A 115,343-nucleotide genomic window follows, 5' to 3' on the forward strand; every position below is an offset into this window, starting at 1 on the left:
GTCTCGGCCCACCACGGCAACGGCATGGAGCAATTGCAACAGCAACTGGACGGGCGCATCAGTGTGTTCGTCGGCCAGTCCGGCGTCGGCAAGTCATCGCTGGTCAACAGCCTGCTGCCGGACGTCGAGACGCGCGTCGGGCCGTTGTCCGAGCTGTCCGGCCAGGGCACCCACACCACCACCACCGCGCGGCTGTTCCACTTCCCCGGCGGCGGTGAATTGATCGACTCACCGGGCATCCGCGAGTTCGGCCTGGGCCACGTCAGCCGGGCCGATGTGGAAGCCGGGTTCATCGAGTTCAATGAGCTGATCGGCACCTGCCGCTTCCGCGACTGCAAGCACGACCGCGAGCCCGGGTGTGCCCTGCTCAAGGCGCTGGAAGAAGGTCGCGTGCATCAGCAGCGGATGAACAGCTACCGCTCGATCATCGCCAGCCTGCCGGAAAGCAGTTACTGACCCCGGTTGGAAAATCGTTCCCACGCTCTGCGTGGTAACGCATCCGGTGACGCTCTGCGTCACAAGGGACGCTCTGCGTCCCGGGCGACATTCCCACGCAGAGCATGGGAACGATCAGACAAAAAAGCCGACAATGATGTCGGCTTTTTTTGTGGGTCACTGTGCCGGCGGCTCGACCGGCTTGGGCGCCGCGTCGAACAGGTTCAGGCGTTCGCGCAGCTCATGGGCCGGCACGGGTTGCTGATCCGCTGGCAAGGCGTTCGGATCAACCGCAGCCCCAGGCGTGGCCGGCACTTCACCCGGCGCGCCCAGGCCCTGGGCCGGATCCGGTGCAGGGTCATCGGTTTGCGAACCTTCGATGGCTTGCTGGGCCTTCTTGGTCAACACCACGATATCGATACGTCGGTTGACCGGGTTGAACGGGTCCTTGCGATCGAACAACGCCGAGGATGCGTAACCCACCACCCGCGCCACCTGCTCGTCCGGATAACTGCCAGCCACCAGGGCGCGACGTGCCGCGTTGGCACGGTTGGCGGACAGCTCCCAGTTGCCGAAATCACCTTTGCCGACGTAGGGCTTGGCATCGGTATGACCGCTGATGCTGATCTTGTTCGGCACCGCCTTGATGGTGTCGGCCATGGCCAGCAGGATGTCTTCGAAATAAGGTTTCAGGCGCGCACTACCCGAGTCGAACATCGGCCGGTTCTCGGCGTCCATGATCTGGATGCGCAAGCCGTTCGGCGTGATCTCGAACAGGATCTGGTCCTTGAATTTCTGCAGTTGCGGGTTCTCTTCGACCTTGTTCTGCAATTCCTGCAGCAACAATTCCAGGCGTTCGCGCTCGATCTGCTCGGCCATGCCTTCGACCTGCTCGGTGTCCGTCGTCACCTTGTCGGGCTGGGGCTGGGATTTGACTTCGGGGTTGAGGGTCGTATCCGGTGCCAGGGTCGGTGATCCGCCCAGGTCGATGATGTAAGGCGTGCCGCTTTCAGTAAAACCGACCGGGTCCTTGAAGTAACCGGCGATGGCGATCTTCTGTTCCGGGGTTGCCGTGGACAGCAGCCACAGCACCAGGAAGAACGCCATCATCGCCGTCGCGAAGTCGGCGAAGGCGATTTTCCAGGCGCCCCCGTGATGCCCCGCGGCGATGCGCTTGACGCGCTTGATTATAATCGGCTGGTTATTTTCCATGACCTAGGTGCTCTGCTTCACAAATACTGTTCCATTTTGACGGTGCCTGTTGCTGCCATACGGCGTTGCCGCTCCTCGCCATAGCGGGCTATGACTCGTCGCGGCGCCTTGTCTGGCAGCAACAGCCACTCGCCAAAAAAGGAACGTATTTGCAAAGCAAAGCACTAACGACCGCGAACCGCTTGTTCCAGCTCGGCGAAGCTTGGACGGTGCGCCGGGTACAGGACCTTGCGACCGAACTCCACCGCCAGCGATGGCGGCATGCCGGAGGCCGAGGCCACCAGGGAAGCCTTGATGGCTTCGTAGACGTTGAGTTCTTCCTTGGCGTCGTGGGCCAGGGAGTGGGCCAGCGGGCCGAAGAAACCGTATGCGGCCAAAATACCGAAGAAGGTACCCACCAGTGCCGCACCAACGTGCAAGCCGATGGACTTCTGGTCGCCGTCGCCCAGGGACGCCATGGTCACCACGATACCCAATACCGCCGCGACGATACCGAAGCCAGGCATGGCGTCGGCGATACCGGTGACCGCGTGGGATGGATGCTCCAGATCTTCCTTGAGGCTGTACAGCTCCATGTCGAAGAGGCCTTCGAGTTCATGGGGCGCCATGTTGCCGGACGACATGATGCGCAGGTAATCACAAATGAACGCCGTCATGCGAGCGTCCTTGAGTACCGCAGGGTACTTGGCGAAAATCGGGCTGGCGGCAGCGTCTTCGATATCGCCTTCGATCGCCATCATGCCTTCACGGCGGCTCTTGTTGAGGATCTCGTAGATCAGGCCCAGCACTTCGAGGTAGAAGGTGTGGCTGAAACGCGAACTGAACATGCCCAGGGATTTCTTGAGCACGTGCATCGTCATGTAGCCGGGGTTGGCCTGCAGGAATGCACCGAGGGCCGCGCCACCGATGATCATCACCTCGAAAGGTTGGATCAGGGCGGCAATCTTGCCATGGGAAAGCACGTATCCGCCGAGCACGCTCGCGAACACGACGATGATGCCGATAATTTTAGCCATAGATAGAAAGTACTTATTTAAGTCGGGTTCAAGGTCATATTCGGAAGCTGAAAAATCTCTTCTTCTACTTATCGGCAAAACTGCGCCAGACTATAGGCTGTTCTGGCGAAAAGCCAATTTGCCCCGTTCCGGGCGTAGAGAATTCATACGATGATCACGTCCAGCCATGACTAACGAAACGAAGGTTCCAACGCCACGACCGACCACCCTCGAAGGCTGGGTGAAGCTGCTCGATGGCGTGCACCTGCCGGTGCCCCAGGCCAGCCATGACCTGGTCTGCAAGGCCATTGCCGACAGCCGCCGCTCGTTGCGTGACATCGCCGAATTGATGCAGGACAGCCCCGCGCTGGCCCTGAGCGTTATCCGTGAGGCCAACCATCACACCCATGGCAGCCTTGCGGAACCTGCGGAAAATCTCGAAGTGGCCATCAACCGCCTCGGTCTCAAGCGTACCGAGGAACTGCTCGCTCGTCTGCCGTCGTTGCCAGGGCACGAAATCCCCATCGCCTTGCGCCAGCTGCAATTGATCAGCCAACACGCCACGCAGCAGGCCAATGGCTTTTTTGCCAGCCGCCTGGCGCGACTGTGGCAGGACATTCACTGGGGCAGCCTGTTGTTTCTCTCGCCGCTCTGGCCACTGGCCCTGACTCACCCGCGGTTGCTGGGGGAGTGGGAATTGCGGGTCGTCCACAAAGGCGAGCCCGCGCGCAAGGTAGAGCGCGAATTGTTCGGCGTCAGCCTGATGAAAATCTGCCTGGCGCTGGCAGAGACCTGGCGCCTGCCGATCTGGGTGACGCAAGGTTATCGCCTGCTGCTCAATGAACGCCGCGAGCTGGTGCAGGTTCTGCGCATCGCCCGGGACAGCGAGCACCCGCTGCGCCAGCAGAATCGCCTGGACGACGACCCAACCCTGCGGCGCTGGCTCAATCAACCGGCCAACACCGTGTTGCTGGCCAACGGCCTGGCACTCTCAGCGCAACAGGCCTGGGACGGCCCCCACAGTGCTCGCTGGCAATACCTCACCAGTTTGTACCTGCAGATGCCGATGGATGAGGTTCAGCAACAGCTGCACCAACAAGCCGTCACCAGCGCCCGTCATGACGCCATGCCAGACCTCTGGCATCCGGCCGTGGCGTTGCTCTGGCCCTGGGGCAGCCGTCGCATCCACCCCGGCTTGCTACCTGCCCCCCCACCCAGCGCCGAGGACCTGAGCCAGTGGCGCAAGCAATGTTCCGCACTGCTGGTGGAACCGAGCCCCTTCAGCAATGCCATGCACCTGACCACCTCGGCACGGGACGTGTTGGTGGCCTGCGGCATGCGCCGGGTGATGATCCTGATGGCCGACCGCAACCAGACCAGCGTGCGCGTACACCAGACCGCCGGCCTGCCCAAAGAAGCCGCGGCCATGAGCTTTACCATCAGCCAGAGCAAAATAGTACAGCGGTTGCTGGCCCAGCAGGCCCAGGTTCGCCTGAACCCGGACAACAACGCGCAGTTTTCGGCGCTGCTGCCACCGGGCCTGCGCAGCCTGTTCCGCGGGGAGCACCTGCTGCTGCGCTCGCTGACCTGCAATGGCCGGGTAATCATGCTGGTGGTGGTGGACCAGGGCGGCGGGCCGTTCTCGGACGTGACCGTACAAGCCTTCGGCAAAACCGTGCAATGCATCGAACGGGCCCTGCATACCTTTACCAACCGCGGCCGCTGAACTTGCTACAATCTTTTCCCTTTGCGCCCCTGGAGACCTCACATGCCTGACTTCTCTGGCTTGCCGCTGGTGATCGAGCCGAGCGAGCTGCTGCCGCGCCTCGACGCCCGCGAACTGATTCTGGTGGACCTGACCAGCGCCGCCCGCTACAGCACCGGCCATATCCCTGGCGCACGCTTCGTCGACCCCAAGCGTACCCAGCTCGGTCAACCGCCGGCGCCGGGCCTGCTGCCGGCCAAAGCCGACCTCGAAGCCCTGTTCGGCGAGCTCGGACACAACCCCGATGCGGTCTACGTGGTCTATGACGATGAAGGCGGCGGCTGGGCCGGGCGGTTTATCTGGCTGCTGGACGTGATCGGCCATTCAAACTACCACTACCTCGACGGCGGCTTGCTGTCGTGGCTGGACGAAGGCCTGCCGGTGTCCGTCGAAGTGCCTGCGCCCGTCGCAGGCCCGGTCAGCCTGACGCTGCACGAAGCCCCCACCGCCACCCGCGAGTACCTGCAAAGCCGCCTCGGTGCTGCCGACCTGGCGATCTGGGACGCTCGCGGCCCGCTGGAATATTCCGGCGAGAAAGTCGTCGCAGCCCGAGGCGGACACATTCCCGGCGCGGTCAATTTCGAATGGACTGCCGGCATGGACCAAGCGCGCAACCTGCGCATCCGCAAGGACATGCCGCAAATCCTCGAACAATTGGGCATCACGCCTGACAAAGAAATCATCACCCACTGCCAGACTCACCACCGCTCCGGCTTCACCTACCTGGTGGCCAAGGCGCTCGGTTATCCACGAGTCAAAGGCTATGCCGGTTCCTGGGGTGAATGGGGCAACCACCCTGACACACCCATCGAGCTTTGAAGGTTCTTAAGGACAGTTAATGAAAAACCGTTTGTTCATCCTCACTCAATACCTGCTGCCCCACCACCTGCTGTCGCGGTTGGCCGGCTGCATTGCCGAATGCCGCGTGCGCTGGTTCAAGAACGCCTTCACCGCATGGTTTGCCAAGCGCTACCAAGTGGACATGTCCCAGGCACTGGTGGAAGACCTGACTGCCTACGAGCACTTCAACGCCTTCTTCACCCGCGCCCTGAAAGACGGCGCACGCCCGCTGGACGATACCCCGGGCGCGATCCTCAGCCCCGCCGACGGTGCCGTCAGCCAGCTCGGCCCGATCGAGCACGGCCGGGTCTTCCAGGCCAAGGGCCACAGCTTCAGCGTGCTGGAGCTGCTCGGCGGTGATGCGGCCAACGCGGCGCCGTTCATGGGCGGCGATTTCGCCACCATCTACCTCTCCCCCAAGGACTATCACCGCGTGCACATGCCACTGGCCGGCACCCTGCGGGAGATGGTCTACATCCCTGGGCGGATTTTCTCGGTCAACCAGACCACCGCCGAAAACGTTCCGGAGCTGTTCGCCCGCAACGAGCGCGTGGCGTGCATTTTCGACACCGAACGCGGGCCGATGGCCGTGGTGCTGGTGGGCGCGATGATCGTAGCGTCCATCGAAACCGTCTGGGCCGGACTGGTCACTCCACCCAAGCGCCAGCTGAAAACCTTCCGTTATGACGAAGCCGCCCGCGCGCCGATTCATCTGGAAAAAGGCGCCGAACTGGGTCGTTTCAAGCTGGGTTCGACAGCCATCGTGCTGTTCGGTCCGGACCAGGTGAAATGGGCCGAAGGCCTGGTGGCCGGTTCGCCCGTACAGATGGGCCAGGGCCTGGCACTGCCAAAGGCCTGAGTACAAAATCATCCCCTGTGGGAGCGAGCTTGCTCGCGATGACGCCAGGACAGTCGATACCGATGCGACTGATACATCGCCATCGCGAGCAAGCTCGCTCCCACAGGTATCCAAATAGATAGGGCACTTCTTTCAGCCACAACTGCTAGAGTTGGAAACATCACGTTTATTTCCCGCCGGAGCCCGTACACGGCATGAATGAGACCAGCCCTCTCCAGCTATTGCGCGTCATGACCCCGACGCAAGCACGCTTGTCGTTCTGCGACGCCACGCCACGGGACCTCAAGCGCTGGATCGCCAACCTGCCCAAGGCCAACATCGGCGAAACAGCTCGCCTTTTGTACCAAGCCCTTGGCGAACTCAATCAACTGCTCACGCCCAGCGACAATCGCCTGCAACTGCTCGAGCTGCTGCGGCCCGAGGTGTATTACGTCTGCAAGCACCTGGAGCGGCACTTCCTGCAACAGGCCATCGTGCTGGATGAACGCTCGCGCAAGATCGTCAATCTGTGCCAGGCGCTGCAAACCCAGCTGGCGATGGGCTACAAACAGATCGTGGCGCGTATCGCGTCGAAATACACCAAGGACCGGGCCCGTTTGCTGAGCACCGCGCTGCAACGGGCGATGCATGCCCTCAATGGCCCGCTGCTGCGCGCCAGTCAGTTGTACAGCCCAGTGCCTGAAGGACTGTGGCTCGATTTGCATCAGTTGTACCGGATCGCCTGCCTGCACCGGTTGCAGCACCTGAGCGTGAGTGACGAACTGGCGAGCCAGGTTCATCAATTGAACCCCGAACAGACCTATGTCGTTGCCTTGTTGCTGGGAGCGTCACGCAGCAATCAGCTGCGCCAGAGCCAAATCGGGTGGCTGACCCAGGCGCTGGAGTCCTGGAGTCAGTGGGTCAAGCTCGATCCCACCTCCAGCGCTGCCAGCCTGTTCGCGGTCGCTCCGGAGCTGGATGTCGGGCCACGCTACCGCTCCAAGTTCCGCGCAGAACAGCAGCCGACCTTGCAGGGCTTCGATCCACAGCCCCTGGTGCGCGCAATCGCCACGCACCTGGAACAACCCGCCGAGCATAGCCTGCCAGTACCGGGCGGCATGAGCGTCGACACCTTGCATCACCTGCAAGCCGCCTGGGGCGAAGCGGCCGAACGCAGCTTCCAGCGCACCGAGGGCAACGGCGCGCTGACCCTGTGCGTGGGCATGAGCGCGCTGCACTACTACCTCGGCGGCGAGCGCTCTTTCAACGAGATACTGAAAAGCCCCGGCACCCGCAAGGCCCGCTTCGAAGCCTCGCCAAGCAAGACAAGCGACACTTGGAAGCAAGCGTTCGACGCCGCCCCCGCCGGCGACAGCGACCTGCTGCCCTATGAAGAAATCGAGTACCCGGTCAACCCGGCCGATGACGATGGCACCAGCTCCGACAACCAGCATCACTTCCCCACCTACGACCTGCCAATCATCAACCACAGCCCCGGCGGCTACTGCCTCGGCTGGCCCAAGGAAGTGCCGGAACAACTGCAAGCCGGGGAAATGATCGGCATCCGGGACACCAGCGACCAAGCCTGGAGCGTTGCCGTGGTGCGCTGGATCCGACAAGTGCGCAACGGCGCCATGCAAATGGGCATCGAGCTGGTCGCACCGCATGCCCAGCCTTGCGGGCTGCAACTGGTCCGGGAAGAAAATGAGCACGGTCACTACCTGCGCGGGCTGTTACTCCCCGAGATCAGCGCCATTGATCTCCCCCCCACCATGATCGCCCCGCGCCTGCCGTTCCAGGAGGGCCAGCACGTGCTGATCAATACCAACGGCCAGGAACGCCGCGCCGGCCTCGACCGCCGGGTCACCAGCACCCACAGCTTCAATCAGTTTGCTTATCACCCGGAAGACTCAACCACCAACGGGGATGGCGGCGAACAAGAAGGGAATTTTGATTCGTTGTGGAAGTCACTGTAGGCAGCCAACGCGTAACCCTTTGTGAAGAGAGAATTCTCTGTGGGAGCAAAGCTTGCTCGCGATGCTGGCACCGCGGTTCTTTTATAGACCGCGTTATCGTTTATCGCGGGCAAGCCTTGCTCCCACAGCTAGATCTCCTCGCCACAAAGATTGCGACAGACTCAGAGCTGCCCGTCACGATCCCTGAAGCCCAACAGGTACAACACCCCATCCAGCCCCAAGGTTGAAATCGCCTGCCTGGCCGATTGCTTGACCAGCGGCTTGGCGCGAAACGCCACGCCCAGGCCCGCTATCGCCAGCATCGGCAAGTCGTTGGCACCGTCGCCCACGGCGATGGTCTGTTCCAGGCGCAGGCCTTCTTTTTCTGCCAGTTCACGCAGCAGGTCCGCCTTGCGCTGGGCATCGACGATCGGCTCGACGGCCACGCCGGTCACCTTGCCATCCACCACTTCCAGTTCGTTGGCGAACACGTAGTCGATGCCGAGCTTGGCCTGCAGCTGCTTGGCGAAGTAGGTGAAGCCGCCGGACAGGATGGCGGTCTTGTAGCCCAGGCGCTTGAGTTCGGCGAACAGCGTCTCGGCGCCTTCGGTCAGGCGCAGCGAAGCTCCAATGGAATCCAGCACGCTGACGTCCAGCCCCTTGAGCAGCGCCAGGCGCTCCTTGAAGCTGGCGCGAAAATCCAATTCGCCAGCCATGGCTCGCTCAGTGATGGCCGAGACCTTGTCGCCCACGCCGGCCGCCTTGGCCAGTTCGTCGATGACTTCGGCTTCGATCAGCGTCGAGTCCATGTCGAACACCGCCAGGCAGCGGTTACGGCGGAACAGCGAATCTTCCTGGAAGGCGATGTCGACGTTCAGTTCCTGGGCCACGCTGAGGAACTCGGCACGCAACGCCTGGGGATCCGCCGGCTCGCCGCGCACCGAAAACTCGATGCAACCCTTGCCCTTGTCGTCCGGGGTGTCCAGCGGCATGCGCCCGGACAATCGGTCGATATGGTCGATGTTCAGGTCATATTTGGCGGTGATCGAACTGACACGCTGCAACTGCTCGGCGGTAACCTTGCGGGTCAACAGGGTAACGATGTGGCGCTTCTTGCCCTGGCCGGCCACCCAATGTCGGTAATCGTCCTCGGACACCGGGGTGAAGCGCACCTGTTGGTCGAGCTTGTAGGCGGTGAACAGGATGTCCTTGAGCACCGACTTGCCTTGTTCGGCGTCCGGGATTTCAACCAGGATGCCGAACGACAACGTGTCGTGGATCACCGCCTGACCGATGTCGAGAATGTTCACACCACCCTGGGCCAGAACGCCGGTAATGGCCGCAGTCAGACCCGGACGGTCGCTGCCAGTGATGTTTATCAGGACGATTTCGCGCAAGGCGCACCCCCGCAGGTGGAAAAAAACCGCATTCTACCCACATTCAGTGACCATCGGGCACCGCCAGTGCTTTGCCGGTCATGGGGCTGTCGCTATACTGCGCGTCAATTTCACGGACAAAGAGCCGAGCTCAGTGAACCGGCCCACGCCAGTCAAAACCGACAACTTCTTCCTGCTGATCTTCCGTGCACTGCGTCACCGTCGTGTGCCGATAGCATTGCGCATTGCCAGCCATAACGTGATCTTGGTCGCCCTGGCCCTGGTCATCTACGCCTGCGTGATGGGCTTGCAGTTCAAGCAGGCGATGCACGAGCAGGCCGACGCCCTGGGTGAAAGCCTGACCACCCAGACCGCCACGTCCGCCACCGAGCTGCTGGTGTCCAACGACATCCTCAGCCTCAACGTGCTGCTCAACAACCTGACCAAGAACAAACTGGTGGCCCACGCCGCCATCTACAGCGTGGACAACCGCATCCTCGCCGAGGCCGGCCAGCGTCCCAAGCCAGGCCTGCTGGGCGAGTCCGGCGGCATGTACCAGAGCAAGATCACCTTCCAGGACGTGACCGCCGGGCAGCTGCGCATCAGCCTGGACATGGACCAGTTCCAGCAACCGATGACCATCAGCCTGCAAAGCATGGGTATCCTCAGCGCGATCCTGCTGGCACTGGCACTGGCCTTGAGCCTGCGCCTGGGGCGGCACATCTCCACGCCGCTGTTGCAATTGCGCGTCTGGCTGCGGGACATCGACGAACACACGCCAGCCACCCAGCGCCAGGACGAAATCGGCGATCTGGCCCGGCAACTGCACGCCAGCTTCGCGCCGGAGCCTGAGCCCGTGCCGGAACCTGAAGACATCGACTACGTGGACGACGACGATGCCGAGCCGGGCTTCGAAGTGCGTAACCTGCGCGACCCGGGCTTCGATGAAAGCCAGCCAATGCCTGCTTCCAAACCGGCTCCACGCCACGTGGTACGCACGGTTGAAGACGATGAAGACGACGACGCGTTTGCCGACCTGCGGGACGAGTCAGTCGATGGAACACCTCAACCGGTCGTCAGGCCAGTCGCCTCGAACCTGCCCCAGCACAGTGCCGTACTGGCCGTGCAACTGGGCGCCCAGGACCAACTGCGCCGCCTGCCCCAGGCGCGCCTGAAGGAATTGCTCGAGCGCTACCGCGACTGCCTCGACCAGGCCGCATCGCTCTATCAGGGCGAACTGCACACCCTGAACGATGGCAGCACGCTAATGCTGTTTCACACCGAAGACAGCGGTGACGACTACCTGACCAACGCCATTTGCTGCGGTGAGTTGCTGCGCGCCTTGGGCCACCAGTTGCAGATCGAAGTCGCCGACAGCGGCATCACCCTGCAACTACAATTGGGCCTGACCCTGGGCGATGGCTTGTTTGGCCTGAGCCAGATCGACCTGCTGCTGACCGAAACCGCCCAGGACGCCCTGGCACTGTCGCAACACAGCCGCAACCTGCTGCTGGTGGAGCGCAAGATCAACGATGACGCCCTGATCCGCCAGCGCGCTCGCATCCGCCCCATCGCCAGCCCCGAAGGCGCGTGCTGCGTGGAACGCTTGATGGAACCTTATCCATCAATGCTGGAGCGGCAGTTGGCGCGGATGCATGAGCGCCAGGCCTGAGCCTCAGGACTTGAAATGACGAAGCCCGCAGATGAGTGATTGTCTGCGGGCTTTTTTGTTGCCTTTAGCGCCGCCATCGCGAGCAAGCTCGCTCCCACATTGGATATGTGGCTGCAGGATCCTCCTGTGGGAGCGAGCTTGCTCGCGATGAGGCCGGTACAGGCACCGGAAAACCCAACCGGCAGAAACAACAAAGCCCGCTTCAACGCGGGCTTTGTTTTGCATCCAGTCCTGGCGTCAGAACCTGAACACTTCCATGTCCGTACGAATCGGCAAGGCCATGGGGATCTTGTCCTTATCCTTTTCTACCGGCTTGGCCGGGGCGGGAGCGGCCTTGCGTGGGACTTCTGCGACAGGTGGCTGGTTGGCCAGGGGCTTGAGCGACACGGACAGCTGTTCGGCCAGGCGTTGCAGGAGCACGCCCTGGGCCTGGACCTGTGCCGCCGTGGTGCCGGCATGTTGCTCTTGCAGATGAACGATGCGGTTCTCACGCACCTTGCCACGACGGTCGATCAACCGCCATTGGGCATCGAGCACTGCCGGCTGGGCTTTACCCGAGTCCAGGCGGGTAATCGACAGCAGCACCTGTACATCCGGGGTGAAGCCTTGGGTCGCGGGTGCCAGCACTACACGCTGGCTGTCCAGATGCCCGGCGACCTGGCGCAGCAGCAACTGATCGATGTCGGAAGACAGGCTGCCAGCCCAACGACCGTCAGTGGCGGCCTGCAGGCTGCCGTCCGGTTGGCGTTGCAATAAGGTTTCGCGTTGCAGGTAGTCGGCGATCAGGACCGGCCCCAGCAATACAGCCATGCCTGTGCTTTGCGCAGGCTGGGCCGGGGTTCCGCTGTCCAGTTGGTACAGCGACACCGGCTGGTTCATGCTGCAGCCCGCCAGGCCAAGCAGGCCGGCGAGCCACAAAATAGGGAGGCGCAGAGCAGTCATCGTTCCGTCCAGGTGGCAGCCACAAGGCTTACCACAGTGAAAAAATACTCGGTCATTATGAAGAACGCTCGGCCACGCCGGCGCTTGAAAGGGCCTATCATCCGTGAATATGCGCGCCGACTCCAGCGCGAAAGTATCGATCTGCGGCATTTAATCGCAGACCGAGCCCTCTAGTACGCCTAATTGAGGTTTTCGACGAGCAGCGCATCGACTCGCTGAAACCCCCTTGGGAGCTTGTTGCCCCGCCGACCACGTTCACCCTTGTAATGCTCAAGATCGTCCGCCTTTAACGAAAGCGTGCGCTTGCCTGCCTGTAGCACAAGCGTGGCGCCTTCCGGCAACACTGCAATATCCGTGACATATTCCTCACGACTGGCAACCCGTTCGCCGGAAATCCCAATAATCTTGTTGCCCTTGCCTTTACCCAGCTGTGGCAGGTCGCTGATCTTGAACACCAGCAACCGGCCTTCGGTGGTGACCGAAGCCAGCCAGTTGCTCTCCCGATCGGCCACCGGCCGCGGCGCAATCACCTTGGCGTTGTTCGGCAGGCTCAACAACGCCTTGCCCGCCTTGTTCTTGGCTTGCAGATCCTCGCCCTTGACCACGAACCCGTAGCCCGCGTCCGATGCAATTACGTACAGTCCATCATCATCAGGCATCAGCACGCATTCAAAAGTTGCACCCGGCGGCGGCGTCAAACGACCGGTCAGCGGTTCGCCCTGGCCACGAGCCGACGGCAGGGTGTGGGCCGGCACCGAATAGCTGCGCCCGGTGGAGTCAACGAACACCGCAAACTGGTTGGAACGCCCGGCCGCCAAGGCCTTGAAGCCGTCCCCGGCCTTGTAGGAAAGCCCCGTCGCGTCAATATCATGACCTTTGGCGGAACGCACCCAACCTTTTTCTGACAGTACGACGGTCACTTTCTCGTTCGGCAGCAGATCGTGCTCGCTCAGCGCCTTGGCTTCGGCACGCTCGACGATTGGCGAGCGACGGTCGTCGCCGTAGGTTTCGGCGTCCTTGAGCAGTTCGGTGCGCACCAGTTTCTTGAGCTTGGCTTCGCTGCCCAGCAAGGCTTGCAGCTTGGCCTGTTCCTTGAGGAGTTCATCCTGTTCGGCACGCAGCTTCATCTCTTCCAACCGCGCCAACTGCCGCAGGCGGGTGTCGAGGATGTAGTCGGCCTGGATTTCACTCAGGGCAAAACGGGCGATCAGGCTGGCCTTGGGGTGCTCCTCGGTACGGATGATGTGGATCACTTCATCCAGGTTGAGGTAGGCGATCAGCAAACCGTCCAACAGGTGCAGGCGACGCTCGACCTTGTCCAGGCGGAATTGCAGGCGCCGACGCACGGTCTTGACCCGGAACTCCAGCCACTCCACCAGCAATGCCCGCAGGTTTTTCAACTGCGGCTTGCCGTCCAGGCCGATGATGTTGATGTTGACCCGGTAGCTGGACTCCAGGTCGGTGCTGGCGAACAGGTGCTGCATCAGCGCGTCGTGGTCGACTCGGCTGTTGACCGGGATGATCACGATGCGGCACGGGTTTTCGTGGTCGGATTCGTCGCGCAAGTCAGCCACTTGCGGTGCTTTCGACGGTTTTGCCTGCATCATCGCGGCAATTTGCTCCAAGACCTTGGCCCCGGAAACCTGGTGCGGCAGCGCCGTGACAATGATGTCGCCGTCTTCAACGTGATACACGGCGCGCATGCGCACCGAACCACGGCCGGTCTCATAGATTTTCAGCAGGTCGGCACGCGGGGTGATGATTTCCGCTTCGGTCGGATAGTCCGGGCCCTGGATGTGCTCGCAGAGTTGTTCCACCGTGGCTTTGGGCTCGTCCAGCAGACGCACGCACGCCGTGGCCACTTCCCGCAGGTTGTGAGGCGGCACGTCGGTGGCCATGCCCACGGCAATGCCGGTGGTGCCATTGAGGAGAATATTCGGCAAACGCGCTGGCAAAACCAGGGGTTCATCGAGGGTGCCGTCGAAGTTCGGCCCCCAGTCCGCGGTGCCCTGGCCCAGCTCGCTGAGCAGCACTTCGGAATAGCGCGACAACCGCGCCTCGGTGTAACGCATGGCCGCGAAAGACTTGGGATCGTCCGGCGCCCCCCAGTTACCCTGCCCGTCCACCAGCGTGTAGCGATAGCTGAATGGCTGGGCCATCAGCACCATGGCTTCATAGCAGGCCGAGTCGCCGTGGGGGTGGAACTTACCGAGCACGTCACCGACGGTACGCGCCGATTTCTTGTGCTTGGAATCCGCATCCAGCCCCAGTTCACTCATGGCATAGATGATCCGCCGCTGAACCGGCTTCAAACCATCGCCGATGTGCGGCAAGGCACGGTCCATGATCACGTACATGGAGTAATTGAGGTAGGCATTTTCGGTGAAGTCAGCCAGCGATCGGCGTTCTACGCCGTCTAAGCTGTCTGCAAGAATGTCGCTCATGCGGGCCTCATCAGTTCGTTGTCTGGCGCAGCAGCATGGTGCCGTCGCGCTGGGTAAATTCAAGTTTGTTCAGGGCGCTCATGCCCAGCAGCACTTGCGTGCCACCCAGGCCTGGCGCCACCAGGGCACGGACATCGCGCAACACGATGTCACCCAATTGCAACCGGTCGATGCGGGTGCGATAGCCCTCGCTCAAACCGTTGGCGGTACTCAACGTCACGCCGAAACCCTTTTCCAGCTTGAGGCGCTCGGCCAACTCCACCGGAATCGCCACATCGGTGGCGCCCGTGTCGAGCATGAAATCTACCGGCTGACCGTTGATCTGGCCGCTGGCGACGAAATGGCCCTGTCTATTGCCGACCAACTTCACCTCGATAAACCCTTCGCCTCTTTGCGAATACACCTGGGCATTGGGGTTTTGCTGGCGCTGCTCCCATTGGGCAAAAAACCGCGTTGCCAGGAACAGCGCCGCGCACCAGGCCAATATCATCAACACCCTGCCAGCACGCCTGCCCGGCGGCGACTGACTCATGGCGAGGCGCCCCAGCCCCCGTCCGGCGCGGCGAAGCGCCAGATGATCGGCCGCGTTTCGCCGTCGGCGCGAGCACCGTCGTTGTTGTCCAGGCCGATCCAGGCGCCCTCGGTGTCCACCACCAGCGCTTCGGCCAGCCCATAATCCTGGGAATAACGCCGACCGTCCTGCAACGCCTCGGCGGCGAACGACCAGCACCGCTCCACTTGGGCGGTCTGCGGGTCACGCCGGCAGATCTGAAAGGCGTTGCGCTCCAGGGTAAACAGCTTGCCATTGAACAATGACAAATCAGCAAAATCCCGCGAAACCGCCTTGGCCTTGGGGAACTGCGCCGGCTGCATCTCCAGCCCCGCTTCACTCAGCAACACACAGTTGCCATCGCAGTCCCACACCGTTTGCTGACGCTTGATCAACAAAAGCCCGCGACGCTCACGCTCGGCCGCCAACCACAGTTGGTCACCGGCCGGGTTGACCGCCAAGCCTTCGAATAGCGCATTGAAATGCAACAACATGCCGCTGGCGCGGGCCTGGCGGATCATTGTTGGTGCAATTTTCAACCACGACGCCGGCCCCGCAGGCGGTACCTGCAACACGGCGGCTTGGGACTCGCTGACCACATAGCGATTGCCAGCGCTGTCGCAACTGATGCCTTCGAAATCCAGCTCGCCACCGCGCAGGAACGACGCTGCCCAGGTTCGGGACTTCAACCCCCAGGGTAAACCGCTGTCGGGAACCTCCGGCACCTCGATTTCAACCACTTTGGCTTGCCAGAGCGGAGACTCGGAGGGCGCGAGGCGATAGATCCGATCGTCGTCGCGATCAGATACTGTCCACATTTCGCTGCCGCACAGCGCCAACCCGGACAGATTGCCGCCGCGCATGCCATCGACGGCATGCTCGGACAGCAACTTCAGCTCCGGTGCAGGCCCTGCGACCACAACCCCCGCCCACAGCAACAATGCCAGGGCGAAACCGTTGCGCATCAGGCCAGCACCTCGGCCAGGTCCCCTTTGGATTCGAGCCAGGACTTGCGATCGCCGGCGCGTTTCTTCGCCAGTAGCATGTCCATCATCTCCGAGGTCGCTTCGAAATCATCCAGGGTCAACTGCACCAGACGGCGGGTGTTCGGATCCATGGTGGTTTCACGCAGTTGCGGCGGGTTCATCTCGCCCAGGCCTTTGAATCGAGTGACCTGCGGCTTGCCGCGTTTCTTCTCGGCCACCAGGCGATCGAGAATGCCGTCGCGCTCGGCCTCGTCCAGGGCGTAGTAGATTTCCTTGCCCAGGTCGATGCGGTACAGCGGCGGCATCGCCACATAAACGTGGCCGGCGTCCACCAGCGGGCGGAAATGCTGGACGAACAAAGCGCAGAGCAACGTGGCGATGTGCAGGCCGTCGGAGTCGGCGTCGGCGAGGATGCAGATCTTGCCGTAGCGCAGCTGGCTCATGTCCGCGGCGCCCGGGTCGACACCGATGGCCACCGCGATGTTATGCACTTCCTGGCTGGCCAGCACTTCGCTGCCGTCCACTTCCCAGGTGTTGAGGATCTTGCCTCGCAGCGGCAGGATCGCCTGGAACTCCTTGTCCCGCGCCTGCTTGGCCGAGCCGCCGGCGGAGTCACCTTCCACCAGGAACAGCTCGGAACGCATCGGGTCCTGCCCGGCGCAATCGGCGAGCTTGCCCGGCAATGCCGGGCCCTGGGTGATGCGCTTGCGCTCGACCTTCTTGCTGGCCTTGAGGCGGCGGCCGGCGTTATTGATTGCCAACTCTGCCAGGGCCAGGCCGGTTTCCGGGTTGGCGTTGAGCCACAGGCTGAACGCATCCTTGACCACCCCGGAGACAAACGCCGCCGCTTCGCGGGACGACAGGCGCTCCTTGGTCTGGCCGGAGAATTGCGGTTCCTGCATCTTCATCGACAGCACGAAGGCGATGCGCTCCCAGACGTCTTCCGGCGCCAGCTTCACGCCACGGGGCAGCAGATTGCGGAACTCGCAGAACTCGCGCATGGCATCGAGCAAACCCTGGCGCAACCCGTTGACGTGGGTGCCGCCCTGGGCCGTGGGGATCAGGTTGACGTAGCTTTCCTGGACGCTTTCGCCGCCTTCGGGCAGCCATAACAGCGCCCAGTCCACGGCTTCCTTGTTACCAGCCAGGCTGCCGCAGAACGGCTCGTTGGGCAGGCGCTCGAAATCGTTGACCGCGTCCACCAGGTAAGAACGCAGGCCGTCTTCGTAATGCCACTCGACTTTCTCGCCAGTGGCCTTGTCCTCGAAACTGACCAGCAACCCCGGGCACAGCACGGCCTTGGCCTTGAGCACATGCTTGAGGCGGCTGACGGAAAACTTCGGCGAATCGAAATACTTCGGGTCCGGAGCGAAATACACGCTGGTCCCGGTGTTGCGTTTGCCGACGGTGCCGACCACTTCCAGCTCGGTGGCCTTGTAGCCGTCGGCGAAGGTCATCTGGTATTCGTTGCCGTCACGCTTGACCCGCACCCGCACCTGGGTCGACAAGGCGTTGACCACGGAAATACCCACCCCGTGCAGACCGCCGGAGAACTGGTAGTTCTTGTTGGAAAACTTGCCGCCGGCGTGGAGCTTGGTGAGGATCAGCTCGACGCCCGACACACCCTCTTCGGGGTGAATGTCCACCGGCATGCCGCGGCCATCATCGCTGACTTCCAGCGAGTGATCGGCGTGCAGGATGACCTGCACCGAACGAGCGTGCCCGGCCAAGGCTTCGTCGACACTGTTGTCGATGACTTCCTGGGCGAGATGGTTCGGCCGACTGGTGTCGGTGTACATGCCGGGGCGCTTGCGCACCGGGTCGAGGCCCGAGAGGACTTCGATGGCGTCTGCGTTATAAGAGCTAGCGCTGGGAGTGGCCATGGGGTCTCGTCGTCAGTGTTCAATGAAAAAGGGGCGATGGGCTCACAGCGACGTGAAGTCGATCGCCTGGTACAAATCGGCGCCAATGCCGGCAAAACTCAACAGCGCCGGCAACTGCTGGGCAAACCCTTGGAAACTGTGGTCGCCGCCGGCCTGGATGCGCAAGGCACAGGCGCGGTAATACTGTTGGGCGTGGCGATAATCCAGCGTTTCGTCACCGGTTTGCAACCATACCTGAAACCGCTGCGGATCCCGGGGCGCCGGCACTTGCAGTTCGGCCAGGGCCGTGACGTGGTCGTGGGTCAATTCCCAGGTTTCATCGGTGTACAAATTCTTTTGCGTGCCCAGGTAACCGTCGAACATCCGATGCGGGCTGACGGCAGGGTTGACCAACAGGGCCTTGAGGCCGTGGCGCTCGGCCAAGTGAGTCGCATAGTAGCCGCCGAGCGAGCTGCCGACCAGCAGCGGGCGCCCCAGTTCTGTAATCGCCTGCTCCAACTGACCGATGGCCTGGCGGGGGTGGTGATGCAAGGCGGGCACCTGCAACTGGTCGCTCAGGCCCAGGCGTGCCATCACGTCGACCAGCTGACAGGCTTTGGTCGACGCTGGGGCGCTGTTGAAGCCATGGATATAAAGGATCGAACCCGACATTGCCGACTCCCTGGGTGTTGGGCAAAGGCCGGAGTTTACAGGGAGATTGCGGTGGTTGGGGGGATTTGACCGTGTTGTCGCCGCCTATGAATCGTCGATCACAGCACCTGTGGGAGCAAAGCTTGCTCGCGAGGCGGCCTTGTAGCCGACCTGTTTCCCCGATTGTACTCCGATCAACTGTGGGAGCGAGCTTGCTCGCGATGGCGGTTTGGTGTCCGACCAGGTTCTCCCAGTTGTACTTTGATCAAACTGTGGGAGCGAGCCTGCTCGCGATGGCGGCCTGACAGCCGGGCAGGATTTTGTTGACCGGGTGCATATCCATTGCTGCGGTAACGGCCACTTAGGGTTCCGCCCTGACGGCGGCTCACTTTTGAAAAGCGCAAAAGTAAGCAAAACGCTCCTGCCCCACCACTCGGTGCCTCGCCTAGGCTCGGCATGCCCTCACTCCGGCATTGCTCCGTGGGCCGCCGCGAAGGGCCATCCATGGCCCAGCGCGGCTAACCCGGCATCCATGCCGGGTTGCCCACTGCACAATGCCTGCGTTCGGCCATCGTGGTTAACGGGGCGTCCGAGATCAACGTCCACCGCGAGGCGGCCTAGTAGCCGACCTGGCTCTCCCGGTCGTACACCCGTCAGACTTGTTTGAGCAGGACCTGTGGGAGCAAAGCTTGCTCGCGAGGCGGCCTGACAGCCGACCTGGCTCTCCCGGTCGTACTCAGATCCCATTGTGGGAGCGAGCTTGCTCGCTTCTGCGCGCGGAGTGGTCAGGGTTGTGTATTGACGTTGTCCAGCATCCGATTCGCCAATAAAGCGCCCAGCTCGATCAGTTGCTGAATGCCAAGGGCAACATGGCGTCGCGAGCCTTTCAGGTCGAAGGCAAGGTCACTGACCATGGCATCGGCTGAGGCCAGGGTTTCGCTGAGGTTGGCCAGCAGGCTTTCGGTGTCGACGCCGTCCACGACGGTGAACAGTTGACCTGAGGGCTTTTTCTTTTTGGCTTGAGGTTTGGGGTCGAGATAGAGGTCGATGGCGCGCTTGGCGGCTTCATCGAGTATCGGGGGAATCTGGCTGGCTTCGGGAGAAATGGAATCTTTTTTTGTTGGCCCAGAGTTATCTTCAGACATGTTGGCGCTCCACTAGGATTGAAATAACGCCCTTCTACTTTCGGGTTTCCAGGCCCGGTCGCTGAATTTGCAGCGACGGGAAAAGACTAGCGATAGCCCTTCCCACCCGGCAACCGCCAGAGCTCGTCGGAAAAATCTGCTTGAACCAGGAAGTGTGTCCGACCATTCCCACAATCCTGGTCGGCTGTCAGGCCGCCATCGCGAGCAAGCTCGCTCCCACACAGGTTTTTGGTTGTTTATAAGATCAGTGTCCACCGCCGATCCCTGTGGGAGCCGAGCTTGCTCGCGATAGCGGTGGGTCTGCTTGCATCCATGCTGAATGTGCCGCCGCATTCGCGAGCAGGCTCGCTCCCACAATGGGATAGGAGTACGACCGGAAGAGCTAGGTCGGCTATCAGGCCGCCTCGCGAGCAAGCTTTGCTCCCACAGGTCCTGCTCAAACAGATCTGATGGGTGTACGACCGGAAGAGCCAGGTCGACTACTAGGCCGCCTCGGCGTGGACGTTGATCTCGGGCGCCCCGTCAACCACGATGGCCGAACGCAGGCATTGCGCAGTGGGCATCCCGGCATGGATGCCGGGATAGCCGCGCTGGGCCATGGATGGCCCTTCGCGGCGGGCCCACGGAGCAATGCCGGAGTGAGGGCACACCGAGCCTTAGCGAGGTGCCGAGTGGTGGGGCAGAAGCGTTTTGGTTACTTTTGCGCTTTTCAAAAGTGACCCGCCGTCAGGGCGGAACCCTAAGCGGCCGTTACCGCAGCAATGGATATGTACTCAGTCAGGCCGCCATCGCGAGCAAGCTTTGCTCCCACAGATCTGAAAGATGTACACCCGGGAGAGACAGGCCGGCTGTCAGGCCGCCTCGTCCTCAGTACCCGTTGGAGCCATAGTCGGGGGTAAACGCAAACCCAACCACCCGCTCAACCCCCGTCTCCAACCGCCCATCCGGCAAAAGCCGCAACCACCGATACCCAGGCGCCTGCGAGCCCACCGCAAAATCCTCACTCCCCGGCTCAAACTGAATACAGGTCGAAGGCGAAGCCAACAAACGAACCCCCTCGCGCATCCGGTCAACCTCCTGGTGCACATGCCCCCACAACACCGCCCGCACCTGGGGAAACCGATCCAACACCGCAAACAGCGCCTCAGGATTACGCAACCCAATCGGCTCCATCCACGCACACCCAATCGAAACAGGATGATGATGCAGGCACACCAAGTGATGCCGCTCCGGCGCCTCGCTCAAGGCATTGGCCAACAGAATCAACTGCTCCTCGGCCAAAAAACCCGGCACCGAACCAGGCACGGCGGAATCCAGCATCGTCACCCGCCAGTTGCCAATGTCCACCACCGGATTGAGCAACGTGCTCTTGACCGCCGCCTCAAGCATCACCTGCGGCTCATCATGGTTGCCGGGAATCCACCGCGCCGGCGCATCGATTCGCGCAGTCAATTGCCGAAACGCCGCGTAGGACTCCAGCGTGCCGTCCTGGGACAGATCCCCGGTGGCGAGCATCAGGTCAATGTCCGGCTGCTGCTTGAGCACCAAATCAATGACCGCCCACAAACTGTCACGGGTATTCATGCCCAGCAACGAGGCATCGGCCTCGGCGAACAAATGGCTGTCAGACAGTTGGACCAGCAACGCCGCATCGGCAGTGGTCAAGCTGGATACGCTCGGCAAATCGCTCTCTCCCAGGCGCAGTCACGCCGTTGCATGAAACCGCAATTATGCTGGGGGATGATCGAAAGGGGAAACCCGCGAACCGGAACCGGTTCACAACTACCGAACGACTTCGAACTCGTGGCCCAGCGCCAGGCAATGACTCAGCCACTCGCCCAGGAACAGGTTCAACTGGGCTTTTTCATCCGGCTGGTGCATTGACGCATTGGGGTAAGGATAGATGCCGCGAAAGCGTCGTGCATGTTCGGCGCTGACGACTTCGGCCATGCGCGCATCGTGATAGACCTGGACCTCCAGCTGCGGCACCGGCAGCCAGGGCAGGCTGTGCTCCTGGCGCACTTGCAGCGTGGTGGTATAGGGGCAAGTCTGCAACACTTCCAGAGCCAGCACGCCCAGCATCTGGTCGCCGTGGGTCACGGCGATACGCCGCGGCGCCGGATCGTTGCGCATGTCCGGCAACAAGCGCATCAGGCGGGCGTAGTTGGCCTCGCAGGCGGCCTGCAACCCCACCAGATCGACGCGATAGCGATCGCGCAGCTTGTTCAGGACCATAGCCCCCTCACTTCCTCGCGGTTCAAGGCCAGCCATTGCAGGGCGATGATGCTCGGTGCATTGCAGATTTGTCCGTCGCGCACAGCTTGCAGGGCATCTTCGAAAGACCAGACCTTGACGCGGATATCTTCCGCCTCTTCCACCAGGCCATGCAGCCCGCCCGCCCCCGTGCTGTCGCAACGCCCCAGGTACAAATGGACGAATTCATCGCTGCCGCCCGGGGATGGAAAATACTTGGTCATCGGCCAAAGCGCAGCGAAGGCAAGCCCAGCTTCCTCCTGCGCTTCACGATGAGCAACTTCTTCCGGTTGTTCGTCCTTGTCGATCAGGCCGGCCACCAATTCCACCAGCCAAGGGTTGGCGATCTTGTCCATGGCGCCGACGCGAAACTGCTCGATCAACACCACTTCATCGCGCTGCGGGTCGTAGGGCAACACGCACACCGCGTCATGGCGCACGAACAATTCACGGCTGATTTCGCGGCTCATGCCACCGGCAAACAATTCGTGACGCAAGTGCACACGGTCGAGTTTGTAGAAACCCTGGAAGCAGCTCTCGCGCTTGACGATGTCCACGGTGCTCGGTGCGGCGTTGGCGAAATCGGTCATGACAATCCTCGTGTGCAATGGATCAATACGAGGTTCCAACCTCGGCTTCGCGCCATCCTAACGCGCCCGTACCCTTTGATGCAGCCCCTTTCCACTCATCGGGATGGACGGCAGAAGGTGAAAGAACTCTAATGAGCTTAGTGGCGAACTGATTGTCCTGCTGGCAGTCGAAGCGGGTAACTTTTCGCCTTTCCCTGTTCCATGAAGGACGCCCATGTCGCTTTTCAAAACTGCCTCCGTGGCCGCCATTGCCCTGACCCTGGGCGCTTGCCAAAGCCTGTTCCAACTCAACTACCGCGCACCGCTGGAAACCACCCGCGATGCGTCGGAACAACTGCAACAAGGTTGCGCCAGTGCCGACTGCCCGTTGGTGAACATCGATACCCTGCACTTCCCCACCGAGCCGGCCCTGGACGGCATCGTCGAAAAACGCCTGCTGCAAATGACCCGCACCACCCCGGACGCCCCGGTTGCGCCGACGCTTGCCGCCTATCGCGAGCAGTTCCTGCGCAACGCCGCGCCCCGCAACAGCAGCTATTTGCAGGCCAAGGTACGTGAGCAACATGACGGCCTGGTGATCATCGAATTGTCCAGCTACCTGGACACCGGCGGCGCCCACGGTACGCCGGGCCGTGGCTTCATCAACTATTCGCGCCAGCAACACAAGGTGCTGACACTGTCGGACATGCTGCTGCCGGGCCAGGAAGAAGCGTTCTGGAAAGCCGCCCAGGTCGCCCACAACAGTTGGCTGATCAGCACCAAGCTGGATCAGGAACCCGAGTTCCTGAAACAGTGGTCCTTCCAGAAAACCCCACACGTGGCGTTGACCTACGGCGGGGTGATCCTCAAGTACGAAGTGAGCACCATCGCGCCATACGCCCTGGGCCACATCGAATTGAAGATCGCTTACCCTCGCCTCAATGGCATCCTCAAGCCCGAGCTGTTCCCCGGCCGTAGCTGAAAGCCCGGCCCAGCAACAGTTGCAGCAACCCTGCCAGAATCAGCGACGGCAGGGTTGCGCCGATGTCCGGATAGAAGTTGGCCAGCAAGTGATAAGTGCTCACCCCACCCAACCAGGCCAACAGGGCCGACCAGCGCAACGCGGCTGACACCACTTGGCTGCTGCGTTTGCGCAGGATGAAGTGGTCCACCAGCACCACGCCGAACAGCGGTGCGAACACCGAGCCGATCAGCAACAGGAAGTTCTGGTATTGCGCCAACGGCGCGAAGCAGGCGATCAAGGTGCAGAGTACGCCGATCGCCAAGGCCAGGTGCTCGACCTTCAGCCCCGACAACATGCCACTGGAGACCGCCGCCGAGTGAATGTCGGCGAAGGCGTTTTCCGACTCATCCAGCAGAATCAGCAGCAACGGAATGCCCAACCCGGCGCCCGCCAGGGCCAGCAGCAGCGCATTGACTTCACCGCTTGGCGCGAACGCCAGAGTGTAGGCCACGCCCAGGCTCATCAGCCAGAAGTTACCGATGAAAAACCCCAACGCGGTGCCGCCAAACACATTTTTGGCGCGTTTGCCGAAACGCGAGTAGTCGGCGATCAGCGGCAACCACGACAGCGGCATCGCAATGGCGATATCAAACCCCACCGCCAACGGCATCGAGCCGTCGCCCGCCTGGGCCCACAGCGCTGCCAGGTCGGCCTTGGCAAACAGATTCCAGGTCAACCAGATACACGCCGCCAGCAGCAGCCAGATGCCCCACTTGCGCAGGACCTTGCGCACGAACGTCAACGGCCCGCTGACCGCGAGCAGGGTCGCCAGGGCGCCGAAGAACAGCGCCCACAGCAGTGGGTTGGAGCCCAGGCTGCCTTCGCTGAAGGCTCGGGCACCGAGCAGGCTGGCGGCATCACGCATGACGATGATTTCGAACGAGCCCCAGCCGATCAGCTGCAGCAGGTTCAACACCGCCGGCACACTCGCGCCCTTGCCGCCAAGGCTGAGCTTGAGGGCCGCCATGGCCGACAGGCCGGTGTCGCTGCCGATCACGCCGACGGCCGCCAGCAGCAGGACGCCCACCAGTGTGCCGAGGAAAATCGCCAGCAACGAACCGCTCAAGCCCAGGCCCGGCGCGAGCAAGGCGCCGACCTGCAAGACCATCAGGCCGATGCCCAGGGAGAACCACAGGGAAAACAGATCGCGGGCGCCGAAGACGCGCTTGTCCAGGGGGACTGCGGTGTCTGGGGAGTAGGTGCTGGGTTGGATGTTCAAGGGTTGTTGTCTCAGAGGGATATTTGTTGTTTTGGGGGCCGCTATCGCGAGCAAGCTCGCTCCCACAGGGGGCCTGCTGCGAACACAAATCTTGTGAACAACAGAAACCCACTGTGGGAGCGAGCTTGCTCGCGAGGGGGGCGGTGAAAACACCGCCCCCCTCAGCTCAAATCAGACTTTCTTGTAAAGCTGACTACCTTCCTTCTTGAACCGCTCTGCCTGCTCCGCCAAGCCTTGGGCGACATCGACATCCACCGCCTCGATGCGCTGGTTGGCCGCGTATTCGCGCACTTCCTGGGTGATTTTCATCGAGCAGAATTTCGGCCCGCACATCGAGCAGAAATGCGCGACCTTGGCCGAGTCCTTCGGCAGGGTTTCGTCGTGGTACGAGCGGGCGGTGTCCGGGTCCAGGCCGAGGTTGAACTGGTCTTCCCAACGGAACTCGAAACGCGCCTTGCTCAAGGCGTTGTCACGGATCTGCGCGCCCGGGTGGCCCTTGGCAAGGTCGGCTGCGTGGGCAGCAATCTTGTAGGTGATGATCCCGGTCTTCACGTCATCCTTGTTCGGCAAGCCGAGGTGTTCCTTCGGCGTGACGTAGCAGAGCATCGCGCAACCGAACCAGCCGATCATCGCCGCACCGATGCCGGAGGTGATGTGGTCGTAGCCCGGCGCAATGTCGGTGGTCAGCGGGCCGAGGGTGTAGAACGGCGCCTCGTCGCAGCACTCGAGCTGCTTGTCCATGTTCTCTTTGATCAGTTGCATCGGCACGTGGCCGGGGCCTTCGATCATGCATTGCACGTCGTGCTTCCAGGCGATCTTGGTCAGCTCGCCGAGGGTTTCCAGCTCACCGAACTGCGCTTCGTCGTTGGCGTCGGCAATCGAGCCCGGACGCAGGCCATCGCCCAGCGAGAAGCTGACGTCGTAGGCCTTCATGATTTCGCAGATGTCTTCGAAGTGGGTGTAGAGGAAGTTCTCTTTGTGGTGCGCCAGGCACCACTTGGCCATGATCGAACCGCCACGGCTGACGATACCGGTGACGCGCTTGGCGGTCATCGGCACATAGCGCAGCAACACGCCGGCGTGGATGGTGAAGTAATCGACGCCCTGCTCGGCCTGTTCGATCAGCGTGTCGCGGAACAGCTCCCAAGTCAGGTCTTCGGCCGCGCCGCCGACTTTTTCCAGGGCCTGGTAGATTGGCACAGTGCCGATCGGTACCGGCGAGTTGCGGATGATCCACTCGCGGGTTTCATGGATGTGCTTGCCGGTGGACAGGTCCATGACCGTGTCCGAACCCCAACGGATGCCCCAGGTCAGCTTCGCCACTTCTTCTTCGATGGACGAACCCAGCGCGCTGTTGCCGATGTTGCCGTTGATCTTCACCAGGAAGTTACGGCCAATGATCATCGGTTCCAGTTCGGTGTGGTTGATGTTGGCCGGGATGATCGCGCGACCACGGGCGATTTCGTCACGCACGAATTCCGGGGTAATGACTTTCGGCACGCTGGCGCCGAAGCTGTGGCCGGCGTGTTGCTGGTCCAGCAGGCCAGCGGCGCGGGCGACTTCCAGCTTCATGTTTTCGCGGATGGCGACGTATTCCATCTCGGCGGTGATGATGCCTTTGCGCGCGTAGTGCATCTGGCTGACGTTGGCACCCGGCTTGGCGCGACGCGGGTTGTTCACGTGGGCGAAGCGCAGCTTGGTCAACTCGGGGTCGGCCAGGCGTTCCTGGCCGAAGTTGGAGCTCAGGCCCGCCAGGCGCTCGGTGTCGCCACGGGCTTCGATCCACGAAGAGCGCACATCGGCCAGGCCTTTGCGCACGTCGATGATCACGTTCGGATCGGTGTAGGGGCCCGAGGTGTCGTACACCACGACCGGCGCGTTGATTTCGCCGCCGAAGTCGGTGGGGGTCACGTCGAGGCTGATTTCGCGCATGGGCACGCGGATATCCGGGCGGCTGCCCTGGACATAGATTTTTTGCGAGCGGGTAAAGGGCTGAACCGATTGCTGATCGACCTGGGCCGATTCACTCAGGTTGGTCGCGTTTTTTGATTTTGTCGTCATCACGGGCTCTCCAGACACACATCCAGGCAGTGGATTTTTGTCGGAGCGAACCTGTAACGAATGGACGCGTCCCAGCACGAAAGTGCGGACGCTGTGCTTGCTGCTCGAGCATGTTCGAAGATCGAAAGTCGATGGTCGAACAACATCCCGGACGAAGCACAAGAGGACTCGCCGGGTGACGAGAAATCTTGTTCCCTACGCAGGCGCTAACCTGATCAGGTTCAACGGGATCCGAAATTATTCGATCTCAGCCTCATAGCAAGGCACCCCGACAAGAACCCGGCCAGTCTAGACACAACCACGAGAGAACGCCATCACCAGGGCAAAAGGCGTGATGAATGGCGCATATACAGGATTGTTGCGGCGCGCAGGCGCAACTACACTCGCTACGCCGCGCACATCGATATGCGCACTCTCATTCGTGAACTCTCATTTTATAAAGCAGGGATAGCCTCATGCTGCGCAAACTTTCACTGGCCCTTGCCGTGTCTTGTGCGTCCAACGCAATGGCATGGGCTGCCGAAGCGCCCCTGACCACCAAAACCGATCTGGTGAGCGTGTATCAGGAAGCGGTGGACAACAACGCCGACCTGGCCGCGGCCCGCGCCCAGTATGGCGCCCAGAAGGAAGTGGTACCCCAGGCTCGCGCCGGGTTGTTGCCCAACCTTTCGGCCGGCGCCGACCTGAACAACACGCGTACCGAGCTTGACCAGCCGGCGATGACCGCCACCCGCAGCTCCACGGTTTACCAGGCGACGCTGTCCCAGCCGATTTTCCGCGCCGACCGCTGGTTCCAGCTCCAGGCGGCAAAGTCCGTCGACGAACAAGCGTCGCTGCAACTGTCGGCCACTGAACAGAACATGATCCTGCAAAGCGCCGAGAGCTACTTCAACGTGCTGCGCAGCCAGGACAACCTGGCCTCGACCAAGGCCGAGGAGGCCGCGTTCAAGCGCCAGCTCGACCAATCCAACGAACGCTTCGACGTAGGCCTGTCGGACAAGACCGACGTGCTGCAATCCCAGGCCAGCTACGACACTGCCCGGGCCAACCGGATCCTCGCCCAGCGCCAGGTCGACGATGCCTTCGAAGCCTTGATCACCCTGACCAACCGCCAGTACAACTCGCTCCAGGGCATCGTCCACACCCTGCCGATCCTGCCGCCAACGCCGAACGATGCCAAGGCCTGGGTCGACACGGCAGCCAAGCAGAACCTGAACCTGCTGGCCAGCAACTACGCCGTCGATGCCGCCGAGGACACCCTGCGCCAACGCAAGGCTGGCCATGCGCCGACCCTCGATGCGATAGCCCAGTACAAAAAAGGCGACAACGACGGCCTCGGTTTCACCAACCCGAACCCCACAGGCCAGCGTTATGGCGGCGATGCCGAGCAACGCACCATCGGCCTGCAACTGAGCATCCCGATCTACAGCGGCGGACTGACCAGCTCCCAAGTGCGTGAGTCCTACTCGCAGCTCACCCAGACCGAGCAGCAACGCGAAGGCCTGCGCCGGCAGGTGGTGGAAAACACCCGTAACCTGCACCGCGCGGTAAACACCGACGTGGAACAGGTCCAGGCCCGACGCCAGTCGATCATCTCCAACCAGAGCGCGGTGGAAGCCACGGAAATCGGCTACCAGGTGGGCACCCGCAACATCGTTGATGTGCTCGACGCCCAGCGTCAGCTGTACACCTCGGTGCGCAACTACAACAACGCCCGCTACGACTACATCCTCGACAACCTGCGTCTCAAGCAGGCGGCCGGAACGTTGAGCCCAGCGGACCTGCAGGACCTGTCGCGCTACCTCAAGCCCGACTACAACCCGGACCGCGACTTCCTGCCGCCGGACCTGGCCCAGGCGGCAGCGGCGCAATTGCGCTCACGGCCGGCGCAGTAATCAAGTGCCGATCGTTCCCACGCTCTGCGTGGGAACGATCACTGTCTGGCGAGCAACCGCCCCAACCCCTCCAGCAACCGCTGCAACGCACCCTGGTTGCGGCGCATCACCTTCAACCCCGCCTCGGCCATACGCTGGGCATCGCGGGGCAGTTCGAACAGGCGCTGTACCGCCAGGGCCAGGCTTTCGGCATCGTCCACTTCCGCCAGCGCACCGGCAGCGTGCAGTTGCGCGGCTATTTCGAGGAAGTTGAACAAGTGCGGCCCGCTGAGCACCGGTTTCGCCAGCGCCGCCGGCTCGAGCAGGTTGTGCCCACCGTTGGGCACCAGGCTGCCACCGACAAACGCGCTGTCGGCCAACGCATAGAGAAACAGCAATTCACCCATGGTGTCACCGAGCAACACCGAAGCCTGCGCGGTCACGGACTGGCCGCTGGAGCGCCGCACCGTGGCCAACCCTTCGCTTACACACAGTTGGTGCACTGCGTCGAAGCGCTCGGGATGACGCGGCACCAGGATCAGCAACGCATCGGGATAACTCTCGAGCAACCGACGGTGGGCGGCCAGCACCACTTCGTCCTCGCCTTCATGGGTACTGGCGGCGATCCACACCGGGCGCTCGGTTGCCTGCCACTGGCGGCGCAAGGCGCTGGCGTCTTCGAGCAGTTGCGGGTCGATGGTCAGGTCGAACTTGATGGAACCGGTGACTTCGACGGTTTCCGCCCGCGCGCCCAATTGGCGAAAACGCTCGGCTTCGGCTTCGGTCTGCACGGCGAACAGGCTCATCTCGGCGAGCATGGGCCGGGTGAGCTTGGGAAAGCGCCCATAGCCCCGCGCCGAGCGCTCCGACAACCGCGCGTTGGCCAGGGCCACGGGAATGCCGCGCCTGGCGCATTGGTGAATGTGGTTGGGCCACAGCTCGGTTTCCATGATCACCGCCAGGGACGGCCGGACCCGGTCGAGAAAACGCTTGGCGGCGCAGGGCAAGTCGTAAGGCAAATAGCAATGCTGGATGCGCGGCTCGTTGGCGAACAACGCCTGGATCCGCTCCGAACCGGTGGGCGTCATGCACGTGACCGTGATCGGCAGCTGTGGATAACGTTGCAGCAAGGCGCGGATCATTGGCGCGGCGGCGATGCTCTCGCCCACCGACACCGCGTGGACCCAGATGCCCCCAGGCACCATGACCGGCAGCCCCCAGGAGAACCGCTCGCCAATGCGCCGGGCATAAGCCGGCGCCTTGCGGGCCCGCAACCACAGCCGAATCGCTACCAGTGGCAGCCCCAGGTAAAACAACGCGCTATAGAGAGTTCTGTTCATGGCGGCGGAGTTTATCGGTTTTTCAGCCAATCGCCTGCAACTGCACGGCAAAACGTTCCGCCAGCCAACGCGCGGCCGGGCCCAGGGGTTCGTCGCGGCGCCAGACCAGTTCCACCACCAGGGCCGGCGGGGTCCATTCGCTGCTGAGTTCGACCATGTCGCCCAGGTACGCCGGGTATTGCACCACATGCCGAGGCAACCAGGCCCAGCCCAGGCCACTCCTCAGCCATTCGGCCAGCACATAGAAACTGTCGGCCCGCCAGACCTGCGGGCTGGCCTGCTCACTGCCGGGATAGACACTGGACTGGGTCGCCATCAACAACTGGCGATGCCGGGCCATTTCCCGGCAGGTCACATAAGCATGGTTCGCCAGTGGGTGGCCCCTGCCGCACACCGTCACCATCTCGACGCTGCCCAGCACCCGGCGCTCCAGCGCCTCGGGGATCTGGTCGTGATAGAACAGCAAGCCGAGGTCGGCGCGGCGCTCCACCAGTTTGCGCGCCACATCGCCTTGGGCGGCGCTGGCCAGTTGCACTTCGAGGGTGGGGAATTGCTCGGCCAGGGCCGCCAGGCTGTCGATGACCGGCTGATAGGGCATGGCTTCGTCCTGGGCCAGGCGCAGCGACGCTTCCTGCCCGCGCATCAGGGCCAGGGCCCGGCCATTGAGACGCTCGCACTGACGCAGCACTTCCCTGGCCTCTTCAAGCAAGGCTTCGCCAGCGTCGGTGAGCCTGGGCTGACGACCGCTGCTGCGCTCGAACAGGCTCACGCCCAAATCCGTCTCCAGCAACGCAATCGCACTGCTGATGGCCGATTGGGCCTTGCGCTGATCCCGGGCCACGGCTGAAAACGAACGTTTCTCGGCGACCCCGACAAATAGCCGCAATTGCTCCAGGTTCCACTGTACGTTCATGGCTCAACCTATCTCCACTACAGATAGGTAATGACTTTACCGCATCTGCCCCATCTCTAGAATGGCCCCATCGAAAGACGCAACCGTCGAAGAGGAACCGCTCATGAACGCCTACTACTACCTGGCCATCGCCATCTGCGCCGAAGTCATCGCCACCGTTTCAATGAAAGCGATCAAGGGCCTGAGCACACCTCTGCCTTTGCTGCTGGTCATCGTCGGCTACGGCACCGCATTCTGGATGCTGACGCTGGTGGTGCGCACCGTACCGGTGGGCGTGGCCTATGCGGTCTGGGCCGGGCTGGGGATCGTCATGGTCAGTGTGGCGGCGCTGTTCATCTACGGGCAGAAACTGGACGTGCCGGCGATGCTGGGGATGGCGTTGATTGTTCTCGGGGTTGTCGTGATCCAACTCTTTTCCAAGACTGCCGGGCACTAACAAGAGTCAGAAACTATGGGAACAAGGCTTGTGTGGGAGCAAGGCTTGCCCGCGATGACGGCTCTGCGGTCTTAAAGAAATCGAGTTGCCTGTATCGCGAGCAAGCTTTGCTCCCACAGGTTGATCGCCAACAAATTCCCTCTGCATCGAGTCTGTATACTGCGCCCTCGTCTTGAACACTGAGGTCGCTCATGCCATCCGTTATTTCCACCGACATTCTGATTGTCGGCGCAGGCGTCGCCGGCCTCTGGCTGAATGCACGCCTGCGTCGCCAGGGTTTTTCGACCGTGCTGGTGGAAAGCGCCAGCCTCGGCGGCGGGCAGAGTGTCAAATCCCAGGGCATCATCCATGGCGGCGCCAAGTACGCCCTGCACGGCGCCCTGACCGGTGCCTCGGAGGCCATCGCCGACATGCCGCGTCGCTGGCGTGAGGCCCTGAAAGGTGAAGGTGAGCTGGACCTGTCCGGCGTGCGCATGCTGTCCGATGCCCATTACCTCTGGTCCCCCGGCACCCTGGCCGGCAACCTCACCAGTTTCTTTGCCAGCAAGGCCGTGCGCGGGCGGGTCGATCAGGTCAAGGGCGATCAGTTGCCACCGGCCCTGCAAGACAAGCGCTTCAAGGGCAAGGTCTATCGCCTGGCCGAGCTGGTGGTGGACGTGCCGAGCGTGATCGCGCGCCTGGCGGAACTGGCCGGCGACAGCTTGCTGGCCGGGCAGCACATCGAACCGCTGCGCGAAGGTGGCGAGCTGATCGGACTCAAGGTCGATGGCCGCGAGATTCGTGCCCAGCGCATTGTCCTCAGCGCCGGGGGCGGCACCGCCGACCTGCTCAGCGCCCTGGGCCTGGACCAGCCAGCCATGCAGCGCCGACCGTTGCACATGGTCCTGGTCAAGGGCCCCAGCCTCAAGCCGCTCTACGCCCATTGTCTGGGCGGCGGACCGAAGCCGCGCGTCACCGTGACCACCCACCCGGCGGCCGATGGCCAATGGGTCTGGTACGTGGGTGGCGATCTGGCCGAAGGTGATGGCGTGACCCGCGAGCCTGCCGCGCAGATCGCCGCCGCCCAGAAAGAACTCGGCCAATTGTTGCCTTGGATTGACCTGAGCACCGCGCACTGGGCCACGCTGCGGGTTGACCGCGCCGAACCGTTGCAGTCAGGCCTGACCCGCCCGGACAACGCCTTCCTCGCCGAACAGGATCGCCTGCTGGTGGGCTGGCCGACTAAATTGGCCCTGGCGCCGGACTTCGCCGATCGGGTGGTCAATGCCCTGCAACGCGATGGTATCCAGCCAAGCCACCCGGCCCCACTGCCGGACCTGCCGAAGCCGCCCATGGGCGTCCCTGCCTGGGAGCAACTGCTGCCATGAGCCAACCGACCCTGCATGACCTCTATCGCCCCCTGGGCCATGACGGCCCGCGGGTCTCCCCCCTGGGCCTGGGCACCGTCAAGCTCGGTCGCGACCAAGGCGTCAAATACCCCAACGGCTTTCAGATCCCCGATGACGACGAAGCGCGCATGTTGCTCAAACTGGCGCGCGACCTGGGTATCAACCTGATCGACACCGCGCCGGCCTATGGCCGCAGCGAAGAGCGCCTCGGCCCGCTGCTGCGCGGCCAACGCCAGGACTGGGTGATTGTCAGCAAGGTCGGCGAAGAATTCAGCAACGGCCAATCGCGCCACGACTTCAGTGCCGCCCATACCCGATTTTCGGTGGAACGCAGCCTCAAGCGCCTGGAAACCGACTATATCGACCTGGTCCTGGTACATTCGGATGGCAACGACCTGGCGATCCTCAACGACAGCGAGGTCTACCCGACCCTGGCGGCGCTCAAGCGCGAGGGCAAGATCGGCGGCTTCGGTTTTTCCGGCAAGACCGTCGACGGTGGCTTGAAAGCCCTGGAGCAAGGCGATTGTGCGATGGTCACCTACAATCTGAACGAACGAAACGAAAAGGCTGTCATTGACTACGCCAGCGAACACGGCAAAGCGATCCTGGTGAAGAAAGCCCTGGCCAGTGGTCACGTCTGCCTGAGCCCCGGGGTAGACCCGGTTCGCGCCAGCTTCGAACTGTTGTTTGAGCATCCTGGTGTCGCCAGTGCTATTGTCGGCACCATCAATCCGCTGCACCTCGCCCATAACGTCGCGACCGTAGCCAAGGTCCTGCGTAAAAACTGACGCCGCCCTACGCGGCCTTAAGGAAGGAGCCGACATGCCGCGTACGCTCATCAGAAAGAATCCCAGCAACTTCAAGACCCTGCCCCTGTTCGTCGAAGCGACACCCGAAGGCCTGACTTACCAGAGCGTCGGGATGCCGCTGAATTTCGCCCAGACCCTGCAGCGCCGCCGCCCGGTAGCCGTGGCCGATACCGAGCGTTTTTCCCTGGAGTTGGCAAACCTGGGCGTATCCGTGCGCCTGACCCTGCATTGGCAGAACCGCGACTATTGGGTACTGGTGCGCCAACGTCGGCAGGATCGCGGCGATGTGGTGCTCAAGCTGATTTCCGGCTACGTCCCGGCCCACGAGCTGAACCTGCCGCTGCTCACCGCCATCAGCGAAATTGCCGAAGAATGCCTGCTGGAAACCCCGGAAGGCTGGCTCGGAGGGCGTTTCAACGACACCTGGCTGCCGGCCCCCTACGCCACGGCCCTGCATTACCGCGAAGCCTTGCCGTTTCGGCTGACGCCACTCTCGGGCTCGGCCCGCCCGGTGCGCAGCGCCAACCTGCAACTGATCGAGCGACCACGGGCCTACGTGCACCTGCCGACGGCATCGCTGCAACTGATTTATGACTTGCGCCTGGATGTGCCCAAGGAAGCCAAGTCCCTGAGCCTGTTTCACGTCGATGAGCGTCTGGAAGGCGACCAGTTGGTCGCGCGCCTGGACCGCAAGCGACCTGATCTTTACTTGATGCCGCTACAGGACGGCCAACCCATGCCCGAGCTGTATACCTTGAAAAAGGACCAGCTGTACCCGGCCAGCACGCGCGGGCTCTACCTGGCGGAGAGCTTTGCCAAGCAGGACGGCTGGCTGGTGCGAGACGAGCGGATTCGCTGGAAGGACTGGCTGCGCCAACAAGGGCTGACGCCACCGGGCAAGGAGTCAGGCCTGACCCGACTCAAGGGCAAGGCCCGGCAATTGCTCAAGAAGATCGTGCCGCGCAAGGCGGCTCGCTAGTTACAGCAATTGGGCAAATGTTCCAGATATAGAACTGTGGCGAGGGAATTTATCCCCGCGGGGCGGTGCGACGTTTCGCTAAATCCCCTCGCCACAAAAGCTCCCCAACCACAGAGGTCCGCTCGACCGTGAAACAGCTCAGTGATTGCGGATCTTTTCCACAATCGCCGTCGTCGAGCTGTTTTCCACCAGCCCCAACACCTTCACGGTGCCGCCGTAGGCGGTGACGATGTCCGCACCCACGACCTGATCAATCCCGTAGTCCCCGCCCTTGACCAGCACATCCGGCTTGACCTGGCGCAGCAGGTTTTCCGGCGTGCCCTCGCTGAAGCTGATCACCCAGTCCACCGCGCCCAGGCCGGCCAGGACCGCCATGCGCCGGTCGACGCTGTTGATCGGACGCCCAGGCCCTTTGAGACGGCTCACGGACGCATCGTCATTGACCGCCACGATCAGGCGATCGCCCTGGGCCCTGGCCTGCTCGAGGTAGGTCACGTGGCCCGCGTGCAGAATGTCGAAGCAGCCGTTGGTGAAGACGATTCGTTCATTGTGGGCACGGGCGTCGTCAACGGCCAGCAGCAGTTGCTCCAGGCCCAGAACGCCGCGCTCGGAGCCTTCCTCGCGCTGGATGGCGCGACGCAACTCGGGGGCGCTGATAGCCGCCGTGCCGAGCTTGCCGACGACAATGCCTGCCGCCAGGTTCGCCAGGGCGACCGCATGGGGCAACTCCTCGCCGGCAGCAATCGCCGCGGCCAGGGTGGAAATCACGGTGTCGCCAGCGCCCGTCACGTCGAACACTTCACGGGCACGGGCCGGCAGGTGCAACGCAGGGTGATCGGGGCGCAACAGGGTCATGCCATGCTCGCCACGGGTCACCAGCAAGGCGCCGAGGTCGAGGTCTTGCATCAGTTGCGCGCCTTTGCTCACCAGTTCGTGCTCATCGGCACAACCACCAACGATGGTTTCGAATTCACTGAGATTCGGCGTGATCAGGCTGGCACCACGGTAGATGGAGAAATCCTTGCCCTTGGGATCGGCCAGGACCGGAATGCCACGGGCACGCGCGGCCTGGATCAGCGACTGGTGGTTTTTCAACGCGCCTTTGCCGTAGTCCGACAACACCAGCACCTTGATGCCTTCAAGCAGGTTGTCGACCTCGGCACCGAGGGCCAGCGGATCGGTGGCGAAAGGTTCTTCGAAGTCGATGCGCAGCAGTTGTTGGTGACGGCTCATGACCCGCAGCTTGACGATGGTCGGCTGGTGCGCAATGCGCTGGAATATCGCACGCACGCCCGCGCCCTTGAGGCTGTTGGTCAGGCTGTCGGCAGCCTCGTCGTCGCCGGTCACGCCCACCAGGGAAGCCGGAGCGCCGAGGGCGGCGATGTTCAGGGCAACGTTGGCGGCACCACCGGGGCGATCCTCGATGTGCTCGACCTTGACCACCGGTACCGGCGCCTCAGGGGAAATCCGTGAGGTACCGCCATGCCAATAGCGGTCGAGCATGACATCGCCGACCACCAATACAGGGGCTTGATCGAATCGCGGCATGGACAACTTCATGGAGCATCCCACATACAAAATGAACAGGGCGGGGATATTAGCACAGGGCGAACGAAGGCTTGTCCATGGCTGCAACGCGAAGCCAGGATGTGTGCTCGATCAGATTTGCAGCAACGCCGATAGTCGCGAACAAGCCTGGGCCAGCTCCACCTCACTGGTGTTGATCTCACAGTCCGGCGCAAGCGGCGCCTCGTAGGGACTGTCGAGCCCGGTGAAGTTCTTGATCCGCCCGGCACGGGCCTCGCGGTACAACCCCTTTGGGTCACGCTGGGCACAGACGTCGAAAGGGGTACTCACATAAACCTCCACGAAGGTGCCCTCGGGGAACAGCTGTCGGGCCGCTTCCCGGTCAGCACGAAACGGCGAAATGGCCGCAACGATGACGATCAGGCCGGCGTCGACCATCAAGCGCGCCACCTCGGCAATGCGGCGGATATTTTCCTTGCGGGCCTCGGCATCCATGCCCAGGCCCCGGCACAACCCCTGGCGCAGGTTGTCGCCGTCGAGCAGGGCGGTGTGCAGACCCATCTGGTTGAGCTGCACTTCCAGGGCATTGGCCAGCGTCGACTTGCCCGCCCCCGACAGCCCGGTCAGCCAGACGCAGCGGGGGCGCTGGGCTTTGATGGCGGCCCGATCCTCGGACGTGAGCGCCTGCGTACAAGGACGAATCTGAATCTGTTGCATCGATATCTTTGACGTTTCATTCATAACCAAGCATCTCGTAGTCACGTTGGTACACCCGCCGTACCAGCCGACGGGTCCGTACCGAGCAGATTTCCCTTACCGGCACCGCAGCGCGCTGCTGGGTGCGGTTCACATGGGGCAACGTCGCAGCCAGTCCCAGATGCTCGCACACCCGCTCATAGTCCCTGTCCAGGTACTCCTGATAACCGATGAAGTCCATCGCCAGATGGCCGAGGGAATCGGTGAGGAAATCTGTCTGGGCAGCGAAATGCAATTGCCGGGTGATGTTCTCCGGGTGCAGCCAGCGCGCAACGAAATCATCGAAGTCGCGGTATTGGCCGACCAGTTTCTGAGCCGCATGATCGCGCAACCCCAACGTGTTGCCCCGCAGAAAAGCATAGGCCGAATATGCACGTTCCAGCGGATCACGAACAAAGGCAAACTTGAAACTGGCGGCGTACTGCCGCGCGAACTGCTCTTCGTACCAATACAACGGCAGGTGGCCCGGGCTGTAGCCATCGAAAAGCCCCACGCAAATACTGCTGCCGGCGCATTTGGGCACATGGATGAACAGGCAGCCGCGCTGGGCGAAAGCTTCGGGGAAACGGCAATTGGCCGACATCGATTTGTTCACGACCTGCCGATCGACAACCGACAGGCGCCCCAACAGAAAGGAGCGCTGCGATTTGGGCAGTAGCTTCCACAGATAACGTTGCAGCATGCACGTCCCCGCGCGAGAGGGATGGCCCCCTCGATGATTGAAGTTGGTCCAGGAAAATCCTGTGGCCAGATTTTAGCAGTCACGGGGCGCAGATTTATTGTGGGTTGGTCAAGGCAGGTAAGGATTTCGATACAAACCCTGTGGGGCGGGGCCTGCTCGCGATGACACAGGCACATTCAACATCACCGGCCCAAGCACACAGCTATCACAACCTGGTGTCCGAACTCAGGCGATATTCTGGGCAGGGGCGTCCAGTCCCATGGCATGAAGACGCGAGTAGTAGCCATTCTGCGCCAGGAGTTCGCCATGGGAACCCCGCTCAACGATACGGCCCTGGTCCATCACCAGGATCATGTCGGCTTTTTCGATGGTCGACAGACGATGCGCGATGACCAGGGTCGTACGACCTTTCATGACCTGGTCCAGCGCGGCCTGGATATGCCGTTCGGACTCGGTGTCCAGCGCCGAGGTGGCCTCGTCGAGGATCAGCAGCGGCGCGTTCTTCAACAACGCCCTTGCAATGGCCAGGCGCTGGCGCTGGCCGCCGGACAGCAGTACGCCGTTTTCGCCCACCTCGGTGTCCAGGCCATTGGGCAATTGCTCAATGAAGTCCATGGCATAGGCATCCCGGGCCGCCTTTTCAATATCCGCCCGTGGCGCACCGGCCAGGTCGCCGTAGGCGATATTGTTGGCCACCGTGTCATTGAACAGCGTGACATGCTGGGTCACCTGGGCGACATGACGACGCAGGTTGCGCAGGCGGTAGTCTTCGATTTCCACGTCGTCGAGCAGGATCTGGCCGACCTCATGGTGATAGAAGCGCGGGATAAGGCTCGCCAGGGTCGACTTGCCGCTGCCCGAACGGCCCACCAGTGCAATCATCTGCCCGGGTGCCGCGGTGAAGCTGATGTCCTTGAGCACCTCGCGATCAGCGCCGGGGTAGGTAAAGCTCAGGTTGCGCACATCGAGACGACCGCTGACCCGCTCCTGCTCGACCGTCCCCCTGTCGACCTCCGGCTCGACATCCAGTTGTTCGAAGATGCTTTCGGCACCGGCCACGCCTTTCTGGATGGTGGAGCTGACTTCCGAAAGCTGCCGAATCGGCTTGGGCAGCAAACCAGCGGCCGTGATGTAGGCCACAAGGTCACCCGCCGTCGCGTCGCCGCGCAGGAACAGCACCAGGAACATCAGGGCGGCCATGGCGGTGTAGATCACCAGTTGCAGCATCGGCGTATAGACCGCGCCGGTGCGAGTCATGCGCAATTGCTTGTCGGTATTGCCCTGGCTGGCGTTGGTAAAACGTTGCTCTTCATAGGCCTCGCCGCCGAAGCTGCGCACCACGCGGTAGCCCTGGATGGTCTCGGAAGCAACGTGGGTCACGTCGCCCATGGCCACCTGGATCTTTTTGCTCTGCTTGCGGAATTTCTTGCTGGTGCTGCTGACCATGACCGCGATCAGCGGCAGGATCGCCAACATCACCAGGGTCAGCTTCCAGTTCATCCACACAAGGTAGGCAAAGAGGAAGACCACGGAGAGACCTTCGCGGATCACCACCTTGATGGCATCGGTGGCGGCACCGGTGACCATGGTCACGTTGAAGGTGATCCGGGAAATCAGGTGGCCGGAATTGTGGGTGTCGAAATAGCGATTTGGCAGCACCAGCAACTTCTTGAACAACTCGACCCGCAGGTCGTGCACCAGCCCCAGGGAAACCTTGGCCAGGTAATAGTTGCCCAGGAACGACCCCAGACCCTGCCAGGCAGCGATCAGGACGATCAGCAGCGGCACTGCCATCAGCAATTTCAAGTCTTTGAGATACGGCACGTTGGGAAAGAGCACCGCATCGGGGTTGCTCAAGCCGTCGACGAAATATTTGAGAATCCCGGCCAACATGGGCTGGGTCGAAGCAAATATCACGAAACCCACGATACTCAGCAGGAAAATGCCCGCGTAGGGTTTGACGTATCCCAGCAACCGAAAATAGATCTTCAGGCTGGAATCCTGTTCCGCTTTGGGCGGTGCGTCACTCATCGTCGGGCTCACTGGTTAGGAAGAACGCGGAATTTTATCACAGCCACCGGAATTGGCCCGCGCCCAGGTCAAAACGCCGGCCAGGCCAATCGGCAACCAGGTAATGAACCATTCTGCGCGGGGGGTTCCGGTCAGGCTCGCAGCGTCGAACTGCATCGCCAGGAACGAAAACACCCACATACCAAGCACGCCCCGGCCCAGCAGGCTGTCACGGGCACGCCAGGCTTCGCGCAACACGGCGAACCAGACGATGCACCACAACAACAACCCCGGCAGCCCGAGTTGGATGGTGACGTGGCTGAACAGATTGTGGGCATGATCGAACTTGATACCGTGACTGGTAATCCGGTAGTCGGCCGCCAAGCCAAGACCGCCCCATGGGCGTTCGGCAATCATGTGCAGGCTCGACATGAAAATCTCGGGACGATAGGAAGCACCGCGCGCCATGACCAACGGCTCGAGCAGCCAGAAGGTCAGCATCGCCAACACCAGGGCCATGGCGGCGATAATCCGGGCACGCTGGTCCCGACAGTAAATTGGCATGGCCAGCACGCTAAGCAGCAAGGCCAGTGCAGCGCCGCGGCTCTGGCTCGCGACCACGAAGACGGCCAACACGCCCAGCGCTACCGCCCAAAGCACTTGCAGCCCGATATGACGCGGCATCCAGTGCAGCAACCAGATAGCCGCCAATCCGATCACGTAGCCGCCGAGGATCGGATGGGACAATTCCCCCAGCCCTTCCAGGCGAGCATCCCAGCGATGGTTCGCATACCCGTAGAAATGGACGATGGCCATCAAGGCCGTCAGCGCGAGCCCCAGGCCACCCCATTGCATGATACGAATCACACGCTCGGGCTGGCCGTCGGCAAAGATCGGGAAAAACATCAGGAACACCAGGATGTAGAGCAGTCGCTTGGCTTCACGGGTAGGCTCTGCCACCTCGGCCCACAACAATGTGACCAACGCCCAGAGCATCAACGCCAGCAATGCCGTGTAGATCACCCTTTGGGCGCGCCACAACTCCAACAGCCGATGCCGGGCAGGCCACGCGAGGAGGATTACCGGCAACCAGGCGAATGCAACCAACCCCTGCTGATAGACTTTGTTCGTCGGCGCCAGGGCTATCGCCAGCAAAAACCATAACAAGCCAAAGGCCATCCACCCCTGCGCCCAACGTGTCGCCTGCATCTATCGCTCCTAAACGGTGTACCTGCCAAACCGGCATGGTGAAAACAAAAACTTTTGGGCATCATGGCCCGCCACGGCACCGGTTCTTTCAACAAGGTTTCCCTACGATGCAATCCTCACGGCTTCCCCAAGCCGCCCTGAATCAATTGATTGAAGGCGCCAGCATTCTGGAGGCCGACAGCTACGGCCCAAAAGTCTATCTGCTGCAGGATGGCAATATCCTCAAGCTGTTTCGCCGCAAACGGTTTTTTTCTTCGGCCCTTCTAAAGCCCTATTCAACGCGATTCATCAATAATGCAGCCCGCCTGCAGAAGCTCGGTGTACCGACCCTCGAAGTGCTGGCCGTCTACAAATTGCAGAAGCCCGGCATGACCGCCGTACTGTATCGACCTCTTCCGGGAAAAACCCTGCGCCAATTATCGAGTCAGGAAAATTTCAGCTGGCAGCATACCCTTCCTGCGCTGGTCGAGTTGATCCGCAGCCTGCACGCCAGCGGCATTTATTTCCGCTCACTGCACCTGGGCAACATCGTCGTCACGCCTGAAAATAAACTTGGGTTGATCGATGTGGCTGACATGCGCTTCCTGCGCTCGCCGCTGCCACGCTACCTGGCACGCCGAAACTTGCAACATTTCGCTCGTTATATTGCCAGGGAGAACCTGAACGGGAGCTTTCCAATGCAGGCATTGGAAAGTGCCCTATTGACTGCCTGAGATCAACTGCCGGGCGGTCTGACTGAAACTCGACCAGGCCTTGTCAGGTGCCAGCGCCTGGTACTGGGCCTCCGCGACCGCACTGGCCGGCGCCTGTGCCGCCCGCCCGATCGCCTCGCTCCAGCGCCCTTCATCGTTGAGCGGAGCGTACCAACCAGTGTCGCCCAACTGCTCACGAAAGACCGCAAGTTCGCTGGCCAGCACCGGGACACCAGCCAGGACAGCCTCCTGGAGAATCAACCCGAGGCCCTCGTCCAGGGACGGGATCAGCACCCAATCAAACGCCCTGTAGAGCTTCGCGACATCTTCCAGATGCCCCGTCAGCAATACCTTGTCGACCAGATCCGGCTGGGCGATCCGCGCTTGCAACGCCTCGCGTCTCGGCCCCTCGCCAACAATCACCAGGCGCCAGTCGGAATGGCTGGCCGCGGCCCGGCCAAACGCCTCCAGCAAACTGGCGAATCCCTTGCTGTCCACCAACCGACCTACGGCGCCAAAAACCCGCGCCTCTGTGCCAGGCAATCCCAAACGGGCACGTGCCTCTTCGCGAGACAACAGTGCAGACTGGAAGGCTGCCGGATCGAACGCGCTACGCAGCGCCCTTACCTGGATGCCCAACTCATCCTGGAGCGACATCGCCAGGGTCTCGGAGACCGCGGCCAGGGTCAGGCGTGAAGCTGGGAAGCCACGCAACAGTTCACGGCCCGCGGGATTGAGTCGTGTCGCACCATGGAAAATCACCACCACGCGGATCTGCGGCAGATCCTCGAGGACCGGCAACAAGGTACGCGCCACGCCAACGCCATCAAGCAACACTACACGGGCATCGCTTTCGAGAAATGCCTGGCGGAAACGGCTGTGCATCAAGGGCTTGAGCAGGCGCCAGACATGTCGGCCCTTGAGCTGGGCTGAGGTCATATTCCACTCAAGCGCCGCCCCGACATCAACCCGACACGCAGCCGCCTCCCCCTGCAAGAGCCATGTCTTGACAGGCATCGCAGGCTCCATCCGCGAGAGAATCTGATTATGAACCTTGTGTACCGAAGCGAACGGCGAACCGCCCGCCCACATGACATTGATAATGCTCATCGAGCAGCAAACCTTTTATCGCGGACCAGGATCCGTGCTTGGCGGCATTAATAGTTGATAAGCCAGCCGATGCAGACTCCGAGCAAGAAAACCAAGGACAACTTGACCTGCTCGCGGCGCTTTCGGCGTGCCTTTCGCTCGCGCTCCACGGGCACTTCTACATGAACCCCGAATCCGGTGTGCAAAATAGCATCCCCTTCCAGCGCAACCGCCGTCAAGTTCAGCTGGGCATAGCGCATAGACAGAGCCTTTTCGCCACCGAAACCGGCAAAGGGTGCGCAGAGGCCATACTCTTTCAACCGTCGCAGGCCTGGGTTGAGAGAAAAGCTTTGCCATTCGGGCTTGTCTGAAATCAACGGATAACAGGGCACGCCACCAATGACGTCACGTTCGCCGAGGTGAATGTAGGGGCTATGTACGGACAAGTCGTAGACATAGTTGCGCAACCACACTTGGAGAATATCCGGCCGCAGCTCCAGGATCGTGTGCGAATCCTCCACGAAGGCCGGACGATAGAACTCCCAGTCATCCTCGCAGTGAAAGACATAAGGCGTCTTGACATGCTCGTACGCCAGGTCGATCGAGGCCAACTGCCCCAACTTCGGCCGATTGACAAAAACCCTCGTGCGGTCCTTCCAGTGAGCGGGAATGGCGGCATATACGCCTTCGTCACCGGCATCTTCCGTAATGAAGACTTCACGAATCGGCGCGGTATTGAAGCGGTCGAAGCTCTCCAGGGTCCGCTTGAGCAGATCGAACCGGCCGCAACTGGTTACCACCAGGGTAATGTCACTCTCGTCGGAAAACTGCACTGAAATACCATCTAGTCAAACGCCATCCCTGAATCGGATGACTGAACGGTTCGTGTCAAACGCCCAGCTTCAGGCGCAATGTCTCCAGCAAACTCAACGGAGCCCGAGGCCGCAAGGGCGGCTCCAGTGCTTCAACGATCTTCTGCCCGATGCGCGCGAAACTGAACTGTTCCAGCGCCAGCTCCTGGCCGTTGTGCGCCACTCTACGCGCCAGCTCGGAGTCGGCACGCAGCCGGGAAAGCTTTTCCTGGAGTTGCGGGATGTCACGGTACAACACCACGTTGTGCATGTCCTGCAACCCCAACGCACGCGCCTCGTCGATGCCCTGGTCAAACGCCAACAGGACACAGCCGCAGGCCATGGCTTCGAAATTCTTGATCATGAACTCGCCCATGCCCACGTCGGCACTGACGAAAAAGCGGATACGGTTCAGAGTCTCGCAATACTCTTCACCGGACTTGGTCCGGGTCACGACCAGCGGTTCAACGCGTCCCAGCTCATCCAGCAGCGCCTTGCGACCGCTATAGGCAACACTGTTGGTGCTACCAACGAAGGCCAGCTCGATGTCCCGCTCACGACCCCGATCCTGCAATAACGATTGATCGTAGCCTTTGGGCACGAAAACCGCATCGAAACCTTCGCCACGCAGACGTTCGGCCACCATGAAGCCGGAACTGATCACCCGCACCCACGGCAGGCGCCGGTAATGCGCACTGAATTTGCCGGTGTATTTGCACGGGATGTAATTCTGGTAGGCATCGTGCTCGAGGATCACCAGGTTGGGGATCGTGCGGATGAAGCCGGCCTGGCGGATCTCCTGCTTGAAACGCAGGAAAAATACGATCCGATCATAACGCGAGACGTCCACATGGCGGCGGAAGTATCCCCGCAGGTTGCGTTGTTCCTTGCTGTCGAGCCAGCGCAAGTCGCACTCGCAATGAGCGGCCACGCCTTCGTAGAGTCGGTCCAGGATGGCCCGCTGTTCTTTCTGCACCAGAAATAGAACTTTCATCGTCTTCCTTGCGGCACCGAACGACTTGATAAATAACCGGGGGCCTTTTTGCGCCGCAGCGCAAAGACGCCCCGCCTAGGGCCCTTACAGCCGCCAGAACAATTCATGGCGACGTACAGCCTTGCGAAAAAATTCGTTCTCGCCATACGCTGAGCAGGCGCGCCCGGCCAGCAGGCGCTGGAGGCCACGGCGCAGACGACGCTTGAACGGCGCACGCGGTTGCAGATCGTGCATCATGCCCAGCGCCATGGCCTTGTCGCGCTGTCCAGGCACTGCCAGTGGCAGGCTGACAGGATGCATTGGCAGGGCCGGATCGAAATACGGCGGCAACGCAATGCCCGCTCCCGCATTCCCCATAGGCCAACGGTCGTTGTCGTGCAAGTGATTGGCGTAGCCCAACAGCGTGGTCGGCTGCCACTCCAGGCCTTCGAGGGCTTGCAGGACGGCATGATGGGCGCAGAGATGGTCGGGGTGCGGATCAAAGGTTGGATGCGGCAACACAATGACCTCGGGACGCGCCTTGAGCAGCAGTTCGCGCAGGTCTGCCAGCAGGTTGTTCCAGGTCGGCGCGCCGTCGGCATCGCCGGGCAGCAGGAACGGGTTCAACTGGCGGAACAGCCGGGTATCGCTCAGGTCAGCCTCGCGAGAACCTTGGGGGTGGCTCGGCGCCGCTTGCATGGCGGCCAGTTGCAGGCAGAAGTAACCCAACTGCACACAATGCGCTTCAGGCACTCCCGCCCAACGCGGTACGGCAATGCTGTCCCAGGCGCGCAAACGGCCCTTGAGCCGCGCAGCTTCAACGCGATCCAAGCCCATCTGTCGATAATGTTCGGCTTCGATTTCACCGGCGGTCAGCGTGACGATCCAGGCTTCGTCAGCCTGGCTGTACAAGCCGTAGGCGGCCAGCTCCGCATCGTCGGCATGGGGAGCGATGACCATCACCCGCTGGCGCTGCACTTGCGGCGACGTGAAGGACCATAGCGTCGGCTCGCCCAGCAAACGGCAATGGCGCCCGCGCAGGCGCAGCTCACCTCGGGACAACGCCGGGCCCTGCTCGCTGAGATTGAGATAGCGCAGGCCGTTGACCCCGCGCTCGAAAGTTTGCAGGTCCCTTTCACCGCCCAACAATTCGACAACCGGATCGATGAAGCGCCCCAGCCAGGTGCTCTTGACCCGCAACGCGAGAATCAACGTCGCGCCATCGTCCAGAATCACGCCTTCGTCCAGCCGCAGCCGCCCGGCATTGAGGTGCACCTTGGGTTGCTGGGTGAACGGCGGGAAGCTGTACTGGTAATCATCCCTGGGCGAATAGAACAGGTGATCGGCGAACCACGCCTCATGGGCGATCCATCCCAGCACCGCCAGCACCAGGGGCAACCACCAGGCCACTGCCACCCCCAGCAAGACCAGCACGATGAGGGCGAGCAGCAGCCCCACGCGCTTGTTGCGACGGTGGCGCTTGAGCAACTGTTGCTTGCGACTGATCGGTGGGTTCATACGGTAAACACCGGCACGGGGTTGCACCAACGGTCCTTGTATTCCCGGTCCGCCCGACCGAACGAAAAACGCAACGGCTTGCCAGCGGCACGGGCATGTTCCCAGGCGCTTTGGGTGTTGAGAAAACTCAACACACTGCCGGGGCTGAATTCGCGAGTCTGTGGGTCGACGCCACCGTTTATGTACTCGACGCTGATCCACTCGGACGCTTCGACGCGATACACCAACTGGATGGCAATCGGCGCATCGTTGAGGAAGATCACCGAACCGATCAGCCATTCGCGCAGCAACTCGATCACCTCGCCCATGCGCTCGGCACCGGTGGCCGCAAAGCCCCAGCGACGCAGGAACAGGTCGCAGTAGATCGAAGCCAGCTCGGCACTGGAAAATTCGCCGACCGGCCGCACCACCCCGCCCGCCTCTTCCAGCAAGCGCAGCTCACGGCGCTGGTTGTAGCGAAACTTCTTGGATAGCTCTTCTGGCGTGCGGGCCATGGCCAATTGTTCCTGCTGCAACTTCAAGCCACTGAAGCGCCCCTCGTTGAGGGCCGACAGGTAACGCCCGCGATGACGCAAAGGGGCTTGTGCATCGGGCGCCGCCGGCAGGATCAGCTCGGCATTACCCAGGTCGAACAAGCCCTTCTTGCCGCTGCGCTTGAGCACGTCCTTGGACAACGCCAGGTCGCGGCCCCAGGTCGGTATGGCCGCCTTGAGTTCACCGTCCTGCTCGAACGCCAGATAACGCACGGGAATCCCGGCCAGGGCCGCCAGGCGCTCGACCACCAGGGGATGAGTCGCCACACTGCCGCCAAAACGCTGCCAGGCCTGGGCATAAATCGACGCGTCTACGGCTGTCCAGCCGCGCTCACGCCAGCCTTGGAATCGATTGAACATTCAGGCCCTCGGCGCCAGTTCGGTGACTTGGGGCAAACGCCAGAATGCCTCGCGTACGGCGCGATCCGAGAAGCGCTCGCGCAAGCGGTCGAGCATCAGCTCGGCGCATTGGCGACGCTGCAGATCGTCCATGGCCGCCAGGTGTTGCAGCCCCTGAGCCATGTGCTCGGCGTCACCAAGCGGAAACAGGATGCCGACGCCTTCGACCACTTCCTTGGCACCACCGCAAGCAGTGGCCAGCAACGGTACACCGGCGGCCATGGCTTCGAGCAGCACCATGCCAAACGGCTCATGGTCGGAACTCAGGGCAAACACATCAAACGCGCGGAAATAACGGCGCGCCTCGGGCACCTGGCCGAGCAACAGCACGCGATCGGCGATGCCCAATTCCAGCGCCAATGCCCGGAGGTCCTGCTCCAGGCGGCCCTTGCCAAGAATCGCCAGCTGACTGTTGGCCGGTAAATACTTCAGCGCCGCAGCAAAACCGCGCAACAGCGTGACCTGGTCCTTGTCCGGGTGCAGACGGCCGACATTGCCGACAATCCAGGCGTGCGCATCCAGCCCCAGGGTCTGTCGTGCCTCCTCGCGGGAGACCAGGCTGGCCTGTGTGGCGTCGAGGTCGATGCGGTTGTAGAGCGTCTGGATCCGGGCAGCCGGCCATTTCGACAGGCAGCGGCGCATGTCGTCACGCACCGCATCGGAAACCCCGAGCAGGCTCAGGCGTTTACGAAAAAACTGGGCGAACAGCCGGCGGGTACGCCGTTGATAGTCACCGAAGGCATGATGCACGCCAATCACCGGCAAGCGGGTGCCGAGCAGGGCGATGTAGATCGGCTTGAAGCGATGGGCAATGCAGAAACTGAAATTGCGTGAGGCGGCAATCTTGCGCAGATCGCCAATGGCGCCCAGCTTCAGGCCACGAATGGCACTGGAGCTGTACTCCATGAACAGCACCTCGTCCGAGGCACAAGCGGAGGCGACTTGCGCATCCGCCACCCCGGTGAGAAACACCGTGGTCACGCGATAGCCAGTGCCCGCGAACAGGCTGGCGTACTGACGGGCGCAGTCCAGGAACGGCCCGTCATAACCGTGGCAGAACTGCAGCACATGTCGCTCAGCCGAGCGTGTCATAAGCGTCCACGCCGTCTTTGACCACCAGGATGTCTTCCATGATCAGGTACTGCAGGTCGGAACCGAAGAACATGTTCAGCGCGTCGGTCGGCGAACAGATCATCGGTTCGCCACGACGGTTGAGCGAGGTGTTCAACGACACGCCGTTGCCGGTCAGGACTTCCAGGGCCTTCATCATGTCGTAGTAACGCGGGTTGTATTCGCGTTTGAGCACCTGGGCCCGGGAAGTGCCGTCTTCATGGACGACTTCAGGCACGCGAGTTTTCCATTCTTCGGCCACCTCGAAGGTGAAGGTCATGAATGGCGCCGGGTGGTCGACCTTGATCATCTGCGGCGCAACGGTGTCGAGCATCGAGGGGCAGAAAGGCCTCCAGCGTTCGCGGAACTTGATCTGCTCGTTGATCCGATCGGCCACGCCGCTGGCGCTTGGGCAACCGATGATCGAACGACCGCCCAAGGCGCGCGGGCCAAACTCCATGCGCCCCTGGAACCAGGCCACCGGGTTGCCGTCGACCATGATCTTGGCGATGCGCTCAGGTGTGTTGTCGATCTTGCGCCACGCAGGCTTGCTCGGATGACGGGCGCACGCAGCGATCACGTCTTCGTTGCTGTAGGCCGGGCCGAGGTAGACGTGTTCCATCTTCTCTACCGGCACGCCACGGGCATGGGACACATAAGCCGCCGCACCCACGGCAGTACCGGCGTCGCCGGAAGCCGGTTGCACGAACAGCTCCTTGACGTCGTCACGGGCGATGATTTTCTGGTTCAACTTGACGTTCAACGCGCAGCCGCCAGCGAAAGCCAGCTTGCCGGTTTCCTTGAGCACGTCGCCCAGGTAGTGGTCGATCATTTGCAACGCGAGCTTCTCGAACAGCGCTTGCATGCTCGCCGCGTAGTGAATGTACGGCTCGTCGGCGATGTCGCCTTCACGTTTCGGGCCGAGCCATTCGATCAGCTTCGGCGAGAAGTAGAAACCCTTGCCCTTCTCTTTATAGCGACGCAGGCCGATCACGTTGGCGTAGTCGGTGTTGATCACCAGCTCGCCGTTTTCAAAAGAAGCCAGGCGCGAGAAATCGTACTTGGTGGCATCACCGTAGGGCGCCATGCCCATGACCTTGAACTCACCGTCGAGCATCTCAAAGCCCAGGAACTCGGTGATCGCGCCGTACAGGCCGCCCAGGGAGTCCGGGTCGAAGAATTCCTTGATCTTGTGGATCTTGCCGTTTTCGCCATAGCCAAAGAAGGTCGTGGCGTATTCGCCCTTGCCGTCGATGCCCAGGATTGCGGTTTTCTCCTGGAAGCCCGAGCAGTGGTAGGCGCTGGAGGCGTGGGCCAGGTGATGCTCGACCGGCTCGATCTTGATCTTTTTCGGATCGAAGCCCAGTTGCTCCAGGCACCAGACGATCTTGCGGCGATAGCGCTTGTAGCGGCGGTTGCCCATCAGGATCGCGTCGAGGGCCCGATCCGGGGCATACCAGTAGCGCTTGGCGTAGTGCCAGCGCGCCTCGCCGAACAGGCTGATCGGGGCGAAGGGGATCGCCACCACATCGACGTCGGAAGGCTTGATGCCGGCCTGCTCCAGGCAGAACTTCGCCGATTCGTAGGGCATGCGGTTCTTTGCATGTTTATCGCGTACGAAGCGCTCTTCCTCGGCCGCCGCGATCAGCTTGCCGTCTATGTACAGCGCTGCGGAAGGATCATGGCTAAGGGCGCCGGACAGGCCAAGAATCGTCAATGCCACAGGGTCTAGCCTCTTATGTCTGCATACGGGCGACAAGCGCCTCGAAAAATTGATGTGCCGCGCACCTGGGGCACGGGGCAGCTAAAGGGCGGGATTATAGCTTAAAAGTGCCCTTAAACCTCTAGCAGTGAGTGGGAGCTTGTTGAGCACTGTCGCTCGGGCACTCATTGACGCTCACGGCGCTAAAGATTTTTAACCTTGGACACATCGACCGGTCGTGTTTTGTGGGCACGTAAACGCTTGTACACACTTTCGACAACGAGCGATGCCTGCCCCCCATGCAGTATCTGAACATCCGTAAAAGACAAATAAAAAACAGCCTATACGGCCAGATGATCCATTCCGACAGATAGAGCTGGGCATACAAAAAAATAGAGCCAAAGAATCAACGAAACAACACCAACAACTATCTATATAACTCATGCAACCGCTTGTCGCCACTGTCAACATTGACAGTAGCGAGCCCTTTAAAAAACCAATGCAATTGAACGCGTAATACTTCATGGATAAACCAGGGATGCACACTCATGACCACTTACGCGATCACCATTGGCGCTAACGGAACCGAATCTCGTACCTATGAGCCCGGCCATCGGGCGCAACTATTTATGATACAACCCTCGAGTGACGGCTCAACTCATCTCATCAATCCGGACGGCTTTCTATTGGCCACCACAGGTGACGGGGGTGTAATGTCATCACGAGGCGCCGCAGACGGCAGCTCGGCGATTAGTTTTGAAGTGCAAAATCATGGGGACGGAACAGTAAGAATTAAAGCGGGATACTATAACTTATGGGTGCAACTTACCGCTTATGACGTTAAAACCGTTCAATGGGACCCCAACAGCCCCTACCAAAGATTGACTCAGCGCGACGGAGGGAACGGGTACTATTCTTTTACTGTAGATCTTTGATTTTCATGAAGTAGAAGACTCCTACATTTTTTGAAATACATTGAAGTGCCTTGCGATGGTATTTTTTGGCCGGAATGGGGTGGGGGTGAGATGGGGTGTATATCCGGTTCTTCGGTAACGGCGGCTTACGATTCCGCTCTTACGGCGGGTCACTTTTGAGAAGCCCGGAAGCCGGCCCAGTCAAAAGTAAGCAAAACGCTTCTGCCCCCAACACTCGGCACCTCGCCTAGGCTCGGTGTGCCCGAACGAAGGCATTGCTCCGTGGGCCCGCCGCGAAGGCGGCAGCGCATTTCACACTTGAATCCGCCCCTCTTCTCGACCTGAAGGTCCATGCAGTCCGTGGCGAGGGCGCATCGGCGACCTCAACTGAACAGCAGGGTCTTCACTTGTGGTTCATAGGGTGGACGAGGCGCTATCGACTGTTTTGGGCACCCGCTGATCAATCACCCGATACAGTGCACTGTCCTGCGGCCAATTGCGCATGAACCGCGCGCGATCCCGGGCGTAGGCCTGGGCGAAGCTGGCGTGGGTGCGGTGTTGGCACATCGAGTCGAGGTCGATCAGCGCCCAGCGGTCGTGCTGCCAGAACAGGTTGTGGCCCTTGAAGTCGCCGTGGCTGATACGTTCACGGATGAGGTCGGCGAACAAGCGATCCAGGGCCAGCAATTCCGTCTCGGGGGCGTCACCGTTTTGCACGTAAGGGCCGAAGCGCTCGATGATATCCGGCCCCGCCAGGTATTCGGTGACCAGGTAAGCGCCGCGGCGCAGCCACAGAAAACGCTTTTCCAGCAGCGCCAGGGGCTTGGGCGTAGCGATGCCAAGAAAGGCCAGGCGATGGCCTTCGCGCCAGGAATGCCAGGCGCGACTCGGGCGCCAGAAGCGCTTGAGCCAATGGGCGAAGTTCTTGATGTTGTAGCGCTTGATCACCAAGGTGCGACCGTTCGCCTCGATTTTGCCGACACTGGCCGCGCCGCCGGTCTTGTACAGGTGGCCCTGGTCGAGCAATGCATCGGCCTGCTCCAGCACCGGCATCATGGCCGCTTCTTCATCACGGCGGATCGCCCGCAAGCCAAACGCCCCGCGTTGCACGCTGAACAGGCTGCACTCGCGCCCGACTTTCGCGAGGAAATCCTTGAGGCGCCAGGCTTGCACCTTGTCGATCTGTTTTTGCAGCGCTTCCATGGGCAGCGCGTGTTCGGCGTTGCCCAGCAGGTAATACACCAACAGTTCTTCATTGAACGGCTGGAGGGCTTTGGGAAGCTGGGCGAAAAACACCCCAAGGTTCTCCAATACTTTCTGCCGCGACAGCGGCTGCCCTGGGGTTTCAGCGCGGATGCCGGCGCCGTCGATCAAATAGAGTTTGCCGTCGTGACGCAGCAGATTGTCCAGGTGCAGGTCTTCCTGCCACAGGCCTTTGCTGTGCAATTGCGCGATAGCGCCCAGGGCTTCGGCCAGCACCGCCGTCTGCTCGTCAGCCAGCAATGGCAGGTGTTCGACCTGTTTCCAGGCATCCCCCAGGCTCTCGGCGTCTTCGAGCAATTCGAACAACAACCAGCCGCCTTCACCCTCTTTCAGTCCATCGGCCAGCAACAACGGCGTGGTCAGCCCCTGCTCTGCCAGCAGGCGAACGCCTTGCAGCTCCCGCTGGAAATGCCGGGCGGCCTTGTTGCCCACCAATAATTTGGCCAATACCGGCCGGCCACGCCAGACGCCCGCGCCGACGTAACGTTGCCCCGGCAACACCCGTAACAGCGAAAGCAGTTGCAACTTCGCCGGGCCGGCGGCATCGGCCAGTTCCAGGCTCATGGGCAGGCTGGGGCTGCGGCCGGCATTCTTCAATTCGGACAGATGCATCAACGGGCTTCCTTGTGGCTGCGCCGAGCGTTCAGACGGGTCATCCAGCGGTCGACCTGCCCACTGTCGAGCGGCCGGTCCAGATAACTGGACAGCAACTGGCGCACATCGGCCTCACTCCAGACGGAGGCGCGCCGCAGCAAAGGCTCCAGGTCCTTGACCCGATCACGCAGGCCGAACAACAGCGGCCGGGTCTTTTCCAGGTCGATCAATTGCGCCTGATAGCCGTCGGCGGTGGCTTGCAGGAAGATGTGTTTTGGATAGAAGCAACCGTGCACCTGATGCATGCCGTGCAGGCGCCGCGCCAGCAAACCGCAGGCGTTGAGGATGGTGGTGCGCTGCGCCGCCATCAGGCTCGACCAACGCTGCACCAGTGAATCCAGGTCATCCCAGCCGTCCAGGGCACGGGTCAGCAGGACCGCCCGCACCTCGCCGTTCACCTTGCGCTGACCATAGAACACCGCTTGCAGGGCTGGAATGCCCAGCTGGCGATAGCGGCTGATGTTGCGAAACTCCCGGGAGAAGCTTGGCTCGCCAAACGGATGGGACAAAGTCCGGGTCAGGTAATTGCTCTGGCGCTTGAGGTAATAACCCTGCCCCTCCAGGTCCAACCGGAACACACTGCTCCAACCGTCACCCGAGGTGTTGGGTTCGTCCACCGCGTCCAGTTGCCGCGCCCACAAGGCCTCGAAGCTGTCCAGGCCATGACGTTGCAACAACGCCTGGTCTTCAGCGGCCAGAAAATCAGTCATTCACGCCCCTCGAAAAATCTCACCACGTGACGGATGCGTTTCTTGTCACACGCATCGAGCCGGTCGCGCTGGCGATATTGCAGGTAGAACCGCAGGCGCTGCGTGGCCGACAAGTGATACTTGGCCACCTTGTCCAGGCATGCCAAATCCTTGGTGATACGGTACTTGAGCCAGAAGCCGCGCCAGAAGTCGCCGTTCGGGCAGTCGATCAGGAACAGCTTCGCCTGGTCATCGACCAGCAGGTTGCGCCACTTCAGGTCGTTATGGGTGAAACGGTGGGCGTGCATGGTCCGTGTGTAACCGGCCAGTTGCCGGCTCACGTCTTCGACCCAGGCGCGGTCGGCCAGCCTTGGATCGCGACGCTCGGCCAGGGCCGAGAGGTCTTCGGTATGCGGCAGTTCGCGGGTGATCATCGCGCCACGGGCATAGGTCGCGCCGCTTCGCTCCAAGCCCCAGCCCACGACTTCGGCGGTGGGAATGCCCCATTTGGCGAAGCGCTTGAGGTTCTGCCATTCGGACTTGACCCGGGGTTTGCCCAGGTAACGCCGCAAGCCTTTGCCGGCCCCGACGTAGCGCTTGACGTAGTAATTCACGCCGTTGCGCTGCACCCGGATCACCTCCGACAACGGATCACGGGTCAAACGCTCCCCTTGCAACGCGAACACCGCCTCGAGGCTGCCGAAATCCTGCGCCAGATCGGCGTAGGCCGGTTCCAGTTTCCAGCCTGACATCAGAGCGCGTCCCCGTATCGCTGCTTGCGGGCATACAGCTTGTTGGCCTTGCCTTCGAGCCAGGCCAGCAACGACGCCTCTTCGGCGAGGATCCGGCGCAATGGCTGCTGGAAATAGCCCTTGAGGAAACGCAGCTTGTCGCGGCGGGTCAGGCCGATGTCCAACGCCGAGAAATACAGCGCCGCCAGGTCCTTGTTGCGCCAGCGAGTGGTAATGGCTGGACGGGTCTGGGCGCGGTGCAGGTCGATCACCGAAAGTTTGAAATCGGCAGGTGTCACCGGCTTGTCGGTGTGCAGCAGGAAGTGGCAGATGTAGCAGTCACGATGGTTGACCCCGGCGCGGTGCATCATGCCGGTCATGCGCGCCACTTCGGCGATCAGGGCACGCTTGAGTGCCGGTTGCGGCGGCTGCTTGACCCAGTCGATGCTGAAGTCTTCGAGGCTGACGGTCGGCGCCAGCTCTTCGGTGACGATGAACGAGTGCTGGTCTGCCGGGTTGCTGCCCTTCTCGCCGTACGCAACAGCGGTCATGGTCGGCACGCCGACTTCCTGCAAACGCTGGATCGCTTTCCATTCCTGACCTGCGCCGAGTACCGGCAGCTTGGCGGTGAACAGGTTCTTGAAGATCTCGCCCCAACCGATGCCGCGATGGATCTTCACGAAAAATCCACGACCGTCCACCTCCGTGCGCAAGGTGCGCCGGGCTTCCAGTTCGCGATAGACCTCGCCCTTGAGCGCCTCGACTTCGGCGAACGCATCGCGCCCGGCCCAAAGGCTCTTGAACGGTTCGGCCAGCATCAACTTCATTGTGCGTGCTCCGCCAAAATCACATCGGCCGCGTGCTGCGGCATGCTGTAGAGGTCGGCCGTCTCGGCGAAGGCCAGACCGTTGCGGCTCCAGGCCGCCCGGGCATCGGCATCGTTCAACATGCGACCCAGGTACTCGGTGAGTTGCGCTTGTTCAAACGGCTCGTCCAGCACCAGGCCACTGTCGGCCTCCGCGATGTAATGGGCGTACCCACACACCGCGCTGACCAGCACCGGCAACCCGGCCACCAGCGCTTCGAGCAGTACGGTGCCGGTGTTCTCGTTGTACGCCGGATGGATCAACAGGTCGGCGCCCAGCAGGAAACGCGGGATGTCACTGCGGCCCTTGAGGAACCGCACGTTGTCACCGAGCCCCAGTGCGGCGCTCTGCAGTTGGAATACCTTGGGGTCGTCCTGGCCGATTACAAACAGCCGAGTGCGTTTTCTCAATTCGGCGGGCAGCGCGGCCAGGGCCTTGAGACTGCGATCCACGCCCTTGGTCTTGAACCCGGAACCGATCTGCACCAGCAGCAGGTCGTCATCGGCCAGCTCGAATTCGGCCCGGAACGCCGCGCGGATCTGGTCGGCGTCGGCGGGCCGACGCCGATCCTGGGCGATGCCCGGCGGCAGCAGGTGAAAGCGCTCAAGCGGCGTGCCGTAGTGCTTGATGAACAGTGGCTGCTGGACTTCGGAAATCATCAGCACGTCGGTCTTGGCATCCTTGGCGAACACTGCCCGCTCGTACTCGGCGAAATGCCGGTAGCGGCCCCAGCGCCGGTACAGCGAATTGCGCAGGTTCTGCGCCTTGTCTTCGAAGCAGCCGTCGGCGGCGTAGTACACGTCCAGGCCGGGCATTTTGTTGAAGCCGATCAAACGGTCCACCGGGCGCTTGGCCAGGTCGGCCTCCATCCATGCACTGAGCTTCTCGTTGCGGCGATGATTGAACAGCGCCTTGACCGGCGCCACCAGCACTTCGAAGCCGGGCGGCACGTCGCCTTCCCAGATCAGCGTGTAGACGCGGATCTGGTGACCGCGTCGCTGGCACTCCAGGGCGATGCGCATGAAGTCACGCTGCAGGCCACCGAAGGGGAAGTACTTATAAAGGACAAAAGCCAATTGCATCAGCGCGGCTCCTCAGCCAATAACGTGCTCAGGTGGCTGGCAACACGCTCGGGGTTCAGACGCGTGAAGCACAGGGGCTGCTCGCGTTTCAGGTCAAACCGCCGGGCATCTTCGACAGTCGGCGGGTAAGTGCATTGTTTCTGCATGCACGGCGCACAAGGGAAATCACTGGCAAGGTGAATCTGGCCCTTGCCGTAGGCGCCGGTCAGCACCGGATTGGTCGGGCCGAGCAGCGAAATGGTCGGTACGTCCAGGGCTGCGGCCAGATGACCGAGACCGGTGTCCACCGCCACGCAGGCCTGGGCACCGGCAAGTACCTTGCCCATCCCGCCGAGGTTCAGCTTCGGCAGCACCAGGGCGTTGCGCAACCCGTTGGCGATGCGTTCGGCCCGGGCCTTCTCGGCGGGGTTGCCCCACGGCAGTTTTACCACCACGCCGAACTGCCCCATGCGTTCGGTGAGCTGGCGCCAGTAGAGCTCGGGCCAATGCTTGGACTCCCAGGTCGTGCCGTGCAGGAACACCACGTAGGGATAGGGGCGTGGCAATTCCACCAATCGGTCGACGTTGAGGCCATAGCTACCTAGCGTCTGCGGCAAGTCATAGCCCAGCGCCAGGGCAAATAGCTGCCGTACGCGCTCGACCGCATGCTGACCGCGAGCCACCGCCAGGCGCCGAGAATAAAAGCGCGCCGCCAGGGGCTCACGCGCCGAATTTTTATCCAGACCGGCCACCGGGGCCTTGACGTAACGGGTCAGCCAGGCACTTTTCAGCAGGCCCTGGGCGTCGATGACCAGGTCGTACTTTTCGGCGCGCACGCTCTGCTTGAAGCGTCGCCATTCGCCACTCTTGATGGTTTGCCAGAGGTTCTTGCGCCAGCGACGGATCGCTACCGGAATGACTTTGCCCACGGCCGGGTGCCAGGTGGGGATTTCGGCGAAGCCTTCTTCCACCACCCAATCGAACTTGATGCCAGGAATCGCCCGCGCCGCGTCGGTCAGCGCCGGCAAGGTGTGGACCACATCCCCCAGCGAAGAGGTCTTGATCAGCAATACCCGCAAGTTACCGAACCTCCACGGGTGTGCCCTGCAGACGCTCCAGGGCCTCGTTCACCGACGACGGCATGAGCTGGCGCAAGCAATTGTAATGACCGAAGCGACAGGTGCGGTCGAAGCACGGACTGCACTCGATGCCCAGGCGCACGACTTCGACCTTGTCGGCCAGCGGTGGCGTAAAGCCCGGCGAGGTGGAACCGTAGACCGCCACCAATGGGCGGTTCAGGGCCGCGGCCACGTGCATCAGGCCGGAGTCGTTGGAGACCACCGAATCGGCGCAGGACAGCAGGTCGATGGCCTCGGCCAGGGAGGTGTCGCCGCTGAGGTTTACCGACTCTTCCCGAAGGCCCGGGATCAGCCGCGAGCGGATGTCTTCCCCCACCGGGTGATCTTTTTTCGAGCCGAACAGCCAGACCTGCCAGCCTTCGCGAATCTTCGCCTCGGCAACCTGGGCGTAATGCTCGGCCGGCCAGCGCTTGGACTCACCGAACTCGGCGCCCGGACACAGGGCCAATACCGGACGGTCCAGGCTCAGGCCGAACTTGGCCAGCGCTGCTTCGCGGGTCACCGGGTCGATCTGCAGGCTCGGTCGTGGATACGGCTTGGGCAACTCGGTCCCAGGCTCGCAGGCCAGGGCCATGAAGCGCTCGATCATCAGCGGATAACGTTCTTTGTCCAGCGTGCGCACGTCGTTGAGCAGGCCGTAGCGAAACTCGCCACGCCAGCCGGTGCGCTTGGGGATGCCAGCGAAGAACGGCACCAGTGCCGATTTCAACGAATTGGGCAACAGGATCGCCTGGTCGTACTGACCGGCCAGGGATTTGCCAATGCGTCGGCGGGTCGCCAGCTCCAGCACGCCGTGGCCGAGCGGGAAGCTCAAGGCCTTGCGTACCTCGGGCATGCGCTCAAGGATCGGCCGGCTCCACTCGGGGGCCAGGACGTCGATTTCGCACTGCGGATGACGCTGCTTCAGACACTGGAACAGTGTCTGCGCCATCACCATGTCACCGACCCAGCTGGGCCCAACGATCAGAATATTCATGTGCTTTCCAAAAACGATACGGGGAGGCCTACGCCTCCCCGCCTCGAGAATCACTGTGGCTTAGGTCGTTGCCTGTTGCCCTAATCTACAACACACCACCCATCTACTGTGGAAGCGGGCTTGCTCGCGAAGAGGCCGGCACATCCAGCATCAATGTTGCCTGACACTCCGCTATCGCGAGCAAGCTCGCTCCCACAATGGGTCTGTATATGTCTTCAGCACGGTGCAACACCGCAAATCCACTGTGGGAGCGAGCTTGCTCGCGATGAGGCCGGCACACTCAACATCAATGTCGCCTGACACTCCGTCATCGCGAGCAAGCTCGCTCCCACATTCAAATCTTCAGCTCAGCCCCAGCTTCCGCCAGATCCGCAGTACCTGCCGACGCTCATCCACGAACTGGTCGCCTGCGATCACCCCGGCATCTTTCTGCAAGGCCTGGCGGTGGGCGGCGGAGCGGTAGGCTTTGTAGGCTTCGCGCAACAGCGTGGCATCTTCGGCCGGCATCAGCCCGACCTCCTGCAACCCGTCCAGAATGCGGATGTTATCGGTGTAGCGCACCAGCGACGGGTGTTCCTCGGACCACGCCAGGGCCGCGTATTGCACCATAAATTCAATATCGACGATACCTCCGGCATCCTGCTTGAGGTCGAAGGGCGCCGTCGCCTCGAAGGCATTCGGCGCGGTCCCGGCGGCGGTGGCCTTGCTGCCAAGGTTGTCGCGCATCTTGGCACGCATCTCGCTGACCTCCTGACGCAGGGTCGGCAAGTCACGCTTGCGTCCCAACACCTGGGCGCGGACCTTCTCGAACGCCTGACCCACGTCCTGGCTGCCCACCAACACCCGCGCCCGCACCAACGCCTGATGCTCCCAGGTCCAGGCTTCGTTCTCCTGGTAACGGGCAAACGCCCCGAGTGAACTGACCAGCAACCCCGACGCCCCGGATGGCCGCAGGCGCATATCCACTTCATACAGCTGCCCGGAGTTGGTCTGGGCAGTCAGCAGGTGAATGATCCGCTGGCCGAGCCGGGTGAAGAACTGTGCACCGTCGATGGGTTTAGGGCCGTCGGTTTCCGCCTGAGGATCGCCATCGTGGATGAACACCAGGTCCAGGTCGGAACCATGCCCCAATTCCAGGCCGCCGACTTTCCCATAACCGACAATAATGAAGCCCGGATCGCACAAGCTGCCATCGGTGCGCAATGGCACGCCGTGCTTGGCGGCCGTCTGGCGCCAGGCCAGGGCCAGCACTTGTTCGAGAATCGCCTCGGCCAGCCAGGTCAGGTAATCGCTGACTTTCATCAGCGGCAGGCTGCCGGCGATTTCCGAGGCGGCCACCCGCAGGCGGTGCGCCAGCTTGAAATGCCGCAGCGCCTCCATTTGTTGCTCAAGGTCATCCTCGGGGATGCGCGTCAGGCGCTCTCGCAACTCCGCCGCCAACTCCGGCGCCAAGGGCGGCTTGAACAGCCGGCCCTCATTGAGCAATTCATCGAGCAGCAAGGGGAAACGGGTGATTTGTTCGGCAATCCACGGGCTCGCCGCGCACAACGTCAGCAAACGACGCAGGGCGCCGGGGTTTTCCGTCAACAGCACCAGGTAGGCCGAACGGCGGGCCACCGCCTCCACCAAAGGCAGCACCCGCTCCAGCACCAGGTCCGGATCGGCATGTTCCACGGCCTGGGCCAGCAGACGTGGGATGAAGGCGTCCAGACGCTCGCGCCCCAGGCGCTGCATGGCGCGCAGTTGCGGACTGCCGCGCAGGGCGGCCAAGGCCTTGAGGGCTTTGGGTGCATCGACGAAGCCGCCCTCTTCCAACTGACGACACGCCGCCTCTTCATCCTGGCTGTCTTCCCACAATGGCAACCATTCGCCACCCACCACCACTTCGCTTTCGCCACCCGCCTCTTCATCAGGGTCGGCGATGACCTGGCCGAAATGCCAGGCCACACGCCCCCGCCAGTACATCAATTGCTCGTGAAAGGCCGACCAGTCGGCAAACCCCAGCATGAACGCAATGCGCGCCTGGTCCTGCGGGTTGTCCGGCAACATCTGGGTCTGGCGGTCGGCAATCGCCTGGATCGCATGTTCGGTATAACGCAGGAACTCATAACCCTGGCGCAGCTCGTCGATCACCTTGGCCGGCAGATAGCCCTGGCCTTCCAGGGTCCCCAGCACCTTGAGCAGCGGACGCTGCTGCAAGCTCAGGTCGCGGCCGCCATGGATCAACTGGAACGCCTGGGCAATGAACTCCACCTCACGAATGCCGCCTGAGCCCAGCTTGATGTTGTCGGCCATGCCCTTGCGCCGCACCTCCTGCTGGATCAGTTGTTTCATGGTGCGCAGCGCTTCGATGGCGGAAAAATCCAGGTAACGGCGATAGACGAACGGGCGCAGCATGTCGAGCAATTGCGCACCCGCCACCTGGTCTCCCGCCACCACACGCGCCTTGATCATGGCGTAGCGTTCCCAGTCGCGGCCCTGGTCCTGGTAATACTGCTCCAGGGCATTGAAGCTCAGCACCAGCGCCCCGGCCGAGCCGTAGGGGCGCAGGCGCATGTCGACGCGGAACACAAAACCGTCGACGGTCATAGGGTCCAGGGCCTTGATCAGGCGCTGGCCGACACGGATGAAAAACTCCTGGTTATCCAGCGGTCGCTTGACGCCAACGGTTTCGCCGCCCTCGGGGTAGGCGAAGATCAGGTCGATGTCCGACGACAGGTTCAGCTCCACGGCACCCAGCTTGCCCATGCCCAGGATGACCATCTGCTGCGGCTCGCCGCTGCGCCGTCCGGTGGGTACGCCGAATTGCTGGCTGAGGCGCTGGTACAACCATTGATACGCCTGGTCGATGCAGGTGTCGGCCATGTCCGAGAGGTCGCGGCAGGTCTGGACCAGGTCGGCCTGGCGGGTCAGGTCGCGCCAGATGATCCGTACCTGCTGGCGGGTGCGCTGGCGGCGCAGGACGCGGCCCAGTTCTTCTTCAGTCTCGGCGGCCTGCACGGCGGCACCGATCTGCGCGCACATTTCTCCGGGCGCCAGGCTGCGGTCCAGTTCGCCGCTGCGCACCAGCTCCAGCAGCATCACCGGGTCACGGAGACTCTGCTCGATGACAAAGTCGCTGGCGGCGGCAATACGGTTGAACGCCTCCCAGCGCTGCGGGGTCCAGGCCGATAGCCCGTGATCGTCGTCGAACAAGGCGACCACCGCACGGAACGACTGCTCGGCACGACTGACCAATGACTGGAGAATGGCCGGCACCGTTTCCGGTATTGGGGCAAGCGAGGGCAGGCTCATGGTCTATCCTTGATCGGCGCGGGGAAGGCTGGATGTAGTGTTTTTTCGAAAGACACTACCTGATCGACTGTCGAACAAAGATGATAAATAGCTGAAAATCTGATTTTATTGGCAGCCGGCATCAAGTTTTTACCTGTTCGAGTTGGCTAAAGACCAACAGTAACGATTATTCTCACAACGAAACGAGGGGCCATAAGCCGCTCATGTGTAGTTTTACTACTCGTCTATACATTCGAAAGGCTGAAACGGCCGACGATTTGTAGTAAAACTACACGCCGCCGAAACAACCTTCGGCAATCCAAGAATTTATATCGTCTGCCCACAAGGCCAGTCGCAAACTCAGGCAACCGATTCTGGTAGCCTTTCCGCCCTGGAGCAAGCCATGCAAGACCTCGATCCCGTCGAAACCCAGGAATGGCTGGACGCCCTGGAATCGGTTCTCGACAAAGAAGGCGAAGACCGTGCTCATTATCTGATGACCCGTATGGGCGAACTCGCAACCCGCAGCGGTTCGCAACTGCCCTACGCCATCACCACGCCGTACCGCAACACGATCCCCGTTACCCACGAAGCACGCATGCCTGGCGACCTGTTCATGGAACGCCGCATTCGCTCGCTGGTACGCTGGAACGCGTTGGCCATGGTCATGCGTACCAACCTGAAAGATTCTGACCTGGGCGGTCACATCTCCAGCTTCGCCTCCAGCGCGACGCTGTATGACATCGGCTTCAACTACTTCTTCCAGGCCCCGACCGACGAACACGGCGGCGACCTGATCTACTTCCAGGGTCACGCATCGCCAGGCGTCTACGCCCGTGCGTTCATGGAAGGCCGTATTTCCGAAGACCAGATGAACAACTTCCGCCAGGAAGTGGACGGCAACGGCCTGTCTTCGTACCCGCACCCTTGGCTGATGCCGGACTTCTGGCAGTTCCCGACCGTTTCCATGGGCCTGGGCCCGATCCAGGCGATCTACCAGGCACGCTTCATGAAGTACCTGGAAGCCCGTGGCTTCATCCAGCCTGGCAAGCAGAAAGTCTGGTGCTTCATGGGTGACGGCGAGTGCGACGAGCCGGAATCCCTGGGCGCAATCTCCCTGGCCGGCCGCGAGAAACTGGACAACCTGATCTTCGTCATCAACTGCAACCTGCAGCGCCTCGACGGCCCGGTTCGCGGCAACGCCAAGATCATCCAGGAACTCGAAGGCGTGTTCCGTGGCGCCCAATGGAACGTCAACAAAGTCATCTGGGGCCGCTTCTGGGACCCACTGCTGGCCAAGGACGTCGACGGCATCCTGCAACGCCGCATGGACGAAGTCATCGACGGCGAATACCAGAACTACAAGGCCAAGGACGGCGCGTTCGTCCGCGAGCACTTCTTCAACTCGCCTGAACTCAAGGCCATGGTTGCCGACTTGTCCGACGACGAGATCTGGAAGCTCAACCGTGGCGGCCACGACCCGTACAAGGTCTACGCGGCGTACCACCAGGCGGTCAACCACAAAGAGCAGCCAACCGTCATCCTGGCCAAGACCATCAAGGGTTATGGCACCGGCGCCGGCGAAGCGAAGAACACCGCGCACAACACCAAGAAAGTCGATGTCGACAGCCTGAAGTTGTTCCGCGACCGCTTCGACATTCCGGTCAAGGACAGCGAGCTGGAAAACCTGCCGTTCTTCAAGCCCGAAGAAGGCAGCGCCGAAGCCCGTTACCTGGCCGAGCGCCGTGCCGCACTGGGCGGTTTCGTGCCGCAGCGTCGCGCCAAGAGCTTCAGCGTTCCGACCCCGCCACTGGAAACCCTCAAGGCGATCCTGGACGGCTCGGGCGACCGTGAAATCTCCACCACCATGGCCTTCGTGCGGATCCTCGCGCAACTGGTCAAGGACAAGGAAATTGGCCAGCGCATCGTTCCGATCATCCCGGACGAAGCCCGTACCTTCGGTATGGAAGGCATGTTCCGTCAGTTGGGCATCTACTCGTCCGTCGGCCAGCTCTACGAGCCAGTCGATAAAGACCAGGTGATGTTCTACCGCGAAGACAAGAAGGGCCAGATCCTCGAAGAAGGCATCAACGAAGCTGGCGCCATGAGCTCCTTCATTGCCGCCGGTACTTCGTACTCCAGCCACAACCAGCCGATGCTGCCGTTCTACATCTTCTACTCGATGTTCGGCTTCCAGCGTATCGGCGACCTGGCCTGGGCGGCCGGCGACAGCCGTACCCGCGGCTTCCTGATCGGCGGTACCGCGGGCCGGACCACGCTCAACGGTGAAGGCCTGCAGCACGAAGACGGCCACAGCCACATGCTGGCCGGGACCATCCCGAACTGCCGCACCTATGATCCGACCTACGGCTACGAGCTGGCGGTGATCATTCAGGACGGCATGAAGAAGATGACCGAAGAGCAACAGGACGTCTTCTACTACATCACCGTGATGAACGAGTCCTACCAGCAGCCAGCCATGCCGGCCGGTGTCGAGGCAGGCATCGTCAAGGGCATGTACCTGCTCGAGGAAGACACCCGCGAAGCGGCGCACCACGTCCAACTGATGGGCTCGGGCACCATCCTGCGCGAAGTGCGTGAGGCCGCGAAGATCCTGCGTGAAGAGTTCAACGTCGGCGCCGACGTCTGGAGCGTCACCAGCTTCAACGAACTGCGTCGCGACGGCCTGGCCGTAGAGCGCAGCAACCGCCTGCACCCAGGCCAGAAGCCAAAGCTGAGCTACGTCGAAGAATGCCTGAACGGCCGCAAAGGTCCGGTCATCGCGTCCACCGACTACATGAAGCTGTTCGCCGAGCAGATCCGCCAGTGGGTTCCTTCCAAGGAATTCAAAGTGCTGGGCACCGACGGCTTCGGCCGTAGCGACAGCCGCAAGAAGCTGCGTCACTTCTTCGAAGTCGACCGTAAGTTCGTTGTGTTGGCAGCCCTGGAAGCCCTGGCTGACCGTGGCGATATCGAACCTAAAGTGGTGGCCGAAGCCATCGCCAAGTTCGGCATCGATCCGGAAAAACGCAACCCACTGGACTGCTGAGGAGAATTTTCGTGAGCGAACTCATTCGCGTACCTGACATCGGCAGCGGTGAAGGTGAAGTAATTGAACTGTTTGTGAAGGTCGGCGACCGTATCGAAGCCGACCAGAGCATCCTGACGCTTGAATCGGACAAGGCCAGCATGGAAGTGCCTGCGCCGAAGGCCGGTGTCATCAAGAGCCTGAAAGTGAAGCTGGGCGACCGCCTGAAAGAAGGCGACGAACTGCTGGAGCTGGAAGTCGAGGGCGCCGCTGCGGCGCCTGAAGCGCCCGCCCCTGCTGCCCCGGCCGCGGCTGAAAAGCCTGCCGCCGCACCGGCTGCCGAAGCGGCTCCCGCGCCGGCTGCTGCGCCTGCCGCTGCCACGGTCCAGGACATTCATGTCCCGGACATCGGCTCGTCGGGCAAGGCCAAGATCATCGAAGTGCTGGTCAAGGTTGGCGACACCGTCGAAGCCGACCAGTCGCTGATCACCCTGGAATCCGACAAGGCCAGCATGGAAATCCCATCGCCAGCCGCCGGTGTGGTGGAAAGCGTCGAGATCAAGCTGGAAGACGAAGTCGGCACCGGTGACCTGATCCTGAAGCTCAAGGTCGCTGGCGCTGCGGCACCTGCCGCACCCGCGCAAGCCGCTGCACCTGCTGCCAAGGCCGAAGCGGCCCCGGCTCCAGCCGCCGCGCCTGCCGCCAAGGCCGAGGCTGCCCCAGCCCCGGTCGCCGCGCCTGCGCCAAGCGGTGCCAAGGTGCACGCCGGCCCTGCGGTGCGTCAGCTGGCCCGTGAATTCGGTGTCGAGTTGTCCGCCGTCGGCCCAAGCGGCCCTCACGGTCGCGTGCTGAAAGAAGACGTGCAAGCCTACGTCAAGGCCATGATGCAGAAGGCCAAGAACGCACCGGCCGAAGGCGCCGCTGGCGGCGCAGGCATTCCGCCGATCCCGGCGGTGGACTTCAGCCGCTTCGGCGAAACCGAAGAAGTGGCCATGACTCGCCTGATGCAGATCGGCGCGTCGAGCCTGCATCGCAGCTGGCTGAACATTCCGCACGTGACTCAGTTCGACCAGGCCGACATCACCGAGCTGGAAGCTTTCCGCGTTGCGCAGAAGGCCGTGGCGGAAAAGGCCGGCGTCAAGCTGACCGTGCTGCCGCTGCTGCTCAAGGCCTGTGCGCACCTGCTCAAGGAATTGCCGGACTTCAACGCCTCCCTGGCCCCGAGTGGCAAGGCTGTGATCCGCAAGAAATACGTGCACATCGGCTTTGCCGTCGACACCCCGGAAGGTCTGCTTGTACCGGTCATCCGCAACGTCGACCAGAAGAGCCTGCTGCAACTGGCTGCCGAAGCCGCTGCCCTGGCCGAAAAAGCCCGGAACAAGAAGCTCACCGCCGACGACATGCAAGGCGCCTGCTTCACCATCTCCAGTCTCGGCCACATTGGCGGCACCGGCTTCACGCCGATCGTCAACGCGCCGGAAGTGGCGATCCTGGGTGTTTCCAAGGCCACCATCCAGCCAGTCTGGGACGGTAAAGCCTTCCAGCCGAAGCTGATGCTGCCACTGTCGCTGTCCTACGATCACCGTGTGATCAACGGCGCCGCCGCTGCACGCTTCACCAAGCGTCTGAGCGACCTGCTGGGCGACATCCGCACCATCCTGCTGTAACACCGGGCGGCCCTCCCTTGCGGAGGGCCATTCGGAGCACTGTTTTCCGAGCGCCACGCTCGTACCTCAACCCCGTCCGTTTGGCGGGGCTTTTTTTTGCCTGGAATTCAGGTCAGGTGCATGGATGTTGGCTGTGCCGGCCCCATCGCGAGCAGGCTCGCTCCCACAATAGATTTCTGGCGCTGCACAGCACTTTAAACTTGCACCTCTCCCCCTGTGGGAGCGAGCCTGCTCGCGATGGCGGTCTGTCAGGCAACCCCGGCATTTTCCTACCCCGCAAGTTTTAAATGACTACACCCCCTGTTAGTCATTACCCACAACTTGCGCCCCCTTCCCTATCGATATTTATGGTGCGCCGGGCTTTAGCATCAAGACCGCCAAGGCAACTTGATGCTTGCCCCCATTACTAAAACTTCGAATGGATTCGAATATGTTCAAACCTACCGTTGGCCCCATCGTCGGCCACACGACAACGGACCACGCCCGGATATTCCTGCGCGGCGATCGCGGCAACAACCGGGTATTCGCCGGTATTCGCCACCGGCGCCAAGGCGATACACGCTGGTCGAAAGGGCATTTTGTCCATTTGAAGGCCTACCGCGACATGTCCGATGTCATCGTGTTGAAAGGCCTTCAACCCGATACCGCCTACGAGTACCAGGCCGGCTGGTTCAGCCCCTTGAGCCCGACCCATACCGTGGAAACCGCCCAGGAACTGCCGCTGCAATGGCCCGGGAACACCTACTGCTTACGCACGCCGGCCAGCAAAACCGACGTACCACGCGCTTATATCGTGGGCTCTTGCCGCTACTTGCGAATTGCCGCCGGCACCCCGTTGCTACCGGGGCTTGGGGACCGCACCTTTGCCGGCATCAACCGCATCGTGGCGCAGGCCGACCCACCGATCAGCGCGATATTGATGACCGGCGACCAGGTTTATCTGGATGACCTGAATGTCATCGGACCGGACCAAACCTATCAGAACATCCTTTTCAGATACCGATCGGTATTTAGCCAGCCACATATCCGGAAACTGATGTCCGGCATCCCGACCTACATGATCCTTGACGACCATGAGATCGAAGACAACTGGCCTGCCAGGAAAACCGCTAACGACGATGTTCTATACGCCAATGCGATGGCCGCTTATGGGCTTTATCAGGCCAGCCACGGACCCGCCCATGAACTGTCGAGCGACGGGACATTGAACAAGTCGTTAACCCGCTACTGGTACATCTTCACCCACGGCGATATCCAATGGTTCGTCACCGACAGCCGGACACAACGCAACCTGTCGGCGAATGACCGGCGCATCCTCGACGAGGAGCAGGAACAGTCCCTGCTCCAATGGCTCATCGACAGCCCCGCCCGGGTCAAACTCGTCGTGACCAGCGTCATGTTCTTCCCTGACAGCAAGCACGATGACGGTGACGCCTGGCAGGCCTTCCCGGAACAACGCCTGCGCCTGCTGGAAACCATACGTCGCCATCGGATCAAAAACGTGGTTTTCGTCTCGGGCGATGTCCACGGCTCCATGACCAGCCGCCTGCGTCACAGCGAGGATCCTGATTTCGAGGTCAACACCGTGGTTTCCTCGCCGTTCTACAACAGCAAACTGCTGCCTTTTGCGAAAGCCTCGGATTTTATTTTCCACTGGCCCATGGCCCGCACCCAAAGCGGTGAGTACCGCTATGAACTGACCAGCAAAGTGGTGAGCCAGGACAACTTCGCCCATCTGCAGGTCACGGCCCAGAGCCTTCAAGTCACCTTCCACGACCGGGACGGCAACCCTTTGCAGACCGTCGATATCCCACTGCAATGATCTTCCACGCCCTCTGATCGGTCGGCGACTGGAGAAATCCTCTCGTCGGCCGATAAAAGGTTTATAGCACTTGGCCTTCATGTCTCTTGTCAGCCAGTGCCGCAATGATGCAACCTTGCGCCAATCCGTAATAACGAGGGCGTCAGCCCGGCGCGATCAGCATTTTCGAAGCGAGTTTCCCCATGAAAAGCCAACCCGATGCCGCCAGCCGTATGGCGGCCGAGGTAGTGACGCAGTTACCGGTGCCCTCGCGGCTCGGTATGCTGCGTTTCGAACGGCTGAATGAAGCAAGCTGGGCGCTGTTGTTCCTCGATCCCAACTGCGAGCGATACTTCGGCCTGCCGGCGGTAGAGCTGTGCTCGCTGGTCAGTTCGCCCTACGCCAGCTTGATGGAACCCGAAGCACGCTATCAGTTGCACGACGCCATCCAGCAACAATTGGCCCAGGCCGCGCATTACCAGATTCGCTACACGCTCCACACCGCCAAGGGCCCGATGAACGTGCTGGAGACGGGTGAAGCCTATAAGCAACACAATCGTCATCTGTTGCGCGGCTACCTGCTGGCGGTGGACAATTTGTTGCAGGGCGAACCCTCTATGCCGGCCCTGGACCTGGAAACCCAGAATTCACGCCTGCAGATAGCCCTGGAACTGAACCAGCGCGCCCAGCAAGAGCAACTCCAGCACCTGGACCGGGTACGCGCCCAACAGGACCTGATCCTGCTGCTGACCCGTCAACGCTACAGCGCCAACAACTCCCTGCTCGAAGCCGCCGAACTCATCACCCGCAGCGCCTGCGACATTTACCAGATCGACTGCGCCAGCCTCTGGAACCTGGACGATGGCAAACTGGTACCGATTTCCGCCTACAACCGCGCGTCCCAGGCGTATTTCCTGCCTGCGGTGATCGATGCCAACGACTTTCCCGACTACATGGAGGCGCTGCAGACCTGCCGCGCCATTGACGCCCACAATGCGATGCGCGACCCGCGCACCCGGGAAATGGCCGAGAGCCTGCGCGCCCGTGACGTCAATGCCATTCTCGACGCCAGCGTGCGTATCGACGGCCAGGTGGTGGGCGTGCTGTGCCTGGAGCAAGTGGGCGTCACCCGCGCCTGGCAGTCGGATGAAATCGCCTTTGCCGGCGAGCTGGCGGACCAGTTCGCCCAGGTCATCAACAACCACAACCGACGCACCGCCACCAGCGCCCTGCACTTGTTCCAGCGCGCCGTGGAACAGAGCGCCAACGCGTTCCTGCTGGTCAATTGCGACGGTGTGGTGGAATACGTCAACCCGAGCTTCACCGCGATCACCCAGTACACCACCGAGGAGGTCCACGGCCAGCGCCTCTCCGAACTGCCAGCCCTGGAGAATCTCAGCGAGCTGCTGTTCGACGCACCCTCGGCGCTGGCCCAGAGCAACAGTTGGCAGGGTGAGTTCAAGAGTCGGCGCAAGAACCTGGAGCCCTACTGGGGCCAGTTGTCGATTTCCAAGGTCTACGGCGATAACCGCGAGCTGACCCACTACATCGGCATCTACGAAGACATCACCCAGACCAAGCTGGCCCAGCAGCGCATCGAGCGCCTGGCGTACACCGACAACCTGACCAACCTGGGCAATCGTCCGGCGTTCATTCGCAACCTCGATGAACGCTTCGCCCGGGACAGTGATTCGCCCATCAGCTTGCTGCTGGTGGACATCGACAACTTCAAGCGGATCAACGACAGCCTCGGCCACCAGACCGGTGACAAACTGCTGATCAGCCTGGCCCGGCGCCTGCGCAACAGCTTGAGCCCCAGCGGCAGCCTGGCGCGATTCGCCAGTAACGAATTCGCGGTCCTGCTGGACGACACCAGCCTGGAAGCCGGGCAGCAGATCGCCAGTCAGTTGCTGATGACCCTCGACAAGCCGATGTTCGTCGATAACCAGTTGATCAGCGTGACCGGCTCCGTCGGCCTGGCCTGCGCGCCGCTGCACGGCCGCGATCCGCAGACCCTGATGCGCAACGCCGGCCTCGCCCTGCACAAGGCCAAGGCCAACGGCAAGCACCAGGTCCAGGTGTTCACCGAAGCACTGAATGCCGAGGCCAGCTACAAGCTGTTCGTGGAAAACAACCTGCGCCGCGCCTTGACCCAGAACGAACTGGACGTGTTCTACCAGCCCAAGTTGTGCCTGCGCAGCGGTCGCCTGCTGGGCATGGAGGCGTTGCTGCGCTGGAACCATCCGGAAAAGGGCATGATCCGCCCGGACCAGTTCATCAGCGTGGCCGAAGAAACCGGCCTGATCATTCCCATCGGCAAATGGATCGCCCGCCAGGCTTGCCGCATGAGCAAACAGCTGACCGCAGCCGGCCTGGGTAACCTGCAAGTGGCGATCAATCTGTCACCCAAGCAGTTTTCCGACCCGGACCTGGTCGCCTCCATCGCCAGCATCCTCAAGGAGGAACAATTGCCGGCCCGGCTGCTGGAACTGGAGCTGACCGAAGGCCTGTTGCTGGAAGCCACCGAAGACACCCACTTGCAGCTCGACCAGCTCAAGCGCCTGGGGTTGACCCTGGCCATGGACGACTTCGGCACCGGTTATTCGTCGCTCAGTTACCTGAAGAAATTCCCGATCGACATCATCAAGATCGATCGCAGCTTCATCCACGAAATCCCGGACAACCAGGACGACATGGAAATCACCTCGGCGGTGATCGCCATGGCCCACAACCTGAAACTCAAGGTCGTGGCCGAAGGCATCGAAACCGCCCAGCAACTGGCGTTTCTGCGGCGCCACCGCTGTGATGTCGGCCAGGGCTACCTGTTCGACCGACCGATCCCCGGCGCCGAACTGATCGAAAAGCTCAAGCGCTACCCCCGCGGGCCGCTCGTCTGACGGACGTAGCCCCCCTACGTCCATCCCCTCGCCACGGTTGTCGCTTTCTTAACGAATCGGCATTGGGCACACTGACGGTCTATTTCGCTCAACTCAATCTGACTGAGAGGACTGATGATGGTCTTGCGCTCGGAAATCCTGGTGAACAAAAACGTGCTCCCTACTCAAGAACAAGCCCTGCCTGGCCGTGAAACCCCAATGACCGTGCCGGAAAGACACTTCGTCCACGACGCGCCGCTGCTGGGCCCGTTTGCCATGGACGTGGATTTCGCGATCTTCGGCCTCGGCTGCTTCTGGGGTGCAGAGCGCAAGTTCTGGCAGCGCGAAGGCGTGGTCAGTACAGCGGTGGGTTACGCCGGCGGCTTCACGCCGAACCCGACGTATGAAGAAGTCTGTTCGGGTCTGACCGGCCACAGTGAAGTGGTACTGGTGGTCTATGAACCGGCAAAAGTCAGTTACGAGCAGCTTCTGAAAATGTTCTGGGAACTGCACAACCCGACCCAGGGCATGCGCCAGGGGAATGACATTGGTACCCAGTACCGTTCGGTGATCTATGCCACCAACCCGGCTCAACTGGCGGCGGCCAAACACAGCGAGCAAGTATTCCAGGCCGAGTTGACCAAGGCAGGCAAAGGCACCATCACGACCGAAATCGAAGAAGCACCGACGTTTTACTTCGCCGAGGCCTACCACCAGCAGTACCTGGCGAAAAACCCTGAAGGCTATTGCGGGATTGGCGGTACGGGCGTGACCTGCCCGATCTGACTGTCGGGCCCTGAAAAGCTTCGCGAGCAAGCTCGCTCCCACGGATCTGGCGGCGTACACAATTCGTGCGTACGCCTCAGATCCAGTGTGGGAGCGAGCTTGCTCGCGATAGCGCCCTTCCAGGCGCCAGTAAACTCAGCTCTCAGCGATCAACCAATCCATCTGCCACCCACCCTGGGTCTGCCCCAGCTTTTTCGACAGCCACGGCAGCAGTTCATGCAACTCTTCCTCCAGCCCCCACGGCGGGTTGGCAATCGCCAGGCCGGAGCCGTTCAGGCTGTTGGGCGTCGCCAATGGGTGCACCAACAGTTCCACCCGCAACAGCTTCGGCGCGCCCGTGCCGGCCAGGTCCTGGTAGAAGCGGCGCAACATCCGCTGGTCCTTCACCGGGTACCAGATCGCCGCCACCGTCTGGCGCATCCGGCCAATGGCCTCCTTGAGGGAGGCGGCGCAGCGCTGCATCTCGTCCAGCTGTTCGAAAGGCGGATCGATCAGCATCAGGGCACGCTTTTCTGCCACCGGCAGCAGCGCCCGCGGCACATGCCAGCCCTCACCCAGGTGGACCGCCACGCGACGGTCGCCTTTCATGTTGTCCTTGAGCAACACGCCGTCTTCAGGGTGTTTCTCATTGAGCAGCACACGGTCCTGCGAACGGGTCAGGCGCCGCGCCAACTCCGGCGAGCCCGGGTAGTAGCGCAACTGCCCGTCCGGGTTCATCTCGTGCAGCACCTTCATGTAATCGGCGGTCAGCGGCGGCAGATCGCTCTCGCCCCACAACCGCGCAATGCCTTCCAGGTACTCACCGGTACGGTTGGCCTGGTCACCCTGCAAGTCGTACAACCCGATACCTGCATGGGTATCGAGGTAGGCGAAGGGCTGCTCCTTGCGCGACATCAATGCGATGAGGCGGGTCAAGGTCAGGTGTTTGAACACATCGGCGTGATTGCCGGCGTGGAAGGCGTGGCGATAATTCATGGCGGCTCCTGCGAAGGGCGACGAGTTTACCTTGAAGCGCGTCGGACGTCAGGGGTTCGCAGCCCGGCGGACAGGCCGTCATCAGCCCAGCTCTCGCAGCAAATACGCCTGCAATGGCGCCATTTTCGCCTCAACCGCCGCCGATCGCTCAAGAAAGTGGGCAATCTTGCAGCGTAGGACGCTGCCGTCGACCCGCTCGAACACATGCGGATGCTCTTCACCCAGCCAAGTGAGCACGTTGTCCAGCAGACAGTCCGTCGGGCCCTCGGCCATTGCGTCCAACAGCACGACGGGAACTTGCCACCAGGGAAAAGCCTGGGCCGGCCGCTGGGCATTTCCCACGACTTCAAGGGATTGCCCGTTGATCAGGCAGCGCTTGATGACCGGCAAGAGCTGCCCGGCCTCCACCGCCGTCGATTGCAGGATAGGCCGCATGAACCGCCCATCCCAAAAACGCAGGAAGACCGGCTTGCCATCGGGCAACAGCACCTGTGTGAGCCCTCGCAAGTGTTCCGCAAGGGTTTCCTGGCTCACACACGAAACCGCCAGCCAGCCCCAATCGAGGGCGTCGGTGGCGGCGATCCAATCAAGCAACTCACTGTCTGCGCTGACCAGCCCTACATAGGGCATGACCGCCTGCCACTCGGTGTACGGTGTATCGGCCCAGATCGGGCTGGCTGTCGAGTTCATCGAGCGCCTCCAGGCCGACAACGCCCCGGCGCTACTGGCATTGCTGAAAATGGCGAAAAGTTGCTCGGAGGCCTGCAAGGGGTGATCTTCAAGCCAGGCGCGAGGAGATTGATCGCTGTTCATGCACGCCCCCGGAGATCGACAGGTTTGCGAAAGGCCGGCGGCGCTGCGCAGGCGCCGCTTCTGCAACGCTCACACTCCTCGCAGAACGGCGCCGAACCTTGGAAACTGAGGATCTGCGCAAGGGAAAGCGCAGGCGCCGTCGCAGCGACCAGCTTCTCGGCGCCGCCTGGAGAGCCGGAGGCCGCGCTCATGACCGCCATCGGCGCACCACCGACCTCGATGGGTACACTGCTGGAAATCCCGCCAGCGCCGATGTTGATCCAATGGCCGCCGGCCTGAAGGGTCACGCTCGCACCCCCGTCCAAGACCACTTGCTGGCCGGCGCTGACATGAAACTGCTGGCTGGCACTCAGGACCTGGCTGGTGACACGAATATGCCGCTCGCCGCTCACCAGCAGATGATCGTCCTGCCGCACTTCTGCCCGGCGTTGACCGTGGGTAAGGCGCTGCTCATCGGCCTTGAGCTCGTGCCGTGCCGTACCGGTGACAACGATGCTGCGCTCGTGATCGACCTGCACCCGCTGGTCATGCAGCACATGTTGGGTCCAGTTGCGCTGGGCCCGCAGGTAGATCTCCTCGGCGCCCTTGCGATCCTCGATGCGCAATTCGTTGTAGCCTCCCCCGCCCGGGCTGCTCTGGCTGCGCAACACGCTGCGGGTCTTGTCCGCAGGCAGGTCCAGCGGCACCGGGTTGGCGCCGTTGGGCAGGCATCCGACGACCAACGGCTTGTCCACGTCGCCATCGATGAACCCCACCAGGACTTCCATCCCGACCCGGGGGATCATCACTGCGCCATAGCGATCGTGAGCCCAACCGGAGGCCACGCGCAGCCAGCAACTGGAATGCTCGTCGCATTGACCGTCGCGATCCCAGACCAGTTGCACCTTGACCCGTCCGAATTCATCGCAATGGATCTCGCTGTCCACCGGCCCGGTCACCACCGCCGACTGATAACCATGGGCACGGGGCTTTTCGTGATGCAGGGGTGGCCGAAAGAACACGTCCCATGGCGTGGCGAGAAAGGTGTTTTTGTAGCCCTGGAATTCATCCGGGCCGGCGCCGGCCGTTTCTTCCAGCACCTGCGGTTGGCGGCCATGATGGTCGATCTGCGTCAGGAGCCAGAGATCATTCCACGGTTCCCGCGGATGTTCCTTGATCCGCATGAAGTGTCCGCTGACGAAGGCGCTTTCATCGCTGCCGCCTTCTGCCACGCAGTGGTCGGCGCCGTGGCGCTCAAGGGCGCGTCGGGTCAGATGCTTGCCGTCGTCACGGGCGCAGAAACCGCCGGGATAGTGATAGTCCTCGAGCACAGGGCGCTGTCGATTGTCGAGGTGGGTTTGCAGTAACAAACCGGGCCTGCGGAAGTCGTAATCGCGCAACGTCACGGCAGTGGTACGGGTCTGGAGCCGCACCGCCAGGCGCTTGATGGCCGGCTCGTCGACGGCCATGCCGCTGTCCGGCAGGTATAGCGTCGACTCAGGCAGGCGCGGAAACACCGTCTGGTCGTCACCGAACACCAGCAGATGACCGTCAGGGCGATGCCTGAAGTGATAATGGATGCCGACTTCGGCGCAGATCCGCTCGATGAAGGCCAGGTCGCTTTCGCCATACTGCACGCAATACTCGCGCTCGGGGTATTGCCCGCCAAGCGTGAACTGGCAGGCATCCGCCAGGATCCCGTGCTCCTTCAACACCTGGGCGACGATATCGGGCACGCTCAGGTGCTGGAAAATCCGCTGGTTGATGCGATGGCGCAAGTAGGCCAGGCGAGGCACCAGGCTGATCTGATAACGGGTCAGGCGTTTGCCCGAATCCCCCTGGGCCACGCTATAGACCTGACCGTGTACGCCACTGCCCCAATCATCGAACCCCAGAAATGCCTGGCGATGCAGGAGCTCTTCCAGCGCCAGGTCAGACCGCTCGCTGATCAGTTCCAGATCAAAGCGATAGGGCTGGCTGATGGCTTCCTTACCCTTGAACTCGAGCACCTTGAGTTCATTCGGCCCGCTGTCGAGCGTCAGCGTGAAACGCGGTTGGTTGGCAGGCGGGAACATCCGATGTGCCTCTGCGAAATGGAAGCGGGCGATTCTGCACGAGCGATAGGGGGAGTGGATTGGAGGTCAGGAAAAACAGATTTGCCTTACAGCCAATGAGCCAAAAGCGGCAAGACGTGATGCATTTTCCGATAGACATTCGTGGCATCGTAGCCAACCGCAACCGTCCCACGAATGAATCAGCCGTTTCCTGCAACACAACGGATCTTGGCGCCGTGACAGCCGTGATAACGTGCGCTGGTCGCAAAAAAGCAAAGGACGCACGAGATGACGACACGTTACGCAAAGATCGCAATGACCCTGGCGCTCGCCGCATTCGCCTTCCTGACCGTGTTCAATAACATCACGGACTACAGCTCCAACTTCAATTTCGTCCATCACGTACTGAGTATGGATACCACCTTTCCCGACAATGCCGCCCGGTATCGAGCCATCGATCAACCGTGGATGTGGCACGGGGCCTATTGGCTGATTATCCTCGGCGAAGCGATGACGGCCGGGTTGCTGGGCTACGGAGCACTGGAACTGTGGCTGGCACGCCAGGCCGAGGCCGCGGTTTTCTCCCGCGCCAAGCGCTGGGCCGTTGCCGGCCTGACGGTGGGCTTCTTCGTCTGGTTCTTTGGTTTCATGGTCGTCGGTGGCGAGTGGTTCCTGATGTGGCAATCAGAAATCTGGAATGGCCAGGACGCTGCGTTCAGGTTCTACATGGCGATCCTGGGCGTGTTGATCTTTCTCAACCAGCCTGACGCCAACCCGGACTGAGCCCATGAAAAAAAACGGCCCGCCTCCATTGGAGACGGGCCGTTTTTATGCAAGTCGCCCTGCGAGCCATCAAGGCCGCGCCGAAGGCCTTACTGGTTCAGGCGAAAATCTTTTTCCGCCGCGTCGAAGCGCTGCAGCATACCCGCGGTAGGCGAGCCCATCTTGCTGACAATGTAGATGGCCAGGCTGGCGAAGATGAAGCCCGGGATGATTTCGTACAGGCCCAGCAAGGCGAAATGCTTCCAGACAATCACGGTGATTGCACCCACCAGGATGCCGGCGAGCGCGCCATTGCGGGTCATGTTCTTCCAGATCACGGAGATCAGGACAACCGGGCCGAAGGCGGCACCGAAACCGGCCCAGGCGTAGCTCACCAGGCCCAGTACACGGTTTTCCGGGTTGGCGGCCAGGGCGATGGCGATCAACGCCACCAACAGCACCATGGCGCGGCCGACCCAGACGAGTTCCAACTGGGAAGCGCCCTTGCGCAGGAAAGTCTTGTAGAAGTCTTCGGTCAGGGCGCTGGAGCACACCAGCAACTGGCAGCTCAGGGTACTCATGACCGCCGCCAGGATCGCCGACAGCAACACACCGGCAACCCATGGGTTGAACAGGATCTTCGCCAGCTCGATGAACACGCGCTCAGGGTTTTCGGTCACCGGACCGGCCACGTCTGGGTGTGCCGAGAAGTAAGCGATACCGAAGAAGCCGACAGCCACGGTGCCGCCCAGGCAGAGGATCATCCAGGTCATGGAAATGCGCCGGGCATTGGCGATCGACTTGACCGAATCCGCCGCCATGAAGCGCGCCAGGATGTGCGGTTGGCCGAAGTAACCCAGGCCCCAGCCCATCAGCGAGATCACGCCGATGAAGGTGGTGTTTTTCAGCATATCGAACGAAGTAGGATCTTTTGCTTCAATGGCCAGGAACGTGGTGTCCACACCACCGGTAGCCAGCAGCACAATGATCGGCGTGAGGATCAACGCAAAGATCATCAGGGTGGCTTGTACGGTGTCGGTCCAGCTCACGGCCAGGAAACCACCGACGAAGGTGTAGGCGATGGTCGCTGCAGCACCGGCCCACAGCGCGGTCTCATAGGACATGCCGAAGGTGCTTTCGAACAGACGGGCGCCGGCCACGATGCCGGAAGCACAGTAGATGGTGAAGAACACCAGGATCACCACCGCAGAGATGATCCGCAGCACGCCGCTCTTGTCTTCGAAACGGCTGGAGAAGTAGTCCGGCAGCGTCAGTGCGTCACCGTTGTGCTCGGTCTGTACCCGCAGGCGACCAGCCACGAACAACCAGTTCAGGTAGGCACCGGCGATCAGGCCGATGGCGATCCAGCTTTCCGACAGGCCGGACATGTAGATTGCACCGGGCAAACCCATCAACAACCAGCCGCTCATGTCGGAAGCACCGGCAGACAGTGCCGTCACGACGCTGCCCAGGCTACGACCGCCCAGGATGTAATCGGAAAGGTTGTTGGTGGAGCGGTAAGCCATCAGACCGATCAGGACCATGGCTGCGATGTAGATCACGAAAGTGATCAAGGTGGGATTACTTACACTCATGAGTTACGCCCTGGCTTTGTTTTTATGTAGCGGTGGCAGTTTAAAGCGTCGACAACACAGACGTTGTAGCGACGATTTGCAGTCCCGCGAATTTATGACTGATGTTTCCCCAGGAAAGCCATCAGCCGATGCCCCTCGGTTTTTAACCGGTTGCACCTTGGCCGCGAATGCTATTCAACAAATCAAATAAGGTGCAACCAGTTTCGCTCGAATAAGTTGCACCTGATCGGTTTTATCGCAAAATCTGTGTTTTTTGCTCCCTTTTAGTGCAGCCCCCAGCGCTCAGCTAGAAGCCAAAGCACTAAGCCGGTGCAGGATTCACGGGGCAACATTCGCTTCCGGATGAGCTGCCTGTCATTTCGAGAAAAAAAGGGTTGCACCCGGTTGCACCTCAATCATCCCGCAGCTAATCTTGCCGCCAGCTGATGCCACGCGATACGTGGTAAACATGAGGATAAAAATATGGCTACCACCACCCTTGGGGTCAAACTCGATGACCCGACCCGCGAACGCCTCAAGGCGGCCGCAACCTCGATTGATCGCACGCCGCACTGGCTGATCAAGCAGGCAATTTTCAATTACCTGGAAAAACTCGAGGGTGGTGCAACCCTGACCGAGCTGAACGGTTCACCTCGCACCGACAGCGATGATGCCGGCGATGTACAGGTCGACCATGCTCACCAGTGCTTCCTCGAATTTGCCGAGAGCATCCTGCCGCAATCGGTCCTGCGCGCCTCCATCACGGCCGCCTACCGTCGCCCGGAACCCGAAGTGGTGCCGATGCTGATCGAGCAGGCCCGCCTGCCGGCGCAAATGGCCGAAGCCACCAATAAGCTGGCTGCTTCGATTGCGGAAAAACTGCGTAATCAGAAAAGTGCCGGCGGCCGTGCCGGTATCGTTCAGGGTTTGCTGCAGGAATTTTCCCTGTCGTCCCAGGAAGGTGTAGCACTGATGTGCCTGGCTGAGGCACTGCTGCGTATCCCGGACAAAGGCACCCGTGACGCGCTGATCCGCGACAAGATCAGCACCGGCAACTGGCAGCCACACTTGGGCAACAGCCCGTCGCTGTTCGTCAACGCCGCCACTTGGGGCCTGCTGCTGACCGGCAAACTGGTCGCCACCCATAACGAAGCGGGCCTGACCTCCTCCCTGAGCCGCATCATCGGCAAGAGCGGCGAGCCGATGATCCGCAAGGGCGTCGACATGGCCATGCGTCTGATGGGCGAGCAGTTCGTCACCGGCGAAACCATCGCCGAGGCCCTGGCCAACGCGAGCAAGTTCGAAGCCAAAGGCTTCCGCTATTCCTACGACATGCTGGGTGAAGCCGCACTCACCGAACATGATGCGCAGAAGTACCTGGCCTCGTACGAACAAGCCATCCATTCGATCGGCAAAGCGTCCCATGGTCGCGGGATTTATGAAGGCCCGGGCATTTCCATCAAGCTGTCCGCCCTGCACCCACGTTACAGCCGTGCCCAGTACGAGCGCGTCATGGACGAGCTGTACCCGCGCCTGCTGTCGCTGACCCTGCTGGCCAAGCAATACGACATCGGCCTGAACATCGACGCCGAAGAAGCCGACCGCCTTGAGCTGTCGCTGGATCTGCTGGAGCGTCTGTGCTTCGAGCCGCAACTGACCGGCTGGAACGGCATCGGTTTCGTGATCCAGGCCTACCAGAAGCGTTGCCCATACGTGATCGACTACGTCATCGACCTGGCCCGCCGTAGCCGCCACCGGTTGATGATTCGCCTGGTAAAAGGCGCGTACTGGGACAGCGAGATCAAGCGCGCCCAGGTCGAAGGCCTGGAAGGCTATCCGGTCTATACCCGCAAGGTGTACACCGACGTGTCCTACATCGCTTGCGCCCGCAAGTTGCTGTCGGTGCCGGAAGTCATCTACCCGCAGTTCGCCACGCACAACGCCCATACCCTGGCAGCCATCTACCACATCGCCGGTCAGAACTATTATCCGGGCCAGTACGAATTCCAGTGCCTGCACGGCATGGGTGAACCACTGTACGAACAGGTTGTAGGCAAGGTTTCCGAAGGCAAGCTGAACCGTCCGTGCCGTGTGTACGCTCCGGTCGGCACTCACGAAACACTGCTGGCGTACCTGGTACGTCGCCTGCTGGAAAACGGCGCGAACACTTCGTTCGTCAACCGTATCGCCGACCAGTCCATCTCGATTCAGGAGCTGGTGGCCGATCCAGTGGCCAGCATCGAGCAAATGGCGACGCTGGAAGGCGGTTTCGGCCTGCCGCACCCGCGCATCCCACTGCCGCGCGACCTGTATGGCAGCGACCGCGCCAACTCCAGCGGCATCGACCTGGCCAACGAACATCGCTTGGCGTCGCTGTCCTGCGCCCTGCTTGCCACTGCCCATAACGATTGGAAAGCCGTGCCGATGCTCGGCTGTGCCGCCAGCGAAGAAACCCCGGCCCCCGTACTGAACCCGTCCGATCACCGCGACGTGGTTGGCCATGTGCAGGAAGCCACGGTCGCCGACGTCGACAACGCCATCCAGTGCGCCCTCAACGCCGCACCGATCTGGCAAGCCACGCCGCCAGCCGAGCGCGCCGCGATCCTCGAACGTGCCGCTGACCTGATGGAAGGTGAGATCCAGCCGCTGATGGGCCTGCTGGCCCGCGAAGCTGGCAAGACCTTCGCCAACGCCATTGCCGAAGTGCGTGAAGCCGTGGATTTCCTGCGCTACTACGCGGTGCAGGCGCGCAACGATTTCACCAACGATGCCCACCGCCCACTGGGTCCGGTGGTCTGCATCAGCCCGTGGAACTTCCCGCTGGCGATTTTCAGCGGCCAGGTCGCCGCTGCCCTGGCCGCCGGCAACCCGGTCTTGGCCAAGCCCGCCGAGCAGACGCCATTGGTGGCTGCCCAGGCTGTGCGCCTGATGCTCGAAGCCGGCATTCCGGAAGGCGTGCTGCAACTGCTGCCGGGTCGCGGCGAAACCGTCGGCGCCCGCCTGGTGGGTGACGAGCGAGTCAAAGGCGTAATGTTCACCGGCTCCACCGAAGTCGCTCGCCTGCTGCAACGCAACATCGCCGGTCGCCTGGACAACCAGGGCCGTCCGATCCCGCTGATCGCCGAAACCGGCGGCCAGAACGCCATGATCGTCGACTCCTCGGCGCTGACCGAACAAGTGGTCATCGACGTGGTGTCGTCAGCCTTCGACAGTGCCGGCCAGCGTTGCTCGGCCCTGCGGGTCCTGTGCCTGCAGGAAGATTCCGCCGACCGCGTCATCGAAATGCTCAAGGGCGCCATGGCCGAATCGCGCCTCGGCAACCCTGAGCGTCTGTCCGTGGACATCGGCCCAGTGATCGACGCCGAAGCCAAGGCCGGCATCGAGAAACACATCCAGGCCATGCGCGACAAAGGTCGCACCGTGTACCAGATGGCAATCGCCGACAGCGACGAGTGCAAGCGCGGCACCTTTGTCATGCCAACCCTGATCGAGCTGGAAAGCTTCGACGAGCTGCAGCGCGAAATCTTCGGCCCGGTGTTGCACGTGGTGCGCTACAAGCGCAAGGAACTGGATCAGTTGATCAACCAGATCAACGCTTCCGGCTACGGCCTGACCCTGGGTGTGCACACGCGCATCGACGAGACCATCGCCAAGGTCATCGACAATGTGCATGCGGGCAACGTCTACGTGAACCGCAACATTGTCGGTGCTGTGGTCGGCGTGCAGCCGTTTGGTGGCGAAGGCCTGTCGGGCACCGGTCCCAAGGCCGGTGGTCCGCTGTACCTGTACCGCCTGCTGTCGACACGTCCTACCGATGCGATCCAGCAATCCTTCGTCCGTGGCGACGCCCTGACAGCGCCAGACCTGCGTTTACGCGACGCCATGAGCAAACCGCTGACCGCACTGCAAGCCTGGGCCGACAGCCAGAAGCTCGCCGAGCTGAGCGCCCTGTGCGTGCAGTTCGCGGCCCAGTCGCAGAGCGGTATTACCCGGACCCTGACCGGCCCGACTGGCGAGCGCAACAGCTACGCCATCCTGCCGCGCGAGCACGTGTTGTGCCTGGCCGACGTGGAAGGCGACCTGCTGACACAACTGGCGGCCGTACTGGCCGTGGGCGGCTCGGCCGTGTGGCCGGAAACCGACACCAGCAAGGCTTTGTTCGCACGCTTGCCGAAGGAGATTCAGGCACGCATCCAACGGGTTGCCGACTGGAACAAAGACGAGGTGCTGTTCGACGCGGTCCTGCACCACGGCGATTCGGATCAACTGCGCAGCGTCTGCCAGCAGGTTGCCAAGCGCGCCGGCGCCATCGTCGGGGTCCATGGCCTGTCCCAGGGCGAAACCAGCGTGGCGCTGGAGCGCCTGGTGATCGAGCGAGCGTTGAGCGTCAACACCGCCGCCGCGGGTGGTAATGCCAGCCTGATGACTATCGGCTAAACCGCTGTAAACCAGGCACCTGCAATGGGTGCCTGGTAGTAGAAAGTCCCTGTGGGAGCGAGCTTTGTGGGAGCAAGGCTTGCTCGCGATCCAGGCGCTGCGGCCCTCAAGAGACCGCGGCGTTTTCATCGCGGGCAAGCCTTGCTCCCACAAAGCCCCACATTGGGATTAGTGTCGCCCGCACCTCCGCATCACTGTCATCAATCATCCTGTTCAGCCTTTATCAGCACGCCTAGACTCGGCCCATCCCAAAAAAAGGTAAGCCGCCATGTCCGAGACGCTGCTCAGTTCCCGCAATCTGGCTTTCGAGCTGTATGAAGTCCTCGATGCCGAGGGCCTGACTCAGCGCGAGCGGTTTGCCGAGCACAATCGCGAAACCTTCGACGCCGCCATCGGTACGGCCCGCAGCATCGCCGAGAAATTTTTCGCGCCGCACAACCGCAAGAACGATGAAAACGAACCGCGCTACGAGAACGGCGAGGCGATTCTGATTCCCGAGGTAAAACCGGCGGTGGATGCCTTCCTCGAGGCGGGTTTTCTCAACGCGGCACGCAGCTTCGAGGCGGGCGGCATGCAACTGCCGACGTTGCTGTCCCAGGCCTGCTTCGCGCATTTCCAATCGGCCAACGCCGCCTCGACCTCTTATCCGTTCCTGACCATGGGCGCGGCGAACCTGATCGAAAGCTTCGGCAGCGAGGAGCAGAAGCAACGCTTCCTGCAACCGATGATCGACGGCCGTTTCTTCGGCACCATGGCCCTGACCGAGCCCCATGCAGGCTCTTCGCTGTCGGATATTCGTACGCGCGCGGAGCCTGCATCCGACGGCACCTATCGACTCAAGGGCAACAAGATCTTTATTTCCGGCGGCGATCATCCGTTGTCGGAAAACATCGTGCACATGGTCCTGGCGAAACTGCCGGACGCGCCGCCGGGCGTGAAGGGCATTTCGCTGTTTATCGCGCCCAAGTTCCTGGTCAACGACGACGGCAGTCTCGGCCAGCGTAACGACGTATTGTTGGCCGGGCTGTTCCACAAAATGGGCTGGCGCGGCACCACCTCCACCGCGCTGAACTTCGGCGACAACGGCGAATGTGTCGGTTACCTCGTAGGCAAACCGCACCACGGCCTTAGCTATATGTTCCAGATGATGAACGAGGCGCGGATCGGCGTCGGCATGGGTGCGGTGATGCTGGGTTACGCCGGCTACCTGTATTCCCTGGAATACGCCCGCGAACGCCCGCAGGGCCGGGTGCCCGACAGCAAGGACCCGACCACCACCCCCGTGGCGATCATCCAGCACGCCGACGTGCGCCGCATGCTGCTGACCCAGAAGGCCTACGTTGAAGGCTCGTTTGACCTGGGCCTGTACGCCGCGCGCTTGTTCGACGACACCACCACCCTGGAAAGCGAAGCCGAGCGTCGGCGCGCCCATGAGCTGCTGGATTTGCTGACCCCGATCGTCAAATCCTGGCCCTCGGAGTTCTGCCTGAAGGCCAACGAGCTGGCGATCCAGATTCTGGGGGGCCACGGCTACACCCGCGAATACCCGGTGGAGCAGTATTACCGCGACAACCGCCTGAACCCGATCCATGAAGGCACCCACGGCATCCAGTCCCTGGACCTGCTGGGGCGCAAACTGGCGCAGAACGGCGGTGCCGGGCTCAAGCAATTGATCCGCCTGGTGGCCAACACCACTGAACGCGCCCAGGCGCACGCATCACTGACACCGTTGCGCCAGCCGCTGGAAGCGCTGGTGGCGCGCCTGCAAACGGTCACCCTCGGCCTGCTGACGGACCTGGCCCAGGGCAAGGTCAACAGCAGCCTCGCCAACTCGGCGCTGTACCTGAAGGTATTTGGGCACATGGTGATCGGCTGGCGCTGGCTGGAACAGGCGATTCGTGCCGAGGAAGGCCTGGCCAAGGGGGATACCGCAGACAGCGACTTCTATAAGGGCAAGCTGCAAGCGGCGCGCTACTTCCTGACCTGGGAAGTGCCGGGTTGTCATCATGAGCTGGCGATTCTTGAGGCGCGGGATGATACGTGCCTGGGGATGCGGGATGAGTGGTTCTGAGCCGGATCATGCAGGGGGGCTGAATCCCATCGCGAGCAGGCTCGCTCCCACAGGGGGTTCCAAGTGAACACGACATCTGCGTTCACCACCATCCACTGTGGGAGCGGGCTTGCTCGCGAAGGTGGTGGATCAGGCAAATCAATTGCAACTGACATACCGCCTTCGCGAGCAAGCTCGCTCCCACAGTCAGCCCTAACTGGCGGTTTCAGGCCTGCTGGATCGTCTTGGCAATCACATCGACCGTGGCGCTGACTTGCTCTTGGTAACGGTCGAGTTCCGCTTGATGTTGTTTCTGCATTTCCATCTGCTGCGAACACAAGTTCATGGCCGCCAATACCAACAGGCGATCACCGATCAGCGTCGGGTATTTCCTTTTCGTGTCGGCCAGTGCGGCCTTGAGCATCGAAGCGGCGTCCAGCAGGGCCTGTTCCTGCCCGGCCGGCGCCTTGATTGAATAGTCCTCTCCCAGGATCGAGATGACTGTCACCCCATCGGCGCCGTGCTTCATGCGCTGACAGGCCCGGCGCTGGCGCGCTCGATCAGGGCCTGGATGCGGGCGGCGGTGGTGCCGTGCAGTTCTTCCTGTTCCATCAGGCTCAGTTGCAGGCTTTCGTTTTCATCCTTGACCTTGGCAAGCTCCGCGCCCAGGGTTTCGTTCAGGCCGGTGAGGTGACGGTTCTGTTGCACCAGGTCATTGACCAGTTGCTCCAGCTGGCTGAGGGATGTTTCCAACATATTGATTTCCAGGCTTTTTCAAGGGGCGCGTACGATAAAGAAAAGTCACTGCCAATGCCACGCTTTACGGGCTGGCAGGGCTTTGCGGCGAGTTTTAGAGACTGCGAATGGGGAATCTGGTTCCGACCCTTCGTCGCACCGCCACCTTTGCTCTGTGACAAAAGCACGCATGTCACTCAAGACTTTAGTCGTATGACCGATAAGTCAGGGAACAGCAGTCACAGCCCCGCACGGACGCGTCTACTTCCGGTACTTTCCATGTCCCTACGTAATATGAACATCGCGCCTCGGGCATTCCTGGGGTTTGCCCTGATCGGCGCCCTGATGCTCGCCCTTGGGGTATTTGCCCTGACCCAGATGAGCACCATCCGCGCATCTGGCGAAAGCATCGCCCGCAACAGCGTGCCCAGCATCAAGGCCCTGGATGAGTTCACGCAGCTCACCCTGCGCCTGCGGGTGCTGTCCTATCGCTTGTTGACCAACCGCGAACCGGACATCCAGCAGAAAACCTACGATCTGTTCGAGCAGCGCAACCAGCAGATCCGCGCGGCCCAGGCTGCCTATGAAAAGCTGATCAGCGCCCCGGAAGAACGGGCCGCCTACGATCAATACGTGCAACTGCTGGGGCAATACCGTCAGCTTGAAGATCGGATGAAAACCCTGTCGCGCAACAATCAGATCGAAGATCTGCGGGCTCTGCTCAACACCGAGCTGTTGAGCAACTCCGAAGCCGTCAACGCGGTACTCGGCCGCCTGCTGGAGATCAATAACCAACAAGCCGACGCTTTCAATCGGGGTGCAGAGCAACAATATTCAAGAGCCTTCAATTGGGTTGTCACACTGCTGGTCATCGCCACCGGCCTGACCCTGCTGTTCGCCTGGCTGCTGACCAACAGCATCACCAAGCCGATTGCCAACGCGCTGGATGCCGCCGAGGAAATCGCCAAGGGCAACCTGACCCGCCCGATTGTCGTCGATGGCAGCGACGAAGCCGGTCGCCTGCTGCGGGCGATGTCGACCATGCAGGAAAAACTGCGCGACACCTTGCAGCGGATCTCAGGGTCGGCCACACAGCTTGCGTCGGCGGCCGAAGAGCTCAACGCCGTCACCGACGAAAGTGCTCGTGGCCTGACCCAGCAGAACAACGAAATCGAGCAGGCCGCCACCGCGGTCAACGAAATGACCAGCGCCGTGGAAGAAGTCGCGCGCAATGCGGTGAGCACCTCCGAAGCCTCGAAAAACGCCACCACCTCCGCAGGCGATGGTCGCGACCTGGTACAGGAAACCGTCAGCGCCATCGAACGCATGAGCGCCGATGTGCAAAGCACTGCCGCCTTGATCGGCAACCTGGCCGATGAGTCCCGTGACATCGGCAAGGTGCTGGACGTGATCCGCGGCCTGGCCGACCAGACCAACCTGTTGGCGCTGAACGCCGCCATCGAAGCCGCCCGTGCCGGTGAGGCTGGTCGTGGTTTTGCCGTGGTCGCCGACGAAGTCCGCGCCCTGGCCCACCGTACCCAACAGTCGACCAGCGAGATCGAGCGCATGATCGGCAGCATCCAGAGCGGCACCGAACACGCTGTGGATTCGATGCGCAACAGCACCGAACGCGCGGAGTCGACGCTGAACATCGCCCGCGGTGCCGGCATGTCCCTGGACACGATCAACACCGCCATCGTCGAGATCAACGAACGCAACCTGGTGATCGCCAGTGCCGCCGAAGAACAGGCCCAGGTGGCCCGTGAAGTGGACCGCAACCTGGTGAACATCCGCGACCTGTCGGTGCAATCGGCCACCGGCGCCAACCAGACCAGCGCCGCCAGTGCCGAACTGTCGCGCCTGGCCGTGGATCTGAACAGCATGGTTGGGCGGTTCAGCCTTTAACCCCTGATGATCGTTCCCACGCTCCGCGTGGGAATGCAGCCGGGGACGCTCCGCGTTCCTAAAGCCGAACGCGAAGCGTCCGTTGAGGCATTCCCGCGCAGAGCGTGGGACCGATCAGCTCCCCTCCCTCCCAACCTTTTTTGACAGCATCACATTTCAACAGGTTAGAATCGCTGGCACGCAGACTGCATGGTCAGCCTGTGCCCGCCCTTCAGTTTTCCCGGAGTAACGCCTTTGACTGCGACGACCATCAACAGCCTGTTCTTGATCGGCGCGTTGCTGGTAGGTGCGAGCATTCTGGTGAGTTCTCTTTCGTCCCGCCTGGGCATCCCGATCCTGGTGATCATCCTGGCCGTGGGCATGGTGGCCGGTGTCGACGGCGCCGGTATTCTTTTCGACAACTACGCCACGGCCTACCTGGTCGGCAACCTCGCATTAGCGGTCATCCTGTTGGACGGTGGCTTGCGCACGCGGGTGTCGAGCTTTCGCGTCGCACTGTGGCCGGCGTTGTCGCTGGCCACCGTCGGTGTATTGATCACCACCGGGCTGACCGGCCTGGCGGCGGCGTGGCTGTTCAACCTGAACCTGATCCAGGGGCTGCTGATCGGCGCCATCGTCGGTTCCACCGATGCCGCGGCGGTGTTCTCGCTGCTGGGCGGCAAGGGCCTGAACGAACGGGTCAGCGCCACCCTCGAGATCGAGTCCGGCAGCAACGACCCCATGGCGGTGTTCCTGACCGTTACCCTGATCGGTATGCTCGCCAGCGGCGAAACCGGCCTGCATTGGAGCCTGCTGGGGCATCTGGTGCGCGAGTTTGGCATCGGCGCGGTGCTTGGCCTGGGCGGCGGCTGGCTGATGCTGCAACTGGTCAATCGCATCAACCTGGCCAACGGCCTGTACCCGATCCTGGTCATCAGCGGCGGCCTGGCGGTATTCGCCTTGACCAACGCCCTGCACGGCAGCGGCTTCCTGGCGGTGTATCTGTGCGGCCTGGTGATCGGCAACCGCCCGGTGCGCAGTCGCCACGGCATCCTGCATATGCTCGATGGCATGGCCTGGCTGGCACAGATCGGCATGTTCCTGGTGCTGGGGTTGCTGGTCACCCCCCACGACCTGCTGCCCATCGCCCTGCCCGCCCTGGGCCTGGCATTGTGGATGATTCTGTTTGCACGTCCGTTGTCGGTCGTGGTCGGCCTGCTGCCATTCAAGGCGTTCCACGGTCGCGAAAAAGCTTTTATCTCCTGGGTCGGCCTGCGCGGCGCGGTGCCGATCATCCTGGCGGTGTTCCCGTTGATGGCTGGCCTGCCCCACGCCCAGCTCTATTTCAACCTGGCGTTCTTTATCGTGCTGGTCTCGCTGTTGGTGCAGGGCACCAGCCTGCCGTGGGTCGCCAAGTTGCTGCACGTGACCGTCCCGCCCGAGCCGCTGCCGATTTCCCGGGCGGCGCTGGAAGTCCATGTCACCAGCGAGTGGGAGTTGTTCATCTATCGCCTGGGCGCGGAAAAATGGTGCATCGGCTCGCCCCTGCGGGACCTGAAAATGCCGAACGGCACGCGCATCGCCGCCCTGTTCCGTGGCCAGCAATTGCTCCATCCGTCGGGTAGTACCGTGCTGGAAGTCGGTGATTTACTGTGTGTTATCGGCCATGAACACGACTTGCCGGCCCTGGGAAAACTGTTCAGCCAGGCGCCGCAACGGGGCCTGGATCTGCGTTTCTTCGGCGACTTCGTACTCGAAGGAGACGCCCAGCTGGCTGCGGTTGCGGCGCTGTACGGACTGAAACTGGACGGCATCGATCCCGACATGTCCCTGGGCCGCTTCATCGCCCAGAAAGTCGGCGGTGCGCCGGTAGTCGGCGACCAGGTGGATTGGAACAACACCCTGTGGACCGTCGCGGTCATGGACGGGAACAAGATCGCCAAAGTGGGCGTCAGATTCCCCGAAGGAAGTCGCCCGGGTCCCGGCTTGTTCCTCTAAACTGCTCCCACTCTCACTTGCTCGACCGGTCTTTATGCCTACCCTGCGCACCTTTTTCGCCATCGCCCTGCTGGGCCTGAGTCTCTCCGTCTGCACACTGCAAGCCGCTGACCTTCCCGCCAGCGCTTCAGTGCAGTCCAGCCTGGACAAAATCGCCGACCGCAAACTGCCGGAAGCCGAGCAGAAAGCCCTGCAGGCGATCTTGCAGAACACGCTGACCCAGCTCACCAACAAGGCCGACTACGAACAGAAGCTGCAGGCGCTCAAACAGCAACTGGCCACTGCGCCCAAGCAGAACATCGAGAACCAGCGCGAACTGGCGCGGCTCAAGGGCACCACGGTGGTGCCGGTGGCGCAACGCTACGCCAACTTGCCGATTCCCCAGCTCGAGCAAATGCTCACGGATCGCTCCACCCAGCAGGGTGACCTGCAAAAAGCCCTGGCCGACGCCAACAGCCTGGTCATCACCGCCCAGACCCGCCCCGAGCGGGCCCAGGCGGAGATTTCCAACAGCCAGAGCCGCATCCAACAGATCAACGCCACCCTCAAGGCGGGCAGGGACGCTGGCAAAACCCTGAGCGCCGAGCAGCGCGACCAGCTCAACGCCGAGCTGGCGGCGCTCAATGCGCTGATTCCACTGCGGCGCCAGGAGCTGGCCGGCAACAGCCAACTGCAGGACCTGGGCAACAGTCAGCACGACTTGTTGATGGAAAAAATCGCCCGCATGGAGCAGGAAATCCAGGACCTGCAAAACCTGATCAACCAAAAGCGCCTGGCCCAGTCCCAGGAGACGGTGACCCAGCAATCCATCGAAGCCCAGAAGGCCGGTGGCAGCAGCCTGCTGGCGACCGAAAGCGCGGCCAACCTGAAGCTCTCCGACTACCTGCTCAAGAGCACCGACCGCCTCAACGAGGTCACCCAGCAGAACCTGCAGACCAAGCAACTGCTGGACAGCGTCACCCAGACCGACGCCGCCCTGGACGAGCAGATCAGCGTGCTCAAGGGCAGCCTGCTGCTCTCCAAGATTCTCTATAAGCAACGCCAGACCCTGCCGCGCCTGAAGATGGACCAGAACCTGGCCGACCAGATCGCCGACATCCGCCTGTACCAGTTCGAAGTCAGCCAACAGCGCGAGCTGCTGAACAATCCCAGCGCCTATGTCGACAGCCTGCTGGCCTCCCAGCCGTCGGAACAAGCCACACCGCAACTGCGCAAGACCTTGCTGGAACTGGCACTGACCCGCGTCGACCTGCTGGAACGCCTGAATCGCGAATTGAGCGCAGTGCTCAACGAATCCATCACCTTGCAACTCAACCAGAAACAACTGCTCAGCACCGCCCAGAACCTGCGGGCGACCCTTGAAGAGCAGATGTTCTGGATCCCCAGCAACAAACCGCTGGATTTCGACTGGATGCGCGGCGTGCCGCTGCGCCTGGAGAAACAGGTCGACTCACTGCCCTGGGCCTCGAGCCTCAGTGAACTGGCCGATGGCCTGACCCAACGGCCGTTGCTGTTCCTGCCCCTGGCACTGCTGATCGGCGCGCTACTGTGGCGGCGCAAGAGTCTCTATGCTCGACTGAACAAGGTTCACCAGGACGTTGGCCACTTCAAGCGCGACAGCCAGTGGCACACGCCCCAGGCGATCCTGATCAATATCCTCCTGGCGATGCCGTTGGCGTTGGCGCTGGCCCTGTGCGGCTACGCCCTGCAGATCGACGCTCGTGGCCAGAACGCCAACCTCGGCGCGGCGCTGCTGCAGATCGGCCAAGCCTGGCTGGTGTTCTACACGGCCTATCGAGTGCTGGCCCCCGGCGGCGTGGCCGAATTGCATTTCCGCTGGGAGAAACCCCAGGTCGAATTTCTCCAGGGCTGGATCCGCCGCCTCGGGCTGGTGGTGCTGGCGCTGGTGGCCGTGGTAGCCGTGGCCGAACTGCAACCCTCGGCCCTGGCCGACGACGTGCTGGGCATGCCAGTGGTGCTGACCTGCTACGCGTTGATGGCGTGGCTGCTCAGCCGTCTGCTGCTGAGCAGCCCGACGCACAAGAACACTTCGCTGTTCCGCAAGGCGGTCGGGGTGCTGTTCACCGCGCTGCCGATCGCGCTGTTCGTCGCGGTGTGCTTCGGCTACTACTACACCGCGCTGAAGCTCAGCGACCGGTTGATCAACACCCTGTACCTGCTGATGTTCTGGCTGGTGATCGAAGCCACCTTCGTCCGCGGCCTGTCGGTCGCGGCGCGGCGCCTGGCCTACCAGCGTGCCCTGGCCAAGCGCCAGGCCGCCAAGGAGGCCGGCGACGGCGAAGCGGTGGTCGAGGAACCGACCCTGGACATCGAAAAGGTCAACGAGCAGTCCCTGCGCCTGATTCGCCTGGCGCTGCTGGGCGGTTTCATCGCCGCGCTGTACTGGGTCTGGTCGGACCTGATCAGCGTGTTCTCGTACCTGGACAACATCACCCTCTACGAATACACCAGCGGCACTGGCGCGAACATGAGCATGGTGCCCATCAGCATCGGTGACATGCTCGGGGCGCTGATCATCATCGGCATCACCTTCGCCCTGGCGCGCAACCTGCCGGGCCTGCTGGAAGTGTTCGTGCTGTCGAAACTGAACCTGGCCCAGGGCAGTGCCTATGCCACCACCACGCTGCTGTCCTATGTGATCGCCGGCGTCGGTTTCGTCACCACCCTGTCCACCCTGGGCGTGAGCTGGGACAAACTGCAATGGCTGGTGGCCGCGCTGTCGGTGGGCCTGGGCTTCGGCATGCAGGAGATCTTCGCCAACTTCATCTCCGGCATCATGATCCTGTTCGAGCGTCCGGTGCGCATCGGCGACACCATCACCATCGGCAACCTGTCGGGCACGGTCAGCAAGATCCGCATTCGGGCGACCACCATCACCGACTTCGACCGCAAGGACATCATCGTCCCGAACAAGACCTTCATCACCGGGCAACTGATCAACTGGTCGCTGACCGACACCGTCACCCGGGTAACCCTGAAACTGGGCGTGGACTACGGTTCGGACCTGGACCGGGTGCGCGAATTGCTGCTCAAGGCCGCCCGCGAGAACCCACGTGTGCTGAAGGAACCGGAACCGATCGTGTACTTCCTCAACTTCGGTGAAAGCACCCTGGACCATGAGCTGCGCATGCACGTGCGCGACCTCGGCGACCGCAACCCGGTACTGGACGAGATCAACCGGTTCATCAACCGTGAGTTCAAGAAGGAGCACATCAACATCTCCTTCCGGCAGATGGAAATCTATCTGAAGAATCTGCAAGGCCAGGAATACAAACTGGTGCCCGCCGAGCCTGATAAGAAGACCCTCACGCCCGTGCCCTCGACCGTAGCCAACATCAAACCGGTGCCCGAGCCGCCGCAAGACACACTCGACTGATGCGCGCTGCCTGAAGGCGGCGCGCCGGAGACGGCCATGAAAACGCTGGAAACCTTGACCTTCGATAACCGCTTCGCCCGCCTGGGCGACGGTTTATCGACCCACGTGCTGCCCGAGCCCATCGACAATCCGCGACTGGTCGTCGCCAGCCCGGCGGCCATGGCGCTGCTGGACCTGGACCCGGTGGAAGCCGAGGCACCGCTGTTTGCCGAGATCTTTGGCGGCCACAAGCTCTGGGCCGAAACCGAGCCACGGGCGATGGTGTATTCGGGACATCAGTTCGGTCACTACAACCCGCAACTGGGCGATGGCCGGGGGCTGCTGCTGGGCGAGGTGTACAACGAGGCCGGCGAACACTGGGACCTGCACCTCAAGGGCGCCGGCCAGACGCCGTTCTCACGGATGGGCGACGGGCGCGCGGTGCTGCGCTCCTCAATTCGCGAGTTCCTCGCCTCCGAAGCCCTGCACGCCCTGGGCATCCCCACCACCCGCGCCTTGTGCGTGATCGGCTCCGACACCCCGGTGTGGCGCGAAAAGCAGGAGCGCGCCGCCATGGTGCTGCGCCTGGCACCCAGCCACATACGCTTCGGGCATTTCGAATACTTCTACTACACCAAGAAACCCGAGCTGCATGCGACCCTCGCCGAGCACGTGTTGAACCTGCACTTTGCCGAGTGCCGTGAACAACCGGAGCCGTACCTGGCGATGTTCCGCGAGATCGTCGAGCGCAACGCCGAGCTGATTGCCAAATGGCAGGCCTACGGTTTCTGCCACGGCGTGATGAACACCGACAACATGTCGATCCTGGGCATCACCTTCGACTTCGGGCCATTCGCCTTCCTCGACGACTTCGACGCCAACTTCATCTGCAACCACTCCGATGACCAGGGCCGCTACTCGTTCAGCAACCAGGTGCCCATCGGCCAGTGGAACCTCAGCGCCCTGGCCCAGGCCTTGACGCCGCTCATCAGCGTCGAAGCCCTGCGTGAGACCCTTGGCCTGTACTTGCCGCTGTACCAGGCCCACTACCTGGACCTGATGCGCCGCCGCCTCGGCCTGACCAGCGCCGAGGAAGATGACCAGAAACTGCTGGAACGCCTGCTGCAACTGATGCAGAACAGCGGCGTCGACTACAGCCTGTTCTTCCGCCGGCTGGGCGACCAGGCGCCCGAACAAGCCGTCGCCAGCCTGCGCGATGACTTCGTCGACCTCAAGGGATTCGATGCCTGGGGCGAGCTGTATATCGCCCGCGTCAACCGCGAGGGCGCTATCGATCAAGACCAGCGCCGCGCCCGCATGCACGCGGTGAACCCGCTGTATGTGCTGCGCAACTACCTGGCGCAGAAAGCCATCGACGCTGCCGAATCCGGCGACTACGAAGAAGTCCGCCGCCTGCACACGGTGCTGAGCAAGCCGTTCGAGGAACAACCCGGCATGGACAGCTATGCGCAACGTCCGCCGGAGTGGGGCAAGCATCTGGAAATCAGTTGCTCGTCGTAACCCTCCCTCGCCAAAGGTTCAGGGTTGTCTGAACGACAGTCATCGCGAGCAAGCTCGCTCCCACATTGGGAACCGTGTTATCGCGATATTTGCGACAACAACCAACCCCTGTGGCAGCGAGCTTGCTCGCGATGGCGATCTTCAATTCACCACAGACTTCTCAGTCCAGCACTTGCACATGAAGCCAATCCACTCCCCGTGACGATCACCACGTTTATTTCGATGTAGGACCATTCAGGAGCAGGCTACGCCGCCTTGCGCCATTGCCTACAACTACGCCAGAATCCGCCGGCTTGTGCGCCTTGGGGTCGGGCTTTATCGTTTCCCCGTCGCTGAAAATCAGCGATCGGGTTTAGCGATCCGACTCAACACAGACGCAACAATGCCCAGTCTCGATTGCAGTCCTTTACGTCTGCAACTCGCTTAATGGTGGCTGTGCGTGGGAGACCTTCTGGTCTACCCGGGGTTTCTGTGACCCGGATCGCTAACCTGCGTACAGCCGCCACCTTTACTTGTTTAGCGATAGGTCGTGGTGGCTCAACCAATCACGGAGATTCACCATGTTCAAAGCAACCCCCAACCCGCCAGATACCGATCCAGGCCACCCAAACTCAAAAGAATTCGACGAAACGGCTAACCGCGTCCTCGACTACTACCTCAACCCAAAACCCAGCAAACCCGAGGCTGATCCAAGCCAACTGTTCACCGTCGTCAATGGCGTCGACACTGAAACCTTGCTCGCCAATCTCAGCGAAAACCTGGCTTCGGCCAACGCCATGATCAGTGACCTGGCATTCGATCTGAAAGGCTCCAGGCGGCACGTTGCCATGGGCGTTCAGCAGTTGATCGAACTGAGCAGCTTATTGGCGAACCGGGCACTGGACAATGTCGAGCCCCGCCAGCCGACATAGCGCCTCCCCCTGTGGCGCGGGAGCAAGCTCCCTCGCCGCAGTTAGTGCGCCGCGCCAAGCCATCAAATAAAGGTCTCAACCGATACGCCGAAGCGCTCCGCCAACCAGCGGATCTGCCTTAAATTGAGCTGGCGCTTGCCGCTCAATATCTCCGATACCACCGACTGGGCGCCTATGCCCGGCAAATCGCTCTGGCTCAAACCGTGTTCGCGCATCAGATAACGAAGCGCCTCAACACCAGTGGCCTTGGGCATCGGCCGGTGTTGATGATCCCAGGCCTCGATCCATTCACCGATGATGTCCACCAGGCTCATCAGCGGATGGGCTTCTTCTTCGCCAACCAACTCCAACAATTCATCGAGCGCTGCAACCAACCGGTCGTAATCCTCTTCGCTCCTGGGCTTACGCAGCAGGGGCGACACAAACTCCCAATGGGCGGCGACTTGTTCGATCAGTGCACTCATCCCTTTTCCTCCTTCCACTTGCCTCTGTCGTATTCCCGATGGTCAAGCACGCATTTGATATACAGACGCTGCGCTCGGTATCGAATCACCGCAATCAGCCGCAACTTGTTTCCACCGATGTCAAACACATGCAGCGGACCGACCTTATCGGTTGCCGGAAATATGGATTTCATCGCCGCGAAATCAGCCGGACTATTGCGCTTGATCAGCCGATACCATTGATCCAACGCATTCGCTGAATGTGGCCATTTATCCTTGGCCTCCCAAATGCGTTTCTCAGTGATCACATGCATGCAACGTCCTTATCGCATTTTGCTATGGGGAAGTTAAACACAAATCTGGCGCATCGCAAATTGCGATAGCGCCAGTTAGACAAATGGTTAGCTCTTGCTGGTTTCCAGCCTAATCGCCAAAAGCTTTAGGCCTCGGTAAGAAATGTGAGCAGATATGAGTCCTGCTCATCCAACCTTATCGTTCCCCTGCTCAGGCGTCTCGATCCCCGGCTCTGCCTCTTCAACCCCCTTCTCCTTGGGTTTGGCCGCTGGCTTTTCCTCGGGATAGCCGGGCATGCCGCGGGCGTCTTCAGGGGTCAGTTCGTCCCGGTCGTGGCGGCGATCGATGGCATAAGAAGGGGCGGCGTTGGGGTCTTCGTCGCGACCGGCGGTGCCGAGGACGAAGCCGTCGTCGTTGGGGTTGTCCACTGCCTGGGGAGTGGCTGGGTCTTGAGGATGGCTCATGGGACCTCCTGAGTCTGCAAACAGATACGTGGTGTCTTTTTGAGGCCGTGACACCTTTTCAGTGCGGCGCACCTGATGAATGGCAGCCTTGGATAACTTTGGCGAACCCCGGAAGGAAGGTCGGTGAACAGCCTGTGGGAGCTGAGCTTGCTCGCGATGAAGGCACCCTCGACCTACCGGAAGACCGCGTTATCGTTCATCGCGAGCAAGCTCAGCTCCCACAGAAGCACGCTCACTCAAGGGAGTCTGCCCTACGCCATATCACTCTGACTGAATTCCTCGGCCAGAAAATCAATCAGCGTACGCACCGACGGCAGCAACCCGCGTCGTGAAGCAAAGATCGCATGGACGATCCCGCACTTGGGTGTCCAGCCCGGCACCAGCTCCACCAGCCGGCCGGCCGCTATGTCTTCGCGGACCACCACGGTGGGCAGATGGGCAATGCCAATGCCGGCCAGCACGGCGTGACGCAGGGCGAGCAGGTCGTCGGTGACCATGCGCGGTTCATGGCGGATCAGCGCACGGGTGCCGTCCGGGCCGAACAATTCCCACTGGTATTCACGCTGCGCCGCGCCCCAATGCACGCTGGGCAAGCCGTTGAGGTCTGCCGGGGAAGCCGGTGAAGACAAGCGTTCCAGGTAAGCCGGACTGCCCACCAGGCACTGGGTACTGTTGCTCAGCACTTTCATGACCATGTCGGTGTTTTCCAGCGGCGGAAAGCGTACCCGCAAGGCGATATCGAACCCTTCATGGATCAGGTCCACCCGGCGGTTGGTGCTCTCGATGAACAACTCCACCCGCGGATACTTGAGCATATAGCGGGTCAGCATCGGCCCGACCCAACTGTTGAGCAGTGCCGTCGGGCAACTGATGCGCACCAGCCCTTGGGGCTCGGAGCGATTGCGCTCGATCACTTCCGCTGCACTCTCGGCTTCGACCCGCATCGCCAGGCAGCGCTGGTAATAGGCCTGGCCGATCTCCGTCAATGTGCAGTGGCGGCTGGTGCGATGGAGCAAGCGTACCCCGAGCCGATCTTCCAACTGGGCGATACGCCGGCTGAGCTTGGACTTTGGCATGTCCAGCGCCCGGCCCGCAGCGGCGAACCCACGGTGCTCGACCACCTGGGTGAAGTAGTAAAGCGTGTTGAGGTCTTCGATGATCGTTCTCCAAATAGAACGCTAAGGCGGATTTTTGCAGTCTAGCGCATCAAAGGTGCCAGTTTTAATCTACACCCATCGAAACGCAACACGGGTTGAAGCCGGGGCGCTTCGACCGGATGAGTCACCGAACATCGCTACACCGACATTGAAAACCTTAACCACGCCGACACCTTCGGCAACCAAAACTTAATGAGGACTACGCCATGACCACTTCCTACAACCGTCTCGACAAAGATAACGCCGCCGTCCTGCTGGTGGACCATCAAGCCGGCCTGCTGTCCCTGGTGCGCGACATCGACCCGGACCGTTTCAAGAACAACGTGCTGGCCCTGGCCGATCTGGCGAAGTACTTCCAGCTGCCGACCATCCTCACCACCAGCTTCGAAACCGGCCCCAACGGCCCGTTGATGCCCGAGCTCAAGAGCCTGTTCCCGGACGCGCCGTACATCGCTCGCCCCGGCCAGATCAACGCCTGGGACAACGAAGATTTCGTCAAGGCCATCAAGGCCACCGGCAAGAAGCAACTGATCATCGCTGGTGTGGTTACTGAAGTCTGCGTGGCCTTCCCGGCACTGTCGGCCCTGGCCGAAGGTTTCGACGTGTTCGTGGTTACCGATGCGTCCGGCACGTTCAACGAACTGACCCGTCAATCGGCCTGGGACCGCATGTCGTCCTCGGGTGCTCAGTTGATGACCTGGTTCGGCCTGGCTTGTGAACTGCACCGCGACTGGCGCAACGACGTGGAAGGGCTGGCGACCTTGTTCTCCAACCACATCCCGGACTACCGCAACCTGATGACCAGCTACAACACGCTGACCAACGCCAAATAACAGCCACACCGATTTACCCCTGTGGGAGCGAGCTTGCTCCGGGCGGCGATCCGACGATAGCGGTCTGACAGTCGATGCAATTGACTGATACACCGCCATCGCGAGCAAGCTCGCTCCCACAGGGGTTTTTGTGGTGGTTTCTATATAGTGTTCAATCTGTGCAAATGATTTTCTGGAGACTGACCTGATGCTGATCCCCTGCCCCCATTGCAACGGGCTCAATCGCATACCCGCCGAACGCCTGGGCGACCAGCCCAAGTGCGGGCGCTGCAAGGCCCAGGTGTTATTGAACAAGCCTTTCGAACTCAAGCAAGGCGACTACGCCAGCCAGATCAAAGGCGACCTGCCATTGCTGGTGGATGTATGGGCCGATTGGTGTGGGCCGTGCAAGTCCTTCGCGCCCGTGTTCGAACAAGCCACTGCGCAGCTGGCGGGCAAATGCCGCTTGGCCAAGCTCGACAGCGAGGCCAACCAGCAATTATCGGCGCAGTTGGGAATCCGCTCGATTCCCAGCCTGATCCTGTTCAAGGACGGCCGGGAAGTGGCACGCCAGAGTGGGGCGTTGCCGTTGCCGCAGTTGATGGCTTGGCTGCGCAGCCAGGGGATTTGAATCAAGTCGCTCATGCGGGAGCGGGCTTTGCTCCCACACAGTTGCTCCCACATTGGTTTTACACAGGCCAGATCAGGCGCTTTCCAGCAGGCTATGCAGCTCCATGAACTGCAAGGTCAGCTTGTGCCGTGGGTCGAGGTGGATCAGCGGCAGGCTGGCCTGGTGGGATTCGCGCATGCGCACCGAACTGCTCAGGTACACCGGCAATACCGGCAGCCCTTCGGCGATCAGTTCGTCGAGAATCTGCTGCGGCAGGCTGGCCCGCGCCTGGAACTGGTTGACCACGATGCCTTCGACTTCCAGGCCTTCGTTATGGTCGTCCTTGAGCTCTTCGATTTCCGCCAGCAGGCCATACAGCGCCTGCCTGGAGAAGCTGTCGCAGTCGAAGGGGATCAGTACCCGATCGGCGGCGATCAATGCTGAAACCGCATAGAAATTCAGTGCGGGCGGGGTGTCCAGGTAAATCCGGTCGTAATCTTCCTCCAGCTCTTCAAGCAGTTTGCGCAGCTTGTTGATCTTGTGCTTGGCCTCAAGCTTGGGCTGCAGATCCGTCAGCTCCGCCGTGGCGGTGATCACGTGCAGGTTGTCGAACGGCGTTTCGTAGATATCCACCTTGTTCTTTTTCGAGAACGGCCCGGACGACAGGGTTTGCTTGAAGAAGTCGGCAATGCCCATGGGAATGTCATCGCCGGTCAAACCAGTCAGGTATTGAGTGGAGTTGGCCTGGGCATCCAGGTCCACCAACAGCGTGCGATAGCCTTCGCTGGCGCTCACTGCCGCCAGATTGCAGGCGATACTGGATTTGCCCACGCCACCTTTCTGATTGAACACCACACGCCGCATGTCAAAACCTCCGTGTATCAAAGATTCCCGAGTGTAGTAGGCAGCGACACCGCTTAGCTACCTTCTGCGTAGAAGGACTACAAGCAACAGTGGCTTTTCCAACGATTCAGGCGTCAATTCGTCCAGACCGTGACAGAAACAACCGACAGACAGGCTCATGATGATCGCGACAATGGTCCAAGCCTGGCCTTGAGCGGACCAACTCGTACATTTCGTTGGGCAAAATGTAACCAATATTTGCTACAAGCCAGTCGCACCGGGATAATGCGCGCCACTTGGGTCTCAAGACCATGCAGGGATGGACGCGGGTCAAGCCACTGAACCGTGACAATAAAAGCCCGCAGGGGTGGGATGAATTTTTGTGATCAATTTCAATATCGCCCAATGGCGCGCATGGGCCCCTGGGCTCGAAAGCGTGGACGATTGGCAGGCATGGAGCCGACAGCCGGTCGTATTGCCGGCCAGCGATGCCGCCCCTGACGTTTCGTTCCTGCCGGCCATGCAGCGCCGGCGCCTCAGCCGCCTGGCGCGGATGGCCTTCAGTGTTGGCTGGCCGCTGGCCGAGGGCCGGCCGGACCTACCGTTGGTCTTTATTTCCCGCCACGGCGAAACCCCGCGCACTTTTGAGATTCTCAAGGACCTGGCAGCCGACCAGCCTTTGTCGCCGACCCAATTCAGTCTGTCGGTGCACAACGCGGTGATTGGCCTGTGGTCGATCATGCGCGGCGAAACCAGCGAAATGACCGCCCTGGCCGCCACTGGCGACGGCCTGGAACACGGCGTGCTGGAGGCCGTCGCGCTGTTGAACGAAGGATCGCCTGCGGTGCTGCTGGTGATCACCGAAGAACAACCTCCGCAAGTCTATGCACCGTGGGTCGATGACGTGCCGTTTCCCTATGCCATGGGCCTGCTGCTGACCCCGGGCGATGACTGGCAACTGGACCTGTGCGCGCAGGCCGGCCAATCACCGGGCAGCGACTGGCCCCATGCCCTGGATCTATTGCGTACGCTGCTGGACGACAAAACCACCTGCCAACATGCCTGGAAGAATCGTGTATGGACCTGGCAACGCAACCGGTGACGGGTAAACATCGCGACGCCTATTACTGGCGCCTGATCGCGACCGCCGCAAGCTTCGTCCTGTTCGGGCTGGGCGGGCTGTGCCTGCGTTTGCTGGTGTTCCCGCTGCTGGCCTGGTGGCCCGGCGATGCCCAGGCCCACCGCCTAAGGGCGCGCCGCACGGTCGGGCGGTTGTTCTGGTTCTTTATCCGGTTCATGGCCCGCACCGGCGTGCTCACCTATCAGATCGATGGCGCCGAACGACTCGGGCGCCCCGGGCAGATGATCATTGCCAACCACCCGTCGCTGATCGACGTGGTGTTCCTGATCGGGCTGGTGCGCGACGCCAACTGCGTGGTCAAGCAAAGCCTCTGGGACAACCCCTTTACCCGGGGCCCGCTGCATTCGACCCAATACATCAGCAACGACGGCAGCATGGACATGCTCGATGCCGCCAGCGACGCCCTGCAAGAGGGCCAGACGCTGATCGTCTTCCCCGAAGGGACGCGCACCCAGCCAGGCCAGGTGCCGGCCTTTCATCGGGGGGCGGCGGCCATCGCCCTGCGGGGTGCGAAAATCCTCACACCCGTCACGATCAAGGTCTGCCCCACGACACTGACCAAGGCTGAACCCTGGTATCGCATCCCTCAGCGCCGCGTGCACTTCAGTTTTCACGTCGGGGCCGATATAGACCCACAGGCGTTCGCCGCGCTCGGCCCGCCTCCCCAGGCTTCGCGCAGGCTCAACGATTTTTTGCATCACTATTACATCAAGGAGCTCGCCGAAGATGAGCGATCTGCACCGTGACATCAAACAGCTGATCATCGACGCCCTCGGCCTGGAAGACATCGGCATCGACGACATCGGCGACCACCAGACCCTGTTCGGCGAAGGCCTGGGCCTGGACTCGGTGGATGCCCTGGAACTAGGCCTGGCGATCCAGAAGGAGTACGGCATCAAGATAGACGCCGACGCCAAGGACACCCGTAACCATTTCAGCAATGTGGCAAGCCTTGCGGCCTTCGTCACTGCAAAACGCCCCTGAGACCGGATCATGCAAACTCGTGACGATATTTTCCACACCCTGCGCGATGCTCTGGTCGAGCTTTTCGAGCTGGACCCTGAGCGTGTGACGCTGGAATCGAACCTGTACCAGGACCTGGAAATCGACAGCATCGACGCGGTCGACCTGATCGACCACATCAAGCGCCAGACCGGCAAGAAAATCGCCGCCGAAGAATTCAAGTCGGTGCGCACCGTCAATGACGTGGTCGAGGCAGTTTATCGACTGGTTCAACCGGCCGCATGACCCGGCTGATTGGCCTCGGCTTGCTGCTGGCGGGCCTGCTCTACCCCTTTGCGGTGTATTTCGGCATGGAGCACTTCGCCCCGTGGCAGTTCGGGCTGCTGCTGGGCAGCCTGTGGCTGGCCCGGGCGTTGCTTGGCAAGGGTGGGACCGGCAGCCGCTGGATGGCGGCCACGGCAATCGTGTTCTGTATATTGCTCGCGCTGTTCGACAGCCCGCTCCTGCTGCGCTGGTACCCGGTGCTGATCAGCGCGTTCATGCTCGGGTTGTTCGTGCTGAGCCTGAAATACGGCCCGCCGATGATCGAACGCCTGGCCCGCCTGCGCGAACCGCAGCTGCCGGCCAAGGCGGTGGTGTATACGCGCCAGGTCACGGTGGCCTGGAGTGTGTTTTTCCTATGTAACGGTTTGCTCGCCGCCGCCCTGACCCTCTGGGCGCCGCTGAGCTGGTGGATGTTGTACACCGGCCTGATTTCCTACGGATTGATGGGGCTGCTGTTTGCCATTGAATGGCTCATACGACAACGGGTAAGAGGCCGCCCATGAATTGGATAACACTTGAGCAGGTGCTGCTCAAGGCTCAGCCGGAACGCGCCGTTGCGGTCGATCCGGCGCTGAATCACTCGCAACTGCGGGACGCGGCGTTGCGCCTGGCGGCTGGCCTGCAAGCTCGGGGCGTGCGGCATGTGGCGGTGCACCTGGAAGATGCCGCCGACCTCGCCGTCGCCCTGCTCGGTGCCTGGCGCGCCGGGGTCCGAGTCCTGCTTCCCGCCGACCTGCAAGCGCAGACACGCCAGCGCTGGGCGGCGGACGTGGACCTGTGGCTGACCGACCAGCCCGGCGATACACATCCCGGCAACTTGCAACAGGCGCCGATGGACGCCGCCGAACTGGACCTCGATCACTGCTGGCTGAGCCTGTGCACCTCCGGCTCCAGCGGCGAGCCCAAGCGCATAGAGAAAACCCTGCGCCAGTTAAGCAACGAGGTCCAGGCCCTGGAACACCTGTGGGGCGCCGACCTGGGCCCGGCCTGCATGATCGGCAGCGTTGCTACCCAGCACATCTACGGGTTGCTGTTCCGGGTGCTGTGGCCGCTGTGCGCCGGGCGTGCGTTCGTGCGTCGGCAATTGGCCTTCCCGGAAGACCTGCAACGCGCCAGCCGCGAGCAACCGACCTTCGCCTGGGTCGCCAGCCCGGCACTGCTCAAGCGCATGGGCGACAACCTCGATTGGCCGGCCTTGAGCTGCGTGCGCCGGGTGTTCTCCTCTGGCGGCGCCTTGCCCCCCGAGGCAGCGCAAAGCTTGCAGCAGCGCCTGGGGCAATGGCCGACGGAAATTTTCGGCAGTTCGGAAACCGGCGGCATCGCCTGGCGCCAGGGCAGCGGATTGTGGCAACCCTTTGCCGACGTCGAACTGAGCCAGGACAGCGACGGCGCCTTGCTGATCGCCTCGCCCTATCTGCCGACCGGGCATGTGGAACACACCGCCGACGCGGCACGAATCGCCGAAGATGGGCGCTTCGAGTTGCTCGGGCGACTGGACCGTATCGTCAAGCTCGAAGAAAAACGCATCTCCCTGCCGATGCTCGAACAAGCGCTGGCGGCCCACGACTGGGTCAGCGAAGCGCGGCTGGGGGTGGTGCAGGAGAATCGTGCCTCCCTCGGCGCGCTGCTGGTGCTGAGCGACGTCGGCCTGCGTGCCTTGCGCAACCAGGGCCGGCGCGCCGTTACCGAAGGCCTGCGCCGGCGCCTGAGCGAACATTGCGAACCCCTCGCCCTGCCACGGCGCTGGCGCTGGTTGCGGCAGTTGCCGCTCAACGCCCAGGGCAAGCTGCCCCAGGCCGAGGTCGAGGCGCTGCTGATGGCGCCACGGCCCAAGGCTCCCGAAGTGTTGGAACGCGTCGAAACCGACGGTGAGTGGAGCCTGCAGCTGGTCGTACCGCCAGACCTGGCGTACTTCAGCGGTCACTTCCCCACCGCGCCGGTACTGCCGGGCGTGGTGCAGGTCGATTGGGCCTTGAGCCTGGGCCGCCAATTGCTGGATCTGCCGCCCCGGTTCGTCGGCATGGAAGTGCTGAAATTCCAGCAACTGGTGCGCCCCGGCGATGAAATCCAACTGCACCTGCGCTTCGACCGCGAGCGCGGCAAGCTGTACTTCGCCTACCGCAATGACACGGCGGCCTGCTCCAGCGGGCGGATTGTGCTGGGGGAAAGGGATGAGCATGCATAACCCCTGCGCCGTCATACCGGTCTACAACCACGAAACCGCCATCTCGGCGGTGGTCCAGGCGTTGCTCGCCAACGGCCTGCCCTGCGTGCTGGTGGATGACGCCAGCAGCCCGGCGTGTGCCGCCGTGCTCGATCGGCTGGCCGAGGGCGAGCGGGTTCATCTGGTCAGGCTGGCGGTCAACCAGGGCAAGGGCGGCGCGGTAATGACCGGCCTACGCGAGGCTTCGCGCCTGGGTTTCAGCCACGCCTTGCAGGTGGACGCCGACGGGCAGCACGATCTAGGCGACGTGAAAGTCTTCATCGAACAATCCCGTGCCCACCCGGACGCGGTGATCTGTGGTTATCCGCGCTACGACGCCAGCGTGCCGAAAGGTCGCCTGTACGCGCGCTACCTGACCCACGTGATGGTCTGGATCAACAGCCTGTCCTTGCAAATCCGCGACTCCATGTGTGGCTTTCGGGTCTATCCGCTGGCACCGACCCTGGCGCTGATCGACTCGGCCAATATCGGCAAGCGCATGGATTTCGATTCGGACATCCTCGTGCGCCTGGCCTGGCGCAATCAGCCGATGCACTGGCTGCACACGCGGGTCCATTACCCCCAGGACGGGGTCTCGCACTTTCGCCTGTTCCACGACAACGTGCTGATTTCCAGCATGCACACCCGGTTGTTCTTCGGCATGCTCGTGCGCTTTCCCCTGATTCTCTGGCGACGGTGGCGGGCATGAGCCTTCAGCAAGACAAGCAACATTGGGCCGACCGCCAGGAGCGCGGCAGTTTCTGGCTGATGAAACTCACCGCAGTCGCCGCCAAGGTGCTCGGCCGGCGCTTGCTGACCCCGGTGCTGTACGGCATCGTCCTGTACTTCTTCATTTTCGGCCGCAGTGCCCGTCAGGCGGCCCGGCAATATCAGCAGCGCCTGGCCGACTGGAGCGCACGTCCCGAGCTGCGCCCGACCCGCTGGCGGGTGTTCGGGCAGTTCATGGCGTTTGCCGACTCCCTGCTGGACAAGCTCGACGTCTGGAACGGCAAGCTGAGCATCGACCAGATCGAAATCGTCGATAAGGCGCTGCTGCGCAATCATTTGCGAGACACCCGTGGGCAAATGCTGGTGGGCGCGCACCTGGGCAACCTGGAGATGTGCCGGGCCCTGGCCGAGCTGGGCGAGAAAGTGACCATGAACGTGCTGGTGCACACCAAGCACGCCGAGCAGTTCAACCGTTTGCTGGGCGAAGCCGGTGCCACGCATCTGCGGCTGATCCAGGTCAGCGAGCTGGACCCGGTGATCATGTTGCAGTTGAGCGAACGCCTGGAGCGCGGCGAGTGGCTGGCAATTGCCGGCGACCGTGTACCGCTGCACGGCGGGCGCAGCGTGACCGTGGATTTCATGGGACGCCCGGCCGCCTTTCCCCAGGGCCCCTGGCTACTGGCCGGCCTGCTGAAATGCCCGGTCAACCTGCTGATGTGCCTCAAGCACGAGGGGCGCTATCGCGTCACCCTCGAACCTTTCGCCGATGCCGTGGTGTGGAAACGCAACGACCGCGAGCAAGTGATCGCCCACTGGGCCGGCCGCTACGCCGAGCGCCTGGCGCAATACTGCCTCCAGGCCCCCCAACAGTGGTTCAACTTTTACCCTTTCTGGAAGACCGATGACGATGCCCACTCTTGAGCCGGTAACCTTCGGCGAACGCCCCTTGCGCATCGAAGATGTGCTGGCCCTGGCCAACCGTCAGGCACCGACGCAGTTGCAGGATGATCCGGCGTTCCGCCAGCGCATCGCCAAGGGTGCGCAATTTCTCGATTCCTTGCTGGACAAGGAAGGCGTTATCTACGGCGTGACCACCGGTTACGGCGACTCCTGCGTGGTGGCCGTGCCGTTGCACCACGTCGAGGCCCTGCCGCGTCACCTGTACACGTTCCACGGCTGCGGCCTGGGCAAGCTGCTCGACGCCCAGGCCACCCGTGCGGTGCTGGCGGCGCGTCTGCAGTCGCTGTGCCACGGCGTGTCGGGGGTGCGGGTGGAACTGCTGGAACGGCTCCAGGCCTTTCTCGAACACGACATCCTGCCGCTGATTCCGGAAGAAGGCTCGGTGGGCGCCAGCGGCGACCTGACGCCGCTGTCCTACGTTGCCGCCACGCTGTCGGGCGAGCGGGAAGTGATGTTCCGTGGCGAACGGCGCCTGGCCGCCGATGTGCACCGCGAACTGGGCTGGACCCCGCTGGTGCTGCGGCCCAAGGAGGCCCTGGCGCTGATGAACGGCACCGCCGTGATGACCGGCCTGGCCTGCCTGGCCTTCGCCCGCGCCGACTACCTGCTGCAACTGGCGACGCGCATCACCGCGCTGAACGTCGTCGCCCTGCAAGGCAACCCGGAACACTTCGACGAACGCCTGTTCGCCGCCAAGCCACACCCGGGGCAGATGCAAGTCGCCGCATGGCTGCGCAAGGACCTGGCGATCGACGCCCCAACCGCGCCGCTGCATCGCCTGCAGGACCGCTATTCCCTGCGCTGCGCGCCCCATGTGCTTGGGGTATTGGCCGACAGCCTGGGTTGGCTGCGCGCGTTCATCGAAACCGAACTCAACAGTGCCAACGACAACCCGATCATCGACGCCGAAGCCGAGCGCGTGCTGCACGGCGGGCATTTCTACGGCGGACATATCGCCTTCGCCATGGACAGCCTGAAGAACCTGGTGGCCAACGTCGCCGACTTGCTGGACCGCCAGCTCGCGCTGCTGGTGGACGAGCGCTACAACCATGGCCTGCCAAGCAACCTCTCCGGCGCCAGCGCCGACCGGGCGATGCTCAACCATGGCTTCAAGGCCGTGCAGATCGGCACCAGTGCCTGGACCGCCGAAGCCCTGAAAAACACCATGCCGGCCAGCGTGTTCTCGCGTTCCACCGAGTGCCACAACCAGGACAAGGTGAGCATGGGCACCATCGCCGCCCGCGACGCCATCCGCGTACTGGAGCTGACCGAACAAGTCGCCGCCGCCACCTTGCTGGCGGCCAACCAGGGCGTGTGGCTGCGCAGCCGTGCCGAAGACGCCCGCCCACTGCCGCCGGCCCTGGCCGCCATGCACGAGCAACTGGCCGAGGATTTCCCGCCAGTGATCGAGGACCGCGCCCTGGAAGGTGAACTGCGCCTGTGCCTGCAACGCATCGCCAACCAACACTGGAGGCTGCATGCGTAACCAAGGTGTCTTGCACGTCGACACGCAGGTCGTGGTGCCATTTTTCGATGTCGATTCGATGAACGTGGTCTGGCACGGCCACTATGTCAAATACCTGGAAGTGGCCCGCTGCGCCTTGCTCGACCTGATCGGCCACAACTACAACGACATGCTCGAATCCGGCCACGCATGGCCGATCATCGACCTGCAACTGCGCTACGTGCGCAGCGCCATGTTCGGCCAGGCCCTGACCGTGCGCGCCAGCCTGGTGGAGTGGGAAAACCGGCTGAAGATCAATTACCTGATCAGCGACGCAACCACCGGCGACCGCTTGACCCGTGCCAGTTCGGTGCAAGTGGCCGTGGACCTCGCCAGTCGCGAAATGCTGCTGGCCTCGCCCCGGGTCTTTGTCGAAGCCGTGGAAAGGAAACTGCCATGAAGCGCCTGTCAGCCTGGCTGTTGCTGTGCTGCCTGGCACCCGTGGCCCAGGCGTTCGACTTGCAACAGTTGAGCGATCAACTGGCCCGCCCGGAAGTGATCCACGGGCAGTTCATCCAGGAAAAGCACCTGCGCGCCCTGCCCCAGCCCCTCACCAGCAAGGGACGCTTCGTGCTGGCGAAAAACCACGGGCTGCTGTGGCTGCTGCAAACCCCGCTGCAACAGGACTACCGCATCACCGCCCAGGGCATCGCCCGGCGAGACGGTAACGCCTGGCAGATGCTGCCGAACAAGAGCGCCGGCGCCGAGCAGAACCGCTTGTTCCTGGCGGTATTGCAAGGAGACAGCACAGGCCTGCAACGGGATTTCGAACTGAGCCTGTCGGGCGAGCCGCAACAATGGAAGCTCACCCTGACCCCGCGCTCGGTGCTGCTCAAACAGGTTTTCAACCAGATCAACATCGACGGCGGCGAACTGGTGCAGCGCATCGAACTGCTGGAAACCCAAGGCGACAGTACCGTGCTGCGCATGCAGGACAGCAACAGCGCACAACCCTTGAGCGAAGCGGAGCAACATGATTTTGCCGAGTGAACGGATGCTGCCCCGGCTGTTCCTGATCCTGCTGCTGGCAGTGCTCGCGCTCGCCGGTTGGCAATGGCGTAACGGCGCGCCGCTGTCGGCCAATCTCATGGAACTGGTGCCGGGCACGTCGCCCGATGCCCTGGAGCTCATCGCCGAACAACGCATGCAGGAGCCGCTCAATCGCGAGATGCTGGTGCTGGTCGGTCACACCGATCGCCAGCAAGCCATCGCCCTGGCGCAAACACTCGGCGAGCAATGGCAGGCCAGCGGTCTGTTCGACAAGGTGCAATGGACGTTGCAGGCCGACTTGCCGGCGCTGCGCGCGCAATTGCTCACCGGGCGGCTGGCGATGCTCTCGGCGGCGGACCGCCAGCAATTGATCGAGCAGCCCCAGGCGTTCATCCAACAACGGGTGCAGGCCCTGTTCGATCCGTTCAGCGGCTTCAGCCTGGTGCCGAACCAGGACGACTGGCTGGGCCTGACCGGGCGCATCCAGAACAGCCAGCCACAGCGCGGCGCGATAAAGTTCGACATCGGCAGCGGTGCGTTGGTCGCCGATGCCGACGGTAAAAGCTGGGTGATGCTGCGGGCCCGCGCCCAGGGCAACGCCTTCGACATGAATCTGCCGCTGCAAGTGGCCGAGCTGCTGCAACGCAGTCGCGACCAGGCGAGCCAGGCCCAAGGTCAACTGCTGGCGGCCAGCGGCCTGCTGTACGCCGCCAGCGGCCAGCAACAGGCATCGCGGGAAATCACCTGGGTCGGCGGTGGCGCGACCGTCGGCATCTTGCTGCTGCTGTTGCTGGCCTTCCGGCGCCTGCGCGTATGGCTGGCGTTCGTGCCGGTGCTGGTGGGCGTGCTGTTTGGCGCGGTGGCCTGCGTGGCCTTGTTTGGCCGCATGCATGTCATGACCCTGGTCCTGGGTTCCAGCCTGATTGGCGTAGCCGTGGATTACCCGCTGCACTACCTGTCCAAGAGCTGGAGCCTGAAGCCCTGGCGCAGCTGGCCGGCCTTGCGCCTGACCCTGCCGGGGCTGAGCCTGAGCCTTGTGACCACCTGCATCGGCTACCTGGCCCTGGCCTGGACGCCGTTCCCGGCCCTGACCCAGATCGCGATATTTTCCGCCGCCGGGCTGGTGGGCGCCTACCTGAGCGCCGTCTGCCTGCTGCCGGCGCTGCTCAAGGGCGCAGAGTTGCGCCCCGCCCAATGGCCGCTCCAGGTCTGCCAATACCTGCTCAAGGCCCGTGAAGCCCTGCTGAAACGGGTACGCACGCCGGTCCTGCTGATGTTGTTGCTGACGTTCTGCGCGGGTGGGCTCTGGCACCTGACCACGAAAAACGACATCCGCCAGTGGATCGGCACGCCCCAGCACCTTACCGACGAAGCCCGCGACATCGCGCGCATCACCGGTTTCCAGCCCACCAGTCAGTTTTTCCTGATCCGCGCCGACGATCAATCCCAACTGCTGGAGCGCCAGACCGCCCTCAACGAGCGGCTGGATCAGTTGATCGGCCTGGAAAAGCTCCAGGGCTACCTGTCGCTGAACCAACTGGTCAGCCCGCCAGCCGAACAGCAGAAAGTGCGTGAGGCCCTGGCCCGCTTGCCAGCCTTCTGGCAACCGCTGCTGGACCTGGGCGTCCCGGTCGCTGCGCTACAAGCAGAGCTGGCGCAATTACAGGCCCTGCCAGTGACCGACATTGACGCCGCGCTGGTCGGTCCGTTGGCCGAGCCGTATCGCACACTCTGGCTCGGACCAACAGCGCAAGGCGTCGCGGCGGTGGTCAGCTTGCAAGGTTTGAACGATGCGACGCTGCTGCGGGTACAAGCGGTGGATCTGCCAGGCGTACAACTGGTGGATCGCCTGGGCGACCTGAACCGAGTCTTCGCCGCCACGCAGGTCAGCGCCGCCGAGTTGAAACTGGCCTCCTGCGTGCTGATTGTGCTGGTGCTGATCTGGCCGTTTGGTGTCGGCGGCGCCTTGCGCATCGTGGCATTGCCGTTGCTGGCCGCACTGTGCAGCCTGGCGAGCCTAGGCTGGCTGGGGCAGCCACTGACCTTGTTCAGCCTGTTCGGCCTGTTGCTGGTGACGGCCATCGGCGTCGACTACGCGATCCTGATGCGCGAGCAGATCGGCGGTGCCGCCGTGAGTCTGCTGGGCACGTTCCTGGCGGCGGTCACCACCTGGCTGTCGTTCGGCCTGCTGGCGCTGTCCAGTACACCGGCGGTGAGCAACTTCGGCCTGGCGGTGAGCCTGGGGCTGGCCTTCAGCTTCATGTTGGCGCCGTGGGCGGGACATCAAGCCCACGCGGCGACGGTCGCGGAGCCCGCCCAATGATGACCCTGCTGTTCTGGCTCATGGCCCTGGGGCTGTTCGCAGTCGCCACACGCCTGGGTGCTCGCTTCGGGTTGATCCCGATTGTCAGCCAGTTGTTGCTGGCGACCTTCGGCCTGCCGCTGCTGATGTATTTCTGGATCGAACCGGGCTGGCAACTCAGCGGCGTACAACTGGTATCGCCGGTGTGGCTAAAGAACCTCTACAGCCTCGCGTTCGCGCTGTTGCTGGGGCACATCCTCAGCGACGTGATCGACCTGCGCCTGGACCGCCAGAGCGTGAAAATCGCCCTGCCAAGCTTCGTCGTTCCATTCGCCTGCGGTCTGGCGACAGCGTTCTGGCTGCTGCCGCCCCAGCCCTGGATCAGCTCCCTGGCGGTGGGACTGCTGTTTGCGATCACGGCGATCCCGGTGCTGTACCTGTACCTGCGTCACATCGACTACCCACCCGCCGCCACCCGGCGACTGGTGCAAACGGCGATCCTGATCGACCTGGCCTGCTGGAGCCTGTTCGGCCTGGCCCAGGGCAGTCTCCACCTGGGCAGCCTGCTGTTGCCGTTGGCCGGCGCCTGCGTGCCGCTGCTGTTGCGCCTGGTTGGCCTGCGCCAGCCGTTGCTGTACAGCGGTGTGTTTTTTGCCCTGCTGGTGGTGGCCGAGCACTATCGGCTCAATGCACTGATCGTCGGCATTGGTTATCTGCTGTGCATGGCCGCGCTCAAAGTGCCCTTGAGGCTGCCGCTCAATATCACCTGGATGCAGGGCTTGCAGACATACCTGGCGATCCCGCTGATCCTCACGTTCGGCATTGTGCAGATCGACGTCCACAGCGCCATGAGCAGCCTCGACTGGGTGCAATTGACGGCGTTGCTGCTGTTGCCCATTGCCAGCAAAATGCTGGGCAACTGGCTGGGCCTGGGTTGGGCCGCCGCGTCATTCGCCGGCGCCAGTCGCTGGCGTGAAAGTGTCCTGCTGAACATTCGCGGCTTGAGTGAAATCGTCTTCCTCAATCTGCTCTTGCAACAACAGCTCATCAGCCCAGCGTTGTATTTCACGCTGATGCTGATGGGACTGATCGCCACATTACTGCCGGCCGTGACCGGTTTCCACCGTATTCCCTCGATTGCCGTCCCGGCCAGGAGCTCCAGTGCCAACAGTTGAAATGGAACGTCGACAGGTCGTCATCATCGGCGCAGGCCCTTCCGGCGCCATCGCCGCCGCGTTGCTCAAGCGCAAGGGCCACGATGTGCTGGTCATCGAGCGCCAGCATTTCCCCCGGTTCTCCATCGGTGAGAGCCTGTTGTCCCATTGCCTGGATTTCGTCGAAGAAGCCGGCATGCTCGACGCGGTGAATGCCGCCGGGTTCCAGCGCAAGAACGGCGCCGCGTTTGCCTGGGGCGAGCGCTACAGCGCCTTCGATTTCGGCGATACCTTCAGCAACGGCAAGCCCACGACCTTCCAGGTACAACGTGCCGACTTCGACAAGTTACTGGCCGACCAGGCCGTCCTGCAAGGCGTGGAGATCCGCTACGGCCAAGCGATCACCAGCGCCGACTTCAGCCTCGCCAAGCCCCAACTGGGCGTGCAGCGCGAAGATGGCAGCGAGTACGGCGTCGAGGCCGACTTCGTGCTCGATGCCAGCGGCTATGGCCGTGTCCTGCCGCGCCTGCTGGACCTTGAAGCACCGTCGAATTTCCCGGTGCGCCAGGCGGTGTTCACGCACATCGAGGATCGCATCGACGCCCCGGCGTTCGATCGAGAGAAGATCCTGATCACCACCCACCCGAGCAAACGCGACGTGTGGTTCTGGACCATTCCGTTCAGCGGCGGGCGCTGCTCGGTGGGCGTGGTCGCGGCGGCGGAACATTTCGCTGGCCGCACCGACGACCTCGATGCCTGCCTGCGCGGTTTCATCAATGAAACCCCAAGCCTGGCCGGCGTGCTGCAGAACGCCGTATGGGACACCCCGGCGCGGACCATCGGCGGCTACTCGGCCAACGTCAAGACCCTGCACGGCCAGGGCTTCGCCCTGCTGGGCAACGCCGCGGAATTCCTCGACCCGGTGTTTTCCTCCGGCGTGACCATTGCCATGCGCTCGGCGAGCATGGCCGCCGACGTACTCCATCGTCAGTTGCAAGGTGAAAGCGTGGATTGGCAAAGCGAGTTCGCCGAGCCGCTCAAGCGCGGCGTCGACACCTTCCGCTGCTATGTCGAGGGCTGGTACGCCGGCACCTTCCAGGACGTGATTTTCTACACCGAAGGCTCGGACGACATCCGCCGCATGATCAGCTCGATCCTGGCCGGCTACGCCTGGGATCAGCGCAATCCGTTTGTCAGCGAACCCAAGCGGCGCCTGCGCGTGCTCTCGGAAATCTGCGCGAGTCCGGCGCCATGAGTCTGCAACCATGAGCTACTTGAGCGACAACTACGTCGAAGAAACCCGCTTCGGCTTCTGGTTCCTGCGCAGCCACACCTGGCAGCACCATGTGTTGCGCGTGGCGATCAACGACCTGCGCAGCCTGTTCAGCACCCCGCTGCCGGCCAACCCGGTGCTGCTCGACGCCGGCTGCGGCCAGGGCAAGTCGTTCCAATACCTGCGCCAGGTGTTCGCGCCACAACGCCTGATCGGGGTGGATGCCGACCCCCATAGCCTGGACCTGAGCCGGGAGGAAGCCACACGCCAAGGCATGGCCGTGGAACTGATCGGCAGCGACTGCGCAACGTTGGCGGTGCCCGATGCCAGCGTCGACCTGCTGTTCTGCCACCAGACCTTCCATCACTTGGTGGAGCAGGAAAAAGCCCTCGCCGAGTTCTATCGCGTACTCAAGCCCGGCGGCTATTTGATGTTTGCCGAATCCACCGAAGCCTACATCGACACCTGGGTGATCCGCTGGCTGTTCCGTCATCCCATGCATGTGCAGAAAAGTGCCGCGCAGTATCTGGAGATGATCCGCGGGCAAGGCTTCCAGTTCGAAGCCCGTAACGTGTCCTACCCGTACCTGTGGTGGAGCCGCGCCAAGGACTTCGGCTTGCTGGAGCGTTTTGGCCTGCGCCGGGCCAAACCGTTCGGCGAGCGCGAGGAAACCCTGGTCAATGCGGTGGCTCGCAAACCCGTCGAAGGGGCCATCGGATGATTCGTGCCCTGCTTGTCGGCTGCCTGTTGCTGCTCAGTGCCTGCGCCAGCCATGCGCCGCTGCCCGAGCGCACGCCAACCCTGGCCTTGCCGATGCAACTGCACATCGAGCGGACATTGGCCGGCCAACGCCAGGACTGGCTGCTGGTGATCCAGCGCGAAGACGCCGGCATCCGTTGGTCGATGATGGACCCGCTGGGCATTCCCGTGGCCCGCCAGCGCCTGGTCGCTGGCCAGTGGCAGGCCGACGGTCTGCTGCCGCCCAATGCCGAAGCCCGGGAGTTGTTCGCCGCGCTGTTGTTCGCCCTGACCCCCGAAGCCGAACTGCCGGGCAACTACCCGACCGCCCGGCAACAAGCGTCGCAACGGACCCTCGATTCCCGCTGGCAGGTGCGCTACACGCAGCCGCTGGATTTTGAAATGAGCCTGCCCCAAGGCCCCCGCTACCGCATCACACCGTTGACCGAGAACGCCCCATGACCGCCTATTTGAATGCCCTCGGGGTGATCTGTGCCCTGGGCCGCGACAAGCACACCGTCGCGCGCAACCTGTTTGCCGGCGACTGTTCGGGCGTTCGTATCAAGGACGGCTGGGTCGCCGAACGTGCATTACCGGTTGCCGCGGTGCCGGGTGAACTCGCCCCCATCCCCCCAACCCTGTTGGCGCACCGCAGCCGCAACAATCAGCTGCTGCTGGAAGCCGGGCTGCAGATTCGCGCCGAGATCGACCAGGCCATCCAGGCCTACGGTCGCGCCCGCATCGGCATCGTGTTGGGCACCAGCACTTCGGGGATCGATGAGGCCAGCCAGGGCATTGCCCATTACCTGCGCGAGCAACACTTCCCCGACGGCTACGACTACCAGCAACAGGAACTCAGCGCGCCGGCCAACTTTCTTTCCGACTGGCTCGGCCTGAGCGGTCCGTCCTACGTGATTTCCACGGCTTGCACCTCCAGCGCCCGCGCCTTGATGAGCGCCCGGCGCCTGCTGGACCTGGGCCTGTGCGATGCCGTGCTGTGCGGTGGCGTGGACAGCCTGTGCAAACTGACCCTCAACGGTTTTTCCGCACTGGAAGCGGTGTCGAACGAACGCTGCAATCCGTTTTCGGTGAACCGCAGCGGCATCAACATTGGCGAAGCAGCCGTGCTGTTCCTCATGAGCAAGACGCCAGGCGACGGGATACCGATTGCCTTGCTCGGCGACGGCGCCAGTTCCGATGCCCACCATATTTCCGCACCTGAACCCAACGGTCGCGGCGCCCGCCAGGCTATGGAAAAAGCCCTGCGTTGCGCTGGCCTCGAGGCCAGCCAGATCGACTACCTGAACCTGCACGGCACCGCCACGCAACACAATGACGCCATGGAAAGCCAGGCGGTGGCCGGGCTGTTTCCAGCGGGCGTGCCCTGCTCGTCCACCAAGCCCATGACCGGCCATACTCTCGGCGCGGCCGGGGCACTGGAAGCGGCATTCTGCTGGTTGGCCCTGAGCGCAGAAAATACCGCCCTGGCCCTGCCGCCGCATGTCTGGGACGGCCAGGCCGATCCGGCCCTGCCAGCGCTGGACTGGGTCACCGCCGGCACCCACCTGAACCCGACCACCCCGCGCCGCCTGATGAGCAATTCATTTGCATTCGGCGGCAACAACGTCAGCCTGATTATCGGAGACGCCCCATGATTGACTGGCCGCTCGCCGAACTGCTGCCCCATGCCGGCGACATGATCCTCATCGACCGGATCCTGTCGTTCGATGACGAACAGATCCATACCCATGTCACCGTCAAGCCCGGCGGTTTGTTCAGCCGCGACGATGGCGCGCTGCCGGCCTGGGTCGGCATCGAGCTGATGGCCCAAAGCGTCGCCGCCTTTGCCGGTTGCCATGCACGCCAACGGGGTGATGCCGTGGCCCTGGGCTTTTTGCTCGGCACCCGCAAGTTCGAATGCAACGTCGAGTGTTTTCCCGCCGGCGTCGAGCTGACCATCCACGGCGTGCGCTCCCTGGAAGACGACAACGGCATGGGCGTGTTCGAATGCCACATCCACGCCCCCGGCATCCATGCCACGGCCCGGCTCAACGTATTCCGT

Annotated in this window: 96 protein-coding genes, 1 pseudogene and 1 riboswitch (2 of these 98 cut by a window edge); of the genes and pseudogenes, 48 read left to right on the forward strand and 49 right to left on the reverse strand. The window is 62.1% G+C overall.

Translation table 11 applies throughout. The annotated features are described in order from the left end of the window. A protein-coding gene (rsgA, locus tag KGA89_RS06590; protein ID WP_028237543.1) for a small ribosomal subunit biogenesis GTPase RsgA crosses the window boundary here: on the forward strand, positions 1-456 show its 3' end. The gene continues 576 nt to the left of window position 1, outside the view; the window shows 456 of its 1,032 coding nt (coding positions 577-1,032); the start codon falls outside the window, past its left edge; the stop codon is at positions 454-456. A gap of 156 nt (positions 457-612) precedes the next feature. On the opposite strand, the gene motB is transcribed toward rsgA, so the two are convergent. Both motB and motA read right to left on the reverse strand, forming a co-directional pair. Then, positions 613-1,647 carry a flagellar motor protein MotB gene (motB, locus tag KGA89_RS06595; protein ID WP_223470960.1) on the reverse strand — a complete coding sequence of 345 codons (1,035 nt, stop codon included), beginning with the start codon at positions 1,645-1,647 and terminating at the stop codon, positions 613-615. A 164-nt stretch (positions 1,648-1,811) separates the two neighbouring features. Continuing rightward, entirely contained in the window at positions 1,812-2,663 is an 852-nt protein-coding gene (gene motA, locus KGA89_RS06600; protein ID WP_003197198.1) for a flagellar motor stator protein MotA, read from the reverse strand. A 166-nt stretch (positions 2,664-2,829) separates the two neighbouring features. Here motA and KGA89_RS06605 point away from each other — a divergent pair, with 166 nt between their 5' ends. The 4 genes from KGA89_RS06605 (at position 2,830) to KGA89_RS06620 (ending at position 8,061) form a co-directional block, all read left to right on the forward strand. Beyond that, on the forward strand, positions 2,830-4,368 hold the full coding sequence (locus KGA89_RS06605) for an HDOD domain-containing protein (RefSeq protein WP_003197196.1): 1,539 nt from the start codon (positions 2,830-2,832) through the stop codon (positions 4,366-4,368). A 42-nt stretch (positions 4,369-4,410) separates the two neighbouring features. Next, positions 4,411-5,226 (forward strand): rhodanese-like domain-containing protein, encoded by an 816-nt coding sequence (locus KGA89_RS06610; RefSeq protein WP_212795480.1) that lies wholly within the window; start codon positions 4,411-4,413, stop codon positions 5,224-5,226. A gap of 19 nt (positions 5,227-5,245) precedes the next feature. Beyond that, positions 5,246-6,106 carry an archaetidylserine decarboxylase gene (asd, locus tag KGA89_RS06615; protein ID WP_003197192.1) on the forward strand — a complete coding sequence of 287 codons (861 nt, stop codon included), beginning with the start codon at positions 5,246-5,248 and terminating at the stop codon, positions 6,104-6,106. Between the two features lie 194 nt (positions 6,107-6,300). Further along, entirely contained in the window at positions 6,301-8,061 is a 1,761-nt protein-coding gene (locus KGA89_RS06620; RefSeq protein WP_223470962.1) for a molecular chaperone, read from the forward strand. Between the two features lie 161 nt (positions 8,062-8,222). On the opposite strand, the gene serB is transcribed toward KGA89_RS06620, so the two are convergent. Then, positions 8,223-9,437, reverse strand: a complete 1,215-nt coding sequence (serB, locus tag KGA89_RS06625; protein ID WP_223470964.1) for a phosphoserine phosphatase SerB — start codon at positions 9,435-9,437, stop codon at positions 8,223-8,225. A gap of 133 nt (positions 9,438-9,570) precedes the next feature. Between serB and KGA89_RS06630 the strand changes: the two genes are divergently transcribed. Next, positions 9,571-11,088: an AhpA/YtjB family protein gene (locus tag KGA89_RS06630; RefSeq protein WP_038859402.1), complete on the forward strand. Its 1,518-nt coding sequence runs from the start codon at positions 9,571-9,573 to the stop codon at positions 11,086-11,088. 237 nt (positions 11,089-11,325) lie between these two features. On the opposite strand, the gene KGA89_RS06635 is transcribed toward KGA89_RS06630, so the two are convergent. The 11 genes from KGA89_RS06635 to KGA89_RS06685 all read right to left on the reverse strand — a co-directional run bounded on the left by KGA89_RS06635 (position 11,326) and on the right by KGA89_RS06685 (position 22,511). Then, positions 11,326-12,030: a membrane integrity-associated transporter subunit PqiC gene (locus KGA89_RS06635; RefSeq protein ID WP_003197185.1), complete on the reverse strand. Its 705-nt coding sequence runs from the start codon at positions 12,028-12,030 to the stop codon at positions 11,326-11,328. 179 nt (positions 12,031-12,209) lie between these two features. After that, the gene (parC, locus tag KGA89_RS06640) at positions 12,210-14,474 is read right to left on the reverse strand and encodes a DNA topoisomerase IV subunit A (protein WP_003197182.1); all 2,265 of its coding nucleotides are present in this window, start codon (positions 14,472-14,474) and stop codon (positions 12,210-12,212) included. Between the two features lie 10 nt (positions 14,475-14,484). Next, the gene (locus KGA89_RS06645) at positions 14,485-15,006 is read right to left on the reverse strand and encodes a TIGR02281 family clan AA aspartic protease (protein ID WP_003197180.1); all 522 of its coding nucleotides are present in this window, start codon (positions 15,004-15,006) and stop codon (positions 14,485-14,487) included. Next, positions 15,003-15,989, reverse strand: coding sequence for an esterase-like activity of phytase family protein (locus tag KGA89_RS06650; RefSeq protein WP_223470965.1), 987 nt, complete (start codon positions 15,987-15,989; stop codon positions 15,003-15,005). The genes KGA89_RS06645 and KGA89_RS06650 overlap by 4 nt, the downstream gene beginning before the upstream one ends. Then, the gene (parE, locus tag KGA89_RS06655) at positions 15,989-17,893 is read right to left on the reverse strand and encodes a DNA topoisomerase IV subunit B (protein WP_003197177.1); all 1,905 of its coding nucleotides are present in this window, start codon (positions 17,891-17,893) and stop codon (positions 15,989-15,991) included. The genes KGA89_RS06650 and parE overlap by 1 nt, the downstream gene beginning before the upstream one ends. A 42-nt stretch (positions 17,894-17,935) precedes the next feature. Next, positions 17,936-18,544 carry a YqiA/YcfP family alpha/beta fold hydrolase gene (locus KGA89_RS06660; protein ID WP_223470967.1) on the reverse strand — a complete coding sequence of 203 codons (609 nt, stop codon included), beginning with the start codon at positions 18,542-18,544 and terminating at the stop codon, positions 17,936-17,938. A 764-nt stretch (positions 18,545-19,308) separates the two neighbouring features. Beyond that, the gene (locus KGA89_RS06665; protein WP_223470969.1) at positions 19,309-19,668 is read right to left on the reverse strand and encodes a DUF6124 family protein; all 360 of its coding nucleotides are present in this window, start codon (positions 19,666-19,668) and stop codon (positions 19,309-19,311) included. A 482-nt stretch (positions 19,669-20,150) separates the two neighbouring features. Continuing rightward, positions 20,151-20,318: a nucleoid-structuring protein H-NS gene (locus KGA89_RS06670; RefSeq protein ID WP_223471200.1), complete on the reverse strand. Its 168-nt coding sequence runs from the start codon at positions 20,316-20,318 to the stop codon at positions 20,151-20,153. Between the two features lie 217 nt (positions 20,319-20,535). Further along, a complete protein-coding gene (gene cpdA, locus KGA89_RS06675; protein ID WP_003197172.1) occupies positions 20,536-21,351 on the reverse strand; it encodes a 3',5'-cyclic-AMP phosphodiesterase in 816 nt (271 codons plus the stop codon). A gap of 99 nt (positions 21,352-21,450) precedes the next feature. Continuing rightward, positions 21,451-21,903, reverse strand: coding sequence for a DUF1249 domain-containing protein (locus KGA89_RS06680; protein WP_003186471.1), 453 nt, complete (start codon positions 21,901-21,903; stop codon positions 21,451-21,453). Further along, positions 21,894-22,511 (reverse strand): NUDIX domain-containing protein, encoded by a 618-nt coding sequence (locus KGA89_RS06685; RefSeq protein ID WP_003197169.1) that lies wholly within the window; start codon positions 22,509-22,511, stop codon positions 21,894-21,896. The genes KGA89_RS06680 and KGA89_RS06685 overlap by 10 nt, the downstream gene beginning before the upstream one ends. 214 nt (positions 22,512-22,725) lie before the next feature. On the opposite strand from KGA89_RS06685, the gene KGA89_RS06690 reads away from it, so the two are divergent. Further along, on the forward strand, positions 22,726-23,472 hold the full coding sequence (locus KGA89_RS06690; protein ID WP_223470970.1) for a DUF3298 domain-containing protein: 747 nt from the start codon (positions 22,726-22,728) through the stop codon (positions 23,470-23,472). Here KGA89_RS06690 and cytX read toward each other — a convergent pair. Together cytX and thiC are read right to left on the reverse strand one after the other, a co-directional pair. Continuing rightward, positions 23,441-24,733, reverse strand: a complete 1,293-nt coding sequence (gene cytX, locus KGA89_RS06695) for a putative hydroxymethylpyrimidine transporter CytX (RefSeq protein ID WP_223470971.1) — start codon at positions 24,731-24,733, stop codon at positions 23,441-23,443. The two genes, KGA89_RS06690 and cytX, sit on opposite strands and share 32 nt — an antisense overlap. A gap of 171 nt (positions 24,734-24,904) precedes the next feature. Beyond that, complete coding sequence (gene thiC, locus KGA89_RS06700; protein WP_223470972.1) at positions 24,905-26,794, reverse strand: phosphomethylpyrimidine synthase ThiC; 1,890 nt, start codon at positions 26,792-26,794, stop codon at positions 24,905-24,907. A gap of 175 nt (positions 26,795-26,969) precedes the next feature. Then, positions 26,970-27,075: riboswitch (TPP riboswitch) on the reverse strand. Between the two features lie 174 nt (positions 27,076-27,249). Here thiC and KGA89_RS06705 point away from each other — a divergent pair. Beyond that, entirely contained in the window at positions 27,250-28,689 is a 1,440-nt protein-coding gene (locus KGA89_RS06705) for a TolC family outer membrane protein (RefSeq protein WP_223470973.1), read from the forward strand. 38 nt (positions 28,690-28,727) lie between these two features. Here KGA89_RS06705 and waaA read toward each other — a convergent pair whose 3' ends face one another. Together waaA and KGA89_RS06715 are read right to left on the reverse strand one after the other, a co-directional pair. Then, positions 28,728-30,008, reverse strand: coding sequence for a lipid IV(A) 3-deoxy-D-manno-octulosonic acid transferase (gene waaA, locus KGA89_RS06710; protein WP_223470974.1), 1,281 nt, complete (start codon positions 30,006-30,008; stop codon positions 28,728-28,730). 22 nt (positions 30,009-30,030) lie between these two features. Then, positions 30,031-30,921, reverse strand: a complete 891-nt coding sequence (locus KGA89_RS06715; protein WP_003197154.1) for a LysR family transcriptional regulator — start codon at positions 30,919-30,921, stop codon at positions 30,031-30,033. A 103-nt stretch (positions 30,922-31,024) separates the two neighbouring features. Between KGA89_RS06715 and KGA89_RS06720 the strand changes: the two genes are divergently transcribed. The 4 genes from KGA89_RS06720 to KGA89_RS06735 all read left to right on the forward strand — a co-directional run bounded on the left by KGA89_RS06720 (position 31,025) and on the right by KGA89_RS06735 (position 34,533). Further along, positions 31,025-31,357: a DMT family transporter gene (locus tag KGA89_RS06720; RefSeq protein ID WP_003197153.1), complete on the forward strand. Its 333-nt coding sequence runs from the start codon at positions 31,025-31,027 to the stop codon at positions 31,355-31,357. A gap of 191 nt (positions 31,358-31,548) precedes the next feature. Then, positions 31,549-32,724, forward strand: coding sequence for an NAD(P)/FAD-dependent oxidoreductase (locus KGA89_RS06725; protein WP_039013575.1), 1,176 nt, complete (start codon positions 31,549-31,551; stop codon positions 32,722-32,724). Further along, the gene (locus KGA89_RS06730; RefSeq protein ID WP_223470976.1) at positions 32,721-33,533 is read left to right on the forward strand and encodes an aldo/keto reductase; all 813 of its coding nucleotides are present in this window, start codon (positions 32,721-32,723) and stop codon (positions 33,531-33,533) included. Before KGA89_RS06725 ends, KGA89_RS06730 begins: the two co-directional genes overlap by 4 nt. Before the next feature lie 34 nt (positions 33,534-33,567). Continuing rightward, a complete protein-coding gene (locus KGA89_RS06735; RefSeq protein ID WP_092146669.1) occupies positions 33,568-34,533 on the forward strand; it encodes a metal ABC transporter ATPase in 966 nt (321 codons plus the stop codon). Between the two features lie 138 nt (positions 34,534-34,671). Here the strand turns inward: KGA89_RS06735 and hldE are convergent, their stop codons facing one another. From hldE to KGA89_RS06760, 5 genes are all read right to left on the reverse strand, one after another. After that, positions 34,672-36,093 carry a bifunctional D-glycero-beta-D-manno-heptose-7-phosphate kinase/D-glycero-beta-D-manno-heptose 1-phosphate adenylyltransferase HldE gene (gene hldE, locus KGA89_RS06740; RefSeq protein ID WP_223470978.1) on the reverse strand — a complete coding sequence of 474 codons (1,422 nt, stop codon included), beginning with the start codon at positions 36,091-36,093 and terminating at the stop codon, positions 34,672-34,674. 99 nt (positions 36,094-36,192) lie between these two features. Further along, a complete protein-coding gene (gene cysC / locus KGA89_RS06745) occupies positions 36,193-36,801 on the reverse strand; it encodes an adenylyl-sulfate kinase (protein ID WP_223470979.1) in 609 nt (202 codons plus the stop codon). Then, a complete protein-coding gene (locus KGA89_RS06750; RefSeq protein ID WP_223470980.1) occupies positions 36,794-37,498 on the reverse strand; it encodes a sulfotransferase family 2 domain-containing protein in 705 nt (234 codons plus the stop codon). Before KGA89_RS06750 ends, cysC begins: the two co-directional genes overlap by 8 nt. A 225-nt stretch (positions 37,499-37,723) precedes the next feature. Continuing rightward, positions 37,724-39,529, reverse strand: a complete 1,806-nt coding sequence (gene msbA / locus KGA89_RS06755; protein ID WP_223470981.1) for a lipid A export permease/ATP-binding protein MsbA — start codon at positions 39,527-39,529, stop codon at positions 37,724-37,726. Between the two features lie 15 nt (positions 39,530-39,544). Further along, on the reverse strand, positions 39,545-40,717 hold the full coding sequence (locus KGA89_RS06760) for an O-antigen ligase family protein (RefSeq protein ID WP_223470982.1): 1,173 nt from the start codon (positions 40,715-40,717) through the stop codon (positions 39,545-39,547). 107 nt (positions 40,718-40,824) lie between these two features. Here KGA89_RS06760 and KGA89_RS06765 point away from each other — a divergent pair, with 107 nt between their 5' ends. Next, entirely contained in the window at positions 40,825-41,430 is a 606-nt protein-coding gene (locus KGA89_RS06765; RefSeq protein WP_223470983.1) for a toluene tolerance protein, read from the forward strand. Here KGA89_RS06765 and KGA89_RS06770 read toward each other — a convergent pair. The 7 genes from KGA89_RS06770 to KGA89_RS06800 form a co-directional block, all read right to left on the reverse strand. Further along, complete coding sequence (locus tag KGA89_RS06770) at positions 41,416-42,519, reverse strand: glycosyltransferase (RefSeq protein ID WP_223470984.1); 1,104 nt, start codon at positions 42,517-42,519, stop codon at positions 41,416-41,418. The two genes, KGA89_RS06765 and KGA89_RS06770, sit on opposite strands and share 15 nt — an antisense overlap. A 47-nt stretch (positions 42,520-42,566) precedes the next feature. Next, positions 42,567-43,331 (reverse strand): glycosyltransferase family 2 protein, encoded by a 765-nt coding sequence (locus KGA89_RS06775; RefSeq protein ID WP_223470985.1) that lies wholly within the window; start codon positions 43,329-43,331, stop codon positions 42,567-42,569. A gap of 55 nt (positions 43,332-43,386) precedes the next feature. Next, positions 43,387-44,343 carry a glycosyltransferase gene (locus KGA89_RS06780; protein WP_223470986.1) on the reverse strand — a complete coding sequence of 319 codons (957 nt, stop codon included), beginning with the start codon at positions 44,341-44,343 and terminating at the stop codon, positions 43,387-43,389. 84 nt (positions 44,344-44,427) lie between these two features. After that, the gene (locus KGA89_RS06785) at positions 44,428-45,828 is read right to left on the reverse strand and encodes a PIG-L deacetylase family protein (protein WP_223471192.1); all 1,401 of its coding nucleotides are present in this window, start codon (positions 45,826-45,828) and stop codon (positions 44,428-44,430) included. 8 nt (positions 45,829-45,836) lie between these two features. Then, positions 45,837-46,733 (reverse strand): antimicrobial resistance protein Mig-14, encoded by an 897-nt coding sequence (locus KGA89_RS06790; RefSeq protein ID WP_223470988.1) that lies wholly within the window; start codon positions 46,731-46,733, stop codon positions 45,837-45,839. Next, positions 46,734-47,864, reverse strand: a complete 1,131-nt coding sequence (locus tag KGA89_RS06795) for a glycosyltransferase (protein ID WP_223470990.1) — start codon at positions 47,862-47,864, stop codon at positions 46,734-46,736. It abuts the gene before it with no gap. After that, positions 47,848-49,605, reverse strand: a complete 1,758-nt coding sequence (locus KGA89_RS06800; protein ID WP_003197115.1) for a carbamoyltransferase — start codon at positions 49,603-49,605, stop codon at positions 47,848-47,850. The genes KGA89_RS06795 and KGA89_RS06800 overlap by 17 nt, the downstream gene beginning before the upstream one ends. Positions 49,606-50,132: 527 nt before the next feature. Here KGA89_RS06800 and KGA89_RS06805 point away from each other — a divergent pair. Continuing rightward, a complete protein-coding gene (locus KGA89_RS06805; RefSeq protein WP_223470991.1) occupies positions 50,133-50,519 on the forward strand; it encodes a hypothetical protein in 387 nt (128 codons plus the stop codon). 393 nt (positions 50,520-50,912) lie between these two features. On the opposite strand, the gene KGA89_RS06810 is transcribed toward KGA89_RS06805, so the two are convergent. The 8 genes from KGA89_RS06810 to glnE all read right to left on the reverse strand — a co-directional run bounded on the left by KGA89_RS06810 (position 50,913) and on the right by glnE (position 61,171). Beyond that, complete coding sequence (locus tag KGA89_RS06810; protein ID WP_223470992.1) at positions 50,913-52,373, reverse strand: lipopolysaccharide kinase InaA family protein; 1,461 nt, start codon at positions 52,371-52,373, stop codon at positions 50,913-50,915. After that, the gene (locus KGA89_RS06815) at positions 52,373-53,125 is read right to left on the reverse strand and encodes a lipopolysaccharide kinase InaA family protein (protein WP_223470993.1); all 753 of its coding nucleotides are present in this window, start codon (positions 53,123-53,125) and stop codon (positions 52,373-52,375) included. The genes KGA89_RS06810 and KGA89_RS06815 overlap by 1 nt, the downstream gene beginning before the upstream one ends. Further along, positions 53,122-53,856, reverse strand: a complete 735-nt coding sequence (locus tag KGA89_RS06820) for a lipopolysaccharide kinase InaA family protein (protein WP_223470994.1) — start codon at positions 53,854-53,856, stop codon at positions 53,122-53,124. The genes KGA89_RS06815 and KGA89_RS06820 overlap by 4 nt, the downstream gene beginning before the upstream one ends. Beyond that, on the reverse strand, positions 53,856-54,662 hold the full coding sequence (rfaP, locus tag KGA89_RS06825; protein WP_003197105.1) for a lipopolysaccharide core heptose(I) kinase RfaP: 807 nt from the start codon (positions 54,660-54,662) through the stop codon (positions 53,856-53,858). Before rfaP ends, KGA89_RS06820 begins: the two co-directional genes overlap by 1 nt. After that, positions 54,659-55,783 (reverse strand): glycosyltransferase family 4 protein, encoded by a 1,125-nt coding sequence (locus KGA89_RS06830; protein ID WP_223470995.1) that lies wholly within the window; start codon positions 55,781-55,783, stop codon positions 54,659-54,661. The genes rfaP and KGA89_RS06830 overlap by 4 nt, the downstream gene beginning before the upstream one ends. Beyond that, positions 55,783-56,841 carry a lipopolysaccharide heptosyltransferase I gene (gene waaC, locus KGA89_RS06835; RefSeq protein ID WP_223470996.1) on the reverse strand — a complete coding sequence of 353 codons (1,059 nt, stop codon included), beginning with the start codon at positions 56,839-56,841 and terminating at the stop codon, positions 55,783-55,785. Before waaC ends, KGA89_RS06830 begins: the two co-directional genes overlap by 1 nt. Before the next feature lies 1 nt (position 56,842). Then, positions 56,843-57,877, reverse strand: coding sequence for a lipopolysaccharide heptosyltransferase II (gene waaF / locus KGA89_RS06840; protein WP_223470997.1), 1,035 nt, complete (start codon positions 57,875-57,877; stop codon positions 56,843-56,845). A gap of 342 nt (positions 57,878-58,219) precedes the next feature. Beyond that, positions 58,220-61,171, reverse strand: coding sequence for a bifunctional [glutamate--ammonia ligase]-adenylyl-L-tyrosine phosphorylase/[glutamate--ammonia-ligase] adenylyltransferase (gene glnE, locus KGA89_RS06845; protein ID WP_223470999.1), 2,952 nt, complete (start codon positions 61,169-61,171; stop codon positions 58,220-58,222). A 382-nt stretch (positions 61,172-61,553) separates the two neighbouring features. Between glnE and aceE the strand changes: the two genes are divergently transcribed. From aceE to msrA, 5 genes are all read left to right on the forward strand, one after another. Beyond that, the gene (gene aceE, locus KGA89_RS06850; RefSeq protein ID WP_003197095.1) at positions 61,554-64,199 is read left to right on the forward strand and encodes a pyruvate dehydrogenase (acetyl-transferring), homodimeric type; all 2,646 of its coding nucleotides are present in this window, start codon (positions 61,554-61,556) and stop codon (positions 64,197-64,199) included. An 11-nt stretch (positions 64,200-64,210) separates the two neighbouring features. Continuing rightward, complete coding sequence (gene aceF, locus KGA89_RS06855; RefSeq protein WP_223471001.1) at positions 64,211-65,845, forward strand: dihydrolipoyllysine-residue acetyltransferase; 1,635 nt, start codon at positions 64,211-64,213, stop codon at positions 65,843-65,845. Positions 65,846-66,275: 430 nt separating this feature from the next. Then, positions 66,276-67,667, forward strand: coding sequence for an alkaline phosphatase D family protein (locus KGA89_RS06860; RefSeq protein WP_223471003.1), 1,392 nt, complete (start codon positions 66,276-66,278; stop codon positions 67,665-67,667). Between the two features lie 182 nt (positions 67,668-67,849). Further along, on the forward strand, positions 67,850-70,543 hold the full coding sequence (locus KGA89_RS06865; protein WP_003197090.1) for a putative bifunctional diguanylate cyclase/phosphodiesterase: 2,694 nt from the start codon (positions 67,850-67,852) through the stop codon (positions 70,541-70,543). Positions 70,544-70,660: 117 nt separating this feature from the next. Further along, positions 70,661-71,308 (forward strand): peptide-methionine (S)-S-oxide reductase MsrA, encoded by a 648-nt coding sequence (gene msrA, locus KGA89_RS06870; protein WP_223471193.1) that lies wholly within the window; start codon positions 70,661-70,663, stop codon positions 71,306-71,308. A 135-nt stretch (positions 71,309-71,443) separates the two neighbouring features. On the opposite strand, the gene KGA89_RS06875 is transcribed toward msrA, so the two are convergent. The 3 genes from KGA89_RS06875 to KGA89_RS06885 all read right to left on the reverse strand — a co-directional run bounded on the left by KGA89_RS06875 (position 71,444) and on the right by KGA89_RS06885 (position 75,150). Next, positions 71,444-72,283: a 23S rRNA (adenine(2030)-N(6))-methyltransferase RlmJ gene (locus KGA89_RS06875; RefSeq protein ID WP_223471005.1), complete on the reverse strand. Its 840-nt coding sequence runs from the start codon at positions 72,281-72,283 to the stop codon at positions 71,444-71,446. Between the two features lie 81 nt (positions 72,284-72,364). Then, on the reverse strand, positions 72,365-73,096 hold the full coding sequence (locus KGA89_RS06880) for a DUF4123 domain-containing protein (protein ID WP_223471007.1): 732 nt from the start codon (positions 73,094-73,096) through the stop codon (positions 72,365-72,367). After that, entirely contained in the window at positions 73,093-75,150 is a 2,058-nt protein-coding gene (locus KGA89_RS06885; RefSeq protein ID WP_223471009.1) for a type VI secretion system tip protein VgrG, read from the reverse strand. The genes KGA89_RS06880 and KGA89_RS06885 overlap by 4 nt, the downstream gene beginning before the upstream one ends. 267 nt (positions 75,151-75,417) lie before the next feature. Here KGA89_RS06885 and KGA89_RS06890 point away from each other — a divergent pair, with 267 nt between their 5' ends. Continuing rightward, positions 75,418-75,912, forward strand: a complete 495-nt coding sequence (locus KGA89_RS06890; RefSeq protein ID WP_223471011.1) for a DUF2165 family protein — start codon at positions 75,418-75,420, stop codon at positions 75,910-75,912. 89 nt (positions 75,913-76,001) lie between these two features. Here the strand turns inward: KGA89_RS06890 and putP are convergent, their stop codons facing one another. Then, complete coding sequence (gene putP, locus KGA89_RS06895) at positions 76,002-77,486, reverse strand: sodium/proline symporter PutP (RefSeq protein WP_013692110.1); 1,485 nt, start codon at positions 77,484-77,486, stop codon at positions 76,002-76,004. A gap of 462 nt (positions 77,487-77,948) precedes the next feature. On the opposite strand from putP, the gene putA reads away from it, so the two are divergent. Together putA and KGA89_RS06905 are read left to right on the forward strand one after the other, a co-directional pair. Beyond that, a complete protein-coding gene (putA, locus tag KGA89_RS06900; RefSeq protein ID WP_003197076.1) occupies positions 77,949-81,902 on the forward strand; it encodes a trifunctional transcriptional regulator/proline dehydrogenase/L-glutamate gamma-semialdehyde dehydrogenase in 3,954 nt (1,317 codons plus the stop codon). 268 nt (positions 81,903-82,170) lie between these two features. Continuing rightward, positions 82,171-83,973, forward strand: coding sequence for an acyl-CoA dehydrogenase (locus tag KGA89_RS06905; protein WP_223471013.1), 1,803 nt, complete (start codon positions 82,171-82,173; stop codon positions 83,971-83,973). Positions 83,974-84,178: 205 nt separating this feature from the next. Here KGA89_RS06905 and KGA89_RS06910 read toward each other — a convergent pair whose 3' ends face one another. After that, positions 84,179-84,481 (reverse strand): cell division protein ZapA, encoded by a 303-nt coding sequence (locus KGA89_RS06910; protein WP_003197073.1) that lies wholly within the window; start codon positions 84,479-84,481, stop codon positions 84,179-84,181. Then, complete coding sequence (locus KGA89_RS06915) at positions 84,478-84,708, reverse strand: hypothetical protein (protein ID WP_003197071.1); 231 nt, start codon at positions 84,706-84,708, stop codon at positions 84,478-84,480. The genes KGA89_RS06910 and KGA89_RS06915 overlap by 4 nt, the downstream gene beginning before the upstream one ends. A 273-nt stretch (positions 84,709-84,981) precedes the next feature. On the opposite strand from KGA89_RS06915, the pseudogene KGA89_RS30695 reads away from it, so the two are divergent. The 6 genes and pseudogenes from KGA89_RS30695 to KGA89_RS06940 form a co-directional block, all read left to right on the forward strand. After that, positions 84,982-85,689 (forward strand): annotated as a pseudogene (locus KGA89_RS30695) (MCP four helix bundle domain-containing protein); the annotation flags it as partial. A 198-nt stretch (positions 85,690-85,887) separates the two neighbouring features. After that, positions 85,888-86,592: a methyl-accepting chemotaxis protein gene (locus KGA89_RS30700; protein WP_371856175.1), complete on the forward strand. Its 705-nt coding sequence runs from the start codon at positions 85,888-85,890 to the stop codon at positions 86,590-86,592. Positions 86,593-86,826: 234 nt separating this feature from the next. Then, complete coding sequence (locus KGA89_RS06925) at positions 86,827-88,569, forward strand: potassium/proton antiporter (RefSeq protein ID WP_013692106.1); 1,743 nt, start codon at positions 86,827-86,829, stop codon at positions 88,567-88,569. A gap of 34 nt (positions 88,570-88,603) precedes the next feature. Next, entirely contained in the window at positions 88,604-91,966 is a 3,363-nt protein-coding gene (gene mscK, locus KGA89_RS06930; RefSeq protein ID WP_223471015.1) for a mechanosensitive channel MscK, read from the forward strand. Positions 91,967-92,002: 36 nt separating this feature from the next. Further along, positions 92,003-93,466 carry a protein adenylyltransferase SelO gene (gene selO, locus KGA89_RS06935; protein WP_223471016.1) on the forward strand — a complete coding sequence of 488 codons (1,464 nt, stop codon included), beginning with the start codon at positions 92,003-92,005 and terminating at the stop codon, positions 93,464-93,466. Between the two features lie 560 nt (positions 93,467-94,026). Next, positions 94,027-94,377 (forward strand): DUF6124 family protein, encoded by a 351-nt coding sequence (locus KGA89_RS06940; RefSeq protein WP_223471017.1) that lies wholly within the window; start codon positions 94,027-94,029, stop codon positions 94,375-94,377. A 62-nt stretch (positions 94,378-94,439) separates the two neighbouring features. On the opposite strand, the gene KGA89_RS06945 is transcribed toward KGA89_RS06940, so the two are convergent. From KGA89_RS06945 to KGA89_RS06960, 4 genes are all read right to left on the reverse strand, one after another. After that, positions 94,440-94,841 (reverse strand): type II toxin-antitoxin system HigA family antitoxin, encoded by a 402-nt coding sequence (locus KGA89_RS06945; RefSeq protein WP_003197061.1) that lies wholly within the window; start codon positions 94,839-94,841, stop codon positions 94,440-94,442. After that, on the reverse strand, positions 94,838-95,134 hold the full coding sequence (locus KGA89_RS06950; protein WP_003197059.1) for a type II toxin-antitoxin system HigB family toxin: 297 nt from the start codon (positions 95,132-95,134) through the stop codon (positions 94,838-94,840). Before KGA89_RS06950 ends, KGA89_RS06945 begins: the two co-directional genes overlap by 4 nt. 165 nt (positions 95,135-95,299) lie before the next feature. After that, positions 95,300-95,578 (reverse strand): hypothetical protein, encoded by a 279-nt coding sequence (locus KGA89_RS06955; protein WP_013692104.1) that lies wholly within the window; start codon positions 95,576-95,578, stop codon positions 95,300-95,302. A 251-nt stretch (positions 95,579-95,829) separates the two neighbouring features. Beyond that, positions 95,830-96,735, reverse strand: coding sequence for a LysR family transcriptional regulator (locus tag KGA89_RS06960; protein ID WP_193384111.1), 906 nt, complete (start codon positions 96,733-96,735; stop codon positions 95,830-95,832). A gap of 206 nt (positions 96,736-96,941) precedes the next feature. Here KGA89_RS06960 and ycaC point away from each other — a divergent pair, with 206 nt between their 5' ends. Both ycaC and trxC read left to right on the forward strand, forming a co-directional pair. After that, entirely contained in the window at positions 96,942-97,568 is a 627-nt protein-coding gene (gene ycaC / locus KGA89_RS06965; RefSeq protein ID WP_003197053.1) for an isochorismate family cysteine hydrolase YcaC, read from the forward strand. A gap of 187 nt (positions 97,569-97,755) precedes the next feature. Continuing rightward, the gene (gene trxC / locus KGA89_RS06970) at positions 97,756-98,178 is read left to right on the forward strand and encodes a thioredoxin TrxC (protein ID WP_223471018.1); all 423 of its coding nucleotides are present in this window, start codon (positions 97,756-97,758) and stop codon (positions 98,176-98,178) included. 72 nt (positions 98,179-98,250) lie between these two features. Here the strand turns inward: trxC and KGA89_RS06975 are convergent, their stop codons facing one another. Further along, positions 98,251-99,021: a ParA family protein gene (locus KGA89_RS06975; RefSeq protein ID WP_003197050.1), complete on the reverse strand. Its 771-nt coding sequence runs from the start codon at positions 99,019-99,021 to the stop codon at positions 98,251-98,253. Between the two features lie 355 nt (positions 99,022-99,376). Here KGA89_RS06975 and KGA89_RS06980 point away from each other — a divergent pair, with 355 nt between their 5' ends. The 18 genes in view from KGA89_RS06980 to KGA89_RS07065 are tightly spaced (at most 10 nt apart) and all read left to right on the forward strand, a layout consistent with a single transcriptional unit that may run on beyond the window. Continuing rightward, entirely contained in the window at positions 99,377-100,102 is a 726-nt protein-coding gene (locus KGA89_RS06980) for a beta-ketoacyl synthase chain length factor (RefSeq protein ID WP_027911932.1), read from the forward strand. After that, a complete protein-coding gene (locus KGA89_RS06985) occupies positions 100,078-100,887 on the forward strand; it encodes a lysophospholipid acyltransferase family protein (RefSeq protein WP_223471019.1) in 810 nt (269 codons plus the stop codon). Before KGA89_RS06980 ends, KGA89_RS06985 begins: the two co-directional genes overlap by 25 nt. Then, entirely contained in the window at positions 100,868-101,125 is a 258-nt protein-coding gene (locus KGA89_RS06990) for a phosphopantetheine-binding protein (RefSeq protein WP_014336216.1), read from the forward strand. The genes KGA89_RS06985 and KGA89_RS06990 overlap by 20 nt, the downstream gene beginning before the upstream one ends. Before the next feature lie 9 nt (positions 101,126-101,134). Next, complete coding sequence (locus KGA89_RS06995) at positions 101,135-101,389, forward strand: acyl carrier protein (protein ID WP_003197040.1); 255 nt, start codon at positions 101,135-101,137, stop codon at positions 101,387-101,389. Beyond that, entirely contained in the window at positions 101,386-101,931 is a 546-nt protein-coding gene (locus KGA89_RS07000) for a hypothetical protein (RefSeq protein ID WP_223471020.1), read from the forward strand. The genes KGA89_RS06995 and KGA89_RS07000 overlap by 4 nt, the downstream gene beginning before the upstream one ends. Continuing rightward, the gene (locus tag KGA89_RS07005) at positions 101,928-103,613 is read left to right on the forward strand and encodes an AMP-binding protein (protein ID WP_223471022.1); all 1,686 of its coding nucleotides are present in this window, start codon (positions 101,928-101,930) and stop codon (positions 103,611-103,613) included. The genes KGA89_RS07000 and KGA89_RS07005 overlap by 4 nt, the downstream gene beginning before the upstream one ends. Next, a complete protein-coding gene (locus tag KGA89_RS07010) occupies positions 103,606-104,340 on the forward strand; it encodes a glycosyltransferase family 2 protein (RefSeq protein ID WP_013692101.1) in 735 nt (244 codons plus the stop codon). Before KGA89_RS07005 ends, KGA89_RS07010 begins: the two co-directional genes overlap by 8 nt. Beyond that, positions 104,337-105,281: a glycosyl transferase gene (locus tag KGA89_RS07015; RefSeq protein WP_223471024.1), complete on the forward strand. Its 945-nt coding sequence runs from the start codon at positions 104,337-104,339 to the stop codon at positions 105,279-105,281. The genes KGA89_RS07010 and KGA89_RS07015 overlap by 4 nt, the downstream gene beginning before the upstream one ends. Further along, positions 105,262-106,806 (forward strand): histidine ammonia-lyase, encoded by a 1,545-nt coding sequence (gene hutH / locus KGA89_RS07020; RefSeq protein ID WP_038859600.1) that lies wholly within the window; start codon positions 105,262-105,264, stop codon positions 106,804-106,806. The genes KGA89_RS07015 and hutH overlap by 20 nt, the downstream gene beginning before the upstream one ends. Beyond that, a complete protein-coding gene (locus tag KGA89_RS07025; protein ID WP_003197029.1) occupies positions 106,799-107,224 on the forward strand; it encodes an acyl-CoA thioesterase in 426 nt (141 codons plus the stop codon). The genes hutH and KGA89_RS07025 overlap by 8 nt, the downstream gene beginning before the upstream one ends. Then, complete coding sequence (locus KGA89_RS07030; RefSeq protein ID WP_003197028.1) at positions 107,221-107,814, forward strand: outer membrane lipoprotein carrier protein LolA; 594 nt, start codon at positions 107,221-107,223, stop codon at positions 107,812-107,814. The genes KGA89_RS07025 and KGA89_RS07030 overlap by 4 nt, the downstream gene beginning before the upstream one ends. Further along, positions 107,798-110,137, forward strand: coding sequence for an MMPL family transporter (locus tag KGA89_RS07035; protein WP_223471026.1), 2,340 nt, complete (start codon positions 107,798-107,800; stop codon positions 110,135-110,137). The genes KGA89_RS07030 and KGA89_RS07035 overlap by 17 nt, the downstream gene beginning before the upstream one ends. Continuing rightward, positions 110,134-111,291 carry a sodium:proton antiporter gene (locus KGA89_RS07040; protein WP_223471028.1) on the forward strand — a complete coding sequence of 386 codons (1,158 nt, stop codon included), beginning with the start codon at positions 110,134-110,136 and terminating at the stop codon, positions 111,289-111,291. Before KGA89_RS07035 ends, KGA89_RS07040 begins: the two co-directional genes overlap by 4 nt. Next, a complete protein-coding gene (locus KGA89_RS07045) occupies positions 111,278-112,525 on the forward strand; it encodes an NAD(P)/FAD-dependent oxidoreductase (RefSeq protein ID WP_223471030.1) in 1,248 nt (415 codons plus the stop codon). The genes KGA89_RS07040 and KGA89_RS07045 overlap by 14 nt, the downstream gene beginning before the upstream one ends. A 10-nt stretch (positions 112,526-112,535) precedes the next feature. After that, a complete protein-coding gene (locus KGA89_RS07050; protein WP_223471032.1) occupies positions 112,536-113,264 on the forward strand; it encodes a class I SAM-dependent methyltransferase in 729 nt (242 codons plus the stop codon). Then, positions 113,261-113,743 (forward strand): DUF3261 domain-containing protein, encoded by a 483-nt coding sequence (locus tag KGA89_RS07055; protein WP_003197018.1) that lies wholly within the window; start codon positions 113,261-113,263, stop codon positions 113,741-113,743. The genes KGA89_RS07050 and KGA89_RS07055 overlap by 4 nt, the downstream gene beginning before the upstream one ends. Beyond that, entirely contained in the window at positions 113,740-114,936 is a 1,197-nt protein-coding gene (locus KGA89_RS07060) for a beta-ketoacyl-[acyl-carrier-protein] synthase family protein (RefSeq protein WP_223471034.1), read from the forward strand. Before KGA89_RS07055 ends, KGA89_RS07060 begins: the two co-directional genes overlap by 4 nt. After that, positions 114,933-115,343, forward strand: the 5' portion of a protein-coding gene (locus KGA89_RS07065; RefSeq protein WP_214511531.1) for a hotdog family protein. 57 nt of this gene lie beyond the right edge of the window; 411 of the gene's 468 nt are visible here — the first part of the coding sequence; its start codon is at positions 114,933-114,935; the stop codon falls past the right edge of the window. Before KGA89_RS07060 ends, KGA89_RS07065 begins: the two co-directional genes overlap by 4 nt.

The organism is Pseudomonas sp. A-RE-22 (assembly GCF_019956035.1).
Classification (GTDB): domain Bacteria; phylum Pseudomonadota; class Gammaproteobacteria; order Pseudomonadales; family Pseudomonadaceae; genus Aquipseudomonas; species Aquipseudomonas brassicacearum.

Bases quoted from the DNA above. Each gene is read 5' to 3' on its own strand.
- motB (WP_223470960.1), bottom strand. From the start codon at position 1,647: ATGGAAAATAACCAGCCGATTATAATCAAGCGCGTCAAGCGCATCGCC.
- motA (WP_003197198.1), bottom strand. From the start codon at position 2,663: ATGGCTAAAATTATCGGCATCATCGTCGTGTTCGCGAGCGTGCTCGGC.
- KGA89_RS06605 (WP_003197196.1), top strand. From the start codon at position 2,830: ATGACTAACGAAACGAAGGTTCCAACGCCACGACCGACCACCCTCGAA.
- KGA89_RS06610 (WP_212795480.1), top strand. From the start codon at position 4,411: ATGCCTGACTTCTCTGGCTTGCCGCTGGTGATCGAGCCGAGCGAGCTG.
- asd (WP_003197192.1), top strand. From the start codon at position 5,246: ATGAAAAACCGTTTGTTCATCCTCACTCAATACCTGCTGCCCCACCAC.
- KGA89_RS06620 (WP_223470962.1), top strand. From the start codon at position 6,301: ATGAATGAGACCAGCCCTCTCCAGCTATTGCGCGTCATGACCCCGACG.
- KGA89_RS06635 (WP_003197185.1), bottom strand. From the start codon at position 12,030: ATGACTGCTCTGCGCCTCCCTATTTTGTGGCTCGCCGGCCTGCTTGGC.
- parC (WP_003197182.1), bottom strand. From the start codon at position 14,474: ATGAGCGACATTCTTGCAGACAGCTTAGACGGCGTAGAACGCCGATCG.
- KGA89_RS06645 (WP_003197180.1), bottom strand. From the start codon at position 15,006: ATGAGTCAGTCGCCGCCGGGCAGGCGTGCTGGCAGGGTGTTGATGATA.
- KGA89_RS06650 (WP_223470965.1), bottom strand. From the start codon at position 15,989: ATGCGCAACGGTTTCGCCCTGGCATTGTTGCTGTGGGCGGGGGTTGTG.
- parE (WP_003197177.1), bottom strand. From the start codon at position 17,893: ATGGCCACTCCCAGCGCTAGCTCTTATAACGCAGACGCCATCGAAGTC.
- KGA89_RS06660 (WP_223470967.1), bottom strand. From the start codon at position 18,544: ATGTCGGGTTCGATCCTTTATATCCATGGCTTCAACAGCGCCCCAGCG.
- KGA89_RS06665 (WP_223470969.1), bottom strand. From the start codon at position 19,668: ATGTCTGAAGATAACTCTGGGCCAACAAAAAAAGATTCCATTTCTCCC.
- KGA89_RS06680 (WP_003186471.1), bottom strand. From the start codon at position 21,903: ATGGTCCTGAACAAGCTGCGCGATCGCTATCGCGTCGATCTGGTGGGG.
- KGA89_RS06685 (WP_003197169.1), bottom strand. From the start codon at position 22,511: ATGACCGATTTCGCCAACGCCGCACCGAGCACCGTGGACATCGTCAAG.
- KGA89_RS06690 (WP_223470970.1), top strand. From the start codon at position 22,726: ATGTCGCTTTTCAAAACTGCCTCCGTGGCCGCCATTGCCCTGACCCTG.
- thiC (WP_223470972.1), bottom strand. From the start codon at position 26,794: ATGACGACAAAATCAAAAAACGCGACCAACCTGAGTGAATCGGCCCAG.
- KGA89_RS06705 (WP_223470973.1), top strand. From the start codon at position 27,250: ATGCTGCGCAAACTTTCACTGGCCCTTGCCGTGTCTTGTGCGTCCAAC.
- waaA (WP_223470974.1), bottom strand. From the start codon at position 30,008: ATGAACAGAACTCTCTATAGCGCGTTGTTTTACCTGGGGCTGCCACTG.
- KGA89_RS06715 (WP_003197154.1), bottom strand. From the start codon at position 30,921: ATGAACGTACAGTGGAACCTGGAGCAATTGCGGCTATTTGTCGGGGTC.
- KGA89_RS06720 (WP_003197153.1), top strand. From the start codon at position 31,025: ATGAACGCCTACTACTACCTGGCCATCGCCATCTGCGCCGAAGTCATC.
- KGA89_RS06725 (WP_039013575.1), top strand. From the start codon at position 31,549: ATGCCATCCGTTATTTCCACCGACATTCTGATTGTCGGCGCAGGCGTC.
- KGA89_RS06730 (WP_223470976.1), top strand. From the start codon at position 32,721: ATGAGCCAACCGACCCTGCATGACCTCTATCGCCCCCTGGGCCATGAC.
- KGA89_RS06735 (WP_092146669.1), top strand. From the start codon at position 33,568: ATGCCGCGTACGCTCATCAGAAAGAATCCCAGCAACTTCAAGACCCTG.
- hldE (WP_223470978.1), bottom strand. From the start codon at position 36,093: ATGAAGTTGTCCATGCCGCGATTCGATCAAGCCCCTGTATTGGTGGTC.
- cysC (WP_223470979.1), bottom strand. From the start codon at position 36,801: ATGAATGAAACGTCAAAGATATCGATGCAACAGATTCAGATTCGTCCT.
- KGA89_RS06750 (WP_223470980.1), bottom strand. From the start codon at position 37,498: ATGCTGCAACGTTATCTGTGGAAGCTACTGCCCAAATCGCAGCGCTCC.
- msbA (WP_223470981.1), bottom strand. From the start codon at position 39,529: ATGAGTGACGCACCGCCCAAAGCGGAACAGGATTCCAGCCTGAAGATC.
- KGA89_RS06760 (WP_223470982.1), bottom strand. From the start codon at position 40,717: ATGCAGGCGACACGTTGGGCGCAGGGGTGGATGGCCTTTGGCTTGTTA.
- KGA89_RS06765 (WP_223470983.1), top strand. From the start codon at position 40,825: ATGCAATCCTCACGGCTTCCCCAAGCCGCCCTGAATCAATTGATTGAA.
- KGA89_RS06770 (WP_223470984.1), bottom strand. From the start codon at position 42,519: ATGAGCATTATCAATGTCATGTGGGCGGGCGGTTCGCCGTTCGCTTCG.
- KGA89_RS06780 (WP_223470986.1), bottom strand. From the start codon at position 44,343: ATGAAAGTTCTATTTCTGGTGCAGAAAGAACAGCGGGCCATCCTGGAC.
- KGA89_RS06790 (WP_223470988.1), bottom strand. From the start codon at position 46,733: ATGTTCAATCGATTCCAAGGCTGGCGTGAGCGCGGCTGGACAGCCGTA.
- KGA89_RS06795 (WP_223470990.1), bottom strand. From the start codon at position 47,864: ATGACACGCTCGGCTGAGCGACATGTGCTGCAGTTCTGCCACGGTTAT.
- KGA89_RS06805 (WP_223470991.1), top strand. From the start codon at position 50,133: ATGACCACTTACGCGATCACCATTGGCGCTAACGGAACCGAATCTCGT.
- KGA89_RS06810 (WP_223470992.1), bottom strand. From the start codon at position 52,373: ATGCATCTGTCCGAATTGAAGAATGCCGGCCGCAGCCCCAGCCTGCCC.
- KGA89_RS06815 (WP_223470993.1), bottom strand. From the start codon at position 53,125: ATGACTGATTTTCTGGCCGCTGAAGACCAGGCGTTGTTGCAACGTCAT.
- KGA89_RS06820 (WP_223470994.1), bottom strand. From the start codon at position 53,856: ATGTCAGGCTGGAAACTGGAACCGGCCTACGCCGATCTGGCGCAGGAT.
- rfaP (WP_003197105.1), bottom strand. From the start codon at position 54,662: ATGAAGTTGATGCTGGCCGAACCGTTCAAGAGCCTTTGGGCCGGGCGC.
- KGA89_RS06830 (WP_223470995.1), bottom strand. From the start codon at position 55,783: ATGCAATTGGCTTTTGTCCTTTATAAGTACTTCCCCTTCGGTGGCCTG.
- waaF (WP_223470997.1), bottom strand. From the start codon at position 57,877: ATGAATATTCTGATCGTTGGGCCCAGCTGGGTCGGTGACATGGTGATG.
- glnE (WP_223470999.1), bottom strand. From the start codon at position 61,171: ATGAGCCTGCCCTCGCTTGCCCCAATACCGGAAACGGTGCCGGCCATT.
- aceE (WP_003197095.1), top strand. From the start codon at position 61,554: ATGCAAGACCTCGATCCCGTCGAAACCCAGGAATGGCTGGACGCCCTG.
- KGA89_RS06860 (WP_223471003.1), top strand. From the start codon at position 66,276: ATGTTCAAACCTACCGTTGGCCCCATCGTCGGCCACACGACAACGGAC.
- KGA89_RS06865 (WP_003197090.1), top strand. From the start codon at position 67,850: ATGAAAAGCCAACCCGATGCCGCCAGCCGTATGGCGGCCGAGGTAGTG.
- msrA (WP_223471193.1), top strand. From the start codon at position 70,661: ATGGTCTTGCGCTCGGAAATCCTGGTGAACAAAAACGTGCTCCCTACT.
- KGA89_RS06875 (WP_223471005.1), bottom strand. From the start codon at position 72,283: ATGAATTATCGCCACGCCTTCCACGCCGGCAATCACGCCGATGTGTTC.
- KGA89_RS06880 (WP_223471007.1), bottom strand. From the start codon at position 73,096: ATGAACAGCGATCAATCTCCTCGCGCCTGGCTTGAAGATCACCCCTTG.
- KGA89_RS06885 (WP_223471009.1), bottom strand. From the start codon at position 75,150: ATGTTCCCGCCTGCCAACCAACCGCGTTTCACGCTGACGCTCGACAGC.
- KGA89_RS06890 (WP_223471011.1), top strand. From the start codon at position 75,418: ATGACGACACGTTACGCAAAGATCGCAATGACCCTGGCGCTCGCCGCA.
- putP (WP_013692110.1), bottom strand. From the start codon at position 77,486: ATGAGTGTAAGTAATCCCACCTTGATCACTTTCGTGATCTACATCGCA.
- putA (WP_003197076.1), top strand. From the start codon at position 77,949: ATGGCTACCACCACCCTTGGGGTCAAACTCGATGACCCGACCCGCGAA.
- KGA89_RS06905 (WP_223471013.1), top strand. From the start codon at position 82,171: ATGTCCGAGACGCTGCTCAGTTCCCGCAATCTGGCTTTCGAGCTGTAT.
- KGA89_RS06910 (WP_003197073.1), bottom strand. From the start codon at position 84,481: ATGAAGCACGGCGCCGATGGGGTGACAGTCATCTCGATCCTGGGAGAG.
- KGA89_RS06915 (WP_003197071.1), bottom strand. From the start codon at position 84,708: ATGTTGGAAACATCCCTCAGCCAGCTGGAGCAACTGGTCAATGACCTG.
- KGA89_RS30700 (WP_371856175.1), top strand. From the start codon at position 85,888: ATGACCAGCGCCGTGGAAGAAGTCGCGCGCAATGCGGTGAGCACCTCC.
- mscK (WP_223471015.1), top strand. From the start codon at position 88,604: ATGCCTACCCTGCGCACCTTTTTCGCCATCGCCCTGCTGGGCCTGAGT.
- selO (WP_223471016.1), top strand. From the start codon at position 92,003: ATGAAAACGCTGGAAACCTTGACCTTCGATAACCGCTTCGCCCGCCTG.
- KGA89_RS06940 (WP_223471017.1), top strand. From the start codon at position 94,027: ATGTTCAAAGCAACCCCCAACCCGCCAGATACCGATCCAGGCCACCCA.
- KGA89_RS06945 (WP_003197061.1), bottom strand. From the start codon at position 94,841: ATGAGTGCACTGATCGAACAAGTCGCCGCCCATTGGGAGTTTGTGTCG.
- KGA89_RS06950 (WP_003197059.1), bottom strand. From the start codon at position 95,134: ATGCATGTGATCACTGAGAAACGCATTTGGGAGGCCAAGGATAAATGG.
- KGA89_RS06955 (WP_013692104.1), bottom strand. From the start codon at position 95,578: ATGAGCCATCCTCAAGACCCAGCCACTCCCCAGGCAGTGGACAACCCC.
- ycaC (WP_003197053.1), top strand. From the start codon at position 96,942: ATGACCACTTCCTACAACCGTCTCGACAAAGATAACGCCGCCGTCCTG.
- trxC (WP_223471018.1), top strand. From the start codon at position 97,756: ATGCTGATCCCCTGCCCCCATTGCAACGGGCTCAATCGCATACCCGCC.
- KGA89_RS06975 (WP_003197050.1), bottom strand. From the start codon at position 99,021: ATGCGGCGTGTGGTGTTCAATCAGAAAGGTGGCGTGGGCAAATCCAGT.
- KGA89_RS06985 (WP_223471019.1), top strand. From the start codon at position 100,078: ATGGACCTGGCAACGCAACCGGTGACGGGTAAACATCGCGACGCCTAT.
- KGA89_RS06990 (WP_014336216.1), top strand. From the start codon at position 100,868: ATGAGCGATCTGCACCGTGACATCAAACAGCTGATCATCGACGCCCTC.
- KGA89_RS06995 (WP_003197040.1), top strand. From the start codon at position 101,135: ATGCAAACTCGTGACGATATTTTCCACACCCTGCGCGATGCTCTGGTC.
- KGA89_RS07000 (WP_223471020.1), top strand. From the start codon at position 101,386: ATGACCCGGCTGATTGGCCTCGGCTTGCTGCTGGCGGGCCTGCTCTAC.
- KGA89_RS07005 (WP_223471022.1), top strand. From the start codon at position 101,928: ATGAATTGGATAACACTTGAGCAGGTGCTGCTCAAGGCTCAGCCGGAA.
- KGA89_RS07010 (WP_013692101.1), top strand. From the start codon at position 103,606: ATGCATAACCCCTGCGCCGTCATACCGGTCTACAACCACGAAACCGCC.
- KGA89_RS07015 (WP_223471024.1), top strand. From the start codon at position 104,337: ATGAGCCTTCAGCAAGACAAGCAACATTGGGCCGACCGCCAGGAGCGC.
- hutH (WP_038859600.1), top strand. From the start codon at position 105,262: ATGACGATGCCCACTCTTGAGCCGGTAACCTTCGGCGAACGCCCCTTG.
- KGA89_RS07025 (WP_003197029.1), top strand. From the start codon at position 106,799: ATGCGTAACCAAGGTGTCTTGCACGTCGACACGCAGGTCGTGGTGCCA.
- KGA89_RS07030 (WP_003197028.1), top strand. From the start codon at position 107,221: ATGAAGCGCCTGTCAGCCTGGCTGTTGCTGTGCTGCCTGGCACCCGTG.
- KGA89_RS07035 (WP_223471026.1), top strand. From the start codon at position 107,798: ATGATTTTGCCGAGTGAACGGATGCTGCCCCGGCTGTTCCTGATCCTG.
- KGA89_RS07040 (WP_223471028.1), top strand. From the start codon at position 110,134: ATGATGACCCTGCTGTTCTGGCTCATGGCCCTGGGGCTGTTCGCAGTC.
- KGA89_RS07050 (WP_223471032.1), top strand. From the start codon at position 112,536: ATGAGCTACTTGAGCGACAACTACGTCGAAGAAACCCGCTTCGGCTTC.
- KGA89_RS07055 (WP_003197018.1), top strand. From the start codon at position 113,261: ATGATTCGTGCCCTGCTTGTCGGCTGCCTGTTGCTGCTCAGTGCCTGC.
- KGA89_RS07060 (WP_223471034.1), top strand. From the start codon at position 113,740: ATGACCGCCTATTTGAATGCCCTCGGGGTGATCTGTGCCCTGGGCCGC.